The 115,343-nt window shown below is 58.4% G+C and carries 99 protein-coding genes, 3 tRNA genes and 1 pseudogene (1 of these 103 running past the window's edge); 47 read left to right on the forward strand and 56 right to left on the reverse strand.

Going from position 1 to position 115,343, the window contains the following annotated elements; all coding sequences use genetic code 11:
* Positions 1-502 (forward strand): IS3 family transposase (locus tag BLO50_RS18800; RefSeq protein ID WP_143003840.1); only part of this gene is annotated, 502 nt, incomplete at its 5' end.
* 1,104 nt (positions 503-1,606) lie between these two features.
* On the opposite strand, the gene BLO50_RS18805 is transcribed toward BLO50_RS18800, so the two are convergent.
* From BLO50_RS18805 to BLO50_RS18815, 3 genes are all read right to left on the reverse strand, one after another.
* Positions 1,607-4,027: a TonB-dependent receptor gene (locus BLO50_RS18805; protein WP_090255824.1), complete on the reverse strand. Its 2,421-nt coding sequence runs from the start codon at positions 4,025-4,027 to the stop codon at positions 1,607-1,609.
* Positions 4,028-4,095: 68 nt separating this feature from the next.
* Positions 4,096-5,058 (reverse strand): FecR domain-containing protein, encoded by a 963-nt coding sequence (locus BLO50_RS18810; RefSeq protein ID WP_167354480.1) that lies wholly within the window; start codon positions 5,056-5,058, stop codon positions 4,096-4,098.
* Positions 5,058-5,567: a sigma-70 family RNA polymerase sigma factor gene (locus tag BLO50_RS18815; protein WP_090255826.1), complete on the reverse strand. Its 510-nt coding sequence runs from the start codon at positions 5,565-5,567 to the stop codon at positions 5,058-5,060. The genes BLO50_RS18810 and BLO50_RS18815 overlap by 1 nt, the downstream gene beginning before the upstream one ends.
* Before the next feature lie 662 nt (positions 5,568-6,229).
* Between BLO50_RS18815 and BLO50_RS22100 the strand changes: the two genes are divergently transcribed.
* The 3 genes from BLO50_RS22100 to BLO50_RS18825 are packed head-to-tail and all read left to right on the forward strand — an operon-like array spanning position 6,230 to position 9,206.
* A complete protein-coding gene (locus BLO50_RS22100) occupies positions 6,230-6,565 on the forward strand; it encodes a hypothetical protein (protein WP_244152915.1) in 336 nt (111 codons plus the stop codon).
* Complete coding sequence (locus BLO50_RS18820; protein WP_244152916.1) at positions 6,466-7,599, forward strand: site-specific integrase; 1,134 nt, start codon at positions 6,466-6,468, stop codon at positions 7,597-7,599. The genes BLO50_RS22100 and BLO50_RS18820 overlap by 100 nt, the downstream gene beginning before the upstream one ends.
* Positions 7,600-7,619: 20 nt before the next feature.
* Entirely contained in the window at positions 7,620-9,206 is a 1,587-nt protein-coding gene (locus BLO50_RS18825; protein ID WP_090255828.1) for an ABC-F family ATPase, read from the forward strand.
* Positions 9,207-9,268: 62 nt separating this feature from the next.
* Here BLO50_RS18825 and BLO50_RS18830 read toward each other — a convergent pair whose 3' ends face one another.
* Positions 9,269-9,877, reverse strand: coding sequence for an FMN-dependent NADH-azoreductase (locus BLO50_RS18830; protein WP_090255829.1), 609 nt, complete (start codon positions 9,875-9,877; stop codon positions 9,269-9,271).
* A 123-nt stretch (positions 9,878-10,000) separates the two neighbouring features.
* Here BLO50_RS18830 and BLO50_RS18835 point away from each other — a divergent pair, with 123 nt between their 5' ends.
* Entirely contained in the window at positions 10,001-10,900 is a 900-nt protein-coding gene (locus BLO50_RS18835) for a LysR substrate-binding domain-containing protein (RefSeq protein WP_090255830.1), read from the forward strand.
* A 10-nt stretch (positions 10,901-10,910) separates the two neighbouring features.
* Here BLO50_RS18835 and BLO50_RS18840 read toward each other — a convergent pair whose 3' ends face one another.
* The 3 genes from BLO50_RS18840 to BLO50_RS18850 form a co-directional block, all read right to left on the reverse strand.
* Complete coding sequence (locus BLO50_RS18840; RefSeq protein ID WP_090255831.1) at positions 10,911-11,624, reverse strand: DUF1294 domain-containing protein; 714 nt, start codon at positions 11,622-11,624, stop codon at positions 10,911-10,913.
* A gap of 36 nt (positions 11,625-11,660) precedes the next feature.
* The gene (locus tag BLO50_RS18845; protein WP_090255832.1) at positions 11,661-12,623 is read right to left on the reverse strand and encodes an alpha/beta fold hydrolase; all 963 of its coding nucleotides are present in this window, start codon (positions 12,621-12,623) and stop codon (positions 11,661-11,663) included.
* 84 nt (positions 12,624-12,707) lie between these two features.
* A complete protein-coding gene (locus BLO50_RS18850; protein WP_090255833.1) occupies positions 12,708-13,538 on the reverse strand; it encodes an undecaprenyl-diphosphate phosphatase in 831 nt (276 codons plus the stop codon).
* A gap of 387 nt (positions 13,539-13,925) precedes the next feature.
* Between BLO50_RS18850 and BLO50_RS22395 the strand changes: the two are divergent.
* The 5 genes and pseudogenes from BLO50_RS22395 to BLO50_RS18870 form a co-directional block, all read left to right on the forward strand.
* Positions 13,926-14,639: pseudogene (locus tag BLO50_RS22395) on the forward strand (cache domain-containing protein); the annotation flags it as partial.
* A 120-nt stretch (positions 14,640-14,759) separates the two neighbouring features.
* Positions 14,760-15,494: a methyl-accepting chemotaxis protein gene (locus tag BLO50_RS22400; RefSeq protein ID WP_420875476.1), complete on the forward strand. Its 735-nt coding sequence runs from the start codon at positions 14,760-14,762 to the stop codon at positions 15,492-15,494.
* 7 nt (positions 15,495-15,501) lie between these two features.
* Positions 15,502-16,119, forward strand: a complete 618-nt coding sequence (locus BLO50_RS18860) for a hypothetical protein (RefSeq protein WP_090255835.1) — start codon at positions 15,502-15,504, stop codon at positions 16,117-16,119.
* 432 nt (positions 16,120-16,551) lie between these two features.
* Positions 16,552-18,210 (forward strand): nitrite/sulfite reductase, encoded by a 1,659-nt coding sequence (locus BLO50_RS18865; protein ID WP_090255836.1) that lies wholly within the window; start codon positions 16,552-16,554, stop codon positions 18,208-18,210.
* Positions 18,194-18,691 (forward strand): DUF934 domain-containing protein, encoded by a 498-nt coding sequence (locus BLO50_RS18870; protein ID WP_090255837.1) that lies wholly within the window; start codon positions 18,194-18,196, stop codon positions 18,689-18,691. Before BLO50_RS18865 ends, BLO50_RS18870 begins: the two co-directional genes overlap by 17 nt.
* A gap of 57 nt (positions 18,692-18,748) precedes the next feature.
* On the opposite strand, the gene BLO50_RS18875 is transcribed toward BLO50_RS18870, so the two are convergent.
* Together BLO50_RS18875 and sohB are read right to left on the reverse strand one after the other, a co-directional pair.
* The gene (locus tag BLO50_RS18875; RefSeq protein WP_090255838.1) at positions 18,749-19,738 is read right to left on the reverse strand and encodes a YhdH/YhfP family quinone oxidoreductase; all 990 of its coding nucleotides are present in this window, start codon (positions 19,736-19,738) and stop codon (positions 18,749-18,751) included.
* 25 nt (positions 19,739-19,763) lie between these two features.
* Entirely contained in the window at positions 19,764-20,783 is a 1,020-nt protein-coding gene (sohB, locus tag BLO50_RS18880) for a protease SohB (protein WP_090255932.1), read from the reverse strand.
* A gap of 210 nt (positions 20,784-20,993) precedes the next feature.
* Between sohB and BLO50_RS18885 the strand changes: the two genes are divergently transcribed.
* The 4 genes from BLO50_RS18885 (at position 20,994) to BLO50_RS18900 (ending at position 24,156) form a co-directional block, all read left to right on the forward strand.
* Complete coding sequence (locus BLO50_RS18885) at positions 20,994-21,704, forward strand: histidine phosphatase family protein (RefSeq protein ID WP_090255839.1); 711 nt, start codon at positions 20,994-20,996, stop codon at positions 21,702-21,704.
* Positions 21,705-21,763: 59 nt separating this feature from the next.
* Entirely contained in the window at positions 21,764-22,075 is a 312-nt protein-coding gene (locus BLO50_RS18890; protein ID WP_090255840.1) for an SCP2 sterol-binding domain-containing protein, read from the forward strand.
* Positions 22,076-22,283: 208 nt separating this feature from the next.
* A complete protein-coding gene (locus tag BLO50_RS18895; RefSeq protein ID WP_090255841.1) occupies positions 22,284-23,351 on the forward strand; it encodes a phosphotransferase family protein in 1,068 nt (355 codons plus the stop codon).
* A gap of 37 nt (positions 23,352-23,388) precedes the next feature.
* Positions 23,389-24,156 carry an SDR family oxidoreductase gene (locus tag BLO50_RS18900; protein ID WP_090255842.1) on the forward strand — a complete coding sequence of 256 codons (768 nt, stop codon included), beginning with the start codon at positions 23,389-23,391 and terminating at the stop codon, positions 24,154-24,156.
* A 55-nt stretch (positions 24,157-24,211) separates the two neighbouring features.
* Here BLO50_RS18900 and BLO50_RS18905 read toward each other — a convergent pair whose 3' ends face one another.
* The gene (locus tag BLO50_RS18905; protein WP_090255843.1) at positions 24,212-24,859 is read right to left on the reverse strand and encodes a hypothetical protein; all 648 of its coding nucleotides are present in this window, start codon (positions 24,857-24,859) and stop codon (positions 24,212-24,214) included.
* 102 nt (positions 24,860-24,961) lie between these two features.
* Here BLO50_RS18905 and BLO50_RS18910 point away from each other — a divergent pair, with 102 nt between their 5' ends.
* Entirely contained in the window at positions 24,962-25,747 is a 786-nt protein-coding gene (locus BLO50_RS18910; protein ID WP_090255844.1) for a TSUP family transporter, read from the forward strand.
* Here BLO50_RS18910 and nudC read toward each other — a convergent pair.
* The 7 genes from nudC to BLO50_RS18945 all read right to left on the reverse strand — a co-directional run bounded on the left by nudC (position 25,715) and on the right by BLO50_RS18945 (position 33,699).
* On the reverse strand, positions 25,715-26,542 hold the full coding sequence (nudC, locus tag BLO50_RS18915; protein WP_090255845.1) for an NAD(+) diphosphatase: 828 nt from the start codon (positions 26,540-26,542) through the stop codon (positions 25,715-25,717). The genes BLO50_RS18910 and nudC overlap by 33 nt on opposite strands.
* Before the next feature lie 2 nt (positions 26,543-26,544).
* Positions 26,545-28,224 carry a FimL-related protein gene (locus BLO50_RS18920; RefSeq protein WP_090255846.1) on the reverse strand — a complete coding sequence of 560 codons (1,680 nt, stop codon included), beginning with the start codon at positions 28,222-28,224 and terminating at the stop codon, positions 26,545-26,547.
* Positions 28,225-28,274: 50 nt separating this feature from the next.
* Positions 28,275-29,087, reverse strand: coding sequence for a crotonase/enoyl-CoA hydratase family protein (locus BLO50_RS18925; protein WP_090255933.1), 813 nt, complete (start codon positions 29,085-29,087; stop codon positions 28,275-28,277).
* 237 nt (positions 29,088-29,324) lie between these two features.
* Positions 29,325-31,583, reverse strand: coding sequence for an Orn/Lys/Arg family decarboxylase (locus BLO50_RS18930; protein ID WP_090255847.1), 2,259 nt, complete (start codon positions 31,581-31,583; stop codon positions 29,325-29,327).
* A 128-nt stretch (positions 31,584-31,711) separates the two neighbouring features.
* Complete coding sequence (gene dnaQ / locus BLO50_RS18935; RefSeq protein WP_090255848.1) at positions 31,712-32,455, reverse strand: DNA polymerase III subunit epsilon; 744 nt, start codon at positions 32,453-32,455, stop codon at positions 31,712-31,714.
* The gene (gene rnhA, locus BLO50_RS18940; protein ID WP_090255849.1) at positions 32,448-32,900 is read right to left on the reverse strand and encodes a ribonuclease HI; all 453 of its coding nucleotides are present in this window, start codon (positions 32,898-32,900) and stop codon (positions 32,448-32,450) included. The genes dnaQ and rnhA overlap by 8 nt, the downstream gene beginning before the upstream one ends.
* 37 nt (positions 32,901-32,937) lie before the next feature.
* Positions 32,938-33,699: a class I SAM-dependent methyltransferase gene (locus BLO50_RS18945; protein WP_090255850.1), complete on the reverse strand. Its 762-nt coding sequence runs from the start codon at positions 33,697-33,699 to the stop codon at positions 32,938-32,940.
* A 252-nt stretch (positions 33,700-33,951) separates the two neighbouring features.
* Here BLO50_RS18945 and gloB point away from each other — a divergent pair, with 252 nt between their 5' ends.
* The gene (gene gloB / locus BLO50_RS18950) at positions 33,952-34,725 is read left to right on the forward strand and encodes a hydroxyacylglutathione hydrolase (RefSeq protein ID WP_090255851.1); all 774 of its coding nucleotides are present in this window, start codon (positions 33,952-33,954) and stop codon (positions 34,723-34,725) included.
* A 98-nt stretch (positions 34,726-34,823) separates the two neighbouring features.
* Complete coding sequence (locus BLO50_RS18955; RefSeq protein WP_090255852.1) at positions 34,824-36,404, forward strand: lytic transglycosylase domain-containing protein; 1,581 nt, start codon at positions 34,824-34,826, stop codon at positions 36,402-36,404.
* Here BLO50_RS18955 and BLO50_RS18960 read toward each other — a convergent pair whose 3' ends face one another.
* Positions 36,405-37,829, reverse strand: coding sequence for an HDOD domain-containing protein (locus BLO50_RS18960; protein WP_090255853.1), 1,425 nt, complete (start codon positions 37,827-37,829; stop codon positions 36,405-36,407).
* 167 nt (positions 37,830-37,996) lie between these two features.
* Here BLO50_RS18960 and BLO50_RS18965 point away from each other — a divergent pair, with 167 nt between their 5' ends.
* From BLO50_RS18965 to fabI, 6 genes are read left to right on the forward strand one after another with little or no spacing between them, the layout of a single operon-like run.
* Positions 37,997-39,826: an extracellular solute-binding protein gene (locus BLO50_RS18965; protein WP_090255934.1), complete on the forward strand. Its 1,830-nt coding sequence runs from the start codon at positions 37,997-37,999 to the stop codon at positions 39,824-39,826.
* Positions 39,823-41,676 carry an extracellular solute-binding protein gene (locus tag BLO50_RS18970; RefSeq protein ID WP_090255854.1) on the forward strand — a complete coding sequence of 618 codons (1,854 nt, stop codon included), beginning with the start codon at positions 39,823-39,825 and terminating at the stop codon, positions 41,674-41,676. The genes BLO50_RS18965 and BLO50_RS18970 overlap by 4 nt, the downstream gene beginning before the upstream one ends.
* Before the next feature lies 1 nt (position 41,677).
* Entirely contained in the window at positions 41,678-42,751 is a 1,074-nt protein-coding gene (locus tag BLO50_RS18975) for a microcin C ABC transporter permease YejB (RefSeq protein ID WP_090255855.1), read from the forward strand.
* 1 nt (position 42,752) lies between these two features.
* Positions 42,753-43,772: an ABC transporter permease gene (locus BLO50_RS18980; protein WP_090255856.1), complete on the forward strand. Its 1,020-nt coding sequence runs from the start codon at positions 42,753-42,755 to the stop codon at positions 43,770-43,772.
* Between the two features lies 1 nt (position 43,773).
* Positions 43,774-45,381 (forward strand): ABC transporter ATP-binding protein, encoded by a 1,608-nt coding sequence (locus BLO50_RS18985; RefSeq protein WP_090255857.1) that lies wholly within the window; start codon positions 43,774-43,776, stop codon positions 45,379-45,381.
* 30 nt (positions 45,382-45,411) lie between these two features.
* Positions 45,412-46,206 carry an enoyl-ACP reductase FabI gene (gene fabI / locus BLO50_RS18990; RefSeq protein ID WP_090255858.1) on the forward strand — a complete coding sequence of 265 codons (795 nt, stop codon included), beginning with the start codon at positions 45,412-45,414 and terminating at the stop codon, positions 46,204-46,206.
* 69 nt (positions 46,207-46,275) lie between these two features.
* Here the strand turns inward: fabI and BLO50_RS18995 are convergent, their stop codons facing one another.
* The 9 genes from BLO50_RS18995 to BLO50_RS19035 all read right to left on the reverse strand — a co-directional run bounded on the left by BLO50_RS18995 (position 46,276) and on the right by BLO50_RS19035 (position 55,207).
* Positions 46,276-48,153 (reverse strand): SurA N-terminal domain-containing protein, encoded by a 1,878-nt coding sequence (locus BLO50_RS18995; protein ID WP_090255859.1) that lies wholly within the window; start codon positions 48,151-48,153, stop codon positions 46,276-46,278.
* Positions 48,154-48,373: 220 nt separating this feature from the next.
* On the reverse strand, positions 48,374-48,646 hold the full coding sequence (hupB, locus tag BLO50_RS19000; RefSeq protein ID WP_010490206.1) for a nucleoid-associated protein HU-beta: 273 nt from the start codon (positions 48,644-48,646) through the stop codon (positions 48,374-48,376).
* A 136-nt stretch (positions 48,647-48,782) separates the two neighbouring features.
* Entirely contained in the window at positions 48,783-51,176 is a 2,394-nt protein-coding gene (gene lon, locus BLO50_RS19005) for an endopeptidase La (RefSeq protein WP_090255860.1), read from the reverse strand.
* Positions 51,177-51,325: 149 nt separating this feature from the next.
* On the reverse strand, positions 51,326-52,606 hold the full coding sequence (clpX, locus tag BLO50_RS19010) for an ATP-dependent Clp protease ATP-binding subunit ClpX (protein WP_090255861.1): 1,281 nt from the start codon (positions 52,604-52,606) through the stop codon (positions 51,326-51,328).
* Positions 52,607-52,719: 113 nt separating this feature from the next.
* A complete protein-coding gene (clpP, locus tag BLO50_RS19015) occupies positions 52,720-53,355 on the reverse strand; it encodes an ATP-dependent Clp endopeptidase proteolytic subunit ClpP (RefSeq protein WP_090255862.1) in 636 nt (211 codons plus the stop codon).
* A gap of 90 nt (positions 53,356-53,445) precedes the next feature.
* Positions 53,446-54,756: a trigger factor gene (tig, locus tag BLO50_RS19020; protein ID WP_090255863.1), complete on the reverse strand. Its 1,311-nt coding sequence runs from the start codon at positions 54,754-54,756 to the stop codon at positions 53,446-53,448.
* 127 nt (positions 54,757-54,883) lie between these two features.
* Positions 54,884-54,968 (reverse strand) — tRNA-Leu (locus BLO50_RS19025).
* A gap of 52 nt (positions 54,969-55,020) precedes the next feature.
* Positions 55,021-55,096, reverse strand: a tRNA-His gene (locus tag BLO50_RS19030).
* 34 nt (positions 55,097-55,130) lie between these two features.
* A tRNA-Arg gene (locus BLO50_RS19035) sits at positions 55,131-55,207 on the reverse strand.
* Positions 55,208-55,478: 271 nt separating this feature from the next.
* Here BLO50_RS19035 and folD point away from each other — a divergent pair.
* A complete protein-coding gene (gene folD / locus BLO50_RS19040) occupies positions 55,479-56,333 on the forward strand; it encodes a bifunctional methylenetetrahydrofolate dehydrogenase/methenyltetrahydrofolate cyclohydrolase FolD (RefSeq protein WP_090255864.1) in 855 nt (284 codons plus the stop codon).
* A gap of 71 nt (positions 56,334-56,404) precedes the next feature.
* Here the strand turns inward: folD and BLO50_RS19045 are convergent, their stop codons facing one another.
* The 6 genes from BLO50_RS19045 to BLO50_RS19070 form a co-directional block, all read right to left on the reverse strand.
* On the reverse strand, positions 56,405-58,147 hold the full coding sequence (locus BLO50_RS19045; RefSeq protein ID WP_090255865.1) for an ABC transporter substrate-binding protein: 1,743 nt from the start codon (positions 58,145-58,147) through the stop codon (positions 56,405-56,407).
* Positions 58,148-58,230: 83 nt separating this feature from the next.
* Positions 58,231-58,503: a DUF2160 domain-containing protein gene (locus BLO50_RS19050; protein WP_090255866.1), complete on the reverse strand. Its 273-nt coding sequence runs from the start codon at positions 58,501-58,503 to the stop codon at positions 58,231-58,233.
* Between the two features lie 12 nt (positions 58,504-58,515).
* Positions 58,516-59,316, reverse strand: a complete 801-nt coding sequence (locus BLO50_RS19055; protein ID WP_090255867.1) for a carbohydrate ABC transporter permease — start codon at positions 59,314-59,316, stop codon at positions 58,516-58,518.
* An 8-nt stretch (positions 59,317-59,324) separates the two neighbouring features.
* Positions 59,325-60,188 (reverse strand): carbohydrate ABC transporter permease, encoded by an 864-nt coding sequence (locus BLO50_RS19060; protein WP_090255868.1) that lies wholly within the window; start codon positions 60,186-60,188, stop codon positions 59,325-59,327.
* Positions 60,185-61,297 (reverse strand): ABC transporter ATP-binding protein, encoded by a 1,113-nt coding sequence (locus BLO50_RS19065; RefSeq protein WP_090255869.1) that lies wholly within the window; start codon positions 61,295-61,297, stop codon positions 60,185-60,187. Before BLO50_RS19065 ends, BLO50_RS19060 begins: the two co-directional genes overlap by 4 nt.
* Positions 61,297-62,391 carry an ABC transporter ATP-binding protein gene (locus BLO50_RS19070; RefSeq protein ID WP_090255870.1) on the reverse strand — a complete coding sequence of 365 codons (1,095 nt, stop codon included), beginning with the start codon at positions 62,389-62,391 and terminating at the stop codon, positions 61,297-61,299. The genes BLO50_RS19065 and BLO50_RS19070 overlap by 1 nt, the downstream gene beginning before the upstream one ends.
* Positions 62,392-62,651: 260 nt before the next feature.
* Between BLO50_RS19070 and BLO50_RS19075 the strand changes: the two genes are divergently transcribed.
* On the forward strand, positions 62,652-64,523 hold the full coding sequence (locus BLO50_RS19075) for a sigma-54-dependent Fis family transcriptional regulator (RefSeq protein WP_090255871.1): 1,872 nt from the start codon (positions 62,652-62,654) through the stop codon (positions 64,521-64,523).
* Positions 64,524-64,777: 254 nt separating this feature from the next.
* Positions 64,778-65,608, forward strand: a complete 831-nt coding sequence (locus tag BLO50_RS19080; RefSeq protein WP_090255872.1) for a polysaccharide deacetylase family protein — start codon at positions 64,778-64,780, stop codon at positions 65,606-65,608.
* 58 nt (positions 65,609-65,666) lie between these two features.
* Here BLO50_RS19080 and cysS read toward each other — a convergent pair whose 3' ends face one another.
* Both cysS and BLO50_RS19090 read right to left on the reverse strand, forming a co-directional pair.
* A complete protein-coding gene (gene cysS / locus BLO50_RS19085; RefSeq protein WP_090255873.1) occupies positions 65,667-67,049 on the reverse strand; it encodes a cysteine--tRNA ligase in 1,383 nt (460 codons plus the stop codon).
* Between the two features lie 63 nt (positions 67,050-67,112).
* Positions 67,113-68,777 carry a glutamine--tRNA ligase/YqeY domain fusion protein gene (locus tag BLO50_RS19090; RefSeq protein ID WP_090255874.1) on the reverse strand — a complete coding sequence of 555 codons (1,665 nt, stop codon included), beginning with the start codon at positions 68,775-68,777 and terminating at the stop codon, positions 67,113-67,115.
* 206 nt (positions 68,778-68,983) lie between these two features.
* Here BLO50_RS19090 and BLO50_RS19095 point away from each other — a divergent pair, with 206 nt between their 5' ends.
* The 3 genes from BLO50_RS19095 to BLO50_RS19105 all read left to right on the forward strand — a co-directional run bounded on the left by BLO50_RS19095 (position 68,984) and on the right by BLO50_RS19105 (position 71,637).
* Positions 68,984-69,478, forward strand: coding sequence for a peptidylprolyl isomerase (locus BLO50_RS19095; RefSeq protein WP_090255875.1), 495 nt, complete (start codon positions 68,984-68,986; stop codon positions 69,476-69,478).
* On the forward strand, positions 69,475-70,203 hold the full coding sequence (lpxH, locus tag BLO50_RS19100) for a UDP-2,3-diacylglucosamine diphosphatase (protein ID WP_090255876.1): 729 nt from the start codon (positions 69,475-69,477) through the stop codon (positions 70,201-70,203). Before BLO50_RS19095 ends, lpxH begins: the two co-directional genes overlap by 4 nt.
* Positions 70,204-70,302: 99 nt before the next feature.
* Positions 70,303-71,637: an SPFH domain-containing protein gene (locus tag BLO50_RS19105; RefSeq protein WP_090255877.1), complete on the forward strand. Its 1,335-nt coding sequence runs from the start codon at positions 70,303-70,305 to the stop codon at positions 71,635-71,637.
* Positions 71,638-71,686: 49 nt separating this feature from the next.
* On the opposite strand, the gene BLO50_RS19110 is transcribed toward BLO50_RS19105, so the two are convergent.
* Positions 71,687-72,292 carry a MiaE family protein gene (locus tag BLO50_RS19110; RefSeq protein ID WP_090255878.1) on the reverse strand — a complete coding sequence of 202 codons (606 nt, stop codon included), beginning with the start codon at positions 72,290-72,292 and terminating at the stop codon, positions 71,687-71,689.
* Positions 72,293-72,541: 249 nt separating this feature from the next.
* Between BLO50_RS19110 and BLO50_RS19115 the strand changes: the two genes are divergently transcribed.
* Positions 72,542-73,405, forward strand: coding sequence for a universal stress protein (locus tag BLO50_RS19115; RefSeq protein ID WP_090255879.1), 864 nt, complete (start codon positions 72,542-72,544; stop codon positions 73,403-73,405).
* Positions 73,406-73,466: 61 nt separating this feature from the next.
* On the opposite strand, the gene BLO50_RS19120 is transcribed toward BLO50_RS19115, so the two are convergent.
* Complete coding sequence (locus BLO50_RS19120) at positions 73,467-73,943, reverse strand: DUF1289 domain-containing protein (RefSeq protein ID WP_090255880.1); 477 nt, start codon at positions 73,941-73,943, stop codon at positions 73,467-73,469.
* 406 nt (positions 73,944-74,349) lie between these two features.
* On the opposite strand from BLO50_RS19120, the gene acnB reads away from it, so the two are divergent.
* The 5 genes from acnB to alaC all read left to right on the forward strand — a co-directional run bounded on the left by acnB (position 74,350) and on the right by alaC (position 80,659).
* Positions 74,350-76,959: a bifunctional aconitate hydratase 2/2-methylisocitrate dehydratase gene (gene acnB, locus BLO50_RS19125; protein WP_090255881.1), complete on the forward strand. Its 2,610-nt coding sequence runs from the start codon at positions 74,350-74,352 to the stop codon at positions 76,957-76,959.
* A 133-nt stretch (positions 76,960-77,092) separates the two neighbouring features.
* Positions 77,093-77,302 carry a YgdI/YgdR family lipoprotein gene (locus tag BLO50_RS19130; RefSeq protein ID WP_090255882.1) on the forward strand — a complete coding sequence of 70 codons (210 nt, stop codon included), beginning with the start codon at positions 77,093-77,095 and terminating at the stop codon, positions 77,300-77,302.
* Between the two features lie 215 nt (positions 77,303-77,517).
* The gene (locus tag BLO50_RS19135) at positions 77,518-78,714 is read left to right on the forward strand and encodes a CmpA/NrtA family ABC transporter substrate-binding protein (RefSeq protein ID WP_090255883.1); all 1,197 of its coding nucleotides are present in this window, start codon (positions 77,518-77,520) and stop codon (positions 78,712-78,714) included.
* 1 nt (position 78,715) lies between these two features.
* Positions 78,716-79,294, forward strand: a complete 579-nt coding sequence (locus tag BLO50_RS19140; RefSeq protein WP_090255884.1) for an ANTAR domain-containing response regulator — start codon at positions 78,716-78,718, stop codon at positions 79,292-79,294.
* A 138-nt stretch (positions 79,295-79,432) separates the two neighbouring features.
* Positions 79,433-80,659, forward strand: a complete 1,227-nt coding sequence (gene alaC / locus BLO50_RS19145; protein ID WP_090255885.1) for an alanine transaminase — start codon at positions 79,433-79,435, stop codon at positions 80,657-80,659.
* Positions 80,660-80,826: 167 nt separating this feature from the next.
* Here the strand turns inward: alaC and BLO50_RS19150 are convergent, their stop codons facing one another.
* Positions 80,827-81,219: a hypothetical protein gene (locus BLO50_RS19150; RefSeq protein WP_090255886.1), complete on the reverse strand. Its 393-nt coding sequence runs from the start codon at positions 81,217-81,219 to the stop codon at positions 80,827-80,829.
* Positions 81,220-81,429: 210 nt separating this feature from the next.
* On the opposite strand from BLO50_RS19150, the gene BLO50_RS19155 reads away from it, so the two are divergent.
* The 4 genes from BLO50_RS19155 to BLO50_RS19170 all read left to right on the forward strand — a co-directional run bounded on the left by BLO50_RS19155 (position 81,430) and on the right by BLO50_RS19170 (position 85,154).
* The gene (locus BLO50_RS19155; RefSeq protein ID WP_090255887.1) at positions 81,430-81,747 is read left to right on the forward strand and encodes a transcriptional regulator; all 318 of its coding nucleotides are present in this window, start codon (positions 81,430-81,432) and stop codon (positions 81,745-81,747) included.
* A gap of 427 nt (positions 81,748-82,174) precedes the next feature.
* Positions 82,175-83,458: a CmpA/NrtA family ABC transporter substrate-binding protein gene (locus BLO50_RS19160; RefSeq protein ID WP_090255888.1), complete on the forward strand. Its 1,284-nt coding sequence runs from the start codon at positions 82,175-82,177 to the stop codon at positions 83,456-83,458.
* A 14-nt stretch (positions 83,459-83,472) separates the two neighbouring features.
* Positions 83,473-84,324, forward strand: coding sequence for a nitrate ABC transporter permease (ntrB, locus tag BLO50_RS19165; RefSeq protein WP_090255889.1), 852 nt, complete (start codon positions 83,473-83,475; stop codon positions 84,322-84,324).
* A 38-nt stretch (positions 84,325-84,362) separates the two neighbouring features.
* Positions 84,363-85,154: an ABC transporter ATP-binding protein gene (locus BLO50_RS19170; RefSeq protein WP_090255890.1), complete on the forward strand. Its 792-nt coding sequence runs from the start codon at positions 84,363-84,365 to the stop codon at positions 85,152-85,154.
* Here BLO50_RS19170 and BLO50_RS19175 read toward each other — a convergent pair.
* On the reverse strand, positions 85,151-86,023 hold the full coding sequence (locus BLO50_RS19175) for an alpha/beta hydrolase (protein ID WP_090255891.1): 873 nt from the start codon (positions 86,021-86,023) through the stop codon (positions 85,151-85,153). The genes BLO50_RS19170 and BLO50_RS19175 overlap by 4 nt on opposite strands.
* Before the next feature lie 153 nt (positions 86,024-86,176).
* On the opposite strand from BLO50_RS19175, the gene BLO50_RS19180 reads away from it, so the two are divergent.
* The 4 genes from BLO50_RS19180 to cobA all read left to right on the forward strand — a co-directional run bounded on the left by BLO50_RS19180 (position 86,177) and on the right by cobA (position 91,635).
* A complete protein-coding gene (locus tag BLO50_RS19180) occupies positions 86,177-86,623 on the forward strand; it encodes a thioesterase family protein (RefSeq protein WP_090255892.1) in 447 nt (148 codons plus the stop codon).
* A gap of 861 nt (positions 86,624-87,484) precedes the next feature.
* A complete protein-coding gene (locus BLO50_RS19185) occupies positions 87,485-88,696 on the forward strand; it encodes a nitrate/nitrite transporter (protein WP_090255893.1) in 1,212 nt (403 codons plus the stop codon).
* Between the two features lie 98 nt (positions 88,697-88,794).
* Positions 88,795-90,462 (forward strand): bifunctional protein-serine/threonine kinase/phosphatase, encoded by a 1,668-nt coding sequence (locus BLO50_RS19190; RefSeq protein WP_090255894.1) that lies wholly within the window; start codon positions 88,795-88,797, stop codon positions 90,460-90,462.
* A gap of 435 nt (positions 90,463-90,897) precedes the next feature.
* Positions 90,898-91,635 carry a uroporphyrinogen-III C-methyltransferase gene (cobA, locus tag BLO50_RS19195; RefSeq protein WP_090255895.1) on the forward strand — a complete coding sequence of 246 codons (738 nt, stop codon included), beginning with the start codon at positions 90,898-90,900 and terminating at the stop codon, positions 91,633-91,635.
* A gap of 132 nt (positions 91,636-91,767) precedes the next feature.
* Here cobA and BLO50_RS19200 read toward each other — a convergent pair whose 3' ends face one another.
* The 8 genes from BLO50_RS19200 to ppsA all read right to left on the reverse strand — a co-directional run bounded on the left by BLO50_RS19200 (position 91,768) and on the right by ppsA (position 99,826).
* On the reverse strand, positions 91,768-92,733 hold the full coding sequence (locus BLO50_RS19200) for an OmpA family protein (protein ID WP_090255896.1): 966 nt from the start codon (positions 92,731-92,733) through the stop codon (positions 91,768-91,770).
* 99 nt (positions 92,734-92,832) lie between these two features.
* Complete coding sequence (gene sigX / locus BLO50_RS19205; RefSeq protein WP_090255897.1) at positions 92,833-93,432, reverse strand: RNA polymerase sigma factor SigX; 600 nt, start codon at positions 93,430-93,432, stop codon at positions 92,833-92,835.
* Between the two features lie 88 nt (positions 93,433-93,520).
* Entirely contained in the window at positions 93,521-94,336 is an 816-nt protein-coding gene (locus BLO50_RS19210) for a mechanosensitive ion channel family protein (RefSeq protein WP_090255898.1), read from the reverse strand.
* Positions 94,337-94,338: 2 nt separating this feature from the next.
* The gene (locus tag BLO50_RS19215) at positions 94,339-94,584 is read right to left on the reverse strand and encodes a CrfX protein (protein ID WP_090255899.1); all 246 of its coding nucleotides are present in this window, start codon (positions 94,582-94,584) and stop codon (positions 94,339-94,341) included.
* Positions 94,585-94,638: 54 nt separating this feature from the next.
* Entirely contained in the window at positions 94,639-95,634 is a 996-nt protein-coding gene (locus BLO50_RS19220) for a zinc transporter ZntB (protein ID WP_090255900.1), read from the reverse strand.
* Between the two features lie 20 nt (positions 95,635-95,654).
* Positions 95,655-96,143, reverse strand: a complete 489-nt coding sequence (gene rraA / locus BLO50_RS19225) for a ribonuclease E activity regulator RraA (RefSeq protein WP_090255901.1) — start codon at positions 96,141-96,143, stop codon at positions 95,655-95,657.
* 157 nt (positions 96,144-96,300) lie between these two features.
* Positions 96,301-97,308, reverse strand: a complete 1,008-nt coding sequence (locus tag BLO50_RS19230; protein ID WP_090255902.1) for an alpha/beta fold hydrolase — start codon at positions 97,306-97,308, stop codon at positions 96,301-96,303.
* Between the two features lie 142 nt (positions 97,309-97,450).
* Complete coding sequence (gene ppsA / locus BLO50_RS19235; protein ID WP_090255903.1) at positions 97,451-99,826, reverse strand: phosphoenolpyruvate synthase; 2,376 nt, start codon at positions 99,824-99,826, stop codon at positions 97,451-97,453.
* 180 nt (positions 99,827-100,006) lie between these two features.
* Between ppsA and ppsR the strand changes: the two genes are divergently transcribed.
* Positions 100,007-100,825, forward strand: a complete 819-nt coding sequence (gene ppsR, locus BLO50_RS19245) for a posphoenolpyruvate synthetase regulatory kinase/phosphorylase PpsR (protein ID WP_090255935.1) — start codon at positions 100,007-100,009, stop codon at positions 100,823-100,825.
* A gap of 67 nt (positions 100,826-100,892) precedes the next feature.
* Here the strand turns inward: ppsR and prpF are convergent, their stop codons facing one another.
* From prpF to BLO50_RS19270, 5 genes are all read right to left on the reverse strand, one after another.
* On the reverse strand, positions 100,893-102,080 hold the full coding sequence (gene prpF, locus BLO50_RS19250) for a 2-methylaconitate cis-trans isomerase PrpF (protein WP_090255904.1): 1,188 nt from the start codon (positions 102,078-102,080) through the stop codon (positions 100,893-100,895).
* A 101-nt stretch (positions 102,081-102,181) separates the two neighbouring features.
* Entirely contained in the window at positions 102,182-104,791 is a 2,610-nt protein-coding gene (gene acnD, locus BLO50_RS19255) for a Fe/S-dependent 2-methylisocitrate dehydratase AcnD (RefSeq protein ID WP_090255937.1), read from the reverse strand.
* An 11-nt stretch (positions 104,792-104,802) separates the two neighbouring features.
* Complete coding sequence (gene prpC, locus BLO50_RS19260; RefSeq protein ID WP_090255905.1) at positions 104,803-105,963, reverse strand: bifunctional 2-methylcitrate synthase/citrate synthase; 1,161 nt, start codon at positions 105,961-105,963, stop codon at positions 104,803-104,805.
* 31 nt (positions 105,964-105,994) lie between these two features.
* Positions 105,995-106,879, reverse strand: coding sequence for a methylisocitrate lyase (gene prpB / locus BLO50_RS19265; RefSeq protein ID WP_090255906.1), 885 nt, complete (start codon positions 106,877-106,879; stop codon positions 105,995-105,997).
* Positions 106,876-107,613 carry a GntR family transcriptional regulator gene (locus BLO50_RS19270; RefSeq protein ID WP_090255938.1) on the reverse strand — a complete coding sequence of 246 codons (738 nt, stop codon included), beginning with the start codon at positions 107,611-107,613 and terminating at the stop codon, positions 106,876-106,878. The genes prpB and BLO50_RS19270 overlap by 4 nt, the downstream gene beginning before the upstream one ends.
* 303 nt (positions 107,614-107,916) lie before the next feature.
* Between BLO50_RS19270 and rloA the strand changes: the two genes are divergently transcribed.
* From rloA to BLO50_RS19285, 3 genes are read left to right on the forward strand one after another with little or no spacing between them, the layout of a single operon-like run.
* The gene (rloA, locus tag BLO50_RS19275; RefSeq protein WP_090255907.1) at positions 107,917-108,453 is read left to right on the forward strand and encodes a retropepsin-like aspartic peptidase RloA; all 537 of its coding nucleotides are present in this window, start codon (positions 107,917-107,919) and stop codon (positions 108,451-108,453) included.
* 5 nt (positions 108,454-108,458) lie between these two features.
* The gene (rloB, locus tag BLO50_RS19280; RefSeq protein WP_090255908.1) at positions 108,459-109,985 is read left to right on the forward strand and encodes an osmotic stress tolerance membrane protein RloB; all 1,527 of its coding nucleotides are present in this window, start codon (positions 108,459-108,461) and stop codon (positions 109,983-109,985) included.
* 4 nt (positions 109,986-109,989) lie between these two features.
* A complete protein-coding gene (locus tag BLO50_RS19285) occupies positions 109,990-110,976 on the forward strand; it encodes an alpha-L-glutamate ligase-like protein (RefSeq protein WP_090255909.1) in 987 nt (328 codons plus the stop codon).
* Positions 110,977-111,040: 64 nt separating this feature from the next.
* Here the strand turns inward: BLO50_RS19285 and BLO50_RS19290 are convergent, their stop codons facing one another.
* The 4 genes in view from BLO50_RS19290 to BLO50_RS19305 are tightly spaced (at most 38 nt apart) and all read right to left on the reverse strand, a layout consistent with a single transcriptional unit that may run on beyond the window.
* Complete coding sequence (locus BLO50_RS19290) at positions 111,041-112,189, reverse strand: MalM family protein (protein ID WP_090255910.1); 1,149 nt, start codon at positions 112,187-112,189, stop codon at positions 111,041-111,043.
* Between the two features lie 9 nt (positions 112,190-112,198).
* Positions 112,199-113,791, reverse strand: a complete 1,593-nt coding sequence (locus BLO50_RS19295) for an outer membrane protein transport protein (RefSeq protein ID WP_090255911.1) — start codon at positions 113,789-113,791, stop codon at positions 112,199-112,201.
* Between the two features lie 18 nt (positions 113,792-113,809).
* Positions 113,810-114,814 carry a transporter gene (locus tag BLO50_RS19300; protein ID WP_090255912.1) on the reverse strand — a complete coding sequence of 335 codons (1,005 nt, stop codon included), beginning with the start codon at positions 114,812-114,814 and terminating at the stop codon, positions 113,810-113,812.
* Between the two features lie 38 nt (positions 114,815-114,852).
* Positions 114,853-115,343, reverse strand: partial view of a C39 family peptidase gene (locus BLO50_RS19305; RefSeq protein WP_090255913.1) — the 3' portion only. The gene runs 271 nt beyond the window's last position; 491 of the gene's 762 nt are visible here — the last part of the coding sequence; its start codon lies off the right edge, out of view; it ends in the stop codon at positions 114,853-114,855.

Consider the following 115,343-nt stretch of genomic DNA (forward strand, 5'->3'; position numbering starts at 1 on the left):
ACCCAACAAAGTCTGGGTCACGGACATAACCTACATCCGCACCTATGAGGGTTGGTTATTTTTGGCGGTGGTGCTCGATCTGTTTTCACGGCAGGTAATTGGCTGGTCGATGAAGCCGCAGATGACCAGCGATCTGGCTATTGATGCATTGCTGATGGCCGTTTGGCGGCGTAAGCCCAAGCAGGAAGTGATGATTCACTCAGACCAGGGTAGTCAGTTCAGCAGTGGTGACTGGCAGAGTTTCCTAAAAGCCAACAACTTGCTTGGAAGCATGAGCCGACGCGGTAACTGCCACGACAACGCGGTGGCAGAAAGCTTCTTCCAGTTGCTAAAGCGGGAGCGGATCAGACGAAAGATCTACAGCACCAGGCAGGATGCCAGAGCCGATGTGTTCGATTACATCGAGATGTTCTACAACCCAAAACGCCGGCATAGTTTCAACAACCAGCTATCGCCGGTAGAGTTCGAAAAGCGCTATTTCCTGAGCCTGGAGAGTGTCTAGAAAACCCGGGGCGATTCACACCTACTGCCTCCCATAAGCGACAAACTTGTCTTGCCAGCTACACCAGGCCGCCTTCTTCCCAATCCCATGCTTCTGTCGGCCTAAAGGTACGCACTATCGAACATTGCCAGATGTGCCCGCCCGAACCGTTCAAATGTGCCCAACGTGATATCCCTTCTTAATGCACCTATGCAACAGCGGTGCTACTGCAAAATATCAGGCTCCGGTGCCCGCAAATACTAGGTTCGCGGGCATAGCACCGACCAACGCAGATCAGGTCAGATACAACCCTCACAGACCACGCGATTCAGCCATTAAATGGCTGAAAAGCCATCATTTTGTTGTAAAAGCCGAATCCTCTACTGAATTTCATGACCCAGCTGACCGATTACGAACCTATCGGCAGGGTCACTGCGTATGAAAAATGTAATGCAGTAACACCTGAAAAACATCAGACCATGCCGTAAGCCCCTATTCACTAGGGCTTGAGCAGAAATAACGTAAACATCGAAACCCTGATTACGATGTTTATTTATTGGGCCAAATATCACCGATTTGGCAGGGATGTTGATGTGTGGGAGATGAAACGCAATAACACCCAAAAAACATCAGGCAATGCTGGATCCCTTTACTCATAAGGGTTTGGGTTGAATTGACAAAAACATCAACTAATACACTTCGATGTTTTTCTGATGATTCACAATACTTGGCAGCCCGGCCCGAAAATCGGCCAGCAGGCAGCCCTAAAACGAGCTCAGATCGAGGGTTGGATATATGAAACTGGTGCGATTCTGAGTATCAAAAGTGCCCGTAGAGTTCACTTTTGTGAACTCTGAGTGTGAAGCTGCACCTCAATAAAGTTCACAAAAGTGAACTTTATTGCCACCTCGCCATAGCGATTTATTGATGACCGCAAATCAAAGCAGGCCAGTTTCACTAGCATTGAAAGTATTACCCAAAGGGGCTTAGACCTGGCTAGATAAAGCAAGGTTTACTGTTTTCATCCATGCTGATCCACGGCTTACTGAAGCCGATGTCCAATCACTAGAACTCGATTCCGCCCCTCCCATCGATGAGGAAGGGCGCACCGCCATACTGTACCCGTCAGAAATCCACGGTGGTCGAGAGCAACACGGTCCTGGGAGTCGACAGGGTCAGCCCCGCCGCACTGTCGGACGAGGTCGCGGCGGAAGCCCAGTAGGTCTTATCCAGCACGTTCTCCACCGTGGCCCGCACGGTCACGGGCTTGCCCCCGACCTTGAACGCATAACGGCCGCCCAGGTCGTAGCGCTCCCAGCTGTCGATTTCCTGTTCGTTGGCCGAGTCTAGGTACTGGGAGCCGGTATGGATGGCACGGGCGGTCAGGGTCAGGCCCTGGACGCTTTGGATATCCAACTCGGCGCCGAGATTGGCGTTGATCTCCGGCGCGCCGGTGCCATGGTTGCCGTCGAACTCGCCATTGGTGGTGTCGTTCTGCTCGCTGTCGAGGAACATCACTCCGCCCAGCAGACGGAAACCCTTGAGCGGCTCGCCGAACATACTGAGTTCAAGCCCCTGGTTGCGCAGCTCGCCGTTGGGTTTGAAGTTGTCCTGATTGTCGAACTGATAGGCCGGCTGCTCGATATGGAACAGGCTAGCGGACATGCCGATGTTGCCATGGTCGTACTTCGCCCCGATTTCCGTCTGCTTGCTGACGTACGGCGCGAACACGGTATTGGCGTTATTCGCCGTGGACGGCGCGGTCTCGCCCTGGGTCAGGCCTTCCACATAGTTGGCATACAGCGACAGGCGCTCGGTGGCCTTGAACATCACACCTACGAGCGGCGACGTATCGGTTTCGTCATTCGCCGGACCATCACGCTCGCCGTCACTCCAGGTGGTGACTTTCACGCTCTGCAAGCGGGTACCGAGGGTCACCAGCAGACGATCCTCGGCAAAGCTAAGGGTGTCGGCCAGGGCCGCGCTGGTGAAGCGGTCTTCAGTGTGGGCGCTGGTATCGAAGCGGTTCGGCGCGCCCGGGTAGGCCACTTCCACCGGGTCATAGAGATTGCCAATGCTGCGCAGGTAACGCTCACCGGCGTTGTCGAAATCCATGTCGAAGCGGTTCAGGCTCAGGTTCAGCGTGTGGTTGACCGAGCCGGTGCTGAACCACTGGCGGGCGCCAACGGTGGCAGTCTTCACGTCTTCATCGCGGCGGAAGCTGCGCGGCACCAGGGTGAAGTTGCCATTGTCCTGGGTGGCCTGGACGCCATGGCGCAGAAAGTCGTAGTTGCCTTTGCGCGCGCCATAGGCGGCGTAGACCATCAACGAGTCGCTGACATCGTACTCACCCCGCAAGGCACCAAAGGAGTCCTTGGTTTGCGAATAGGTCCAGGGTTGAGCAAAGTTGCGGTCGATATCTTCAGCCTTGGGCACCTTAACCCCTGCGGCCAGTTCGACCCGCTCCATCGGCGCATCGGCGTAGCGATCCTGATGGCCGATATCCAGAGACAGACGCAGTCGCTCTTCGCGCAGATCGAGGCCGAGCACCCCGGTTTCGCGCTCGACCGCCTGGTGATCCCATTCCGTATCGCCGGACTGGCGCACACCATTGAAACGCACGCCGAAACGCTGGTCCTCGCCGAAACGCCGGCCGATATCCACGGCGCCACCAAACTGCTCCTCCGAGGCATAGAGACTGGTGACCTGGGTGATCGGTGCGTCTGTGGCGCGCTTGGGCACGATGTTGATGCCACCGCCGATGCTGCCACGCGGAGCGATGCCGTTCAGCACCGCGCTAGGGCCCTTAAGGACGTCAACCCGCTCGGCGATTTCCATGTCGATGGAGTAAGTCGGCAGGATGCCGTACAGGCCGCCATAGGAGACGTCACTGTTGAACAGGCTGAAGCCACGTACAGTGAACTGCTCGAAACGCCCACCGGCCGGGTTGGAGGTGCGCACCGACGGGTCAGCAGCCACGGCATCGCCTAGGGTGCGAACATGCTGGTTTTGCAAGGCTTCCTTGGTGTAGGACGTGACGCTGAACGGGCTGTCCATGAAGTCCTGGTCCCCGAGCATGCCCTGAGAACCGCTCCGGGCCACCTGGCCACCTGCGTAAGGTTGCTCACTCCCCACTCCGCGGGCACCGAGGATCGAGGTACTGGGCAGTTGCATGCTGCCCTCTTCCGCGGTCGGGGTCAGGGTGTAAGCCTGCTCGCCCACTGGCTGCAGCTGCAGGCCGGAGCCCAGCAACAGCCGGGCAAAACCCTCCTCCACCCCGTATTCGCCGGACAGGCCGTCACTGCTGCGCCCGCTAACCAGCGCCGGATCCACCGACAGGTTGACCCCAGCCAGGCCGGCGAAGCGAGTCAAGGCAGCGTCCAAGCGGCCGGCCGGAACCTGATAACTGCGCCGGTCGGCGTCTGCAGCCCAACTGGCCGGGACAAACATCGGACTGGCGCTCAGGCTCAGCATGAGACTCCAGCGCAGCAACGGACTCAAGGCAGACGACATCGGGCGCAAACGGTAAGGCAATACTGCGGGCATTGGGAGAAGCTCTCGTTTTTTGATCGGTTACTTGGAATGACCAGCGACGCGAAACAAAGGGACAAGCTTCAGCCAATATTTTTCCGAGAGGCACTTTCTTGCGGGACCAGGGTGACCCAGTAACGGGTGCGTGAATGCACCTCCAGCGGCAGGCTGGCCGCCAGCAGTGAAAGCACACGATCAGTGTTGTCGAGACGGAAGCTGCCGGTGATCCGCAGGCTTTCCAGCGCAGGATCCCAGCGCAGCAGGCCCTGACGGTAACGGCTCAGATCGCGTAGAAAATCCCCCAACGGCAGGTTCTGCGCCATCAACACCCCCTCGCGCCAGCCGGGCAGCAAGGCGTCGAAAGCGTCCACAGGACCGGCACCGGACGCTTGCAGGCGGATCTGCTGCCCTTCGCGCAGTACCAACTGCGGGCCGCGCAACGGCTGCACCTGTACCGAACCGCTGACTACCGACACCCGGCAATCCCGCTCGGTGAGACGCACGCAGACTTCGCTTCGGCCGACGCTGAGGCGGCCATAAGGCGCCTGGATGGTCAGCGCCGCACTGCCGAGCACCTTGAGCGCCATCTCTCCGCGCACCAGTGTCAGTTGGCGAGCGCCCAGGTCGGCGTTGACCGCACTGTCGGTATTCAGCTGCAAGGTGCTGCCGTCGGCCAGAGACAATCGTTTGTGTTCGCCGATACCGGTCTGCAGATCGGCGCGCCAGACATCCAGCGGCAGCTGCCGGCCCAGCAACCAGGTTGCCGGTACCAGCGCGGCAAGCCCGAGGGCACGCGTCAGCACCGCGCGCCGTGCCGGGTCCGGGCGATCCAGCGTGGCCATCGCCAGAGCTGTTGGCAGGCCAGAGAAACGCTGGCGCAACAACTGCGCCTTTTGCCAGGCACTCTCATGACTGCAACTGCTGTTGCGCCAGTTTTGCAGGCGGGTGTGGTCGTCCTCGTTGGCTGCGCCAGACTCCAGCAGCGCCAGCCACTGGGCCGCCGCGCGGGCCACCTCACGAGCCTCGCTGGAAGGCACTGCGTGCATCACAGTTCCACCAGCAGGCAATGCTCGTAGGCCTGGGCCATGTAGCGCTTGACGGTGCGCTCGGACACCTTGAGGCGTTCGGCGATCTCGCGGTAACCAAGCCCTTCCAGCTGGCTCCAGAGAAACGCTCGACGTACCAGAGCCGGCAGGCCGTCGAGTAACTCGTCCAGGGCCTGCAGGGTTTCCAACAGCAGCCAACGCTGCTCCGGCGACGGCACACTGTCTTCGGGTAGCTGCGCCAGCGCATCCAAATAAGCCTGCTCCAAATTGCGCCTCGCATATAGGTTGCTTAGCAGGCGCTTGCCCACGGTAAGCAAATAGGCTCGCGGCTCACGCATCTCGGCGATCTGCTGGGAACTGGCCAGCACTCGCAGGAAGGTATCCTGGCTCAGGTCCGCTGCATCCCAAGCATTGCCCACGCGGCGCCGCAGCCAACTCTCCAACCAGCTTCGATGGTCGCGGTACAAGGCGCTTAGGCTGTGCTCCGGTGGCGAAGTTGCTTCAATCATGTCGAGAGGCTCTGCATGCACACTAAATGAGATTGATTCTATTTAATATTTGCACACTACACCAAGCCCTTTTACAAACTCCGCCCCCTGCGCGTTACTGAACGAGAAGGTGCGCCAGCAGCATTATGCTGGCCGGTGTTCAAAAAGACCTGGCAGCGCCCACCACAGAGTGGCTGGGCCACGCAATTCGCCTTGCCATACTCGGCTTGCAGCGGCGTAAGGATTACCACTCGCGCTGTCGCTGCGTTTCTTACCAGCACAAATCTCTCATGGCGCCAACCACAGGCCACGTCCAGTTGCAGATCGAAGATCTCATGGTCAGATCAAACGTAGGAACTTCCTTTACAACTGGAAAAAACCCAAAAACCCATGCGTACCGCGCTTCGAGCGGCCTGGGTTAAGAACACTCTAAAAGTTCAAAAGTAACTTTAAAGCGACTACTCCAGTCGCTCGTAATGACTCGCAGTGAATTTTTGACCCGGGAGTTCAGCCCCTGTTTAGGGCACAGATACGCCTCATTTTCAAAAAACTCCCCCCTACCATAAACACACCAAACGTTGATGGACGAAGGGGGGGTTCATGGGTCGGGAAAAAAATTCAAAACGTTCTGTGCCTGGAGAAGGCTCTTTTAGACAACACCTGAAATGGAGTCAGGTGCGGCTATGACAACCGACGCTCACTCAAGCGATCTCGACAAGATATCGGAAGAAAAAATGGCTGAGTTACTGGGTACAACCAAACGGGCGCTGCAGGCAAAACGCGCTCGCAAACAGATCCCAGAGGGCGTCTGGCTCAAAATTGGTCGAAACATTATTTATAGCCTGCGGAGATACGACGAATGGCTCGAAAGTCAATGGATATGCCCACCGGGGTGGAAGTTTTCCGAAACTCCATACGCATCCGGTTCACCTGGAATGGACGCCGGTGCAGCGAAACGCTCCCCTATCCCGTCACGCCAAAGGGGATTGCGGCGGCGTCCATCCTTAGAGATCAAGTAGTGCGCCTCTCCAAGATGGGCCTGATGGATGACGCCAAATACATAGAGCTTTTCCCAGGCTCGATGGTGCCCGCAGGCGGGCTTTCCTGTTTTGGTGAGTTTGCCCAGCTATGGTTGGACAGCCGTGACATCACTCAAGGAACCAGGCTGAACTACAAAAGCACGCTGAACCACTATTGGATGCCCCACTTGGCGTTAATTCGCATCGATCTGATCACCACCACACTGCTACGCCGCATCATTGCTGAGACGAAATGGACGTCCTCTGGAGTAAAAAGGAACGCACTCGTCAAGCTTTCGACGATCCTAAAAGCTGCTTTGGGTGATGGGCTAATCGAACGCAACCCAGCAGAAACATTGGAAGTGCCACGCAGATCACGCAAGGATCCAGATCCGCTGACCTTGGACGACGCCAATCGGATAATCGAAAAACTCTACTCAACCTCGCACTGGCCAAGCCTGATCTATGCAGCCTTGTTCGAATTTCTATTTTTCTCAGGCCTGCGCTTATCAGAGGCGCTAGCTCTGCGATGGGAATCGGTGGATTGGAATCGGAAACAGGTGCACGTCTGTCGCACAGTTGCATTAGGCGTGGTGGAAGAACGGACAAAGACCAAAAGTGCTCGGTACGTTCTGCTCAATGAACGTGCGCTGCGGGCATTGTGGTTCGCCCTAAACTATGCGGAACGCCGGCAGCAAGGTGTTGGTCGAGTCAAAACCACGCCTTACGTGTTTCCGCCGTCAAAAGGCCAGGAGTACATCAAGCAAACCTCCAACGTGCATCACCAGTGGCGCCCTACCCTTAAAGCCTTGGGTATCCGCTACCGGCCGCCATATAACTGCCGTCACACCTATGCGACAATATGCTTAATGTCCGGCATGAACCCCGCTTTCATCTCTCAGCAATTGGGCCATAGCGTCCAAATGTTGTTGTCGACGTATGCCCGCTGGATCAACTCAAGCTCCGATTGGAGCGAACTGGAAAAGCTGAATATTGGTATCAAATTGGTATCAACTTCATTCAGCCAGCCATAAGTCATTGATAGGTAAGACCTTTGATTTCCACCGCTAACATCACCATGCAATTCGGGGCTAAGCCCCTGTTCGAGAACGTTTCCGTCAAGTTTGGCGGCGGCAATCGTTACGGTCTGATCGGGGCCAACGGCTGCGGCAAGTCGACCTTTATGAAAATTCTCGGCGACGATTTAGAGCCGAGCGGTGGCCAGGTGATGCTGGAGCCGAACGTGCGCCTGGGTAAGTTGCGTCAGGACCAGTTCGCCTATGAAGAATTCACGGTGATCGACACTGTGATCATGGGTCACGAAGAACTGTGGAAAGTCAAAGCCGAACGCGACCGTATCTATTCCCTGGCGGAAATGAGCGAAGAAGACGGCATGAAGGTCGGTGAGCTCGAAGGCGAGTTCGCCGAGATGGACGGTTACACCGCCGAATCTCGCGCCGGTGAGTTGCTGCTGGGCCTGGGTATTCCGTTGGAGCAGCATTTTGGCCCGATGAGCGAAGTCGCGCCCGGCTGGAAACTGCGCGTGTTGCTGGCCCAGGCGCTGTTCTCCGATCCAGAAGTGCTGCTGCTGGACGAACCGACTAACCACCTGGACATCAACACCATCCGCTGGCTGGAAAACATCCTGACCCAGCGTAACAGCACCATGATCATCATCTCGCACGACCGTCACTTCCTGAACAGCGTGTGCACGCACATGGCGGACCTGGATTACGGCGAGCTGCGCCTGTTCCCAGGCAACTACGATGAATACATGACCGCCGCAACCCAGTCGCGCGAGCAGTTGCTGTCCGAAAACGCCAAGAAAAAGGCGCAGATCAACGAGCTGCAAAGCTTCGTCAGCCGCTTCTCGGCCAACGCCTCGAAATCCAAGCAGGCTTCCTCGCGTGCCAAGCAGATCGACAAGATCCAGTTGGCCGAGGTCAAACCGTCCAGCCGTGTCAGCCCGTTCATTCGCTTCGAACAGAACAAGAAGCTGCACCGCCAGGCCGTCATGATCGAGAAAATGGCCAAGGGTTTCGACGGCAAGGAGCTATTCAAGAACTTCAGCTTCCAGGTTGAAGCGGGCGAGCGCGTAGCCATCATCGGCCCGAACGGTATTGGTAAAACCACCCTGCTGCGCACCCTGGTTGGCGAACTGGCACCGGATGCCGGTGCGGTGAAATGGACCGACAGCGCGGAAATCGGCTACTACGCCCAGGACCACGCCCACGACTTCGAAGACGACGTCAGCCTGTTCGATTGGATGGGCCAGTGGACCACCGGCGAGCAGATGATCCGCGGCACACTGGGTCGTATGCTGTTCAGCAACGACGAGATTCTCAAGTCGGTAAAAGTCATCTCCGGTGGTGAGCAAGGCCGCATGCTGTTCGGCAAGCTGATTCTGCAAAAGCCTAACGTGCTGGTGATGGACGAACCGACCAACCACTTGGACATGGAATCCATCGAAGCGCTGAACCTGGCGCTGGAAAACTACCCGGGCACGCTGATCTTCGTTAGCCACGACCGCGAGTTCGTGGGCTCCCTGGCTACGCGCATCATCGAGTTGTCAGCCAACGGTATCACCGACTTCAGCGGCACCTACGATGACTACCTGCGCAGCCAGGGCGTGATCGTCTAACCGGCTCCTAGCCGGCATAAAAAAGCCCGCTCTCTGAGCGGGCTTTTTGTTGGGTGCAGTTATTACGCAGAGGCGAACAAACCACCGATCTGGGCGTGCGCTGCTGCAAAAGCATTCGCGCGCGGCTCATCACCGTAAGCCAGCCCTTCGGCGCGCACAATTTCAATATCGGTAATGCCGAGGAAGCGCAACACCAGCAGCAAATACTCTTCGTGCGCCTGACCGCTTGGTTGGCCCGCATGAATACCGCCTGCGGTGGACACGATCACCACCTTCTTGCCACCTGCAAGGCCCTTGGGGCCATTCTCGTCGTAAGCAAAGGTTTTACCGGCGACCGCCACGCGGTCGATCCAGGCTTTGAGTTGGGTCGGCACGGTGAAGTTGTACATCGGCGCACCTATCACGATGGCGTCGGCCGCGAGAAACTCATTGAGGGTGTCCTCCGCCAGCTCGACTTCATGCTTTTGCGCTGCATCGCGCAGTTCGGCTGGGGTACCGCCGGCGACTAGACTAGCGGCGGACAGATGGCTCAGCGCATCGCTGGCCAGATCGCGATAGCTCACCTGAGCTTCAGGTTCAGCGGCCAGCCAGGCGTCGACCACAGCGCGGCTGAGTTGGCGGGAGGCAGACGAGTCGCCGAGAATGCTGGAATCGAGGTGCAGTAGTTTCATGACAATCTCCAAAGTGAGATCGCCCCACGGCGATCAAGATGTTGGAGATACTATCGATGAAAGCAATGGCCGATTAGTCCGTGCAAATGCGATAGTTCGTCCCACCGATAGGACGATAAAACCATGCATGACCTCAATGACCTGTTTTACTTCGCCAAAGTGGTAGAAGCCGGCGGTTTTGCCGCCGCCGGGCGCACCCTGGGCATTCCCAAATCCCGCCTGTCACGACGAATTGCCGAGCTGGAAAATCGCCTCGGCGCGCGCCTGCTGCAACGCACCACGCGCAAACTGGCATTGACCGACATTGGTGAGCGTTACCTGCGCCATTGCCAGGCCATGCTGCAGGAAGCCGAACAGGCTGAGGAAACCGTGGCCAGCCTGACCAGCGAACCGCGCGGTCGTCTTCGGGTCAGCGCCCCAGGCGGCATCGCCCTGCTCTCGGAGCTGGTGGTGAGCTTTCTCGCGGCCTATCCCAAGGTGCAGTTGGAGCTGATTCAGACCAACCGGCGCATTGATCTGCTCAACGAGGGCGTAGACGTCGCCTTGCGCGTACGCAGCGCCGAGGATGAAGACCCTACGCTGATCACCCGGCGCTTGCGGCCCGCGCAGGCCTTTATGGTTGCCGCACCGGCCCTGCTGGAGCACGCGCGGGTCAGCACACCTGACGATCTGGCGAAACTGCCGGCCCTGGGCGCACTGGAAGCGGACCGCAAAATTCACCTGCGTTTGCAGCATGACAATGGGCGCGTGCAGGAAGTGGTGCTGGACGCGCGCCTGGCCATCGAGGACTTCAACGTCCGCAAACATGCAGCGATGAGCGGCCTCGGATTTACCATGTTGCCCGCGCCCCTGTGCTTGGATGAACTGGCCGATGGACGACTGATCCGCCTGCTACCGGACTGGGCACTGCCTGCTGCCCACCTGCAAGCGGTGTACACCCACAGGCGCGGCATGCTACCAGCCGTTCGGGCATGGATTGAGCATATCAGCGACGCCTTCAGCCGCTGGGACCAACCGATTTAGCGCCGCTGCATCAGCTGTAACGGCGCAAGAGTTCACCGAACAGCTGGCCATCCAACAACAGCCAGTCAATCCATACCAGCTGATGGGCTGCAACAATCAGCCAAACCACCAGCTGGAAGGAGAGCTTGCGCGTTTTGTGCCGAAAGCACTGCTGCGCGATCAACGCGCCGGGCCAGCCACCCAGCGACTCGACCAAATGCAATGCTTTTTCCGGCGTGCGCCAACGGCCTCGCTGGGCACTGGACTTGTCCTGCCAGTACTGCACAAAACTGATCAGGCTGGCGAGCGGGTAAGCAACCAGCATCCACACAAAACCAGACGTTAGGAACAGCTGCCAAGCGCCCATTAGAGGCAACACACACAGCGCCATCAGCAGCACTAACTTCGGTCCGAGGTGCTGAATCGGCTCATGGCTGCGCCCCGACGAAACCTGACGCACCCTGGCTTTCGCTGATGGTTCAACCGTGGGCTTAACAGCGCGAGGCTTACGGCGAATCGCCGGACGGTCCAACGCAAGTTCGCCAGCAACGCGGATATGCTCGGCGCGGGCACGCCCCTGAGGGTCCTTACCCGGCACGTACATCACCTGATCCCCGGCCACGGGGCGACTGTCGCCGCGCATGGCCGAGATATGCGCAAAAAGCTCAGCCCCGCCCTGCTCCGGCTGGATAAAACCAAAGCCTTTGTCGTCATTCCAGCTGCGCAACACACCGCATTGTTCCATTCCCATTACTCTCACCAGATATACGCCGCGCGCACTCTAGCAGCCTGGGAAATGGCTATCCAAAAACTCAAGCAGATACTGATTGACCTGCTCAGCCTGTTCGTTCTGGATCCAGTGCCCACAGTCCTTTAGGACGTGCTGCTGTAAGTCACCCACCCATTCCGGCATCTTCTTCAGGGTGTAGGCTTCCAGTTTGCCTACCGGGTCATGGTCACCGATCAAAAACAGCGTCGGCGGTTTGATCGTCTGCCCTTGTAATGGCTCGGTCACGTGCCAGTTGCGTTCGAAGTTGCGGTACCAATTCAACGCTCCCCGTAAACCGTGCTGAGCAAAGGTGTGGCGATACACCGCAAAGTCGTCCTCTGTGCACCAGTCGGGCAGCGCGCCCACCTGCATGTCGTCCTCGAACAAACGCCCATCGGCAGGCTTGTCCTGCAGTAACAGGTTTCGCTCCTCGAAATACATGAGCAGGCGCAAGGTGCGGTCGATGTCAGCGTCCAACTCGTGTTCGGCGCGGCCAGGTTCCTGAAAGTAGAGGATGTAATTGAATCGCCCGGCACTGGCCTCACGCATTATCTCGGTGGCTGGGCGACGAGGCCGCCCGGCAAAAGGCACCGACAGAGTGATGAGGGCTTTGATCCGCACGGGCTCAAGCAGTGCCAAATACCAGGCGACCATTGCGCCCCAATCATGGCCGACCATTGCCACCTGAGTGTGGCCAAAGTGATCCATGGCCGCACGTATGTCAGCGCACAGCGTCAGTACGTCATAGGCCGCCACGTCCGCCGGCGCCTCGCTGCGGCCATACCCACGCATCTCAGGCATGAACACCCGATAGCCGGCCGCGACCAACGGATCAACCTGCTGACGCCAGGAATACCAGCACTCCGGAAAACCGTGCAATAACCACGCAGGTTTGCCCTGTTCCGGCCCTGCGCAGTAAAGACTAAGGGATATACCGTTGAGATCGAGTTGGAAATGATCGGCCGTATTGTGCATGGCACCTCCTGTGTGAAGTCCCACTATGACAAAGGCGCACCCTGGGGTGCGCCTTTATTCATCCGACGAATACAAGGGCAGCAATCAGCCCTGCGCCGTGCTCCAGTCAATCCACTGTAACTGCCAGGTCGCCAGAATCAACAAGCCAAAACCGATGCGGTACCAGGCGAACGCTGCATAACTGTGCTTACCGATAAAACTGAGCAGTGCCCGCACCGCAATCATGGCGAAAATAAACGAGGTGACAAAACCAATGGCAAACACCGGCAGATCACTGGCCTGGAACAGGTCGCGGTACTTGTAGCCGGAGTAGACCGCAGCACCGACCATGGTCGGCATGGCAAGGAAGAAGGAAAACTCGGTGGCCGCCTTGCGCGACAAGCCGAACAACAAGCCGCCGATAATCGTCGCGCCGGAGCGTGAAGTACCCGGAATCATCGCCAGGCACTGGGCAAAACCAATCTTAAGCGCGTCCTTCCAGGTCATGTCGTCGACGCTCTCGGCGTGCACCAGGTGCGTGCGACGCTCGGCCCAGAGCATGATCACCCCACCCACCACCAGCGCCAGCGCCACGGTGATCGGGTTGAACAGGTAATGATGAATAAGATCGGCGAACAGCACACCCAGCGCCACGGCCGGCAGAAAGGCGATCAGCAAATTGGCGGTAAACCGTTGAGCCTGCTGCTCTTTGGGCAGACCGATGACAATGTCGAGGATCTTGCGCCGGTACTCCCAGACCACAGCGAGAATCGCCCCCAGCTGGATGATGATGTTGAAGGCCATCGCCCGCTCACCGCCAAAACCAATCAGGTCCGCGACGATAATCTGGTGTCCGGTACTGGAAATGGGCAAGAACTCCGTAATGCCTTCCACGATACCCAAAATCAGTGCCTGAACAGCCACCCAAAGATCCATCCTCACTCCTCAATACGTGCGCACCGGCACGAACAGCAACATTATGATGACGAACTCACGTGGGCTTCCTACCAACCGGTTATTAAAAGGTTCCGGCCGGCAGAATAAATAATCAAATCACACACTTAACCCGCACCGCGCGAATCCTAGCAGAGAACCTGAGTATTGAGGCTACAGCACGCTGTACTGGCCTCGACCTGATGAAAGCAATCGCCAACCGAGCCGTCACTTATCCACCAATTAGCCTAAGGTCTAGAGTAGCGAGCAAGACTCATCATCTATAAGAGGCGACCCCGCGCCTAAACAACCAGGGAGCCCACCATGAATAACCTGCGCAGCTTGCCTATTAACCGTCGTCTTTGGCTGATTCTGGTGGTTGCCATTGTCATGCTGATTATTCAGGGCGCCCTGTTACTCAAGCAGATCGAGGCCGACCTATATGCCGCCAAATCTGAAAAAACCCAGCATGTGGTGCAAAGCGCAGCGGGCATTCTGCAGCATTACCATGCACTGGAAGCGGCGGGCGGAATCACCCGTGAAGCGGCGCAGAAACAGGCTGCAGAGATCATTCGTAACCTGCGCTACGACGGCCAGGAGTATTTCTGGATTAATGACCAAACCCCAGTGATGGTCATGCACCCGACCAACCCCAAACTGGAAGGGCAAAACCTCTCAGGTTTTAAAGACCCGGATGGCAAGGCACTATTCAATGAAATGGTCGCCCTCAGCAAAAGCCAGGGCGCAGGCCAGGTCAATTACCGTTGGCCCAAGCCTGGTGCCAGTGACCCTGTGCCCAAGGTGTCGTATGTGCAACTGTTCCAGCCCTGGGGCTGGATCATCGGTTCAGGGGTTTATGTCGATGATGTGCAGGCCGAGTTTCACACCCAGGCCTTGAAAACCCTGCTGATTGGCCTGGTGATTGCTGCCTTGGTGGCCCTGCTCATTGTGCTGATCGTGCGCAGCATCACCCAGCCACTGCAGCACGCGGTCGATGCCATGGCCAATATTGCCAGCGGTGATGGCGACCTGACACGAACCCTCGACACCCAGGGCAACGACGAGTTGTCCGCTTTGTCCCGTCACTTCAATGCGTTTACCGAAAAGTTACGCCAGGTGATCAAACACTCCCTCGACTCTGCCGGCCAACTCGATGCTGCTGCCCGCAACCTCGGTGAGGTTGCGGGCCAATCGCAACAGCACAGCGAGCAGCAGTCGCAGCAAATGGAACTGGTTGCCACTGCGATCAATGAAGTGACTTATGACGTCCAGGATGTGGCGAAAAATGCCGAACACGCCGCTACAGAGGTGCACACGGCCGAAGAGCAAGCGCTGCAAGGTCAGCAGAACATTGAAGGCAGCCTGCGCCAGATCAATGCGCTATCTGCCACCATCGACCAAGCGGTAACGGTGATTCAGGCCCTGGCTCAGGAAAGCACGCAGATAGGCAGCGTATTAGAAGTTATCCGCTCGATTGCCGAGCAGACCAACCTGCTCGCGCTCAACGCGGCCATCGAAGCCGCCCGCGCCGGTGAGCAAGGCCGTGGGTTTGCCGTAGTGGCCGATGAGGTGCGCCTGCTGGCGCAACGTACGCAAAAATCCACAGCGGAAATCCAGGTCATGATCGAGCGCCTGCAAGGCAACTCCGAAGCAGCCGTCAAGGTGATCAACGACAGCAGCCAAGCCTCTCAGCTGACCATCGAGCAGGCCCGTCAGGCCGGAACCAGCCTGACGTTAATCGCCAGCGGGCTGCGCAACCTCAGCGGTTTGAACGCTTCCATCGCCAGCGCGACACTGCAACAATCGCACGTGGTCGAAGACATCAATCAGAACGTCACCCAGGCAGCCAGCCTGGCCCATAACAACGCCCTGGCGGCGCAGCAATCCAGCGATGCCGGGCAACACTTAGGTCAGTTGGCTGAGCAGCTCAATCGTCTGCTTGGACAGTTCAGGGTATGAGAACGCAATGAGCAACATGGAACACCAGGAAGTCGACCTGAGCAAACCGCAAAACCAGGACCTGATTTGGGACTTGGACAGCATCGCCCGGCGCGAACTGGCGGAACGCTTTATCAAGCTGTTCGAGAACCGCCTGTGTGTGTATTCGGAGTCAACGCGGCAGTTGTACACCAACTACGACCTGCACTTCCCCAGCGATATGGGCCGCAAGATGGTGGTGCTGCCCAATCCCTATGCCTTCCACGACACCCTGCATGGCATCGAGGCGCATGCTGTCCGTAAAACTGGGCTGTGCGTGCTGCCCGGTGTGGTCCTGCGCAAGCCTGGCTTGCTGCTGACTACGATGATCAAGGAAGGCGGCCCAGCACCGAAAACCATGCCGTTCAAACCAGCGTTGGCGCAGATCATCAGTAACCAGAAGAAGGCAGGCGATATCTTCCTGCCAATCATGATGAAGGGCGATCTGCGTGAGTTCGACCAGCAGATGCCCTATATCCACCTGCACCGCCTGCAGGTCAGTCGCCTGACGCGGCTATCGACCTTCGAGCGCGACGATATTCAGCAGTCCATTACGCGCAAACTGCTTATGCTCTATCGCCAGGCCGACAGTCTCACCTGCCACTGAGTCGCAGCCCTGCCGTGAGGGCAATAAAAAAGCGGGCATCCGTCAAGGAATGCCCACTTTGTGCTTTAGCTGCGCCAAATCTTATTGCTGGCTGACCCAGAACACCGCGGTGACGACGAAAATCACAATCAAGGCGAAAATAGCCTTGGCATCGACCACGCTGTCAGCATTATCCGGCTCACTGTGCTCACTCATGGACTACCCCTCTTGTTGTGTTTATGGGTGGATCGTCTTCTGCAGTTAAGACCAGCATGCTCGCTTACTCAAGCCGTAGGGCTATGTTCAACGGCTGTCTTATCCCTTTAAGTTCTTTCCATATACTCAAACATCACTTTTGCGCATAACCCTGAGCTGGTATCTTCCTCCGGCTCCGCAGGGAGTGCGCGGCCGTGCGCGCTGATAGCTGTAAAAAGCCTGATAACAGGACACTCCATGTACGTATACGACCAGTACGACCAAAAAATCGTCGAAGACCGCGTCAAGCAGTATCGCGATCAAACCCGCCGTTACCTTGCCGGTGAACTGAGCGGTGAAGAATTCCGCCCACTGCGCCTGCAGAATGGCCTGTACATCCAGCGCTTTGCGCCCATGCTGCGCGTTGCCGTGCCGTACGGTCTGATGTCGTCCGCCCAAGTGCGCATGATGGCCAAGATTGCCCGTGACTACGACAAGGGCTACGCGCACATCAGCACCCGTCAGAACGTCCAGTTCAACTGGCCAGACCTGGAAGATGTGCCCGATATTCTCGCCGAGCTGGCCACCGTACAGATGCACGCGATCCAGACCAGCGGCAACTGCATCCGTAACACCACCACCGACCAGTTCGCCGGTGTGGCCAAGGATGAAATCATCGACCCACGTCCGTGGTGCGAGATCATTCGTCAGTGGTCGACCTTCCACCCCGAGTTCACCCACCTGCCGCGCAAGTTCAAGATTGCCGTCAACGGCGCAGTGAGCGACCGTGCCGCGATTGAAGTGCACGACATCGGCCTGGAAGCGGTACAGAACGACGCCGGTGAGCTGGGCTTCCGTGTGTCCGTTGGTGGCGGCCTGGGCCGTACCCCGATCGTCGGTAGCTTTATCAACGAATTCCTGCCGTGGCAGCACCTGATCAGTTACCTCGACGCCATCCTGCGTGTGTACAACCGCTACGGCCGTCGTGATAACAAGTACAAGGCGCGCATTAAGATTCTGGTCAAGGCGTTGACCCCTGAAGTGTTCGCCGAGCGCGTGAATGCTGAGTGGGTCCATCTGAAAGATGGCCCGACCACCCTGACCGAAGCCGAAGTGGCCCGCGTTGCCGCGCACTTTATCGATCCAAGCTACAAAGCCCTCGACGATCAGGATGCCGCTCTGGCTGCCCTGGATGCCGAACACCCAGGCTTTGCCCGCTGGCGTCAGCGCAACACTTTCGCGCACAAGAAGCCAGGCTATGTCGCCGTGACTCTGTCGCTCAAGCCAACCGGCGTGGCGCCGGGCGATGTCACCGACAAGCAGTTTGATGCGATTGCTGACCTGGCCGACCGCTACAGCTTTGGCGAAGTACGCAACAGCCACAACCAGAACATCATCCTCGCGGATGTTGAGCAGGCGCAGCTGTTCACCCTGTGGGGCGAGCTGCGTGAAAACGGTTTCGCCACGCCGAACGTCGGCCTGCTGACTGACATCATCTGCTGCCCGGGCGGCGACTTCTGCTCGCTGGCCAACGCCAAGTCGATCCCGATTGCCGAAGCCATTCAGCGCCGTTTTGACGACCTGGATTACCTGTTCGACATCGGCAATATCGACCTGAATATCTCGGGTTGCATGAACGCCTGCGGTCACCACCACGTGGGCCATATCGGCATCCTCGGCGTGGACAAGAAAGGTCAGGAGTTCTATCAGGTGTCCCTCGGCGGCAGCGCTGGCCGTGACGCAAGCCTGGCGCAGATCCTCGGCCCATCCTTCGCCGAAGCGGACATGGCTGACGTGATCGATAAGATCGTCAAGGTCTATGTCGAGCGCCGCACCGAAGAAGAGAGTTTCCTCGACACCTTCCGCCGTATTGGTGTCGACCCGTTCAAGGAGCGCGTATATGCAGCGAATCATTAAGAACGGCCAGCTGATCGATGAAAGCTGGCACCTGCTGCCCAAGGACGCCACTCTGGACGGCATTCCCAACTGCGACGACCTGATCGTGCCGCTGGGCCTGTGGGTCGAGCACAGCACCGCGCTTAAGGCCCGCGATGGCGGCTTGGGCGTGTGGCTGGATGCCGGTGAGGAAATAGAGGAAATCGCCGATCAGCTGGATAACTTCCAGGTCATCGCGCTGAACTTCCCGGCCTTTACTGATGGACGCCACACCTCCACCGCCTACCTGCTGCGTAACCGCTACGGCTACAAAGGCGAAGTGCGTGCCATTGGCGATGTGCTGCGCGATCAGCTGTTCTCCTACCTGCGCGTAGGCTTCGATGCCTTCGCCCTGCGCGAGGACAAAGACCCGCTGGATGCCTTGAAAGCCTTCGAGGAGTTCAGCGAGGTCTATCAGGCCTCCACGGACCAGCCGCTACCGCTGTTCCGTCGCCGCGCCTGATTCTGCCGGCAATTCAAAAGGCCACCCCTTGGGGTGGCCTTTTTTGTTTATTGCGATTCAACCCAGATTGACCAGCACACGACCGACCTGATTGCCCGCGAGGATCTGCGCAATTGCATCCGGCAGTTGCTCAAGCGTCACTTCGGTGACCAGTGCATCGAGCTTGACCTTCCACTGCAGCGACAGCTTGTCCCACATCGACGCCTTAACCACCAACGGCAGCTCAACCGAATCAACCCCGAGCAGATTCACTCCACGGAGAATAAAGGGCAGCACACTGCCCTTGAAACCGACCCCAGCCGTCAGGCCACAGCAGGCAACGCTGGCACCGTAGCGCAGCGACTTAACCACGTTGAACAGAATATCCCCGCCCACACAATCCACTGCGCCAGCCCACTGCTCTTTGAGCATCGGTTTATCGGTGCCGTCCTGCAGTTCGGCACGCAACACAATTTGCTGAGCACCTAGCGCCTTGAGGTAATCCGCCTGCTCTGCCTTGCCAGTCGATGCCGCTACGCGGTAACCCAGGGTAGTTAACAAAGCCACCGCGACACTGCCAACACCACCTGTGGCACCCGTCACCAGTACGGTGCCGGCATCCGGCGTCAGCCCGCTTTGCTCCAGCTTGTCGACACACAGCGCAGCCGTCAGCCCAGCGGTGCCAAGCACCATGGCCTCGCGCAGCGATAACCCTTTAGGTCGTTTCAGCGCCCAGCTGGCGGGAATGCGAATGTACTGAGCCAACCCGCCAGAGGTGTTCATCCCCAGGTCATAGCCGGTGACGATCACCTCATCGCCGGCGCTGAATTCAGCCACACTGGAAGCCTCCACTACGCCCGCGGCGTCTATACCCGGTGTGTGTGGAAAGCTTTTGGTCACACCACGGTTGCCACTCGCGGACAACGCATCTTTGTAGTTAAGCGAGGAATACTTGACCCGAATCAGCAGCTCGCCGGCGGGCAAGTCATCGATATCACGCTGCACAATCACCTGTTCGAAACCGCCCGCTGCGCTTTCACGGGCTTGCAATGCACTGAACTTGCTCATGTTCTTCCTCTGTATGACGGACCGATTACCAGAAGCGTTGCTGATTCAAACGACTCAACCAGTTCAGAACGAAGCGATCCAGCGCAACGCTGCCCGCCAGTCCAACGCGCTCCTGCAGGGTTTTCTTCTCGGCATAGTGCAAATGAAACAGCTCGGCGCTCTTGGCGCGTTCTGCCAAGTATTCGTCACTGGTCTTCAGCTCATCGACCAGTTGCTTATCCAGCGCCGCCAGGCCCAGCCAGACTTCGCCGGTGGCAATCTGATCGATATCCAACTGCGGCCGGTAGCGGGCAACAAAGCCCTTGAACAACTCATGGGTGGTTTCCAGGTCTTCCTGGAACTTCTCCCGGCCCTTTTCGGTGTTCTCGCCGAACACGGTAAGGGTGCGCTTGTATTCACCGGCGGTAAGCACTTCAAAATCGATGTCATGCTTCTTCAGCAGGCGGTGCACGTTAGGCAGCTGGGCTACCACACCAATCGAACCAAGAATGGCGAACGGCGCGGAAATGATCTTCTCGCCAATGCAGGCCATCATGTAGCCACCGCTGGCAGCGACCTTGTCGATGCAGACAGTCAGCGGTACGCCCGCCTGACGAATGCGCGCCAACTGTGAAGAGGCCAGCCCATAGCTGTGCACCATGCCACCACCACTTTCCAAGCGCAGCACCACTTCATCCTGCGGCGTTGCCATAGTCAGTAAAGCAGTGATTTCGTGCCGCAGGCTGTCGGTGGCCGAGGCTTTGATGTCGCCATCAAAATCCAGCACGTAAACGCGCGGTTTGTGAACACCGGCCTTCTTTTCCTGCTTTGCAGCCTTGGCTTCAGCTTTACTCGCGGCTTTCAGTTGCTCTTTATCGAGCACCGCATGTTCCATGCGCTGATGCAGCTGCTTGAAGAAATCATTGAGCTTGTTCACCTGCAACTGACCCGTGCCCTGACGGCCTTTGCTACGCAGAGCGGCAATCGTCACCAGCACCACCACGATGGCAATAACCAGGGTCACTGTCTTGGCCAGAAAGCCGATGTACTCTGCAAAAAACTCCACGTATTCCCCCTTTTCCCCATGGCTGCGCGCACTCACTGACTGCGCACATTAGCCCCCAAGCATACCGAGGCCATGGGTTCACGGCCAGCAAGCAAGGTCTAGACATTCAGCGCATTCATGCAATTCAAACAAGCGTATGTTTTTACGTTGACAGCTCTTGAGCTTCCTCATACCCTCGCGAAACTTTCACCGCAGCGGAATCGAGCGGACGTGGGCAGCATCTACCTGATTCGACATGGCCAAGCCTCCTTCGGTGCAGACGATTACGATGTGCTATCGCCCATTGGAATTCGCCAGGCCGAAGTGCTGGGCGAGCACCTTGCTCAACTGGGTATACGCATTGACCGCAGTGTAAGCGGTGATCTGCGCCGCCAGCAGCACACGGCTAACAGTGCCTTACAGCAGCTGGAGCAAGCAGGCATTGCCACACCATCGCTGGAGATTGACTCTGCCTTCAACGAGTTTGATGCGGATGCCGTAATCCGCAGCCTGCTGCCGGACATGCTTGGCGAAGAACCCGAAGCCCTGCACATTCTGCGCAATGGCGCCCAAAACCGAGCTGAATTTCAGCGCCTGTTCGCCAAGCTGATTGGCCGCTGGATTTCCGGTGAGCACGACATGCCGGACCTGCAAAGCTGGCAAGGCTTCGTCGAGCAGGTTCAGGGCGGCCTTACCCGTCTACTTGAACAGGCTGACAGCAAACAAAACATTGCCGTATTCACCTCAGGCGGCACCATCACCGCCCTATTGCACCTCATTACCGGTATCGCGCCTGCACAGGCGTTTGAACTGAACTGGCAAATTGTTAACACCTCACTTAGCTGCCTTAAGTTTCGTGGCAGCCAAGTGAGCCTGGCTTCCTTCAACAGCCATGTGCATTTACAGCTGTTGAAGGCGCCGGAGCTCATCACGTATCGCTGAGCTTCGGCCCACTGCACCCATCACGGGCGCTAGAAAAACCTGAGAAAAAGGAAGAAACCATGAGCGTTGCAGACATCGTCAATACCATGCAGTCCAAATTCAACGCCGGTGCCGCTGCAGGCCTGGACCTGGTGTTTCAATTCAACATCGAAGACGGCGAGAACTACGCGCTGATCGTCAAGGACGGCACCTGCGCCGTTGAGAAAGGCGACAACGCCAACGCCAACGTGACCCTGATCATGGACACCGAGACCCTGAAAGGCATCACCAGCGGCGAAACCGACGGTATGCAAGCGTTCATGTCCGGCAAACTGCGCGCCGAAGGCGACATGATGCTGGCCATGAAGCTGGGCGAGCTGTTCCCGGTTTAAGCGGTAACGCTTCTGCGCTGCACCAAAAACCGGAGTCATTGACTCCGGTTTTTTTATGGCTAGAAACCAGACTTAAATGGCCAATCAGGCAGCTTGATTAAGCAGCAACACGCCCGCCTATAACGGCGGGTATTCCTTGTGAGCTACAGGCTGCAGCATTAGATTAGCTAATTATCTTAGGCACCCATCATAAGCAGAAGGGATAAACATGGCGCTTACTGACCAGTCCACCCGAATCCGCGAAGGCGAAGAACTCGACGCCGCGGTCATCGACCAGTACCTCAAGGCGCATATCCCTGGCTTGGCGGGCGAGCCGCGCATCAGCCAGTTTCCTGGCGGCGCCTCGAACTTGACCTATCTGCTCGAATACCCCAACCAGGAATTTGTACTGCGTCGTCCGCCCTTCGGCCACAAAGCCAAATCGGCTCACGACATGGGCCGCGAGTACCGCATCCTCAATCAGCTCAACGCCGGTTTTCCTTACTGCCCGAAAGCCTACGTGCACTGCACCGACGAGTCGGTGATCGGTGCCGAGTTCTATGTCATGGAACGGGTCAACGGCATCATCCTGCGTTCGGAGATGCCAGCGGAGCTGAACTTCAGCCCCGAGCAGACCCGCGAGCTGTGCAAGAGCTTTATCGACAAGATGGTCGAACTGCACAACGTCGACTATCAAGCCTGCGGCCTGGGTGACCTGGGTAAGCCTGAGGGCTATGTGCAGCGGCAGATCGGCGGCTGGAGTGATCGCTACGACAAGGCGCTGACCCCCGACGCACCGTTGTGGGAACCGGTCAAAGCCTGGCTCAAGGACAAGATGCCAGCCGACCACCACAAGCCCGGTATCGTGCATAACGACTACCGCTTCGATAACGTCATCCTCAGCCCGCAGAACCCAAGCCAAATTATCGGCGTACTGGACTGGGAGCTGACCACCATCGGCGATCCGCTGATGGATCTGGGCAATACCCTCGCCTACTGGATCGAAGCAGGCGACTCGGCGCCAATTCAGATGATGCGCCGCCAGCCGAGCAACGCCCCTGGCATGCTGACTCGCCAGCAGTTCGCCGACTACTACGCTGAGCGCTCAGGTATCGAGATCAAGAGCATCGACTTCTACTACACCTACGGCTTGTTCCGCCTGGCCGGCATCGTGCAGCAGATCTACTACCGCTACTTCCATGGCCAGACTCAGGACAAACGCTTCGCGCAGTTCATTCACATGAACAAGCTGCTGGAGCAGATGAGCCTGCAGGTCATCAATAAATCGCAGCTGTAAACGGCCGAACAGGCCTCTCATAAGAAAGGAAAAGCCCATGTCCAAGACCCATCTGTTCGACCTCGACGGCAAGATCGCTTTCGTTTCCGGCGCCAGCCGTGGTATCGGCGAGGCCATTGCCAAACTGCTGGCCCAACAAGGCGCTCACGTCATCGTTTCGAGCCGCAAGATCGACGACTGCCAAAAAGTCGCGGATGCCATCATCGCAGACGGCGGTAAGGCCACGGCAATTGCCTGCCACATTGGCGAGATGGAGCAAATCAGCAACGTCTTCGCGCAGATCAAAGAGCAATTCGGCCGTCTCGACGTACTGGTCAACAACGCCGCCACCAACCCGCAGTTCTGCAACGTGCTCGACACCGACTTGGGCGCGTTCCAGAAGACCGTTGATGTGAACATTCGTGGTTACTACTTCATGTCCATCGAGGGCGGCAAACTGATGAAGGCCAACGGTGGTGGCAGCATCATCAACGTGGCCTCGATCAACGGCGTCTCGCCGGGTGAATTCCAAGGTATTTACTCGGTCACCAAAGCTGCCGTCATCAGCATGACCAAGGTCTTCGCCAAGGAATGCGCGCAGTTCGGCATTCGTTGCAACGCCCTGCTGCCAGGCCTGACTGACACCAAGTTCGCCTCAGCGCTGACCAAGAACGATGCCATCCTCAAAGTCGCCTTGCAGCGCATCCCGCTCAAGCGTGTGGCTGATCCGAGTGAAATGGCTGGCACCGTGCTGTACCTAGCCAGCGATGCCTCCAGCTACACCACCGGCGTGGCATTGAATGTGGATGGCGGCTTCCTCTCCTGAGATAGCCAATCCAATAAAAAAGGGACCCTCGGGTCCCTTTTTTGCAGCCTGGAATTTACTGCCAGTCCTTTAGCGCCTGCTTGGCGGCCGGATTCATTGGCTCAGCGAGCAAGCCAGCAGGCGTCAGGTTGATGCTGTACACCGCCTCATCGGCAAGCGGCAGGTACGTTACCCGGCGCGCCTGTGGGTCGAAGATAAACAGATCATGCTGACCCAACCGCAGCCAGCGCCAAAGATCGATGCCATACGGACTGTGCGCCAGCTCGACACGGGTATGCTGCGCCAGGCTCTGCTGTTCGATGGAAAGAAAACGCCCCGAGAGCTTTTCCAGGCGATAACCTGGCTGCAAACCAATCAACTCGGCCAGCCCCTTCCACTGCAGAAATCGCGCATCAAGCTGCCAGAGGTCGCCCTCCATGGTCAGTGTGCGCTCACGACCGCCCTCCAGCACACTGACGCGATACAGCGGGCCGTCAGCCTTGAAGCTCAACGTCGCCAGCGGCTTACCTTCAGGAATTGCTGCGTAGCTGCGCAAATCGTTGGCCAACAGACCAATCAGCGCCGCCAAGGCGAGAAATGCCAGGCCGCAGGTGCCACGCAACCAACCGAGAAACCAGTGACGATTGAACAGGATGCGCGCCGCAACAAACGCCGCCAATAACCCTAGCAATGCCGTTGCCCATGCCAGTCCGCCGTATTGCATTGCCGTGCATTCCTTATGCGTGAGATTGCCGGCATTATGCGCAGCTACCTGGCTATAGAACAGCCAGAGAACACCACAATTAGACACAGGACGTGTTTTTAAATGGCTTTCCCGTTTGAACTCAGCGTTGATCTAAGCACACTGGCAATTCTCGCCATGGTCGCGTTTATTGCTGGCTTTATCGATGCAATTGCCGGCGGTGGCGGTCTGCTGACCATCCCAGCGCTGCTCACGGCCGGCCTACCGCCGCACCTTGCTCTGGGCACCAACAAACTCAGTTCGACCTTTGGCTCGGCTGCTGCAAGCTACACCTTCTACCGGCGCAAATTGTTTGACCCCGGCCAATGGCGCAACGCGTTGATTGGCACGGCCGTCGGCGCGCTTCTCGGAGCCGCGATGGCGCAATGGCTGCCGTCGGAGTGGTTGAACCAGCTGCTACCCGCCGTGGTATTTGGCTGCGGCCTGTACCTGCTGTTTGGCAAAACACCGGATGCGCCGCTGCTTGCCGAAGCGCCGATTGCCAAAGGTCGGCAGTGGCCACAAAGCCTCAGCCTGGGTTTCTATGATGGGGTTGCAGGCCCTGGTACGGGCGCTTTCTGGACGGTCAGTAGCCTGCTGCTCTATCCGCTCGACCTGGTCAAGGCCAGCGGCGTGGCGCGCAGCATGAACTTCGTCAGCAATATCTGCGCTCTGACCGTGTTTATCATCAGCGGACAAGTGGCCTGGCTGCTGGGTATCTGCATGGGGTTGGCGTTGATGGTCGGTGCGTTTCTAGGGGCACGCACCGCGATCAAGGGCGGATCGAAGTTTATACGCCCGGTATTTATCCTGGTGGTCTTGGCGTTGACCGTGCGCTTAGCCTGGCAGCACTGGTTCGGGCTGGCCTAGACGACGCGCTACATAGACGTCGATCAGATAACGGGCAATCGAACGCGAAGCCGGCAGTGGTGGCAGGTCATGCACACTGAACCACTGCGCATCCTCGATTTCATCGACCTGCATGACGATATCGCCACTGGCGTATTCAGCATGGAAGCCCAGCATCAGCGAATGCGGAAACGGCCAACCCTGGCTACCCAGGTACTGCAGGTTCTTGATCTCGACCCCGACCTCTTCGCGCACTTCACGGGCTACGCAATGCTCGACCGACTCCCCCGCCTCCACGAAGCCTGCCAGAGTGCTGTAAACCCCGGACACAAAGCGCGGCGAGCGCGCCAGCAGAACCTCATCGCCGCGAGTAACCAGCACAATCATGCTGGGTGAAAGCCGCGGGTAATGATGCAGCTCACAGCGTACGCAGTGCATCGCGCGTTCGCCCGGCATATGTTGCATCGATCCACCGCAGCTGCCACAGAAACGATGCTGACTGGCCCAAGTGCCAATCTGGGTGGCGTAGCTGAGCAACTTGAAGGTATCGGCATCGCCTTGCAGCATAAATTGGCGAAGGCTCTGCCAAGCGCAGCCCGGCACGTCGAATGGCTGACTCAACTCCAGCAGATAAACAGCATCGCCATCAAAGTGGCCTAAGCCATGCTCTGCGATGATCAGTAAATCTTGCTTTTTCAACCACTCACGGGGAAAAAGCACCCCGTTGCTGTCTGCTAGAAAATGCTGTTTGCAGTGCACAACTGCCCAACCACCAGGTTGCTGGCTGTCAAGCAGTGTAGGTTGCCAGCGGAGCATGCTCACACCTCCAGCGGCATGCCCAGGGCACGCACGCTTTCTGCCGCGAGATCAAGCACGCTGGGCTGGGTTTCCGGACGCATCACCGCCCCGGCTTCGAGGTAGTACTCAAGGCTGCTAAGGGCATCGGCGAGGGTTTCCAACATCTGCTCGGACGGCATGTGCGGCGCGTCAAACATATGCTGTTGAATGTAATCGGCGCACGCACCGACCAACTGGGCGGCGCGTTCCTGACCGAGGAACCACAGCCCACCACGAACGGCTTGCAAACTGAACGGAACATTCGACAGATGCATGCGCTCGCCGCCCGATTCGAGGTAGGCGGTAATTGCCCGCTTGGCCAGAGCCAGCCCGGCTTGGGCCTCGTCGACCACCACAATACGGGCCTCATTGAGCTGGTGCAGGGCAAAGGAGTCAGCTTCTTCACCAGGCTGAGCCTGCGTGGGTCTTACTTCACGGCGCTCGCCGCGATCCAGACTGGCAACCATGCCTTCGACGTACAGCACCGCATCGGCCAATTTATGCAGCTCCTGCGCTTGCGGCGCACTCTCCTCACTCCAACTGGCGACAGTCTGCAGTTGAGCGTTTAGAGAGTTGCCAGCCGAACTGAGGCCAACCATACCCAAGGTCTTACTCAGCTTACCCAGCAGGGCATGCAAGCTATTGAGACTGTCACTTTGCAGGGTGCCGCGCTCGATCAGGTCAAGCATATCCTTGACGCTGTTGAGCTCCTCACGGATCGCCGAACTCAGCGAGCGCATTACGGCCTGCCCGGGACCTGCCAGGCGCTGGTATTCCTCTTCCAGCAGGTGATCGGTAAAGGGTAACGGCGTCAAACCGAATACTTCACTGAGGGCGGTCGCTTGCGGCCCACGACTGTCGGCCAGGGCCACCAAGTAGAGCAATTCTTTGAGTAACCCTCGAGGCGCTTCGTATTGCCCATTGACGAAGAGTTGCTTGAGCTCACGGTCAATTCGCGAAAACAGCTGTTTACGCGACTTGCGCGCCAGCAGCTGACCGTCGACCTGCGCCTCAACAGCCGCAGCACCGACCCAGCACAGGCGACCGCGCGGCTCGTTGGCAAACAAGCTATCGAGACGACTCAGTGCACGCCCCATCAATTTGAGACTGGCTTGCGGGTTCTGCTCACGAATAAAGCCCAGCAGCCCCACTTGATACATGTGGCGTAAACGACGCGCTTCGCTCTCACGGGCAGCGCCATCAACTGAGGGCGGCGAAGTGCGCGGGCGGGCGTGGTCGAGGCGCACGCTAAAGAAAAAGCTTTCTGGCAAGGCGGACTGACCGCCGGCCTGACGGAGATCATTGATCGCTGGCAGCAACAGCTCCGGCATTTCTTGACGGTGGGCTTCAACGTTTTCCAGATAACGGCGCAGCACATGCAATGCGTTGCTCAGGGCGGAAAGCTGCGCATCGCGCTCTTCGCCGGCACCGGCGGGAATATCAGTGGCCTGATCCAGCACTTCCTGAGCCAGTAACTCGGCACCTGCCAGCTCAATCAGGTTCAGCGTACCGCGTACCTGATGCAGGTTTTCCACGGCCTGTTGCAACAGACTGCCGTTGTGACGGTCGGCAATAAAGTGTTCGAGGCTCGACTCGGCCTCTTCCATGGTGGCGAACAACTCATCGCGCACCAGATTAAGCGACGTGGCTCCAGAAACCATGAGCTATTGCGCCTCCCGCGTTAGGAAAAAAGACAGGTGGAAGGGCAACATCAGTCGGCAAACTCCGGTTTCTGTTTGCTCATATGAGCGGCCATGGCCACCCGCAGATCGGCCGATTGCAGCATCGCGGCGTTCCAGGTGGCGATATATTCCAGGCCATCATCGACGCGGTGATCGCGCATGTAGCGAATCATTTCCTTGGTACCACGGATGGCAACCGGCGACTTGCTGGCTATCTCACGGGCAATACCCATCACGCCATCAAGCAAAGCATCGACATCGGCATAGGTACGATTGACCAGGCCAATGCTGCGCGCCTCCTCACCCTCGATGGTGCGGCCGGTAAAGGCCAGCTCGCGCATCATGCCATCACCAATGATGCGCGGCAGACGCTGCAAGGTACCCACGTCGGCGGCCATGCCAATGTCGATTTCCTTGATCGAGAACTGCGCATCGACCGTTGAGTAACGCATGTCACAGGCCGAAATCAGATCAATCGCACCGCCCAGGCAGTAGCCTTGAATGGCTGCAAGTACCGGCTTACGACAATTGTCTACAGCGTTGAACGAGGCTTGCAGTTCAAGAATCTTGCGCCGCAGCTTTTCGGCATTGCGACCGACATCCGAGCCCAGCTGGCTGCCAATCGACGCGAGCATCATCAGGTCAATGCCGGAGGAGAAATGTTTGCCCGCGCCGGAGATCACCACCGCACGCACCTCATCGGTGTCATCAATCCAGCGGAAGATCTCGATAATCTCGCGCCAGAAGTCCGCATTCATCGCGTTGACTTTTTCTGGGCGGTTAATCACCACGTGGGCGACCTTATCTGCCAACTCGACATTAAAGGCTTTGTAGTCGGACACGGCAGTCATCCTCAGCAAGGGCGCGGAGCGCGTAGAATCTTATTAGGGTAAAAATCGAGCAACTATAACAACCAACCGACAAATGTCGATGCTGGCCACTGTGACGCAGGCCACGTCATCAAAGTTAAGCTCAATTTTTACTTATCGGCGATAAGCGCTTGATCTACTGAGAAAGACTGGCGGCAAACCAGCGCATATCGCTGGTGCCGCCGGGCAAAGGTACAGGCCAGAGCAGGATCAGGCCTTGATGCAGTCCACGGTGTAGACGCCATTCTCACGCTGCAGGCCGTGCACATCGGCATCGAAACCAGGGAAGCTGCGGTCAAAGGTACGGGCAAAGGCCAAGTAATCAATGATCGAACGCGTCTGCGCAGTAAAACGCTCGCCTGGCATGATCAGCGGAATACCTGGCGGATAGGGCACCAGCATCACCGCAGCAATCCGCCCCTCCAGCAGCTCAATTGGCACCGCCTCGACTTCGCCGCGTACCAGCTGGTTGTAGGCATCGGCCGGTTTGATCGCCACTTCCGGCAGCACCGTGTACATACGTTTGAGTGCCTTGGCCGTGGCGTTTTCGCGGTAGCAGGCATGCAGCGCATCACACAGGTCACGCAGCCCCATGTCCTGATAAAACGCCTTGCCAGCCTGGGCGATAGACGGCAATACATCGCTTAACGGCAAGTTGGCGTCATAGCTGCGCTTGAACTCCAGCAACTCGGTCAGCAGCGTGCTCCACTTGCCTTTGGTAATGCCCATCGAGAACAGCACCAGGAAGGAATACAGACCGGTCTTCTCCACCACCAAGCCACGTTCCCAGAGGAACTTACTGACCACGGCAGCCGGAATGCCCCGCTCGTCCAGTTTGCCGTCGGCGGTCAGTCCAGGCGTGACCAACGTGACTTTGATCGGGTCAAGCAGCACATAGTCTTCAGCCACCTCACCAAAACCGTGCCAGTCGGCTTGCGGTTGCAGCAGCCAATCCTGAGTCACCACATCATCGGTGCCTTCGGCCTTGGCTGGCTGCCAGATGCTAAACCACCAATCATCAACGCTTAGGTTCTGCCTCAGGTTGGCCAGGGCGCGGCGGAAACTCAGGGCTTCATCGAAGGTTTCCTGAATCAGCGAGCGCCCTGCCGGGCCTTCCATCATCGCCGAAGCCACATCCAGCGAGGCGATGATGCCGTACTGCGGCGAGGTGGAGATGTGCATCATAAAGGCTTCGTTGAAGCGATCCCGATCCAATTGGCGCACACCGCCATCCTGCACATGAATCATCGAGGCCTGGCTGAAAGCCGCCAGCAGCTTATGCGTAGAGTGGGTGGTAAACACCAGCGGCGCATTCTCGGTGCGCGCGGTGCCCATGCCGTAACGCCCGGCATAGAACTCATGAAATGCCGCATAGGCATACCAGGCCTCGTCGAAATGCAGCACTTCAACGCTGTTGCCCAGGGTCTGCTTGATCAATTCTGCGTTGTAGCAAAGGCCGTCGTAGGTCGAGTTGGTCACCACCACCAGCTTGACCATCGCCCCGCTGCTGCTCGGCACACGACCGCGTGCCAGTGGGCTGGCATCGATCTTCGCCTGGATCGATTCACGGCTGAATTCGCTCAGCGGAATCGGCCCGATGATGCCCAGCTCGTTGCGTTCTGGGCACAGGTACAACGGGATCGCACCGGTCATGATGATCGAATGCAGGATCGACTTATGGCAGTTGCGATCCACCAGCACCAGGTCATCCCGACCGACCATGCTGTGCCAGACGATCTTGTTTGCCGTCGAGGTGCCGTTGATCACGAAATAGGTGTGATCGGCGCCAAAGTTACGCGCCGCGCGGGCTTCAGCTTCGGCGAGCGGGCCGGTGTGATCGAGCAACGAACCCAACTCAGGCACCGACACCGAGAGGTCGGAACGCAGGGTGTTTTCGCCGAAGAACTGGTGAAACGCCTGCCCCACCGGGCTTTTGCGATAGGCCACACCACCGCCATGGCCAGGTGTGTGCCAGGAATAGTTGGACTGCGCCGTGTGCTGCACCAGCGCCTTGAAGAATGGCGGCAACAGGCAATCCAGATAATTGCGCGCCGCGCGGGCCACCTGGCGGGCCAGGAACGGCACGGTGTCTTCAAACAGATAGAGGATGCCGCGCAACTGATTGAGATCGACCATGGCCTCAGCCGGCGCATTCTCGATGGTCACTTGCTCACCGAGGGCAAAAATCGGCAACTGTGGCGCACGACGGCGGGCGATGCGGATCAGCTCAACCATGTCCTGCAGCAGGTTCTTGTTTTCACCCGCACCTTCGGCCGCGACCAGGATGCAGGCCAGGCCGTGGTGCGTGGAAGCGACGATGCGCCCCTCGGCGGAGCTGGCGGTAGACAGAATGCTGAAGCCGTCCTGCTCCAGTTCTTGGGCGATGGCGCGCACCCGGTCACCGGCCACAGTATCGGCCTTGATGTCACGGTGCACGATCAGGACGGGGAACTTGAGGTCTTTATACATTGTGGCGTCCCTGAGTGTGACAGGCTGAGCCTGCCTATCGCCTCAGGGTAGAGGCTGGCTCCGCCAGGCGGAACCCCCTCTGCGTGACGCTGTACGAAAAGGTCGCGAGTGGATAACTCGCGACGTTCTTATACCTCAGCCTTGGGCTGCTCCATTTGCACCCAGAGCGGCGGCGCACCTACAGATTTTTCGATGATCGCCAGACGCGCCGCGTGCTCGGCGAGCTCTGCAGCGCTGGCCTGGATCACCCGCGTACGTGCACGCTCAGCAGGCAGACGGCGGATCGCACTGGGCTGCTGACGGCCATTGCTGTCGCCTTCCGAGCCATCGCCAGCCAGGGACAGATTGGTCTGTCCACCAGTCATGGTCAGGTAGACGTCAGCCAGAATCTCGGCGTCGAGCAAAGCGCCGTGCAGATCACGACCAGAGTTGTCGACGCCATAGCGTTTGCACAGCGCATCGAGGTTGTTGCGCTGCCCTGGATGGCGCTCGCGGGCCATCATCAGGGTGTCCAGGATCGAGCAGTGCTCGCTGATATCGGCGCGGTCGTCCTGCTTGATCAGGGCGAATTCGTTGTTGATAAAGCCAACGTCGAACGCCGCGTTGTGAATGATCAGCTGCGCGCCCTTGATGAATTCGAAGAACTCATCGGCGACTTCCTTGAAGCGCGGCTTGTCTTTGACAAAGTCGTTGGTGATGCCGTGCACCGCAATCGCGCCTTCGTCGATTTCGCGATCAGGCTGCAGATAAACATGGAAATGCCGACCGGTCAGACGCCGGCCGATCAGTTCAACACAGCCGATTTCGATGATCCGGTGACCATCGGCCACCGGCATACCGGTGGTTTCGGTATCGAGTACGACGCTACGCATGCTTCTTTGCCCTCACTTCATCCACACCGCGGTTGGCCAGTTGATCGGCCTTCTCGTTACCCGGATGGCCGGTATGACCGCGCACCCACTGCCAGGTAACGTTATGCCGATTGACCTGTTCGTCCAGCGCCTGCCAAAGGTCGGCGTTTTTCACTGGTTCCTTGGCGGCGGTCTTCCAGCCACGCTTCTTCCAGTTCGGCATCCACTCCTGGATGCCTTTCATCACATACTGCGAGTCAGTCACCAGGCGCACCGAGCAGGGCCGCGTCAGCGCGATCAAGGCGCAGATCGCCGCCATCAATTCCATGCGGTTATTGGTGGTATTGGGCTCACCGCCCCACAGCTCCTTCTCTACACCCTTGCAAATCAATAACGCTCCCCAGCCACCCACGCCAGGATTACCTTTGCAGGCGCCGTCGGTGTAGATCTCGACCTGTTCACTCATGTATCTGCAATCTCTCGCTCAATTAGTCCGGCCGGTGCTATTTCTGTGGTGTTTCGCGGCGGCTGACTTTGGCCACGGGCATCGGCAGCAATTTACCTACCGGCTGCCGGTTAGGTTGGCGCAATGGCCGCAGCCCCACGACCAGCTTACGGGCCACCAGCACGTAAAAACCGCCACCGGGTGGCTGCCATGCTGCGCCTAAACGCTCCAGCCCCGCCAACCGCGCCTGCCAGGCCGGCGAAGAAAGCGGCGGACGATAGCACCCGAAGCGGCGTTTCTCCAGCGCGAAACCCAACAGGTGCAACCAGTCACTGACCCGACTGGGCGCGATACAGCGCGCATGGCGCAAGGCATCGCGTGTTATGAAATGACGCATACCCCAGGTGCTCATCGGGTTGATACCCACGATCAGCAGATGACCGCCTGGGCGTACGCTGCGCGCCGCCTCACGGAGCAAACCGTGGGGTGACAGGCTGAAATCCAGGCCGTGCTGTACCACCACCACATCGGCAGCATGCTCGGTGAGCGGCCAGGATTGCTCCTCACAAACAATTTCCACGCCCTTGAACGGCGCGCCCAGGCGCACACTGCGCTGAATCTGCTGAGCATCCGGCGGCGTTTCGGCGGCTGGGCCGTAATGCACCAGGTAACCGCCAAAGAAGCGCGCCAGCTCTTCCTCCAGCAATTGCCGCTCCTGCTCCAGCAGCAACTGCCCGAGTGGGCCACTCAGCCAAGTGCGCGCTGAGGCAATTAGGTCAAGCCATTCACTGTCTGCATGGGCAAAAGGGTGATCGGACATAAGGGGCTACTCCCGTATTATTCACGACCGAGCTGGAGCTTAGAGTCTATTCACGACCTCGCGAGCTAGAGTCCTGCAAGGCAAGAACAGGCGAGGAAACGGAGTGTACTTTTTTACATGAGCATTCCGACTGGGCTCGCATCCGAGCCTGTTTTAACGCAGCAGGGCCGACGCGCAGCAGATCGTACTGCATAGCCAGCACCGCTATTGCCGCCTAAGATGCACTTTTGTACCCTGCTTAGCGACCGACTGATGATAAAAATCGACGCCCTGCCCGCATTCTCCGACAACTATATATGGCTGCTGCAAGACCTGAAGCAGCGTCGCTGCGCGGTTGTTGACCCGGGTGACGCCGCGCCGGTCGAGGCCTGGCTGGCGGCCAACCCAGGCTGGCAGTTGAGCGATATTCTGATCACCCACCATCATTTCGATCACGTCGGCGGCATTGAACGACTAAAGGCGGCCACCGGTGCTCGAGTAATGGGGCCGGCCAACGAAAAAATTCCAGGTCGCGACCTGGCGCTGCGCGACGGCGACCAGGCTGAAGTGCTGGGCCAGCGATTCAACATATATGAAGTGCCGGGACACACACTTGGGCATATCGCCTATATCCAGCCTGAGCAGCACTGGCTGTTTTGTGGTGACACGCTGTTTGCTGGCGGCTGTGGTCGCTTGTTTGAAGGCAGCCCCGAGCAAATGCACAACTCGCTCAGCCGCCTGGCCGCCCTCCCCGAACAGACTCAGGTGTTCTGTACCCATGAATACACCCTGAGCAACCTGCGCTTTGCTGTGGCTGTTGAACCCGATAATCCAGACATCAATCAACGCCTGGCCCAGGTCAGCCAATGGCGCGAAGCTGGGCACATGAGCCTTCCCTCATCGATTGGCCTGGAGCGCGCTACCAACCCTTTTCTGCGTAGCGCACAACCGTCGGTCGGCGCCCGCATCACTGAACGTGACGGGCCTGAAAATCGCACCCCCGCTCAGGTATTCGCGGCATTGCGCGCCTGGAAGGACCATTTCTAAACCTCGACAACCACACAAAAGACTGGTTAAAACTTGACCAAGGGCAGGCTGGTTCCTAGAATCGCTCGACCTTTTCGCCGGGAAGCACACCGCCGCCAATGCCCTTATCACCACGCAAGACCTTGAATTTAAAGGCATTGGCACAAAGCGCTCAGACGCTTGTGGTGATCATGTGCGTAACCCTGGCCGGCTGCCAGACCAGTAACCAATACCGCCCTGACAGTGGTCGCGACACTGACCGTGCGGTTGGCCTTGAGCAAGAGCCGGAATGGCTCAACAGCGGCGTCGCCTCTACGCCCGACGAACCAAAAGACATCTGGGAACGGGTGCGCAACGGCTATCAACTGCAGGACACCATCACCCTCAACCCGCGTATCGAGCAACAGCGCCTGTGGTTCGTCAGCAACCCTACGTTTATCGAGAAAGCCGGCGAGCGCAGCAGCCCCTATATCCACTTCATCGTTGAGCGCCTGGAGCAGCGCAATATGCCGATGGAGCTGGCACTGCTGCCGATGATCGAAAGCTCCTACAACCCGCTGGCCTACTCCCATGCTCATGCGGTTGGGCTGTGGCAGTTCATCCCGTCCACCGGGCGCAACTTCAACCTGCGCCAAACCAACTGGTACGACGGCCGCCGCGATGTAATGGCCTCGACCGATGCGGCAATCAGCTATCTGACGCGCCTAAAAGAAATGTTCAACGGCGACTGGCTGTTAGCCCTGGCAGCCTATAACGCTGGCGAAGGCCGTGTAAGCCGGGCGATTGAGCGCAACCAGAAACTCGGCCTGCCGACCGATTACTGGAACCTCTCGCTGCCAGTGGAAACCCAGAATTACGTGCCCAAGCTACTGGCCCTCTCGCAAGTGGTGATGACGCCGCAAGCCTATGGCGTCAGCCTCGCGCCGATTGCCAATGAACCCTACTTCGAGAAAGTTGTCTTCACTCAGCGCATGGACCTTGCACGTGTCGCCGCCATGGCAGATCTGGATGAAGACGAGCTGTACCTGCTCAACCCCGCGTTCAAAAAAGGCATTACCCTCGACGGCCCTAAGCACCTGCTGATACCCACTGATAAAGCCGAGTTGCTGACCGCCAACCTGTCCTTGATGAAGCCTCAGGAGCAGGTGGACTGGCAGCAATACCGCGTACGCTCCGGTGACAGCCTGCACACCATCGCCAACCGGCACCAGCTCACGGTGAACACCCTCAAAGACATCAACAAGCTTTCAAGCAATAACCTGCGCATTGGCCAGGTGCTGAGTATCCCCGCGCAACCGGGTGTACCCGCGCGCGAACCGGTATTCCAACGCAGCGTGGCCCACAGTGCCCCCAGCCGTACCTATCGGGTGAAAAACGGTGACAACCTCTGGCAGATCGCCAAAAACCACCAGGTCGCCGTCAAGGATGTGCAGCGCTGGAATAAGCTTTCCGGCAACAGCCTGCGTGTCGGTCAAGTGCTCACCCTACAAGCCGGCAGCCAACTCAGTGGTGCAAGCGGCAGCAGTGGCAGCGCCCCACGGCGGCAGAACGCAACCTACTACAAGGTGCGCCAGGGTGACTCGCTGTACCTGATCGCCAAGCGCTTCAAGGTGCCGATGAAGAGCCTGCAGAGCTGGAATCCCAAAGCTGGCAAAGCGCTCAAGCCAGGGCAGACCTTGACCCTGTACAGCCTAAACTGATCACGCCTTCTTGCTCATCGCCTCCAGGCAACGCCCGGTCAACTGGGTAAAGCGCTGAAAGGCGACAAACTGCTCATGCTTCAATGCCCGCCCCGATACCCGGCTGTCGGCATACAGCAGACCTATTTCGCGAGTGCCGGCCAACAGCGGCGCGATAAAGAACATGCCCTGCCCCAGGCGCTGGCGAATCGGCTGGGTGACCAGCTCGTTGAGGTTGTAACTGGCCGGCACGCCCATCCAGAGCGCTTCTTTATTGCGCAGCGCATAACTGAAGATATGCGGCTGCTCTTGCTGCGCCACGGGAAGTACGAAGTCATTACTCCAGCCCTCGGTGCCTTCGCCAATCACCCGTTTGGCGCGGAAACAACTCTGCCCGTCCGCGAGTACCACCAGCATGATGCGCTCCAACCCTGCGCCCTGATGCAGCCCCTTGAACAGCGTATCGAGCACCAGACCGAGATCACCACGCTTTGAAACCAACAGGCCTAGATCCTGCAAGGCCTGCTGCAAAATCAGCATATTAGGCTGCAACAGACGCGCCTTACGCTGTTCCTGCTGCAAGCGAATCTGTTCCGGATCGGTATTGGGGATCAGTTTGCACAGCTGGCTAGCGCCGAAGGTCGCCGCCATCTTCACGGTTTCCTCGGCACTGGCCAGCACCTGCTGCATGGCTTCCTGCGGGGTCACTCCGATAAAACTGGCCAACTGACCGACCAGCGCTTCCATGGCGGGAGTATCCCAGCCATCCAGCGCAGCCTGACTGATCTTCGCCCCCAGGGTCACGGCTTTGACCGCCGGATCATTCTGACTGGTCGACTGGTGCGCCAGGCTGACGGTATCGCCGAGGTTCCAACTTTTCACCAGCGACAAACTTAACTGGCGAAAGCTGGTACCAAGCAGTTGCATCACCACCTCATCTTCATCGATACCCGGCTGAGCCAAGGCACTGGCCAGATCATCCGCCGCATCTCCGGCACAGCCCCAGAACGCCAGCTCACCGACGTTATGCAACAGGGCGGCGATAAACACTTCCTCGTCATTTTTAGTCAGCACATAGCCAGCAATATTGCGTGCCTGCACGGCCGCATGAAACGAGCGCGCCAGCAATTCAGCAAGCTGATCGCGGGAGCTGCGTGCCAGCAAACCATCGATCAGGCTGACCGACAGACCGATCTGGCGCACGTTATCAAAGCCGATCAGCACGATGGCCCGAGAAATGGTGCGAATAGGTTCCTGGGATGGGTTGTAATACACACTATTGCCGATACGCAGCACCTTAGTGGTCAAGGCCGCATCGCGTAGCAGTACATCTGCCAATTGCTGCACAGAAGATTTGTCGCCCTGAGTAAGACGGTGCAGATCCTGCACCACCGCGGCCAGGGCGGGTAATTCGGCTTGGTTGAAGCGATCAATCCATGACTGCAAACCATGGCAGGCTGTTACCAAAATGATGCCCTCGGAATTAGTTAATTCAGTGTAGTCAAAGTGCCGCTATTGCTTAGCCGCGAGCCTACCCTTTTTCCAGTCGATACAAGCTGTTAATGTGCCTGACCAGCAGCCCATAAGACGCCACGGATCGGATATTTCACTTGATACGTCCCCTCCTCTCGTTATTTCTCTGCATGGCCATCAGTTCATCTGCCTGGGCCACTCTGTATAAAAGCCATGGTTACGCCCAGTTTGGCGAGCTGAAGTATCCCGCCAGCTTCACCCATTTCGCCTGGGTCAACCCGGAAGCCCCCAAGGGCGGCACACTGCGGATGATGGCCAACGGCACATTCGACACGCTCAACCCCTACACATTCAAGGGCAGCAGCCCGATCAGCACCGCCAACTTCCTGCAGTACGGGGTCAACGAGCTGAATGCGCCGCTGATGGTCGGCACCGGCGCCTATGATCCTTCCGGTGACGAGCCGGCCTCCAGCTACGGCCTGATCGCCGAGTCGGTTGAGTACAGCGATGATCGCAGTTGGGTGGTGTTTAACCTGCGTCCCGAGGCGCGCTTTCACGACGGTAAGCCGATTACCGCCTATGATGTGGCCTTTTCCTACCGCCTGCTGCTCAAGGACGGTCACCCGCAGTACCGCACCAACCTGCAGGAAGTAAAACGGGTCGATATCCTCAATCGCCACAGCATCCGTTTTGTTCTAAAGCGGGCCGGCAACTCCCTGCTGATCCTGCGCCTCGGCGAACTGCCGGTGCTGCCGCAGCACTACTGGAAAGGCCGCGACTTCAAGGCCACCACCTATGAGCCGCCGCTGGGCAGCGGGCCCTACCGCATTACCCAGGTCAGCCCCGGGCGCAGCCTGCGCTTCGAGCGGATCAAGGATTGGTGGGGCGCCAAGCTGCCAGTCAACCGCGGCAAATACAATTTCGACCGGGTCGACGTAGAGTTCTACCGCGACAGCCATGTGGCTTTCGAAGCGTTCAAGGCCGGCGAATTCGACATCTATATCGAACAGCAGGCGAAGAACTGGGCCAACGGCTATCGCTTCCCGGCATTGAGCCGTGGCGAAGTGATCCGCGCCGAGATCCCCCACCAGATCCCGACCCAGACCCAGGCGCTGTTTATGAACACCCGCCGCGAGGTGTTTGCTGACCGCCAGGTACGCGAAGCCCTGGGCCTGATGTTCGACTTCGAGTGGGCCAACCGCGCCCTGTTCAATAGCTCCTACACCCGCGCCAAAAGCTACTACCCCAACAGCGAGTTCTCGGCCAGCGGCAAACCGGAAGGTGCGGAATGGCTGTTGCTCTCGCCCTACCGCAAGCAGTTGCAGGCGCGCCTGTTTAAAGAACCGTTCAGCATGCCGCAGACCGATGGCCGGGGCATCCCGCGGGAAACCTTGCGCCGCGCCCTCGGTCTATTGGCCGAAGCCGGCTGGAAGCCTTCCGGCCAACGCCTGCTCAACAGTGAGGGGCAGCCGCTGCGCTTTGAAATATTGCTGGTCAACCCAAACCTTGAACGCATTCTCCAGCCCTTTACCGAAAATCTCGCCAGCATTGGCATCCAGGCCAACCTGCGCACCGTCGACCGCGCCCAGTACAAACAGCGCCTCGATCAGTACGACTTCGACATGATTCTGCTCACCCTGCCGCAAACCCTCAGCCCCGGCCTGGAACAGTCGCTGTATTTCCATTCCTCCCAGGCCAAGATCAAAGGCGGCAGGAATTACGCTGGGGTCACCCACCCAGTGGTCGACGCGCTAATCGAAAAACTGCTGTCGGCGCAGAGCCGTGACGAGCAGATCGCCGCCACCCGCGCCCTTGACCGGGTACTGTTGTGGCAGCACTACAGCATCCCGAACTGGTATATCGATTATCACCGCCTGGCTTACCGCAACCGATTTGCCTTCGTCACCACGCCGCCCTACACCCTAGGCCTGCGTACCTGGTGGCTGAAATCCATGGAGAACGCTGAATGACCCATGCATTGCGCGCCCTGTTTATCCACGTCAGCGGCATTGCCCTGCTTGGCGTTGCCAGCCTGGCCCTGGCCGCCCCCAAGCACGCACAAACCCTGTATGACGAACCACCCAAGTATCCGGCCAACTTCAAGCACTTCGACTACGTCAATCCCGATGCGCCCAAAGGTGGCACCCTGCGCCAGTCTGGCTTTGGCGGCTTCGACAGCCTCAATCCCTTTATCAACAAGGGTGTGGCAGCCGACGATATCGGCATGATCTACGACACCCTGACCCGCCACGGTCTGGATGAGCCTTTTACCGAGTACGGCCTGATCGCCGAAAAGATCGAGAAAGCTCCGGACAACGCCTGGGTACGCTTCTACCTGCGCCCCGAAGCGCGCTTTCACGATGGCCAACCGGTGACCGCCGAAGACGTCAAATTCAGCTTCGACACCCTGATGAGCAAAGGCGCGCCGATGTACCGCGGTTACTACGCCGACGTCGACAAGGTTGAGGTCGAAAGCCCCCACCGCGTGCGTTTCGTCTTCAAGCATGCCGGTAACCGTGAGTTGCCGTTGATCGTCGGCCAGCTACCGGTGCTGCCAAAACACTGGTGGGCCGAGCGTGACTTCAGCAAAGGCAACCTCGACGTGCCCCTGGGCAGCGGCCCCTACAAAGTGGCGGACGTGCAGGCCGGCCGCTCGATCCGCTATGAGCGAGTCAAGGACTGGTGGGGCAAGGATCTGCCGGTTAACCGCGGCTTCTACAACTTCGACACCCTGGAAATCGACTACTACCGCGACCACACCGTCGCTCTGGAAGCGCTCAAGGCAGGGCAATTCGACTACTGGCTGGAAATCAGTGCAAAGAACTGGGCCACCGCCTACAACAACCCCGCTGTGGCCAACGGCCAACTGATCAAGGAAGAGATCGCCAACCACAACCCCACCGGCATGCAGGGTTTTATCTTCAACACCCGCCGCCCGCTGTTTACCGACCGCCGCGTGCGTGAAGCCCTGGGTCTGCTGTTTGATTTCGAATGGGCCAATCGGCAGCTGTTCAACGGCGCCTACACGCGCACACGCAGCTACTTCGACAACTCCGAACTGGCCTCCGTCGGCCTGCCCTCCGCTGACGAGCTAAAGCTGCTGGAGCCATTGCGCGCACAGATTCCGCCGCAGGTATTTACCGACGAATACCAGCCTTCGGCCACCGATGGCAGCGGCATCATCCGTGAACAACAGCGCCGCGCTTACCAACTGCTGCAGGAAGCCGGCTGGCGTGTGGATGGCGACAAGATGCTCGACAGCACGGGCAAACCGGTGAGCTTCGAGTTCCTGCTGGCGCAAACCGAGTTCGAACGCATCCTGCTGCCGTTCAAACGTAACCTGGCCGACCTGGGCATCGATCTGGTGATCCGCCGCGTTGACGTATCCCAGTACATCAACCGCCTGCGTTCGCGCGACTTTGACCTGATCGTCGGCGGCTTTGGTCAGTCCAACTCCCCCGGCAACGAGCAGCGCGAATACTGGCACTCCAGCAGCGCCGACAACCCTGGCAGCCGCAACTTTATCGGCCTGAAAGACCCGGCAGTGGACAAGCTGGTCGAGGGTCTGATCAACGCCGACTCGCGCCAGAGCCTGATCACCCACACCCGCGCCCTCGACCGCGTACTGCTGTGGGGCCATTACGTGGTGCCCAACTGGCATATCAAAACCTGGCGCGTGGCCTACTGGAACCGCTTCGAACACCCCAAGGTCACCCCGCAATACGACATAGGCCTGCATACCTGGTGGGCCCGCGCGAAATCACCTGAAGCGGCGGCCGACGAAGCTGCCGCGCAGAACACCGCAGACGTGGAGCAATAACATGCTGGCGTATATCTTTCGTCGGCTGCTGCTGATCATCCCCACGCTGTTCGGCATTCTGCTGATCAACTTCATCATCATCCAGGCCGCCCCCGGTGGCCCCGTCGAGCAGATGATCGCCAAACTGGAAGGCTTTGACGGCGCCACCAGCCGGATTGCCGGCGGCGGTGCCGAAGTCTCGGTGGCCGGTTCCAACTACCGCGGTGCCCAGGGGCTGGACCCCGAGCTGGTGGCGGAAATCGAGCGCATGTACGGCTTCGATAAATCCGCCCCGGAACGCTTCTGGCTGATGCTCAAAAGCTATGCGCAACTGGATTTCGGCTCGAGCTTCTTTCGCGATGCCGAGGTCATCGACCTGATTATCGAGAAGATGCCGGTCTCAATCTCCCTGGGATTGTGGAGCACGCTGATCATGTACCTGGTGTCGATCCCGCTGGGCATCGCCAAGGCCACTCGCCACGGCAGCGCCTTCGACGTCTGGACCAGCTCAATGATCATCGTCGGCTACGCCATCCCGGCCTTCCTCTTCGCCATCCTGCTGATCGTGCTGTTTGCCGGCGGCAGTTACTGGGACTGGTTCCCGCTGCGCGGGCTGACCTCGAACAACTTCGACGAGCTGAGCTTTACCGGCAAGCTGCTCGACTATTTCTGGCACCTGGCGCTGCCCGTCACCGCGCTGGTAATCGGCAACTTCGCCACCCTGACGCTGCTGACCAAAAACAGCTTTCTCGATGAGATCAACAAACAGTACGTGGTCACCGCTCGCGCCAAGGGTCTGAGCAACAACCGCGTGCTTTACGGCCATGTGTTCCGCAACGCCATGCTGATCATCATCGCCGGCTTCCCGGCCGCCTTTATCGGCATCTTCTTTACCGGCTCCTTGCTGATCGAGGTGATCTTCTCCCTCGACGGCCTGGGCCTGATGAGCTTCGAGGCCGCGATCAACCGAGATTACCCGGTGGTGTTCGGCACCCTGTTTATCTTCACGTTGCTGGGCCTGGTGGTGAAATTGATCGGCGACATTACCTACACCTTGGTCGATCCGCGTATCGACTTCGAAAGCCGGGAGGGTTGAGATGAAACTTTCCCCAATCAATCAACGCCGCTTTCAGCTGTTCAAAGCGCACAAACGCGGCTGGTGGTCGCTGTGGGTGTTTCTCGCGCTGTTTTTCGTCACCCTCGGCGCCGAGCTGATCGCCAACGACAAACCGCTGGTGGTGGGCTACGACAACGAGTTGTATTTCCCAGTATTCAAGCGCTACCCGGAAACCACCTTCGGCGGTGAATTCCCGCTGCAGGCCAACTACAAAAGCCCTTACATCCAAGAGCTGATCAAGGAAAAGGACGGCTGGATGATCTGGCCGCCGATCCGCTACAGCTACTCCAGCATCAATTACGACCTGCAAGTGCCAGCCCCAGCGCCACCCTCAGCGGAAAACCTGCTGGGCACTGATGACCAAGGCCGCGATGTTCTGGCACGGGTGATTTATGGCTTCCGCATCTCCGTGCTGTTTGCCCTGATCCTGACCCTGGCGAGCTCAGTGATCGGCGTGTTTGCCGGCGCCCTGCAGGGCTTCTATGGCGGCTGGGTCGACCTGGCCGGACAGCGCTTTCTGGAAATCTGGTCCGGCCTGCCGGTGCTCTATCTGCTGATCATCCTCGCCAGCTTCGTGCAACCGAACTTCTGGTGGCTGCTGGGCATCATGCTGCTGTTCTCCTGGATGAGCCTGGTGGATGTGGTGCGCGCCGAGTTCCTCCGTGGGCGCAACCTGGAATACGTGCGCGCCGCCCGCGCCCTGGGCATGCAGAACGGTTCGATCATGTTCCGTCACATCCTGCCCAACGCGATGATTTCCACCATGACCTTTATGCCGTTCATCCTCACCGGCGCGATCGGCACCCTCACCGCGCTGGATTTCCTCGGCTTCGGCCTGCCGCCTGGCGCACCGTCACTCGGCGAGCTGGTGGCCCAGGGCAAATCCAATCTGCAAGCGCCATGGCTCGGTATCAGCGCCTTTGCCGTGCTCGCCCTGATGCTCAGCCTGCTGGTGTTTATCGGCGAAGCGGCACGCGATGCCTTCGATCCGAGGAAATGACATGACCGACTCCAACACCCTCATCGAAGTCCGCGACCTGGCTGTCGAATTCGTCACCGGCAGCCTGAAACAGCGTGTGCTGGAAGGCGTCAGCTTCGACATCAAACGCGGTGAAACCCTGGCCCTGGTGGGCGAAAGCGGCTCGGGCAAATCGGTCACCGCGCACTCAATCCTGCGTCTACTGCCCTACCCCCTGGCTCAACACCCCAGCGGCAGCATTCAGTACGCCGGGCAAGACCTGCTCAAACTGAACGAGAGCAAACTGCGCGGCATCCGTGGCAACCGCATCGCCATGGTCTTCCAAGAGCCCATGACCTCGCTCAACCCGCTGCACAGCATCGAAAAGCAGATCAACGAGGTACTGGCCCTGCATAAAGGCCTGCGCGGCAAGGCCGCCACGGCTCGCACTCTGGAACTGCTCGAACTGGTCGGCATTCCCGAGCCGCACAAGCGCTTGAAGGCTTACCCACACGAACTCTCAGGCGGTCAGCGCCAGCGCGTGGTGATCGCCATGGCCCTGGCCAACGAGCCGGAATTGCTGATCGCCGACGAGCCCACCACCGCGCTGGACGTCACCGTGCAGCTGAAAATCCTCGAGCTGCTCAAGGACCTGCAGGCGCGCCTGGGCATGGCGACTCTGCTGATCAGCCACGACCTCAACCTAGTGCGACGGATTGCCCATCGTGTTTGCGTGATGCAGCGCGGGCATATCGTCGAACAGGCGGCCTGCGAAACGCTGTTTAAAGACCCCCAACACCCCTACACCCGCGAGCTGCTGGGCGCCGAACCCACTGGTGGCCCTGTCGATCAGCCACCTGGCAAAACCATGCTGGAAATCGACAACCTGCGCGTCTGGTTCCCGATCAAGAAGGGCCTACTGCGCCGCACGGTCGACCATGTCAAAGCCGTGGACGGCATCAACTTCAGCCTGCCGCAAGGTCATACCCTGGGCATCGTCGGCGAAAGCGGCTCGGGTAAATCTACCCTGGGTTTGGCAATTCTGCGCTTGCTCGGCAGCCAAGGCGGCATCCGCTTCCAGGGCCAGGCGATCGATAGCCTGTCGCAAGAGGATGTGCGCCCGCTGCGCCGGCAGATGCAGGTGGTGTTTCAGGACCCCTTCGGCAGCCTCAGTCCGCGTATGTCAGTTGGCCAGATTATTGGCGAAGGCCTGCAGATCCATCGCATGGGCAGCGAAGCCGAACAGGAACAGGCCATTATCGACGCACTGGTGGAAGTGGGGCTGGACCCAGAAACTCGTCACCGCTATCCCCACGAGTTCTCCGGTGGCCAGCGTCAACGCATCGCCATCGCCCGCGCCCTGGTACTCAAACCTGCGTTGATCCTGCTGGATGAGCCGACCTCAGCCCTCGACCGCACCGTGCAGCGCCAGGTGGTCGAATTACTGCGTTCGCTTCAGGCCAAATACAACCTGACCTACTTGTTCATCAGCCATGACCTGGCCGTGGTCAGGGCCCTTAGCCACCAGGTGATGGTGGTGAAACAAGGCAAAGTGGTCGAACAAGGCCCGGCTGAACGTGTCTTTGCCGCGCCACAGGACATCTATACACAACAGTTGCTGGAAGCGGCCTTTATGGTCCCAGCTGGCTAATTCTTGTAGACAGGAAGAGGAATAACACCCATGGGTTTTCTAAGCGGCAAGCGCGTACTGATCGTTGGCGTCGCCAGCAAACTGTCCATTGCCTCCGGTATCGCAGCAGCCATGCACCGTGAAGGCGCCGAACTGGCCTTCACCTATCAAAACGAAAAGCTCAAAGGCCGCGTTGAAGGCTTTGCCGCTGATTGGGGCTCGAACGCTGACCTGTGCTTCCCATGCGATGTGGCAAACGATGAGGAAATCGCCTCGGTCTTCGAAGCCCTGAGCAAGAAGTGGGACGGCCTGGATTGCATCGTGCACTCCGTTGGCTTCGCCCCAGGCGACCAACTGGACGGCGACTTCACCGACGTCACCACCCGCGAAGGCTTCCGCATCGCTCACGACATCAGTGCCTACAGCTTCGTCGCTCTGGCCAAAGCCGGCCGCGAAATGATGAAAGGCCGCAATGGTAGCCTGCTGACCCTGTCCTACCTGGGCGCCGAGCGCACCATGCCTAACTACAACGTGATGGGCATGGCCAAGGCCAGCCTGGAAGCCGGTGTACGCTACCTGGCTGGCAGCCTTGGTCCAGAAGGCACTCGCGTCAACGCCATCTCCGCTGGCCCGATCCGAACCCTGGCGGCCTCCGGTATCAAGAGCTTCCGCAAGATGCTCGCCGCTAACGAGAAGCAGACCCCACTGCGTCGCAACGTGACCATCGAAGAAGTCGGCAACGCCGGCGCCTTCCTCTGCTCGGACCTGGCCTCGGGCGTCAGCGGCGAGATCATGTACGTTGACGGCGGTTTCAACACCACCGCCATGGGCGCTATGGAAGAGTAAGCAGTTAAATCGCAGCAATAAAAAAGGCCGCTTAATTAAGCGGCCTTTTTTATTCTTCAGTGATATCGATCAGAAACGTTCGATATCCGCTGTCTCTTCCAGCTGCTTGCGGAACGCTTCGAAGTCCTGCTGACCGACGCGTGAGGCGAGGAAGCGGCTGTACATGGCCTTGTCCTCATCTGACAACGCTTGCTCCGGCTGGCTCACGCCATTGAGACGGATGATCATAAAATCACCGTTGCTCAAACTGAGGCCGGTGAAGGTCGGCTTGTCAGCTGCTTCAGGCTTAGGCATACGGAACAGCGCTTGCAGCACTACCGGCTCAACGCCTTCCTGGCTACGAGTGGCCGCTTCGACCACATTCCAGCCCTGCTTGGCATCGGCCTGGGTAACCGGCGTCTGACCATCGCGCAAAGCAGCCAGCTGCTCTTCACCCTTGGCTTTCACGGCTTCGCTTGCGCGAACCTTGGTCAACTGGGCGCGGAGGCTATCGGCAACCTGCTCAAGCGGCAGCTGCTCAGGTTTGTTGTGCTCTTTAACGCGCACCACCACCACAGTGTTCGGATCAAGCTCGATCACACTGCTGTTGCTACCGTCTTCCAGCACTTCATCACTGAATGCCGCCTGAATCACCTGACGATTGGCCGTCAGACCTTCAGCGCCGCCCTGGCGACCGAACGCTTCGGTCGTCTTAACCTCCAGGCCGAGTTCTTGAGCGGGTTGAGCCAAGTCAGATGACTCAAACGCGGCATCTTCGAGGTCTTTTGACACTTCGACAAAGCGCTGCTCAACCTGACGCGCCTTGAGGTCGCGCTGCAGTTTTTCTTCCAGACTGGCGAAGCTCGGCACTTCCGGCGCCTGAACACCGAGGAGTTTGATCAAGTGCCAACCAAACTCGCTGCGCACGGGAGCAGACACGGCATTTTCTTCCAGCGCATACAGTGCTTCTTCAAAGGCCGGGTCATACACGCCTGGGCCGGCAAAGCCCAGATCACCGCCCTCACCTGCCGAACCCGAGTCATCGGAGACTTCTTTGGCCAGCGCGGCGAAGTCTTCGCCCTGCTCAAGACGCTTCTGAACCGCGACCAGTTTGGCCTGGGCTTGTTCGTCATTCAGCTTATCGTTGACCTCAACCAGAATGTGCGCAGCACGGCGCTGTTCGGCGAGGTTGGCGATTTCACTTTGATAAGCGCTTTGCAGGGCCTCATCGGTGACTTCAACCTGATCGAAGAAAGCGTCTTTTTTCAGCTCAACGTATTCCAGCACAACCTGCTCAGGAGTCATGAACTCACTGGCCTGAGCGTCATAGTAGGCCTTGATGTCGTCATCGCTGAGCGTGACCGTGTTCAGATCAGCCTTGAGAGTCAGGGTCGCGAAATCACGTGTCTGCTTTTCCAGTGCGGCAAACGCCTGCACCTGAGCATCAGTGACAAAACCGCTGTTAGCCAAACCGGCGCGCAACTGACCGATGAGCATTTCCTGCTCAAGCATCTGACGGAACTGCAAACGGCTGTAGCCCAACTGACGGATAACCTGATCAAAGCGCTCTGCATTGAACTGGCCATCAACCAGGAACTCAGGGGTTTTCAGGATCAGTTGGTCCAACGCTTGTTGCGAGAAGGCAAACTTCGCGTCTTTGGCGCTATCGAGCAACAAAGTACGCTCAACCAAGCCATTCAGCGCGGCTTCGCGCAGCAGTTTCTCATCCAGCAAGGACGCATCGAAATCACGCCCCAACTGCTGAAGCAATTGACGACGCTGCATCTCAACCGCCTGGCTGAGTTCAGTAGTAGTGATCTTCTCGCCGTTCACTTCAGCCGCATTCTGGCTGTTGCTGGTGCTGGTAAAAATGGCATCAACACCTGTCAGCGCGAGCAGCGCGACGATAATGCCAATGATGGTTTTGGCAATCCAACCCTGTGAATTGTCCCTGATGTTTTGCAGCATGCGTCCCCCAGAACGACTGTAAAAATAAAGCAGTCGCGCAGTGTGGGTAAAATCCGGATAGAAGAAAGGCGCATCAGTGGATGCGCCTTCTCGTAACTGGCGAAGCGGATCGAACTCAAGCAGCTGATTCGTCGTGCTCAGCGAGCCATGCTCGACTGACCATCCCGCCCCGCATCAGATCAGCCATTCAACTGATCTGCTGGGCAAAACCGAAAGAGGCTTAGTTGACAGCGTCTTTCAGGGCTTTACCGGCTTTAAAGCCTGGAATCTTGGCAGCAGCGATGCTGATTGGGTTACCAGTCTGTGGGTTGCGGCCAGTGCGAGCAGCACGCTCTTTCACAGCGAAAGTACCGAAGCCGACCAGTACTACGGAATCACCGGCCTTCAGAGCGCCAGTAACGGATTCAATTACTGCGTCCAGCGCACGGCCGGCAACAGCTTTTGGGATATCAGCAGATGCAGCGATGGCATCGATCAGTTCCGACTTGTTCACTCTTAAGTCCCCTTAATTTCTGTTGAGTTTATTTCTTGCTTTTAAATGTAAGCGAAGCTGGTGCGGAGAGCCTGCCGACACGATAAGAGCCGCTTTATAACAAGGGCTCTAAAAATGTGTCAAGAAACCCCTCCGGCTAATGCGTGCTAATTCGCTCCTTGGAATCAGTCTCGCGTTTTTCATCCTTTGCAACCATGGGAGCCGCATCAGGCAAGGGCTCCGGGGCGTATTGCAGCGCAATTTGCAGGACCTCGTCAATCCATTTAACCGGTTTAATCTGCAGGTCTTGCTTAATATTCTCCGGAATCTCTTTCAAATCGCGCACATTCTCTTCCGGAATGATGACGGTCTTGATTCCACCACGGTGAGCAGCCAGCAGTTTTTCTTTCAAACCACCGATGGCTAGTACTTGCCCACGCAGGGTAATTTCCCCAGTCATGGCCACATCTGCACGCACAGGAATCTGTGTCAGGGCTGAAACCAGCGCCGTACACATACCAACGCCTGCGCTGGGGCCATCTTTGGGCGTTGCTCCCTCCGGCATGTGGATGTGGATGTCCTGCTTCTCATAGAAGTCCACAGGCACGCCCAGGCTCTTGGCCCGACTGCGAACAACGGTCTGCGCAGCGGTGATGGATTCCAGCATTACATCGCCAAGCGAACCAGTCTTAATCAGCTGACCTTTACCAGGGACCACGACTGCCTCGATGGTCAGCAGCTCACCGCCAACCTGAGTCCAAGCAAGACCGGTGACCTGGCCAATTTGATCCTGCTGCTCGGCCAAACCGTAGCGATGCTTGCGCACGCCGAGGAAATGCTCCAGCGACTCGGCCGTAACGGTGACCTGGAAGCGCTTCTCGGTGGAGTGCTCCTTAACCACTTTGCGGCACACCTTGGCAATCTGGCGTTCCAGGCCGCGCACACCTGCTTCGCGGGTGTAGTAGCGAATGATGTCGCGAATTGCCGCATCTTCAAATACCAACTCGGTTTTTTTCAAGCCATTGGCTTGAACCTGTTTAGGCGCCAGGTATTTGATCGCGATGTTGATCTTCTCGGCTTCGGTGTAACCCGGCAAGCGAATCACTTCCATGCGGTCCAGCAGCGGACCCGGAATATTCATCGAGTTAGCCGTGCAAAGGAACATCACATCGGACAGGTCGTAGTCGACCTCCAGATAGTGATCGTTGAAGTTGTGATTCTGCTCTGGGTCCAGCACCTCAAGCAGCGCCGACGCAGGGTCACCGCGCATGTCCTGGCCCATTTTGTCGATTTCATCGAGCAAGAACAGCGGGTTACGCACGCCGACTTTGGTCATCTTTTGAATCAATCGACCCGGCATGGAGCCAATATAGGTGCGGCGATGACCACGGATTTCAGCTTCATCACGCACACCACCGAGCGCCATACGCACGAACTTACGGTTTGTGGCACTGGCAATCGACTCGGCCAGTGAGGTTTTACCCACACCAGGTGGTCCGACCAGACACAATACCGGGCCTTTGAGTTTCTTAACGCGCTTCTGCACGGCGAGATACTCAAGGATGCGCTCCTTGACCTCTTCCAGACCATAGTGATCCGCATCCAGAATGCTTTCAGCGCGTGCCAGATCGAGACGTACCTTGCTCTGCGCTTTCCATGGCACATTGACCAACCAGTCAATGTAGGAGCGCACCACAGTAGCCTCAGCGGACATCGGCGACATCTGCTTGAGCTTGTTGAGCTCTGCATTGGCTTTGTTCAGCGCTTCAGCTGTGAGGCCGGTGTTATCGATGCGCTTTCTCAGCTCATCAAGTTCATTGTGACCTTCTTCGCTATCACCAAGCTCTTTCTGAATGGCCTTCATCTGCTCATTCAGGTAGTACTCGCGCTGGCTACGCTCCATTTGCTTCTTGACCCGACCGCGAATGCGCTTCTCAACCTGCAGCAGGTCGATTTCCGCATCCAGCAGCGCCAAAACATGCTCAACCCGCGCAGCCAGATCGGTAATTTCCAGAATTTCTTGCTTCTGCTCGATCTTCAGCACCATGTGTGCCGCCATGGTGTCGACTAGACGGCTCGGCTCATCAATCCCGTTCAGCGATGCCAACACCTCGGCAGGTACTTTCTTACCGAGTTGAACATACTGCTCAAACTGGCTCAGTAAGCTACGGGTGAAAACCTCAGACTCACGCTCCGCGGCATCAACTTCGTCGATCAGCTGCACTTCAGCACGGCAGTGACCATCGACCTCGATAAAACGCTCAATCTCACCACGCTGCTCGCCTTCGACCAGTACCTTGACGGTGCCGTCTGGAAGCTTGAGCAACTGCAAAACAGTGGCCACTGTACCAACCCGATAGAGGCCAGCCTCATCTGGATCATCGTCGGCAGGATTTCTCTGCGCGAGAAGCAGAATCTGCTTCTCGCCCGTCATTGCAGCTTCAAGCGCTTCAATGGATTTCTCACGCCCGACGAATAACGGAATGACCATGTGCGGATAGACCACAACATCGCGCAACGGCAAGAGAGGCAATTCGATGGTTGTCTTCATGATTTCGGCTCTACGGCGGCCATATGGCCGTGAACGGATGGGATAACCCTTAACTCTAAGATGGGGGCTGCCCCAACAAAAAACAAGCGTCGACACAGTAAAAGCAAAGGGGCCCGCAGGCCCCTTGCTTTCAACATGTTACAACGCTGTTACGCGTCAGGCGCAGCCTTAGCTGGCAGCTCGTTGTTCTCATAAATGAGCAACGGCTTGGAGGTGCCATCGATAACGCTTTCATCGATAACCACTTTACTGACGTCCGACTGCGAAGGAATCTCATACATGGTGTCGAGCAGCACACCTTCGAGAATCGAACGCAAACCGCGAGCACCGGTTTTACGCTCAAGCGCCTTGTGGGCAACCGACTTAAGCGCATCAGGACGGAACTCAAGATCCACCCCTTCCATTTCAAACAGCTTGGCATATTGCTTGGTCAAGGCATTCTTCGGCTCGGTCAGAATCTGTACCAGGGCCGCCTCATCAAGCTCATCCAAGGTTGCAATGACCGGCAAGCGACCAACGAACTCAGGAATCAAGCCGAACTTGACCAAGTCATCGGGCTCAACAGCGCGAAGTGACTCGCCAACTTTCTTGCCTTCTTCCTTACTGCGAACCTCGGCATTGAAACCGATTCCGCCTTTGGTAGAACGGCCTTGAATGACCTTTTCCAGGCCAGAAAAAGCACCACCACAAATAAACAGGATATTGCGAGTATCAACCTGCAAAAACTCTTGCTGTGGGTGCTTACGCCCTCCCTGCGGAGGAACAGAGGCAACAGTGCCTTCAATCAGTTTCAGCAGCGCCTGCTGCACACCTTCACCCGATACATCACGGGTAATCGAAGGGTTATCAGACTTACGCGAGATTTTGTCGATCTCGTCGATGTAGACAATACCCATCTGGGCCTTTTCTACGTCGTAGTCGCATTTCTGCAACAGCTTTTGAATGATGTTTTCGACATCCTCACCCACATAACCAGCCTCGGTCAGTGTGGTGGCGTCTGCAATAGTGAACGGTACATTGAGAAGCCGCGCTAGGGTTTCAGCCAACAAGGTCTTACCTGAACCTGTCGGGCCGATAAGCAAGATGTTGCTCTTGCCCAGCTCAATGTCATCTTTCTTATCGCGCTGATTGAGGCGCTTGTAATGGTTATAAACCGCTACAGCCAAAATTTTCTTAGCGCGCTCCTGACCAATCACATACTGATCAAGGATGCCGCTGATTTCCTTGGGGGCAGGCAATTTATGCGCACTGCTCTCGGCCTGGGCTTCCTGCACCTCCTCGCGGATGATGTCATTACACAGGTCTACGCACTCGTCGCAGATGAAGACCGAGGGGCCGGCAATTAATTTGCGCACTTCATGCTGGCTTTTGCCGCAGAAGGAGCAATAAAGCAGCTTGCCGTTGTCCTCGCCGTTGCGGGTGTCAGTCATTCGTTCGATCCAAATCCGATAGGCTTGCAACACAAGATGAAGGCTTATGCGGGCTTTTTCAAGCCCGCCGGAGACCAGACAAGCCGGCCCGCCCTATTTTGAGCTGCTTATATTTAAGCAGGTCGCTTTTCAATCACAGCGTCGATCAACCCGTACTCACGAGCGGCTTCGGCGCTCATGAAGTTATCACGATTGGTATCGCGCTCGATTTCCTCAAGGGTCCGCCCACTGTGCTTCGCCATCAGCGTATTCAGGCGCGCACGGATAAAGAGGATTTCTTTGGCGTGAATTTCAATGTCCGACGCCTGGCCTTGGAAGCCGCCCAGTGGCTGGTGAATCATCACTCGCGAGTTCGGCAGGCAGTAACGCTTGCCCTCGGCGCCAGCGGTCAGCAGGAATGCGCCCATGCTGCACGCCTGACCAATACAGGTGGTGGACACGTTGGGCTTGATGAACTGCATGGTGTCGTAGATCGACATACCCGCCGTCACCGAACCGCCCGGAGAGTTGATATACAGATGGATGTCCTTGTCCGGGTTTTCCGCTTCAAGGAACAGCAATTGCGCGCAGATCAGATTGGCCATGTAGTCTTCTACCGGACCGACAAGAAAGATCACGCGTTCTTTGAGCAGACGCGAATAGATGTCGTACGCACGCTCACCGCGAGCAGACTGCTCAACAACCATTGGCACCAAGCCGCCAGCAGCTTGGATATCAGACATTTGATGCATAAAAGGATTGCGGGACATGCTGCACTCGCTCCCTAAATAGTCATGTCACAAATACGCATAAGCCAGCGCGGAGGCTGGCTTATGGCGTGTTCGAACGAGGTAAAGAAATCAGGCGGCTTGAGGTGCTTCTACCGGCTTGACAGCTTCTTCGTACGAGACCGCTTTATCGGTCACGTTGGCCTTCTGCAAAACAGTATCTACAACTTGCTCTTCCAGTACAACTGAACGTACTTCGTTCATTTGCTGGTCGTTTTTGTAGTACCAGGCAACAACCTGCTCAGGCTCTTGGTAAGCCGAAGCCATTTCCTGAATCATTTCGCGAACGCGGGCGTCGTCCGGCTTCAGCTCACACTGCTTGACCACTTCAGCCACGACCAGACCCAGCACAACACGACGCTTGGCTTGCTCTTCGAACAGTTCAGCTGGCAGCTGCTCAGGCTTGAGGTTGCCACCGAACTGCTGAACGGCCTGCACGCGCAGACGGTTCACTTCATTGCTGATCAGTGCTTTCGGCACTTCGATCGGGTTGGCAGCCAGCAGACCGTCCATCACCTGGTTTTTAACCTTGGATTTGATCGCCTGGCGCAGCTCACGCTCCATGTTCTTGCGCACTTCAGCGCGGAAGCCTTCCAGGCCGCCTTCTTTCACGCCGAACAGGGCGAAGAAGTCATCATTCAGCTCAGGCAACTGAGGTGCAGCGATGCTGTTAACGGTAACGGTGAACTCAGCAGTTTTACCTGCCAGATCGAGGTTCTGATAATCAGCTGGGAAAGTCGGGTTGATTACGCGCTCTTCACCAGCCTTGGCGCCGACCAGTGCATCTTCAAAGCCAGGGATCATGCGACCGGAGCCGAGAACCAGCTGAGTGCCCTTGGCCGAGCCGCCAGCGAAGGCTTCGCCGTCAATCTTGCCAACGAAATCAATGTTCAGCTGGTCACCATTTTCGGCAGCGCGCTCGGCAACTTCAAAACGGGTGTTCTGCTTGCGCAGGATTTCCAGCATGTTGTCTACGTCAGCGTCAGCTACGTCAGCCTGCAGGCGCTCGATGGCAATGGATTCAAAGCCGCCAACGGTGAATTCCGGGAACACTTCGAAGGTTGCAACGTATTCCAGATCCTTGCCTTTCTCGAATGACTTCGGCTCAACGGCCGGAGCGCCAGCTGGATTGAGCTTCTGCTCAACAACGGCTTCGTAGAAAGTGGATTGGATCAGGTCGCCCAGAGCTTCCTGACGCGCAGCATCTTCATAACGCTGACGAATCACGCTCATTGGCACTTTGCCAGGACGGAAACCAGGGACCTTGGCACGACGGGCAGTCTGCTGCAGACGCTTGTTGACTTCAGTCTCGATGCGCTCAACAGAGACGCCAACGGTCATACGGCGCTCGAGAGCAGAGGTACTTTCAACAGAAACTTGCATGGATAATCCTCGTTGCACAGACATAAGCCGGCCGCTTGCCGGCCCCTAATCAAGGGCATGCATTCTAGAGGGTCGATTTGCAGAAGTCACCCTAGATGCAGGCGGCAAACGGGAGGGAGCTAAAAGATGGTGCGGACGGAGAGACTCGAACTCTCACGCCTTGCGGCGCTGGAACCTAAATCCAGTGTGTCTACCAATTCCACCACGTCCGCGTGGTAAAGCTTTATACAAAAACGCCAGGAATTAACCTGGCGCTTTGGAATATGGGGTGGACGATGGGGATCGAACCCACGACAACAGGAGTCACAATCCTGCGCTCTACCAACTGAGCTACGCCCACCATATTGCATTTTGCTTGAGCCAAGACCGCCAAATGGCGCACCCGGCAGGACTCGAACCTGCGACCATCCGCTTAGAAGGCGGATGCTCTATCCAGCTGAGCTACGGGCGCCTATCCATCTGCAAATGCAGACTTAAAGCTTTCGGCTTCGGAAAAAACTTTGCAGCTTCGACCTTTGCCGTCTTACCCAGCGACTGGCTGTGCTCGACAAGCGGGGCGAATGTTATAGAGGCCGTTTCAGGCCGTCAACAGGAAAAGTTAAAAAAATTCAGCCATTTAAAGGAGTTACGCGAAAACCGTGGCGTGCGCCTTTGCCCCACAGCACGGTCATGCGAGAATGCGCGTCCTTTTTCCATCCTTTCTTTATGGTTAACCAAGCGCAATGACCGCACAACTGATCGATGGCAAAGCAATTGCCGCCAGCCTGCGCCAGCAGATCGCCCATCGTGTCGCCGAACGCCGCCAGCAAGGCCTGCGCGCACCCGGGCTGGCAGTGATTCTCGTCGGTAGCGACCCTGCGTCCCAGGTCTACGTTTCGCACAAACGCAAAGACTGCGAAGAAGTTGGCTTCGTCTCGCAGGCCTATGACCTGCCAGCTACTACCGGCCAGGACGAGCTGATGGCATTGATCGACCGCCTGAATGACGAACCGAGCATCGACGGCATTCTGGTGCAGCTACCACTGCCAGAACACCTCGACGCCTCTTTGTTACTGGAGCGCATTCGCCCGGATAAAGACGTTGACGGCTTCCACCCCTACAACATCGGCCGCCTGGCCCAGCGCATGCCACTGCTGCGCCCTTGCACCCCGAAAGGCATCATGACCCTGCTGCAAAGCACCGGCGTCGACCTGTACGGCATGCACGCGGTGGTGGTTGGCGCCTCGAATATCGTCGGCCGGCCGATGGCGATGGAACTATTGCTGGCTGGCTGCACCGTCACCGTGACCCACCGCTTCACCAAAGACCTGCCGATGCATGTCGGCCAGGCCGATATCGTCGTGGTTGCTGCCGGCAAGCCTGGCCTGGTTCACGGCGAGTGGATCAAGCCTGGCGCCATCGTCATCGACGTCGGCATCAATCGTCAGACCGACGGCAAGCTGATTGGCGATGTGGTCTATGAAACCGCCCTCCCCCGCGCCGGCTGGATTACTCCGGTGCCGGGCGGCGTTGGTCCAATGACCCGCGCCTGCCTGCTGGAGAACACCCTGCATGCCGCCGAGCATTTGCACGACTGAGTGCAGCGCTGGCAGAAATAAAAAAACGGCACCTAAGGTGCCGTTTTTTATGCCTAGCTGAACCCACAGCATCAGTCGCGGGCTTGCTCCCAGGATTTCAGCAGTTCGTTGTAGTTGATGGTTTCACCCTTGGGCTTCTCGTTGGCCAGTTTCGGCTTCGGTGCACCCGGTTGATCCAGCCAGTACTGCGGATCTTTCGGCTCGTTCAGCTTCGGCCCGCACTCACCCAGCACGCCGGAACGCTCAAGGCGACCCAACATGGTGTCCTGCGCCGCTGCCAAACCATCCAGCGCCTCTTGTGGCGACTTGTCGCCGCTGGCTGCTTCGGCAATGAATTGCCACCACAGCTGAGCCAGACGTGGGTAGTCCGGTACGTTGGTGCCGGTAGGGGTCCACTGCACCCGCGCCGGGCTGCGATAGAACTCCACCAGGCCGCCCAGTTTCGGCGCAACGTCGGTCATGGCTTGCGAGTTGATGTCCGACTCACGAATAGGCGTCAGGCCGACCAGGGTCTTCTTCAACGATACGGTTTTCGAGGTGACGAACTGCGCATACAGCCAGGCGGCCAGGCGCTGTTTCTCCGGAGTGGACTTGAGGAAGGTCCAGGAGCCGGTGTCCTGATAACCCAGTTTCATGCCCTCTTCCCAATACGGACCTTTTGGTGAAGGCGCCATGCGCCACTTCGGTGTGCCGTCTTCATTAACCACCGGCAAACCTGGCTTGGTCATGTCTGCGGTAAAAGCGGTGTACCAGAAGATCTGCTGGGCGATGCTGCCCTGCGCTGGCACCGGACCAGACTCGGAGAAGGTCATGCCCTGGGCTTCTGGCGGCGCGTACTTGCGCATCCAGTCGACATATTTGGTGGTTGCATACACCGCCGCCGGGCCATTGGTATCGCCGCCACGAGCAACACTGGAGCCCACCGGACGGCAACCGTCGACGCGAATACCCCACTCGTCCACTGGCAAGCCGTTAGGCAGGCCCTTGTCGCCGCCACCCGCCATGGAGAACCAGGCATCGGTAAAGCGCCAGCCGAGGGATGGGTCCTTCTTGCCGTAATCCATATGGCCGTAGATGCGCTGGCCATCGATTTCCTTGACCTTCTCGGAGAAGAACTCGGCGATGTCTTCATAGGCCGACCAGTTGACCGGCACACCCAGCTCGTAGCCGTAGATTTCCTTGAACTTGGCCTTCAGCTCCGGACGCTCGAACCAGTCAGCGCGGAACCAGTAAAGGTTGGCGAACTGCTGATCAGGTAGTTGATAGAGCTTGCCGTCAGGCCCGGTGGTGAAGGAAATGCCGATAAAGTCCTGCAGATCCAGGGTCGGCGAGGTCACAGCCTTGCCTTCGCCTTCCATCATGTCGCTGATGGCCACGGCCTTGCCGTAACGGAAGTGCGTGCCGATCAGGTCCGAGTCGTTGATATAGCCGTCGTAGATGTTCTTGTCCGACTGCATCTGGGTTTGCAGCTTCTCGACGACATCACCTTCCTGCATCAGGTCGTGCTTGAGCTGGATCCCGGTGATTTCGCTGAAAGCCTTGGCCAGCACCTTGGACTCATACTCGTGGGTGGCGATGGTTTCCGAGGCCACGCTGATGCTCATGCCGCGAAACGGCTCTGCAGCTTTGATAAACCACTTCAACTCTTCGAGTTGCTGCTCAGGCGTCAGGGTCGAGGGATTGAACTCCTCGCCGATCCACTTCTTTGCCGCTTCTTCGTAGGCATCAGACCAGGCTGCGCCGCTCAAGCCGGACAACGTCAGCAGGGCAGCCAGCGCCATGCTATGTCGAGTTTTGTTGTTATTGTCGAACATAGAGACCTCCATCTCAGGGTTTGGAATGAGGCAAGCGGGTCATGGCCGCGCCCAACCAACAGGCGCGGCCAAGGCAGCCCGGTTCAGCCCCAACGCATCACTGCAAACAACCAGAACAGGGACAGCACCGAGGCTATCCAGACACTCCAATCGGTCGCGCCCACCACCAGCAGGTGCAGGTAGGCACTACCAAGCAGACCGATAAACAGCCGATCACCACGGGTGGTAGCAATCGGCAACAAACCTTTGCGCTCAATGCAGGGCGAACGCAGCTCCCAGATCGTCATGCCGACCAGCAGCATGCCGATAAAGCCGAAAAACAACGCCGTCGGCAGCGTCCAGGCCATCCAATCCATCGTCGCGACTCCTTATACCCGGCCCAGGGCAAAGCCCTTGGCCACATGGTTACGGACAAACCAGATCACCAGCATGCCCGGCAGAATGGTCAATACCCCCGCCGCCGCCAGCACGCCCCAATCAATCCCCGATGCCGACACGGTGCGGGTCATCACCGCGGCAATTGGCTTGGCATCCACCGAGGTCAAGGTGCGCGCCAGCAGCAGCTCGACCCAGGAAAACATGAAGCAGAAGAACGCGGTAACGCCGATGCCCGAGCCAATCAGCGGGATAAAGATCTTCACGAAGAATTTCGGGAAGCTGTAGCCGTCGATATAGGCGGTTTCGTCAATTTCCTTCGGCACCCCGGACATAAAGCCTTCAAGAATCCACACCGCCAGCGGCACGTTGAACAGGCAGTGCGCCAGCGCCACGGCGATATGCGTATCGAACAGGCCGATCGACGAATACAACTGGAAAAACGGCAGCAAAAACACCGCCGGAGGCGCCATACGGTTAGTCAGCAGCCAGAAGAACAGGTGCTTGTCGCCGAGAAAACGGTAGCGCGAAAACGCATAGGCTGCCGGCAGCGCCACCGTCAGCGAAATCACCGTATTCAGGCACACGTAGTACAGCGAGTTAAGATAGCCCTCGTACCAGCTCGGATCGGTGAAAATCACCTTGTAGTTATCCAGGGTGAAGCCGTGCGGCCAGAGCGTCAGGCCTCCAAGGATCTCGGTGTTGCTCTTGAACGACATGTTCAGCAGCCAGTAGATCGGCACCAGCAGGAACAGGACATACAGCCCCAGTACCACCTTCTTGCGTAGGGTCATGGTCGGCCTCAGCGAGTCTTATCGTTGTGGGTCATGGCGGTGTAGAACAGCCAGGACACCAACAGGATGATCAGGAAGTACACCAGCGAAAACGCCGCCGCCGGGCCCAGGTCGAACTGGCCGATGGCCATTTGCGTCAGGGTCTGGCTGAGGAAGGTGGTGGCATTGCCCGGCCCGCCGCCGGTGAGCACGAAGGGCTCGGTGTAGATCATGAAACTGTCCATAAAGCGCAGCATCACCGCGATCAGCAGCACGCTCTTCAGCTTGGGCAGCTGGATATGGCGGAACACCGCCCAGTCGGATGCACGATCGATACGCGCGGCCTGGTAATACACATCGGGAATCGCGCGCAGCCCCGAATAACAAAGCAGCGCCACCAGCGAGGTCCAGTGCCAGACGTCCATGATCAACACCGTGACCCAGGCGTCGCTGGTATTCGAGGCATAGTTGTAGCTGATGCCCAGGCTGTTCAGGCTCCAGCCCAGCAAGCCGATGTCGGCGCGACCGAAGATCTGCCAGATGGTGCCAACCACGTTCCACGGAATCAGCAGCGGAATCGCCAGCACGATCAGCACCAGCGAAGCCATACGCCCCTTGGTCGGCATGCACAGAGCGATGACGATGCCCAAGGGAATTTCGATCAGCAGCACGCAAGCGGAGAAGATGAACTGGCGCAGCAGCGAGTCATGCAGACGGGTGTCCTGCAGCACCTGCTTGTACCAGTCGACGCCAACGAAATAGCGCGTGGAATGGTCGAAGATGTCCTGCACCGAGTAGTTGACCACCGTCATCATCGGCACGATGGCGCTGAACGCCACCAACAGAAACACCGGCAGTACCAGCCACCAGGCCTTGTTGTTCTGCACCTTCATGGCTGCACCTCCAGCGCTTGCGCCTCAACCAGAACGTCATCGGCATAGAGCATCAGCCACTGCGCTGGAAAGCTCAGGTACACCTGCTGTTGCGGCACGAGCTGGTCTTCCTGTAGGCGCACCTTGAGCGACTGACCATCGAGTTTTAGGGTGAGAATCTTGTAGGTGCCGAGGTCTTCGACATGCACCACCTCGCCGCACAGCGCATCCTCGTTAGGGCCATCCCAGACATGGACGAACTCCGGACGGATGCCGATTTTCAGTTTGGCCCCAGGCAACTCGGCCAGGCGCCGATTGAGCGCCGGTGACAACGGCAGCACGGTGTTGTTGAAGCGCACACCGCCGGCATAAGGCAGCACATCAATCAGGTTCATTCCCGGGCTGCCGATGAAGTAGCCAACAAACGTATGGCTGGGGCGCTCGAACAACTCACGCGGCGTGCCGAACTGGACGATCTGCCCGCCGTACATCACCGCAATCTTGTCGGCGAAGGTCGAGGCTTCGAGTTGGTCATGGGTGACGTAGACCATGGTGATATTGAACTGCTCGTGGATCTGCTTGAGCTTGCGCCGCAGTTTCCATTTCAGGTGCGGGTCGATCACCGTCAGCGGCTCATCGAAGAGAATCGCCGAAACGTCATCCCGCACCAGACCGCGACCCATGGAGACCTTCTGCTTCTCATCAGCAGTCAGATTACGGGCGCGCTTGTGCAGTAACGGGTGCAGCTCCAGCACCTCGGCAATTTCATTGACCTTGGTTAGGATCTTTGCCTCGTTCATACCCTGATTGCGCAAGGGGAAGGCCAGGTTGTCGAACACCGTCATGGTGTCGTAGACCACCGGAAACTGGAAAACCTGAGCGATATTGCGCAGCTCCGGCGGCAGCGCATTGACCACCTTGCCATCGAACTGCACCTCGCCATGGGACGGGCTAAGCAGGCCAGAAATGATATTCAGCAGGGTCGACTTGCCGCAGCCGGAAGGTCCCAGCAGCGCATAGGCGCCGCCCTGCTCCCACACATGGTTCATTTCGCGGATGGCGTAATCGGCCGCGCCAGTCGGCGCAAGGCTGTAACTGTGGGCCAGGTTATGCAAACGAATCTCGGCCATCAGGCAACCCTCCCCAGACGGCGGCTGGGCGCCTGAATCAACTGCCCATCAGCGGCGAAGACAAACAGCTTGTGAGTGGGGATATAAATGAGGATCGGCGTATCCACGTCGTATTCATGCACCCCAGGCAGATGCAGCACCAGCACGAACTGCTCGTTGCGCACATGCAGAAAGGTTTCCGAACCGCTGATTTCGGCCAGTTCAACCGTTACCGCCAGCTCCAGATCGTCATCATTAGACGGCACCAGGCCGATATGGCTGGGGCGCACGCCGAAGCGGTATTCGCCCTCGGCAATACCTTGCAAGTCCGGGTTGAGCGGGAAATGTACGGTATCGGCAAAACTTACTTCGGTGCCGCTGACGCGCCCCGGCATCAGGTTGATCGCCGGCTCGGAAAACAGCTCTGCGGCCAGCACCTGCTGCGGACGGTGATAAACCTCGGCGGTCTTGCCGCTCTGCACCACCCGCCCTTCATGCAGGATGGTGGTGGTGCCACCCAGGGCCAGGGCTTCGTTGGGCTCAGTGGTGGCATAAATGGCTATGGTGTGACGAGCCTGGAACAGCTCACGCATTTCCTGGCGCAGCTCTTCGCGCAGCTTGTAGTCGAGGTTGACCAGCGGCTCATCGAACAGAATCAGCGAGGCATCCTTGACCAGCGCCCGCGCCATCGCCGTGCGTTGCTGTTGACCACCGGACAGCTCCAGTGGGTAGCGCTTGAGCAAGGCCTCGATACGCAGCATCTTCGCCGTGGCGTGGACCTTTTCCAGAATCTCGGCCTTGGTCACCCCAGCCTGACGCAGCGGCGAAGCGATGTTCTCGAACACCGTCAGGGTCGGGTAATTGATGAACTGCTGATAAACCATGGAAACGTTGCGCTGGCGCACCGAGACATTGGTCATGTCCGCGCCATTCATCAGGATGCGTCCGCTGGTGGGCTTGTCCAGGCCGGCCATCAGGCGCATCAGGCTGGTCTTTCCAGACAGCGTGCGCCCCAGCAGCACATTGAAGGAGCCGGGTTCGAAGCTCAGGCAGGCATCGTCGATATACAGCTGGTGATCAACGATCCGCGTGACATGCTCCAGGGTAAGTGACATGGGCAGTCCTTTTTCTTGTTATCTGCCCAGTAACAAGGCGAGTTCCGTGCCAACCCGTTTCAGCGCCTGCAAACCATTGATTTAAAACAACTGCAGGTGAATTTAGGCAACCAGCCCCAACACCACTGAACACTTTTGAACAGTGCACAGTGAACAACTGAACAGTCACAGCGTTGACATTGAACAGCCTTCGGCGACACTGCAGGAGCCCGGCGCAGACCGTGGCCCATAACAACAAGAACCCGCGCGAGAGACCTGTCATGGCTGACACTGTCACTGCCCTGCCTCACGAGACCATCATCCAGGACTCCTGGACACGCTGCCGTGACTACGGTCTGACCCACCAGAGCACCCCGATTTTCAGCCAGCCCGAGCGCGGTGAAGTCAGCGCGCTTCTGGAAAGCCAGCATGCTCTGGTGCACACCACCCACAAGGAAGTGCTGCCCTACTACGGCACCATCCTGGCCAACTCCAATTGCCTGATCATGCTGGCCGACCACCAAGGTCAGGTGCTGCAGTCCTGGGGCGACCAACGCTTTATCGAACCGAGCCGCGCCGCCGGCTTTGTCGCCGGAGCCACCTGGCTGGAGCGTTACACCGGCACCAATGCCATCGGCACCGCCCTGAGCTGCGGCCAGGCGGTTCATATTCAGCACGATGAGCATTTCCTCAAAGCCAACCGCTTTATGACCGGCTCGGCCTCGCCGATTTTTGACGAGCAGCGTCAGATGATTGCGGTGCTGGATGTGTCGAGCGACAGCTACCTGCCGCCCTCGCACACCCTGGGCATGGTCAAGATGATGAGCCAGTCGGTGGAGAACCGCCTGATTCTCAACCTGTTCCAGCAGCGCTACTTTCAGCTGAGTTTCAACACCAGCCTGGATAACCTCAGCAGCCCCTGGGCCGGACTGTTGATTTTCGATGAGCAAGGCCAGGTGGTATCCGCCAATCGGCGTGCCGACAGCCTTTTGGGTGTAGGCCTGGCCCAGGTGAATATCGAAAACCTGTTCGACGTACCGCTGCAGCAACTGCTCAACCAGCCTGAGGCGCTGCCATTCAACCTGCGCGCCAGCGGGCGCTTTCGCTTTCACGCGCAAATCAAACGCCCGCAGCAGCCTTCGCCAATTCAGGCCCGCGACTTTCGCCCCACCCAACAGCCACCCGCCAGTGCCACAAGCAACCACTTCACCCTGGCATCGCTCAACCTTGGGGACCCGCGCGTCGATAAAGCGGTGCGCCAAGCCGAGCGCCTACTGGAAAAAGACATTCCGATCCTGGTGCATGGCGAAACCGGGGTCGGCAAGGAGGTTTTCGTCAAAGCTCTGCATCACGCCAGCTCGCGCGCCAACCAGGCCTTTATCGCAGTCAACTGCGCGGCAATCCCAGCCGAGCTGGTGGAGTCCGAGCTGTTTGGCTATGAAAAAGGCGCGTTTACCGGGGCCAACCAGAAAGGCAGCATCGGTCTGATTCGCAAGGCCCATAAAGGCACGCTATTTCTCGACGAAGTCGGCGATATGCCGCTGCGCGTGCAGGCCCGTCTGCTGCGGGTATTGCAGGAACGCTGCGTACAACCGCTGGGTAGCAGTGAGCTGTACCCGGTAGATATCCGTCTGATCTCGGCCACCAACCGCCCACTGCGCCAGGATGTGGAAAGCGGGCTATTTCGCCAGGACCTCTACTACCGCATCAGCGGCCTCAATCTGGAGCTGCCGCCGCTGCGTGAACGCACCGACAAGGCCGCCATGGTCCAGCGCATCTGGGATTACCACCGCGAACCGCAGCAATGGGCGGGACTGAGTCATGAGGTGCTGAGCCTGTTCGAGCGTCACCCGTGGCCCGGCAACCTGCGCCAACTGAGCAGCGTCTTGCAGATTGCCCTGGCCATGGCCGATGACCAGCAGATCCGCGCCGAACATCTGCCGGATGATTTCTTTGCCGATTTGCAGCCAGCAGCTGCGCAAATAGCCGCCACGCAAACGCCACCGCCACCTTTGGCCAGCACCAGCGCGGATGATCTGGCCAGCCAGTACCAGGCCTGCGGCGGCAATATCTCGCACCTGGCGCGCAGCCTAGGGGTCAGCCGCAACACACTGTACAAACGCTTACGGGAAACAGGGCTGACGGCGCGCTAGATTAGGTCGTAGCTCTTGTAACACCGGCCCTGAACCAGCCTTCTCAACCTGACATGGACTTATACAGCCCAGATAGGGTCGAACCCATTAGGTAGCCTTTACGGGTCCGCACTGCGCTCACCCGTGCCCTCTCTCTTCCAGCACCGCCACCAGGCTCATCCTTCCCCTTCGCGAGCCAAAACCTAATGCGTTATCCCGCAACTCCAACAGACGCTTTTGCGCGAAGCGCGCCATTGGCCTGCGCCTTAATCAGCATGCTGCTGTTGAGCGCCTGCGGCAGCATTGCACCGCCACAAGCAAACCCCGAGATTGAACCGATACGTTTTCTCCTGAGTTTCGATGACGGCCCAAGCGGCAATACCCGCGACAATCCAACCGAACAGATTCTCGACACCCTGGCAGACAACCCAATCCAGCCAGGGATCAAGGCGCTGTTCTTTGTCCAAACCCGCGCCGTAGCAGCTGGCGGCAGCGTTCACGGCCAGACGCTACTTCAGCGCCAGCAACGAGAGGGCCACCTGCTGGGTTTTCACACGGCAACTCCAGGCCATGCCAACCACCGCTTCCTCAGCCCGGAAGCGTTGCAACAATCGCTGGCAAACGGTGTAGCCGACCTGACCGTCATCAGTGGCACGGCGCCGCGCCTGGTGCGACCACCCTTCTGGAACTACGACGAGCGCACATTCGCCGCCTACCAGACGCACGGTCTGCGCATACTGCTAACCGATTTGAGCGCCAACGATGGCAAGACCTGGGGCATCAATGGCAGCCTGCGCCGGCGCAGTAACCTGCGTGACCAGCTGGCGCGGGCCGCGCAGCAGATCAGCGTCGGTGCCTTGCCGGCAGTCGATGGGGTGATACCCGTAGTCGTGACCTTCCACGACCTCAACCCCTACACCGCACGGCATATGCAGGAATACCTGCAAATTCTTCTGGATGTGGCCGCAGATGTGGGTCTGGCCACCGATAAACAGCCGTTCTATGGCCAACGTGATGCCCTGCAACGTGCTGCATTAAGACGCGCCCTCGGCGACCCACAGCAGTACGCTCGGCTGCCGGGCCTGTGGAACTGGCTGTGGAACTAGCAAACCGTACGCAATAAAAAAGGCCGCTCGAAAGCGGCCTTTTTATACAGCAATCAATCTAGTCCGCCAGGCGCCAGGTAGTAGCGCCCTTACCGTCTTCCAGTACCACGCCCATGGCGGTGATCTGGTCGCGGATACGGTCTGACTCGCCCCAATTCTTCTCGGCACGGGCCTGCAGGCGTGCAGCAATCAATGCCTCCACCTCGGCAGCATCGACCTTACCGGCAGCACCGGCCTGCAGGAATGCTTCAGGCTCCAGCTGCAACACACCCAGCACCCCAGCCAATTCCTTCAAGCGCGCGGCTAAGCCAGCAGCGGCCTGCAGATCGGTTTCACGCAGACGATTGATCTCACGGGCCATTTCGAACAGCACGGCGCAGGCTTCTGGCGAGTTGAAGTCATCGTCCATGGCCGCCGCAAAGCGCTCGAAAAAGGCATCACCGCCAGCCGGTGCAGCATCAGGCAGGCCCTTGAGCGCGTTATAGAAGCGCTCAAGAGCGCCCTTGGCTTCGCGCAGGCTGTCTTCGGAGTAGTTGATTGCACTGCGGTAGTGGCTGGACACCAGCAGGTAGCGCACCACTTCCGGGTGATATTTTTCCAGCACCTCACGAATGGTGAAGAAGTTGCCCAGGGACTTGGACATCTTCTCGCCGTCCACGCGCACCGCGCCGGCGTGCATCCAGGCGTTGGCGTAGAGCTTGCCGGTGGCCGCCTCACTCTGTGCAATCTCGTTTTCGTGGTGCGGGAACACCAGATCAGGGCCGCCGCCATGAATGTCGAAGGTCTCGCCCAAGCAGCAAGTCGACATTACCGAGCACTCGATATGCCAGCCCGGACGACCGGCGCCCCATGGCGACTCCCAGCTCGGTTCGCCCGGCTTGACGCCCTTCCACAGCACGAAATCCAGCGGGTCCTGCTTGGCTTCATCAACTTCGATGCGCGCGCCGATCTTCAGGTCTTCGATCTTCTTGCGCGACAGCTTGCCGTAACCGACGAACTTGCCGACCCGGTAATACACGTCACCATTGCCGGGCGCGTAGGCAAAACCCTTGTCGATCAAGGTCTGGATCATCTGGTGCATGCCGGCGATATGGCTGGTGGCACGCGGTTCCTGATCCGGACGCAGCACATTCAGGCGTGCTTCGTCCTCATGCATGGCCGCGATCATGCGCTCGACCAGCGCTTCAAACGGCTCACCGTTGTCATTGGCACGTTTGATGATCTTGTCGTCGATGTCGGTGATATTACGCACGTAGGTCACGTCATAGCCGCGATGGCGCAGCCAGCGAGTCACCACATCAAACGCCACCATCACCCGCGCGTGACCGATATGACAGAAGTCGTAAACCGTCATGCCGCACACATACATGCGCACCTGGTTACCCACCAGCGGTTTGAAGACGTCTTTGCTTTTGGTCAGCGTGTTGTAGATCGAGAGCATCGGAGTTCCTTGGAAAACCAAGGGCCAGCGCACTGGCCCGGTTCTAATCAGAGCGACGGGGCCTTAGGCCCAGGAATCGCGCAGCGTTACGGTACGGTTGAATACCGGCGCACCCGGTTTGCTGTCCTTGATATCGGCGCAGAAATAGCCTTCGCGCTCGAACTGGAAGCGCTCTTCCGGCGCAGCCTCAGCCAACGATGGCTCGGCGCGACAGCCCTTGAGCACCAACAACGAATCCGGGTTGATATTGTCGAGGAAGCTGCCGCCCTCTTCGTCCTTCTCCGGGTTGGCGGAGCGGAACAGGCGGTCGTACAGGCGCACTTCGCACTCAACGCTTTCAGCCGCCGGCACCCAGTGAATCACGCCCTTGACCTTACGGCCTTCAGGGTTCTTGCCCAGGGTGTTTTCGTCGTAGCTGCAGCGCAGTTCGACGATAGTGCCGTCGGCATCCTTGATCGCTTCGTCAGCACGAATCACATAGCTGCCACGCAGACGCGCTTCGCCACCGGGAACCAGACGCTTGAAGCCGTCTGGCGGGGTTTCTTCAAAGTCACCGGCGTCGATATAGATCTCGCGGCTGAACGGCAATACACGAACGCCCATATCCTGCTTGGGATGGCGCGGCAGTTCCAGATTCTCGACCTTGCCTTCCGGATAATTGGTGATCACCACTTTCAGCGGCTTGAGCACGCACATGGCGCGGCCTGCGTTGGCATCCAGGTCATCACGGATGGCGAACTCGAGCATGCCCACATCGACCACGCCGCCGGCGCGGTTGACGCCGATCATGTCGCAGAAAGTGCGAATCGAAGCCGGGGTATAACCACGGCGGCGGAAGCCGGACAGGGTCGACATGCGCGGGTCGTCCCAACCATTGACGTGGTTTTCGTCGACCAACTGCTTGAGCTTGCGCTTGCTGGTGATGGTGTAGTTGAGGTTCAGCCGGGCGAACTCGTACTGACGCGGCTGCGCCGGCACCGGCAGTTGCGCGAGAAACCACTCGTACAGCGGGCGGTGGTCTTCAAACTCCAGGGTGCAGATCGAGTGGGTGATGCCTTCAATGGCGTCCGACTGACCGTGGGTGAAGTCATAGCTCGGGTAGATGCACCACTTGTCGCCCGTCTGGTGGTGATGAGCGTGGCGAATGCGGTACAGAATCGGGTCGCGCAGGTTGATGTTCGGCGAGGCCATATCGATTTTCGCGCGCAGCGAACGGGCGCCATCGGCGAATTCACCAGCTTTCATGCGGGCGAACAGATCGAGGTTTTCCTCGACGCTGCGCTCACGAAACGGGCTGTTCTTGCCCGGCTCAGTGAGGTTGCCGCGGTAGGCGCGCATTTCTTCGACATTCAAGTCGCAGACAAAGGCCTTACCCGCCTTGATCAGTTCAATGGCCCAGGCATGCAGCTGGTCGAAATAATTGGAGGCATAACGCTCCTCGCCCGCCCACTGAAAGCCCAGCCACTGCACGTCGCTCTTGATCGCGTCGATGTATTCCTGGTCTTCCTTGGCCGGGTTGGTGTCATCAAAGCGCAGGTTGCACTCGCCACCAAACTCCTTGGCCAGGCCGAAGTTCAGGCAAATCGACTTGGCGTGACCGATGTGCAGGTAGCCATTGGGCTCCGGCGGAAAGCGGGTAATAATCTTCGCGTGTTTGCCAGCATCCAGGTCAGCCTGGACGATAGGACGAAGAAAGTTGGCGGCGGCGACAGTTTCTGGCTTGCTCATGGGGTCCTTAGCGAGTGCGAGGCGCGGCTCAGAACCGGTTCGCGTGCACCAGGCAACGCGTCAACAGGCTCTCAGGGTAGGCCGACTTATACAAAGCGCTTATCATAGCCGAAGCTGTCAACCCCCTGACAGGCCCAAGAACCGCTGCAACGCCCTTTGCTGGAAATTCAGCGGCTCACGGATTTATCGACAGAGCGATTACCTACATGATCAAGCTGCACACCAACCACGGCGTTATCACCCTCAACTTGTTCGAAGACAAAGCCCCGGAAACCGTGGCCAACTTCAAGCAGTACGTCAAAGAAGGTCATTACGACAACACCGTTTTCCACCGCGTGATCAGCAACTTCATGATCCAGGGCGGCGGTTTTGAGCCGGGCATGAAGCAGAAAACCACCCGCGCCCCGATCAAGAACGAAGCCAACAACGGCGTCGCCAACAAGATCGGCACCGTGGCCATGGCCCGTACCATGGAGCCGCATTCGGCCTCCGCGCAGTTCTTTATCAACGTGGGTGACAACAGCTTCCTTAACCACAGCGCACCAACCGTACAAGGCTGGGGCTATGCGGTGTTCGGTGAAGTGGTCGAAGGCATGGACGTGGTCAACGCCATCAAGGCCGTTGCCACCACCAGCAAATCCGGCCACCAGGATGTACCGGTTGAGGACGTGATCATCGAGCGTGCCGAGATCGTTGAGTGATCTTACTGATCTCCGACCTGCATCTTGAACAGGAGCGCCCGGACATCAGCCGGACGTTCCTGCATTTCCTCCAGACGCGCGCGACCCAGGCTGAGGCGCTGTATATCCTCGGCGACTTCTTTGAAGTGTGGATCGGCGACGATGCCATCACCCCCTTTCAACGTTCGATTGCCCAAGCCCTGCGCCAACTCAGCGAGCGCGGTACACGCATCTATCTGATGCATGGCAATCGCGATTTTCTGCTCGGCAAGGCCTTCTGCCGTGAAGCCGGCTGCACCCTGCTGCCCGATCCCAGCGTGATCGAACTGAATGGCGAACCCGTGTTGCTGATGCACGGCGACAGTCTGTGCACTCAGGACATCGGCTATATGAAGCTGCGCCGCTGGCTGCGCAACCCGATTTCGCTGTTTATCCTGCGCAACCTGCCGCTCAGCACCCGACAAAAACTGGCGCGCAAGCTGCGCAATGAAAGCCGCACGCAAACGCGGATGAAAGCCAGCGAGATTGTCGACGTCACCCCGGAAGAAGCGCCGCGCATCATGGCCGAGCACGGCGTACGCACGCTGATTCATGGCCACACCCATCGCCCCGCCACTCATCAACTGCAGGTTAACGGCCACGCGGCGCAACGAATTGTGCTGGGCGACTGGGATAAGCAGGGCTGGGCACTGCAGATCGACAGCCAAGGCTTGCAGCAAAGTGCCTTCGATCTTGATCCTGCATGAAACTTTGACGGCGCGCACAAAGCGCTGATCGCCCCCACTTGACGGACGATTCGCCGATCATCAGCATCAGCGACCTCAAAACGCCATCAGGGACCGATCATGCTGCTCAGCAAGGAACATATCTTTAAATACGCCATCGCCCCCGCCGCACTGGTGGCGGTGAGTTTCGTCACCTTCAACAGTGTGTTCTTCTATAACGAAGCCGGTTTTGCCACCCACGTGCGCACCATCTTCGGTGAAGAGAAAGTGGTCGACGACGTTGGCTACGCCACCAAATGGTTCGGCCGCGCCACCGCCTGGAAAAAGGCCCTGAGCGTGCAATCGGTGCTCACCGAAGCCCTGGCCATCGACGACAGCAGCGACAACGATTCGCTCGGCGCAACCATCGAAGCCTTCCCCATCGTGTTTCTCGGCAACGTCGATGCCAAGGTCGAGTCCTCCGCGCGTTTCCGCCTACCTGCAGGCGAGCAGTTCCTGAAAATCGCTCAGGAATACCGCAACCCGGAGAACTTCATCAAAACTGCGCTGGTTCCTGCCATCAAGGAAACCCTGCAAGCCACCGCCTCACTGATGAGTGCCGACGATTTCTATGCCGGTGCGCGCAGCGAGTTTGCCGCCGAGTTCGAAAACCAGCTGAATGACGGCCTGTACCTGATCAAGCGCAAGGAAATTCGCGGCCCACGCGGCCACCAGCCCACGCAAACCGCAATCCTGCAGGCCGGCACTGAACAAGGTGTGTTCGGCGACAACAACGTCAGCCAGTTCGTCACCGAAAAGGTCATGGACAATAAGGGCATTCCGGTACGCAAGCAGCAGCAGTTCCGCAAATACGGCGTGGAAGTGGTCGAGGCGCGCATCACCAACGTCGACCCCAACCCGCAGTACAAGCAGCGCATGGTCAAGGTTCAGCAGGCACTGGCCGAGCTGGCTGTGGCGCGGCAGAACCGCTTGAAGGAAGAGGAAGAGAAGCTGCTGGTGACCGCCCGAGGTGAGAAGGAAGTGGAAGCACGTCGCCAGGAAACCCTGCGCGACCAGATCGAGCGCACTACCCAGGCGGAAACCGAGAAACAACTGGCGCGTATCAACGCCGAACGCGAGAAAGGCCGCGCCGAGATCGAGAAGCAGACTGCCGAGCTGCTGCGCGACAAGGCTGCGATCACCGCCGACGCGACGAAGATCACCGCCGATGCCGAGGCTTATGCCCGTGAAGCGGTGATCAAGGCGGACGGTGCGTTACAACCCAAACTTGATGCGCTGATCGCGATCAACAAGGTCTGGGCCGAAGCAGCGGCTCAAGCACCAGTGCCGAGCGTGATGATGGGTGGCGGTAGCGAAGGCGCCAGCAGCCGTCAGGATGAAATCAGCCAGCTGATGGGTGTTCTGGCCACCAAGGCCGCACGCGACTTGTCGCTGGACCTGAAAGTGCAGCAGTAAGCACTACATACCCACCTACAAAAAAGCGCCCTACTGGGCGCTTTTTGCTTTAGAGCGGCGGCACACCGCTGTGGAAGCGAAACTCAGTGTCCGGCGACTCTATCAGCTCGCGCTCGGCCACCCTCACCCGCTCAATGGCCTGGCCCACATCACGTGCATCGCCGTACTGATACGCCAGCTTCAGGTAATTCTGGAAATGCCGCGCTTCACTTTTCAACAAACCGAAGTAGAACTTGCCTAACTCTTCATCCAGATGCGGCACCAGGGCCTCGAAACGCTCACAGCTACGCGCTTCGATAAAGGCGCCGACCACCAGAGTATCCACCAGCTTGTGCGGTTCATGGGTGCGCACCACCTTACGCAAGCCTGAGGCGTAGCGCGCCGCCGATACTGGGCGCAGGCCGATCTTGCGGCGTTTCATGATGCGCAGCACCTGCTCATGGTGCACCAGCTCCTCACGGGCCAGACGCGACATGGCGTTGAGCAGGTCAACATAGGTGCTGTACTTGGCCATCAGGCTCAAGGCCGTGCTGGCGGCCTTGAATTCGCAGTTCTTGTGGTCAATCAGCAGGGTCTGCTGGTCAGCCAGGGCGGCAGTGATCCAGGCATCCGGCGTACGACAGCCGAGAAACTCGTGAATTTCTGGCAGGTTCATCGGCGCGTCTCCGCAACCAGGCGGCGATATGCCAACAGACAAGGAGCAAAACAACGCAGCAGATCATCGGTTGCGGCTAACAGATACATAAATTCACAAAACCAGGCAGGCGGGAGTGATAAGGCTAGAACGCGGCCATTATACGAATGAGCACGCGAACAGCCACTCGATTGACACCCGTCAAGCATCAAGCCAGTGGCAGCGATCTATAGTGATAAACAGTACAACTGACTGCACATGGAGATCATCATGCAAGCTATTCGCAGCATTCTGGTGGTGATGGAGCCCAATCACACGGAAGACCTGGCCCTGAAACGCGCCAAACTGATTGCCGGCGTCACTCAATCTCACCTGCATCTGCTGGTGTGCGACAAGAAAAGTGATCACACCGGCTACCTGCGCGATCTTACTGGCTTGCTCAACAGCGAAGGGTTCAGCACCTCCAGCCAGCAGGCCTGGGATGAAAATAAGCACCAGACCATCATCAACGTGCAACAGGCCGAAGGCTGCGGCCTGGTGGTCAAGCAGCACTTCCCCGACAACCCACTGAAAAAAGCCCTGCTCACCCCCGATGACTGGAAACTGCTGCGCTACTGCCCGGCGCCAGTATTGATGGTGAAAACCGAAAAATCCTGGGCTGGTAGCGTCATCCTGGCTGCGGTCGATGTCGGCAATGCCGATGGCGAACACCGCACCCTGCACACCAGCATCGTCAGCCATGGCTTTGATATTGCCGCCCTGGCCAAGGCTGAGCTGCACGTGATCAGCGCTCATCCGGCACCGATGCTCTCGGCGGCCGACCCGACTTTCCAGCTCAAGGAAACCATCGAAGCGCGCTACCGCGAGCAATGTAAGGCGTTTCAAGCCGAGTACGAAATCAGCGATGAGCGCTTGCATATCGCCGAAGGCCCAGCCGATGTCTTGATCCCGCAGACCGCGCATCGACTCAACGCAGGTGTGACGGTGATTGGCACTGTGGCGCGTACCGGTATTTCCGGCGCATTGATCGGCAACACCGCCGAGGTGATTCTGGACTCACTGGAAAGCGACATCCTGGTGCTCAAGCCGGATGACATCATCGCCCACCTGGAAGAGCTGGTCGCCCAGCGTTAAACCAACTGCGCGCAACAAAAAAGCCGCCTGAACAGGCGGCTTTTTCATTTGAAAGAGGGTTTCAGACTCGTATCTCAAGCCCTTCAAGCAGAAAACGCGGCGCGATGTAGCGCTCGTAGTGCGCCTCGGACAGCAGAAAGAACTCGCGATCAATCGCATCGCGCAATTCCGGCAGACCCCAACTGCGAAACTCTGGCAGCAGCACCATGCCATAGGCCTCCAACTGACTGATGACACGCGCACCACGGGCGATCAGTTGATAGGCCCAGCAATACGGTGATTGCTGCGGCACAAAGCGGATCTTGCGCTGTTCCAGCTGCATACGCAGGCGATCGGCATCGAAAACTTCCAGCTTGGCCGCCATCACCTGCACCAATAAGACTTCCAAACGCAGCCAAACGGCGTGTTTTTCCTCGTCGTTGTAGCCGTTCCAGTTGATCACCTCATGGTGAAAGCGCTTGCAGCCACGGCAGACCAAATCACCGTAAACAGTGGAGCACAGGCCGACACAAGGGGTTTTGATGCGTTGGTTGGACATAGCAAAAGGCATGGACACTGGCGGACAGGCTGGCATCTTAGCCCTTTGTCTAAGGCAGATCACCCCTATATAAGCGGGGCCTTTGGCTTAACTTATTCAAAGCTTTCCAGTAGAATCAGCCGGCCTTTTAGAGGCAGCAACGTCCGTTGGAAGCTGTTTTCAAAGCGTCACGAGCACAGTCAATCCTGCAGGTTCGATGTTGGTGCCGACCCTTGAGCCACCCTTCAAGTGTCTGCACCAGCCCTCATCCAGCCCGTCCTGCCGGCGTAAAACTTTGAAAACAGCTTCTGCAAGAAAGCAGCGTAACCTCGGCTGAGCGGCCCATAACGCCACGAAGCGCCTGGTTTGTTGTTTTCTGGATCGCGTCCCGGACAACCCTTTGGGACCACTGATGAGGGTAATAACTGTGCTTGAAGCCTATCGCAAACATGTAGCAGAGCGTGCCGCTCAGGGTATCGTGCCCCAGCCGCTGAACGCCGAACAAACCGCAGGCCTGATCGAGCTGCTGAAAAACCCGCCAGCCGGCGAAGAAGCTGTTCTTCTCGACCTGATCACAAACCGCGTGCCGCCAGGCGTCGACGAAGCCGCCTACGTCAAGGCCGGTTTCCTCTCTGCCCTTGCCAAAGGCGAAGTCACTTCCCCTCTGATCAGCAAGCAACACGCTGTTGAACTGCTCGGTACCATGCAGGGCGGTTACAACATCGCCACTCTGGTAGAGCTGCTCGACGACAGCGAACTGGCTGCCGTGACTGCCGAGCAACTGAAGCACACCCTGCTGATGTTCGACGCCTTCCACGACGTTGCAGAGAAAGCTAAGAACGGTAACGTTCACGCCAAAGCCGTACTGCAATCTTGGGCTGACGGCGAGTGGTTCAAGAACCGCCCAACTCTGGCCGACAAGATCAGCCTGCGCGTATTCAAGGTCACCGGCGAAACCAACACCGACGACCTGTCCCCGGCGCCAGACGCCTGGTCGCGTCCGGATATCCCGCTGCACGCCCTGGCCATGCTGAAAATGGCCCGCGACGGCATCGTGCCGGACGAGCAAGGCGTAACCGGCCCGATGAAGCAGATCGAAGCAATGCGCGGCCAAGGTTTCCCGATTGCCTACGTCGGTGACGTAGTCGGTACCGGCTCCTCGCGTAAATCCGCCACCAACTCGGTGCTGTGGTTCTTCGGCGACGACATCCCTAACGTGCCGAACAAGCGCGCTGGTGGTTTCTGCTTCGGTAGCAAGATTGCTCCGATCTTCTACAACACCATGGAAGATGCCGGCGCTCTGCCAATCGAATTCGACGTTTCCAACATGCACATGGGCGACGTGATCGACCTGTACCCGCATGCTGGCAAAGTCTGCAAGCACGGCACCGATGAAGTACTGACCACCTTCGAAATGAAGACCCCAGTACTGCTCGACGAAGTCCGCGCTGGCGGCCGTATCCCGCTGATCATCGGTCGCGGTCTGACCGAGAAAGCGCGTGCCGAACTGGGCCTGGGCCCAACCGACCTGTTCAAGCTGCCTGAGCCACCTGCTGCCAGCACCAAGGGTTTCACCCTGGCGCAGAAGATGGTCGGCAAGGCGTGCGGCCTGCCAGAAGGCAAAGGCGTGCGTCCTGGCACCTACTGCGAACCGAAGATGACCACCGTCGGCTCCCAGGACACCACTGGTCCGATGACCCGCGACGAGCTGAAAGACCTAGCTTGCCTGGGCTTCTCCGCTGACCTGGTGATGCAGTCGTTCTGCCACACCGCTGCTTATCCGAAGCCAATCGACGTCACCACCCACCACACCCTGCCGGATTTCATCCGCACCCGTGGCGGCGTGTCCCTGCGTCCTGGCGACGGCATCATCCACAGCTGGCTGAACCGCATGCTGCTGCCGGATACCGTCGGTACCGGTGGTGACTCGCACACCCGCTTCCCGATCGGCATCTCCTTCCCGGCCGGTTCCGGTCTGGTTGCCTTCGCCGCTGCCACTGGCGTAATGCCGCTGGACATGCCGGAGTCGGTACTGGTGCGCTTCAAGGGCAAACTGCAACCGGGCATCACCCTGCGTGACCTAGTACACGCCATCCCTTACGTGGCCATCCAGAAAGGTCTGCTGACCGTCGAGAAGAAAGGCAAGAAGAACATCTTCTCCGGCCGCATCCTTGAGATCGAAGGTCTGGACGAGCTGACCGTTGAACAGGCTTTCGAGCTGTCCGACGCCTCTGCCGAGCGCTCCGCTGCCGGTTGCACCATCAAGCTGCCGGAAAAGGCGATTGCCGAGTACCTGCGTTCGAACATCACCCTGCTGCGCTGGATGATCAGCGAAGGCTACGGCGATGCCCGTACCATGGAGCGTCGTGCTCAAGCGATGGAAGCTTGGCTGGCCGATCCGAAGCTGATGGAAGCGGACAAGGACGCCGAGTACGCCGAAATCATCGAAATCGACTTGGCCGAGATCAACGAGCCGGTTCTCTGCGCGCCGAACGACCCAGACGACGCTCGTCTGCTGTCCTCCGTTCAGGGTGAGAAAATCGACGAAGTGTTTATCGGTTCGTGCATGACCAACATCGGTCACTTCCGCGCGGCTGGTAAGTTGCTGGAAAAAGTCGAAGGCACCCTGCCGACTCGCCTGTGGCTGTCGCCGCCAACCAAGATGGACCAGCATCAGCTGACCGAAGAAGGCTACTACGGCATCTACGGCAAAGCTGGCGCGCGCATGGAAATGCCGGGCTGCTCGCTGTGCATGGGTAACCAGGCACGCGTTGAGGCGAACTCCACCGTGGTTTCGACCTCTACCCGTAACTTCCCCAACCGTCTGGGCGATGGTGCCAACGTCTACCTGGCCTCGGCCGAGTTGGCGGCAGTTGCAGCCATCACCGGCAAGCTGCCGACTGTTGAGGAATACATGGTCTACGCGAAGAAAATCGACACCATGGCAGCGGACGTTTACCGCTACCTGAGTTTCGACCAGATCGCCGAGTTCCGTGAAGCTGCTGCAAACGCACAGATCCCTGCTGTTCAGGTCTAAGCGTTACCCGCAATAAAAAAGCCTCGCCTAGTGCGGGGCTTTTTTATTGCGGCCTGGCTTGCCAGGCAATGCTCAGCAGCTACCTTCTGAAATGGGGGTGCAACAACGCACCACGGACCATCAGGAGAGCCTCATGAAGCATTGGATTATTGCCGCACTCTGCGTATTCAGCCTGGCCGGCTGCAGCAGTGAATACATTATCAGTACCACCGACGGGCAGATGCTGACCAGCGACGGCAAACCGCAGCTGGACGAGGATACCGGCATGATCGAGTTCACCGACAGTGAAGGCCGCAAACAGCAAATCCCACAGAGTTCAGTCAAGCAAATGCTGGAACGCTAAACCAGCTCTGCCAGCCCCAAACCGAACCCCGCTACGGCGGGGTTTGTTCTGTCTGCGTCCCCGCCCCCTGCACTGGCATACGCCTTGCTTTGGCTTAAGCCGCTAAGCCTTTCCAACGGCGGAAACGGCTCAAATAGACAATGGTGTCGTTCTGATCGCTGACTGAAGTCAGTGCTTGGTACGGCACCTTTTTGTGTGGGCACAGGTAACGCACCATGAATGAGCACGAGATCAGCCGCAGCCACCCACCGGAAAAACCGGTGCTGAACATCGGCTTTATGGCCCTCACAGACGCCGCATCGGTCATCGTCGCCGCCACCCAGGGCTTCGCCGAGAAGCATGGGCTGACCCTCAACCTCCAGCGCCAGGCTTCCTGGGCCACGCTGCGCGACAAATTGCTGAGCGGCGAACTCGATGCAGCGCATAGCCTCTACGGCCTGATCTATGGCGTGCAGCTGGGTCTTGGCGGTGCACCAGCCACCGATATGGCCGTGCTGATGGGGCTGAACCAGAACGGCCAAAGCATCAACCTGTCGCCCGCCTTGCAAGCCGCCGGTGTGAGCACTGGCAGCGCATTGGCGCAACGCGCGCACCAGCCTGGCGCAAAACTGACCTTCGCCCAGACCTTCCCCACCGGCACCCACGCCATGTGGCTGAATTACTGGCTGGCCAGCCAAGGCATTCACCCATTGAACGACGTGGACAGCGTCGTCGTACCGCCACCGCAGATGCTCGCCCACCTTAAAGCCATGCGCATCGATGGTTTCTGCGTCGGCGAACCCTGGTGCGCTCAGGCCGTGAATGAGCAGATGGGTTGCACTCTTATCACCAGCCAGGCCATCTGGCCGGACCACCCGGAGAAAGTTCTGGGCTGCACCCGTGAGTTTGCTGAGCAGTACCCCAACAGCGCGCGAGCGTTGATCATGGCTGTGCTGGAAGCCAGTCGGTTTATCGATGAGAGCGAAGAAAACCAACGCAGCACCGCGCAGCTGCTCAGTGGTAGCGAGTATGTCGATGCGCCTCTGTCGGCGATTCAGCCGCGTTTCCTCGGCCAGTACCAGGACGGCCTCGGCCATGCCTGGCAGGATGCCCACCCGCTGCGCTTCCACGCAGGCGGCGCAGTCAACCAGCCGTACCTGTCCGACGGCATGTGGTTTATGACCCAGTTCCGCCGCTGGGGCCTGCTGCGTGACGACCCGGACTACCTGGCGATTGCTCGCCAGGTGCAGCAACTCGACCTCTACCGCCAGGCTGCCGAAGCGCTCGGCATCGACATACCAAGCGACATGCGCCGCAGCCAGTTGCTCGATGGCCAGGTCTGGGACGGCAGCGACCCAGCAGCTTACGCACGCAGCTTTGCCCTACACGCCCTGGCCGATGCGCCCCTCAGTGCTCAACAGGAGAGCCGCTAATATGCTGCGCATCCTGCTAATCAATGACACCGCAAAGAAGGTTGGCCGCCTGAAAAACGCCCTGACCGAGGCCGGTTTCGAGGTCATCGACGAATCCGGATTGACCATCGACTTGCCGGAACGGGTCGAGGCAGTTCGGCCTGACGTGATTCTGATCGACACCGAATCACCGAGCCGCGACGTGATGGAACAGGTGGTGCTGGTCAGCCGTGATCAACCGCGGCCGATTGTCATGTTCACCGACGAGCACGATCCCGGCGTGATGCGCCAGGCGATTCAGAGCGGCGTCAGCGCCTATATCGTCGAAGGCATCCACGCCCAGCGTCTGCAGCCGATTCTCGACGTAGCCATGGCTCGCTTCGAGAGCGACCAGGCGCTGCGTGCGCAGCTGCAGGCACGTGATGCCCAGCTGGCCGAACGCAAGCGCATCGAGCTGGCCAAGGGCCTGCTGATGAAGATGAAAAGCTGTGACGAAGAACAGGCCTATACCCTGATGCGCCGTCAGGCGATGAGCCGCCAGCAGAAGCTGGCCCAGGTGGCCGAACAGATTATCGCCATGCACGACATGCTCGGCAGCTGAGCCGGCGCACTGTTATGCCGCAGCGCCGCTTGACTGTACTGGACAGCCGGGGGACTCGGCGCTTATCTTCGCCGCCTGGCCAGCGCACTGGCCAACGTCGCTCGGACGGTTCCGGGCGCTTACGTATCCGAGGAAAGCATGGCTGACCAAGCTTCGCGCCGCTTTGCGCGCATTGATCGACTCCCCCCCTACGTTTTCAACATCACTGCCGAACTGAAGATGGCCGCGCGTCGCCGTGGCGAAGACATCATCGACTTCAGCATGGGCAACCCGGATGGCGCCACGCCGCCGCACATAGTCGAAAAGCTGGTGCAGGTCGCCCAGCGTGAAGACACCCACGGCTACTCCACCTCACGCGGTATTCCTCGCCTGCGTCGCGCCATTTCGCGCTGGTACAAGGATCGCTATGAAGTCGAGATAGACCCTGAAAGCGAAGCCATCGTCACTATCGGTTCCAAGGAAGGCCTGGCGCACCTGATGCTGGCCACCCTGGATCATGGCGATACCGTACTGGTGCCCAACCCCAGCTACCCGATTCATATTTACGGCGCGGTAATCGCTGGCGCCCAGGTGCGTTCGGTGCCGCTGATTCCCGGCGTGGATTTCTTCGCCGAACTGGAGCGGGCGATTCGCGAGTCGATTCCCAAGCCAAAAATGATGATCCTCGGCTTCCCCTCCAACCCCACCGCGCAGTGCGTGGAGCTGGACTTCTTCGAGCGTGTGGTGGCCCTGGCCAAGCAATACGACGTGCTGGTGATTCACGACCTGGCCTACGCCGATATCGTCTACGACGGCTGGAAAGCCCCGTCGATCATGCAGGTGCCGGGCGCCAAGGACATAGCCGTGGAGTTCTTCACCCTGTCGAAGAGCTACAACATGGCCGGCTGGCGCATCGGCTTTATGGTCGGCAACAAGGAGCTGGTCAGCGCACTGGCGCGAATCAAGAGCTACCACGACTACGGCACCTTCACCCCGCTGCAGGTGGCGGCGATTGCCGCACTGGAAGGTGATCAGCAATGCGTGCGCGATATCGCCGAGCAATACCGCCAGCGCCGCAACCTGCTAGTCAAAGGCCTGCACGAGCTGGGCTGGATGGTCGAAAACCCGAAAGCCTCGATGTATGTCTGGGCGAAAATTCCCGAGCATTACTCCCAGCTCGGTTCGCTGGAGTTCGCCAAGAAGCTGCTGCTGGAGGCCAAGGTCTGCGTCTCCCCTGGCATTGGCTTTGGCGATTATGGCGATGACCATGTGCGCTTTGCCCTGATAGAAAACCAGGACCGCATCCGTCAGGCGATTCGCGGGATCAAAACGATGTTCCGCGCCGATGGCCTGTTACCCGGCAAGAAGGCCAAGGCCGACGAGTAAGTAACAGATAAAGGCACTGAAAAGTGCCCTTGGAATTTCTTCAAAGTCTCGCGAGCTAGAGTCCTGCAAGGCAAAAACAGGCGAGGAAGCGGAGTGTACTTTTGTACATGAGCATTCCGAGCCTGTTTTTAACACCGCAGGGCCGACGCGCAGCAGACTTTGAGTTTTCAGCCGGAGTAATCCAGCACCGTCCAAACCTTGCTCAGACCACTGGTAATTACGCAGCCGCTTTGCCCGAGTTGGTTGTTGCTGTGCAGCGACATCAAGTTGGTCATGCCATCCGCCGCATCAGAGCGTTCGCTCAGCCACTGCACACGGCCGCAATTGGCCGTTTCGATCACATAACTGGCCGCCACGGCAGAGTTCTCGCTCGGTAGCCTGATCACATCCACCACCGTGCCCTGCTCTTCCACACGCTTGCCGTCGGATACCAGCACGGCCCAGGCCAGGCCGTTCTCGATCACCAGGTAGGTGCCATTGGCCCTCGGTTGATCAAGCTGCGGTTGCGCACAACCGGCCAAAAGACCCAGCAGCACAATTGTCATCAGCATCTGTTGCATTGTTAGTGACTCCTCTGCAGTGCCTGTGGCCATTGGCTTTGCGGGCAGATGGCGCGAGTGATCGAGTAGGTGCCGGTTAAGGCCTTGGGCTTACTATTATCGAATACTGTTTATTTGTACAGTATTTTTCGATTACCCTTGATCATGCCATCCAGCCAACCGTTCAGCCCGGCTAAAGGGCCTATACAAGTCGTTAACAGGAGTACCCAGATGCTCGACGTACTGCAGCTGAAACACAGCGTAAACCGCATGCCCTTGGAAAAAGTCCGGGGCACCGTCAATGAATTGCAGCTTGAAGGCATCGTCACCGAGGGCAAAACGCCGTTTTCCCGGGTGCACTTCAACACCTGTTTTGCCGAGATCGAAGCCTTGCTGCAGCGCGCCGGCTATCACCGTCAGCTGGATGTAGTCGGTTATCAGGGCCTGGCCTATGCCATGTTCGACCCCTCGCGCTGGGAGGCGGTGGAGGTGCTGCGCTGGCTCAAGGAGTTTGTCGAGGAAGCTCAGGGCAAATCGCTATCCCGCTAAGGCAGGGCTCACCCGGCACCAAGGCGAAGCAAAAGCGCTTGGCAGCGGCTTGACCATGCACAGCATTGGCTCAATAAGCCGGCTGGGAGCGCTGCTGATCTGCGGCATGGGGTGCCACGACGCTAAGAAAACTCTGCTCTAGCCAACATTCAATATTGCGCTTAAGTATATGATTTATAGCGTTTAAGCCTGCCAACCTAAGGCTCGTTCGAGCCATTCTCAGCGCGCACTGGCGTTTGTTAGCCGCCGCTCCCCAGTAAAACTGGCAAGCCCCTTGCAATTGTCCTCACAAGATTCCTGCGCAGCCCACCAACGGCGGTGAGCCGCGGATCACGGACAACGGCGTCCGTCAGGTCCCCTCCTTGAGGTGGCCTGGCGTACGCCGTTTTTTGTTTCAGCCGGTTTATCGGCCAGAAAGGACAGACCTATGACTGATCGTGATTCGAAGCACCCAAGCCTGCACAGCCGCCGTAATTTCCTGAAAACCTCGATTGCCGTCGCCGGCACTGTCGGCGGTGTCGCCGCCCTTGGCCTTAGCGCGCCCGCCTCGCTGCGCAGCGTAGCCTGGGCCGCCGGTTCCGATGCACCGGAAAAGGCGGCGCTGAAAGTCGGCTTTATTCCGTTGACCGACTGCGCATCGGTAGTAGTCGCCGCTACTCAAGGCTTTGGCGAGAAATACGGCCTGACCATCACCCCAAGCAAGGAAGCCTCCTGGGCCGGTGTGCGCGACAAGCTGAATACCGGCGAGCTGGATGCCGCCCACGTGCTGTACGGCATGATGTACGGCGCACAACTGGGTATCGCCGGGCCGCAGAAGGATATGGCCGTGCTGATGGGCCTGAACCAGAACGGCCAGGCCATCACCCTCTCCAAACAGCTCAAAGAGGCCGGCGTCACCAACGGCGCACAACTGGCCGAGCATGTGAAAAAAGGCGGCAACCCGCTGACCTTCGCCCAGACCTTCCCCACCGGCACCCACGCCATGTGGCTGTATTACTGGCTGGCAAGCCTGGGCATCAACCCGATGAGCGATGTGAAAACCATCGTCGTGCCGCCACCGCAGATGGTCGCCAATATGCGCGTCGGCAATATGGACGGCTTCTGCGTCGGCGAGCCTTGGGGCGCGCGGGCGATTGCCGACAAGATTGGCTTCACCGCCGTCACGACTCAGCAGATCTGGCCGGATCACCCGGAGAAGGTCCTCGGCACCACCCGCGCCTTTATCGAGCAATACCCCAACGCGGCCCGCGCACTGATCATGGCGGTGCTGGACGCCAGCCAGTTTATCGAGGCCAGCGAGGAAAACCGCAAGAGCACGGCCAAGCTGATTTCCGGCAAAGCCTACGTCAATGCGCCGGTCAAGGTGATCGAGCCGCGCTTCCTCAGCCAGTATGAGGACGGCCTGGGCAACAGCTGGAAAGACGACCACGCCATGGCCTTCTGCAAAAACGGCACGGTGAACTTCCCGTACCACTCCGACGGTATGTGGTTTATGACCCAGTTCAAGCGCTGGGGCTTGATCAAGGAGGACCCGAACTACGCCGCCGTCGCCGCCGGGGTCAACCAGGTTGCGCTGTACAAGGAAGCCGCCAGTGCGCTGAACATCCCCGTGCCGGCCAGCTCGTTGCGCAGCAGCACGCTGATCGACGGCAACGTGTGGAATGGCTCCGACCCGGCCGCCTACGCCAACTCCTTTGCGATTAAAGCCTGATTGGGAGGTTCGTGATGAACGCACCACTGAAAACCCCATTGCCGTTAGCTGCGCCGACCCGCAAAGCGCCACGCCTGGTGCTGCCAGGCGTAGCGGCGCTGACCAGCCTGCTCAAGGCGGTTGTGCCGCCATTGCTCGGCATCCTGCTGTTTATCGGCGTGTGGGCGCTGATTGCGACCAAGAGCGAGGGCCTGCCTGGCCCGGTCAGTACCTGGGCGGCGGCGCTGGAGCTGTTTGCCAACCCCTTCTATGACAACGGCCCGAATGACATGGGCATTGGCTGGAACATCCTGCATTCGCTGGGCCGCGTCGGTATCGGCTTTGGTCTGGCAGCGCTGGTGGGCATCCCGCTGGGCTTTGCCATCGGCCGCTTTGCCTTTCTCGCCGGCATGCTCTCGCCGATCATCAGCCTGCTGCGCCCGGTTTCGCCGCTGGCCTGGCTGCCCATCGGCCTGCTGGTGTTCGAAGCGGCTGGCCCGGCGTCGATCTGGGTAATTTTCATTAGCTCAATCTGGCCGATCATCCTCAACACCGCCGCTGGCGTGGCCAGCGTGCCGCAGGATTACCTGAACGTGGCGCGGGTGCTCAAGCTGTCCGAGTTCAAGGTGCTCACACGCATCCTGTTCCCCGCCGTGCTGCCGCACCTGATGACCGGCATCCGCCTGGCCATTGGCGTGGCATGGCTGGTGATAGTCGCCGCCGAGATGCTCACCGGCGGCACGGGCCTGGGTTTCTGGGTGTGGGATGAGTGGAACAACCTCAACGTCGAACACATCCTCATCGCCATCATCATCGTCGGCCTGGTCGGCCTGGCTTTGGAGCAACTGCTGTTGCTGCTAGCGAAACGCTTCGACTACGCCAGTTAAAGCAGGTAGCTGATTACGCCAGTTTAAGGAGCCGCAACATGGATAAATTCGTGGAGCTGACCCAGGTCGGCAAGCATTTCGATACCAAGAAAGGTCGTTTCCAGGCCCTGACCGACGTAAACCTGAGCATTGCCAAGGGTGAGTTCGTCACCCTGATCGGCCACTCGGGTTGCGGTAAATCCACCGTGCTCAATCTGATCGCCGGCCTGCTCGAGGCCAGCGAAGGCGGCCTGATCTGCAACGGCCGCGAGATCGACGGCCCCGGTCCGGAGCGCGGCGTGGTGTTCCAGAACCACAGCCTGCTGCCCTGGATGACCTGCTACGGCAACGTCTACCTGGCGGTGGAAAAGGTCTTCGCCGGCAAGGAAAGCAAAGCCCAGCTCAAAGAACGCACTGAAGCGGCGCTGGACATGGTTGGCCTCAGCCACGCCACCTACAAGCATCCCAATGAAATCTCTGGCGGCATGAAGCAGCGCGTCGGTATCGCCCGCGCTCTGGCCATGCAGCCCAAGGTGCTGCTGATGGACGAACCCTTCGGCGCGCTGGATGCCCTGACCCGCGCACACCTGCAGGACGAACTGCTGCGCATCGTCGGCGAAACCCACAGCACCGTGGTGATGGTGACCCACGATGTCGATGAGGCCGTGCTGCTATCTGATCGCATCGTGATGATGACCAACGGCCCGGCGGCGACCGTGGGCGATATCGTCAAGGTCGAGCTGGCGCGCCCGCGGGATCGCCTGACCCTGGCCAATGACCCTCACTACCACGCCTACCGCACCGCCGTGCTGGAGTTTCTCTACCAGCGCCAGCAACGCCCGGCGGCCTAGGGCGCAGGCGTGGCACCGATGCGCTGGAAGAAGGTTTCCACTGCATCGGTGTAGGCACCCGGCACGCCTAATTGCGCATTGATCTCGCCGTGCGACAACGCCTGTGGCAATACCGTCACCTGCATATCCAATGCGCGGCCTCGCTCCGCAAATCCCTGCGCCTGGAGGCATGCCTCTTTGCGTTTACTGGAGCAGACGGCCAGCATTGGCGCGCCTGCTTGCTGCAAACGCCACACGGGCGATGCGGCACGCCAATAGGCCGGGTCCTGGCCAAACGCCTTGTCATACAGGCGGTAGTGCCTGTCGCGCATAATGCGTTCAACATCAAACGCCGCACTGTCGAGTGCCACGGTGCCCAACCAGGGTTGTACAGCATAAGCCTGGCCAATCTCAGGAGCGGCACTGAGCAGGCTGACCAAATGCGCACCTGCCGAATGCCCCAGCAGTACCACGCGCTGCGGGTCCCCACCCCAGCCTGTTGCATGTTGCTGGACGTAGCTCAGCGCCTGGGCAATATCCTCGGCCTGCTGCAGGGGGGTGGCATCCGGTAATAAGCGATAGTTGGTCGACACAAACAGGTATCCCTGGGGCAACCAACGCGCCATCTTGTTCTCTACGACCCGGTCCATACGCTTATCGCCTTTATCCCAGGCACCGCCATGCACCATCAGCAATATGGGCGCCGAGCGCGCATTGAGTGGACGATAAACGTCCAGGCGCTGGCGCTCATGCTGACCGTATGGCAGATCTGCCAACAGTTCAGCACCCAGCTGCGCGGCACTTTTGGCACTGCGTCGATCACTCATGGCATCGCGCAGCCCCTGCGCCTGCACATCCCCCAGTAACAGCAGCGCCAGCAGTCCACCCATGCTCAATTGCCTGAAGTTCATACGCGCTTAACTCCGCACCTGAAGATGATGGGCCGATCATCACCGTTTTACCTGCAACGCGCATCAGCGGCTGCCAGACAGATGCGAACGGGGTTAACATTCGCCACCTTTTACTGACGACCGGATGCTGGCATGGCCCGCCTGACCCTTGAGTTCCCCGAAGACCAGTTCTGCTACAGCACCCACCTGACCGTGCGGGTGACCGATATCAATGCGGCCAACCACTTGGGCAACGATTCGATGATCTCGATGATTTCCGAGGCGCGGGCACGTTTTCTGTTCGAGTTCGGCATCGAAGAAACCCAGGAAGACGGCACCGGCATCATCGTCACGGACCTCGCTACCACCTACCGCGCTGAGGCTCATGCCCGTGATCAGTTGCTGTTTGAAGTCGGCGTGATGGATTTCAACACTTATGGTGGCGACATTACTTTCCGCATCACCCGCCCCGCCGACAACACGCTGGTGGCCATGGCCAAGTCCGGGTTTGTGTTCTTCAACTACAAACTGGGCAAAGTGGTGCAGATGCCGGCGACCTTCAGCGGCAAATTCAGCAAGGTCAACTGGCTGAGCAAGTAACCTGGGCTTATCGGCATAAATCGGGTGATTACCGTCCTGATCACGCTTGATCGCAGCAAAGCTGCCGAATTCAGCATTAATTGCTCAACTATCTAGCGGCCGCCGTGACAGCTGGTACATCCTCTGCTACGCCTTAGGCATAACAACAAAAGCAGGGGAATTGCTATGCCGACCACGCGCAGCCATGTCCGCCACGCCGGGCTTTTGAGCAACCTACTCGCTCTAGCCCTTCTGACCCTTACCTTACCGACCCAGGCTGCACATGCAGCCGCCGACGCCACACCCGGTGAGTCACGCTGCAGCGTGCTAACGCCTACCAGCTGACGCACTCGCCACAAGGCCGATTGAGGCCTGCCTTAGAAAGCCTGGTCTGTCGGAACCGGGAAAACATTCTGCGCCCTATTCAAGGGCAAGCCCTCCGCCAGCGCCTCCTTTTGCAGCACAGTCGCAGCTATCCAACAGCTGAAAGCCCCGTAAATCCATGGATTGCCCGGTTGGCGCAGCTCTTGCTAAAGACCTGTTACCGGTAGCCAATGGCGGCTGCTCAACAAACGACAAAGACGTCGCATAAACCTCGCCCTAGAGCGCTCGGTTTATGCGGCGTTTTGCGTTTACGCCCCAGCGTTTGGGGCTGGCACCTGCCCTGCGATCCAGGACTTGCGCTAGTAACTCTCTCAACCCAGCTGTGGCGGAGGGTCTATTGATGTTTCGCCGCGAGCCGCGTCGAAGCGTCAACAGACCCTGTTCCTCAGGGCGGCGTACCACAAGTACACCACCTCCCCGATGGGGTGCGGCCGCCATGTCCACGACCATGGTCTACCGCACCCCACCGGGACCCTTTTTTGCTGAATGAGGTTTTCGATGAATACAAGTTTCTGGAAATCCGGCCACACCCCAACCTTGTTCGCCGCGTTTCTGTATTTCGATCTGAGCTTTATGGTCTGGTACGTGCTCGGCCCACTGGCTGTGCAGATCGCCACCGCTCTCGACCTGACCGCGCAACAGCGCGGCCTTATGGTCGCCACGCCGATTCTCGCCGGCGCCATACTGCGTTTGCTGATGGGTTTTCTGGCCGACCGCCTATCACCCAAAACCGCCGGCCTGATTGGCCAGGTAATTGTCATCGTGGCGTTGTTCTGCGCCTGGCAGATCGGCATCAGCAGCTATGAACATGCCTTGTTACTGGGTCTGTTCCTCGGTTTTGCCGGGGCCGCGTTCGCCGTCGCTCTACCGCTGGCCTCGCAGTGGTATCCGCCGCAGCACCAGGGCAAGGCCATGGGCATTGCCGGCGCAGGTAACTCCGGTACCGTACTGGCTGCGCTGTTTGCCCCGGGTTTGGCGGCGCTATTCGGCTGGCAGAACGTATTCGGCTGGGCACTGATCCCGCTACTGGCAACCCTGCTGATCTTCGCTCTGGTGGCCAAGAACGCACCTGAGCGGCCCAAGCCAAAAGCCCTGGCCGATTACCTGAAAGCCCTGGGTGACCGCGACAGCTGGTGGTTTATGTTTTTCTACAGCGTGACCTTCGGCGGCTTTATTGGCCTGGCCAGCGCCCTGCCCGGTTATTTCAACGACCAATACGGCCTGAACCCGGTGACCGCCGGCTACTACACCGCCGCCTGCGTCTGTGCCGGCAGCCTGTTGCGTCCCCTCGGCGGCGCACTGGCCGACCGTATTGGTGGCATCCGCACCTTGCTGATGATGTACACCCTGGCGTCCTTGAGCATTGCCGCTGTGGGTTTCAATCTGCAAAGTTCGACCGCCGCGCTGGCCCTATTCGTCACTGCCATGCTCGGCCTTGGCGCAGGTAACGGCGCAGTGTTCCAACTGGTACCGCAGCGCTTTCGCAAGGAAATCGGCGTAATGACTGGGCTGATCGGCATGGCCGGCGGCATCGGCGGCTTCCTACTCGCCGCAGGTCTAGGCACCATCAAGCAGCAGACCGGTGATTACCAGCTCGGCCTGTGGCTGTTCGCCAGCCTCGGTGTACTCGCCTGGTTCGGCCTCTATGGAGTCAAGCTGCGCTGGCGCACCACCTGGGGCAGCGCCGCAGTGACCGCCGCTCGGGTGTAATAACAAAAATGCAGGGTGGATGACGCTCGGTTCATCCACCCTGTAGCCATTCATTATTACCTCAGCGCTTCTTCAGTCGCCTCTCCAGGAACCTCTGCATGGCCTTGCAACTGACCTTCGGCGAAGCCAGCGCCACCGGCCCGCGTAGCGAAAATCAGGACGCCATTCGCGTGGTCACCCCGGCTCCGGCCCTGGCGGCCAGCAAGGGCTACCTGTTCGCCCTCGCCGATGGCGTTAGCCAATGCGCCGACGGCGGCCTGGCGGCGCGCGCCACTCTGCAGGCCCTGGCCCTGGATTACTACTCCACCCCGGAAACTTGGGCGGTCACCCAATCGCTGGACCGTGTGCTGGTCGCGCACAACCGCTGGCTGCAAGCCAATGGCGGCGGTCAGCCGCTGCTGACCACCTTGAGTGCACTGATCCTGCGCGGCCGGCGTTTTACCCTGGCGCACGTCGGCGATTGCCGTGCCTACCGCTGGCTGAACGGCACGCTTGAGCGCCTCAGCGAAGACCATGTGTGGGAACAACCCGGCATGCAGCATGTACTCAAGCGCGCTATGGGCCTGGATCAGCATCTGGTAATGGATTACCTGGATGGCGAGCTGCGTCAGGGCGAATGTTTCGTGTTGGTGAGCGACGGTATCTGGGCCACCCTCGGCGACGCGGGCATTCAGCGCATCCTCCATGATGAGCAAGATCTGCCCGCCGCCAGCCGTGCGCTGGTCAATGCCGCGCACCTGGCCGGCAGCCAGGACAACGCGAGCGCCCTGCTGCTGCGCGTTGAGGCATTACCGCAAAGCGATCTGGCCGACACCTTAGCGCAACTGCAGCACTGGCCACTACCAGCCAAACTGCGTGAAGGGCAGAATTTCGAAGGCTGGCAGATTGAGCGACTGCTGGCCGAATCGCGCCAATCGATGGTGTATCGAGTGCGTGATGCTCAGGCGCGGCGCTGGCTGCTGAAAACCCTGCCGCCCAACCGCAGCGATGAGCCGCAAGCCGGTCATGCACTATTGCTTGAAGAATGGTTTCTGCGCCGCGTGGCCGGGCGTTTCTTCGTCGAAGTGCACCCGCTGCCGCAGCGTCAGTGTCTGTATTACGTGCAGCGCGAATACGCCGGGCAAACCCTGGCCGAACACCTGCGCCTGAGCGGCCCATTGGGGCTACCGGAATGGCTGGACATCGCCCCACGGCTGATTAAAGCCCTGGGCATGCTGCATCGGCGCAACATCCTGCACCGCGATATAAAGCCGGAAAACCTGCTGTGGGGCGATGACGGCGAGCTGCGCGTGCTGGATTTCGGGCTGGCCTACTGCCCCGGCCTGACCCGCGATGAATCTTGCGAGCTACCCGGCACGCCCAGTTATATAGCTCCGGAAGCCTTTACCGGCGTCGCCCCCAGCCCGCAGCAGGATCTCTACAGCGCAGGCGTAGCGCTGTATTTTCTGCTTACCGGGCATTACCCCTATGGCGAAATTGAAGCCTTCCAACATCCACGCTTCGGCCAGCCGACTCCAGCCAGCCGCTATCGCCCGGATTTACCCAACTGGGTCGACGACAGCCTCAACCGCGCCCTTAGCGCCGAACCGAAACAGCGCTATGAAACCGCCGAGGAATGGCTGCTCAACCTGGAGCAGGCGGAACGAAAATCCCTCAGCAGCCGACCACGGCCACTGCTGGAACGTGAACCGCTGCTGGTCTGGCGCGGCGTGGCCTTGTTTTCCCTGCTGCTGAATCTGCTCCTGCTGATCGGGCTGCTGCATTAAAGCCGCCACTTTCGCACCAACACTGCGCGGGATGCCTTTAAACGGTGCGTAAAAACCTCACAAAACAGCTGTAACTTGCTGATAAGCCTTTAAAATACGCACCATACAAGTTGGCACAAGCTCTGCATTGCTGATTGCACAATTTAATAAAGCGCGGCCTCAACGAAGAAGGTTGCACTTCCCGATAGAACGGGACTTGGACAAAGGCGTCCTCGCTAGGTGACTAGCGGGACGCCTTTTTTGTGGCCAGCCATCCATGGCTGCCACCCTACGGGCCGTCACGGGGCGACGTCAAAAATTGCTCCCGGCAATTTTTTGTTTTGCGTGAGTTTTATTAAGCAGATTGATGGCCACCTAAATGACTGTTGCAACACGGCTGCTGAGTAGCCAAGTCAAACCATTGCTGGTGATACACACGGGCTTGAGGAGATCAATATGAGCGCAAAAGTCTGGCTGGTAGGCGCAGGCCCCGGTGACCCGGAGCTGCTGACCCTCAAGGCGGTTAAAGCCCTGAACCAGGCCGAGATCGTTATGATTGATGACCTAGTCAATCCCGCCGTACTGGAGCACTGCATCAACGCGCGGATCGTGCCGGTAGGCAAGCGCGGCGGTTGCCGCTCCACGCCACAGGCGTTTATCCATCGCCTGATGCTGCGTTATGCCCGCCAGGGTAAATGCGTCGTGCGCCTGAAAGGCGGCGACCCCTGCATCTTCGGCCGTGGCAGCGAAGAAGCCGACTGGCTGAGCGAGCACGGTATCGAGGTGGAAATGGTCAATGGCATTACAGCAGGCCTGGCCGGAGCGACCAACTGCGGCATCCCTCTGACACTGCGCGGCGTAGCACGCGGTGTCACCTTGGTTACCGCGCACACCCAGGATGACAGCAGTCTCAACTGGCCTGCTCTGGCTCAGAGCGGCACAACGCTGGTGGTGTATATGGGCGTGGCCAAACTGGCAGAAATCCGCGAGAGCCTGCTGGCAGGCGGCATGCGCGCCGACATGCCGGTGGCCTTGATCGAGAACGCCTCCCTGCCACACCAGCGCGAATGCCGCAGCAGCATCGCGGCCATGCAACAAGCCGCCCACGACTTCAAATTGAAAAGCCCGGCCATTCTGGTGATTGGCGAGGTGGCCGCTCAACCGGACATACAGCTCACAGCTATCAGCGCCTAACCGCTTCGCGAAGTTCCCCTTGCCTGCCACCAGCGGGCTTTTTTACATGGGTTTTTCTTTATGGGCCGCCATGGATTAAGGGCCATAAAGAAAAACCCGGCCGAAGCCGGGTTTTCTATACAGCCAGATCGATTACTGCTTGATCTGAGCTTCTACTTCAGCTTCTACGCGGCGGTTAACAGCGCGGCCAGCGTCGGTAGCGTTGTCAGCAACCGGACGAGCTTCACCGTAGCCAGCAGCGTTAACGCGAGCAGCGTCTACACCGTACTGGTTAACCAGCACGTCACGAACAGCGCTTGCACGACGCTCGGACAGGTTCTGGTTGTAGGCATCGCTGCCTTTGGAGTCAGTGTGACCTTCAACCACGGTGGTGGTCTGTGGGTACTGCTTCATGAAGTCAGCCAGGTTCTTGATGTCGCCGTAGCTTTCTTCTTTAACGCTGGCTTTGTCGAAGTCGAACTTAACGTCCAGCTCAACGCGAACCAGTTCCATCGGCTCTTCAACAGCAACCGGCTCTGGAGTCGGCTCAACAGCAGCAACGGCAACTGGAGCTGGCTTGCTGCCACCACCGAAGTTCATGCCGATACCGACGCTTGGTGCCCACTCGGTGTCGCCTTGGTCGATGTTGTACTGAGCTTCAACGCCAGCACGGGCGTAGAAGTTGTCAGTGAAGTAGTACTTGGCGCCGCCGCCGATGTTGGCGAAGGTGGAGCCGTTACGACCATTGCGACCGGACTGACCGATGCTCTGATCCGAGAAACCTGCAGAAACGTAAGGACGCAGTGCGTCGCCAGCGTTGTTGAAGTGGTACAGAGCATCCAGAGCGGTGTTCGAGCCCTTGATGTTGCGGCCATCTTCGCCACGAGCGTTGTGCACTTCGTCGTAGGCCAGACGCAGTTCAACGTCGTCAGTCAGGTAGTAGCCGATGCTGCCGCCGAACAGGTTGCCGTTGTTTTTGAAGTCACGGGCGCTGTCGAAGATTTCCTTCTTGGCAAAACCCTCCACTTCGACAGCGCCTTGACCCTGAGCCAGAACGCTGAGGGAGGAAGTGGCCAACAACGAGCCAATGACAACGCCTAAAGTGTTTTTCAATTTCATTACTAATGTTCCCTATCTTGGTGGTCAGTAAGTTGTCTGACGAACACAAGACAACTCAGCCGGCAATTCTACCAGAATTAACCGTTAGCTAGGACGGCTTTATTCAAGATAAGTTTCAGCGCTGTCCGAAAATTTATCGCGCAGCCGGTCAAGTGCACGTTTATAACGCATTTTCGTGGCGCTCAGGCCCATGTGCATAATGTCGGCAATCTCCTGAAACTCCAGTTCTGCGACAAAACGTAGCACCAGGATTTCCCGATCAATGGGATTGACATGCACCAGCCAACGATCAAGGCCGCCTTTATCCTCAGGCTTTGGCGCTTTTTCTTCGGATGCTTCTTCAAGCGGGTCCAAACTTAAGGCGTCAATAAGGCGACGTTTACGTCGCTCCTTGCGATATTGAGTAATACATTCGTTGTAAGTAATGCTGTACAACCAGGTTTTGAACTTCGATTTGCCCTCAAAGTTCTTCAGGCCATATAAGACCTTGAGCATGACCTCCTGACAAACATCGTCAGCATCACGGTCATTGCCTAAATAACGCGCGCAGACATTGAATAACGTGCGCTGGTAACGACGCATCAGTTCTTCGTATGCACGGGTTATGTGAAACAACTCGTCGTGGGCACGCGCCACCAACTCTTCGTCCGAGAGTTCGCGGGGGTCGTAACGCAGAGACGCAGAGTGGGCTTTATTCAAAACGAGTCGGGCCGACAGTCAGGACATAAGCCAGCGCAGCCTGTAAATCAGGCTGCGGATTGGCCGCATACAATAACAGGGATTAGCCTTAGCGGCTGCTTACCTGCTGCTCGAGCAAGGTGCGGTTAGCCACAGAAACCAGTTCACCGGCTTCCGTCAGCAACGTGGTTTTGACCGTACCGATTTCCTCGATCTGCCCTTCGACCTCACCTACCTGCACTTGTTGCCCAACCTCATACAACTCACGCACATAAATACCGGCCAGAATCTGGCTGGCAATGTCGCGACTGCCCAGGCCCAGCGCCAGCGCAACCGCCAGGCCGACCGAGATCAGCACGATGGCGATCACGTTGTTGAGCAGATCGGTTTTCACTTCCAGCTGACCAATCGCCACCGAAATGCTGATGATGATCACCAGCCCCTGAGCCACGCGGCCCAGGCCACTTGCATAGTCCAACCCGACGCCTTCTGCGGCACCGCGCACCAAACCGCTGACCAGTTGCGCCAGCAATACCCCCGCGAGCAACACCAGGGCTGCACCAAAGACTTTTGGCAGGTACAAAGCCAGTACATCAAGGGTCGCAGAAACTCGCTCCAAGCCCAGCGACTCGGCGGCGGTCACCAGGAAGATCAACAACACGAACCAGTAGACGATCTTGCCGATCAGGGTCGACACCGGCACCTGAATACCGGCACGGCTCAACAACTTGGTCAGGCCAGTGCCCGCCATCAGGCGATCCAGGCCGATCTTGCCGAGCAATTTCGACAGCAGCGTGTCGAGGAACTTAGCGACCACAAAACCCAGCAGCACCACCACCATGGCGCCAAAGAGACGCGGGATAAAGGCGGCAATCGGGGACCAAACGCTGGCCATCGCATCAACCAGAACTTGAGTAAATTCCATGCTCAGTCAGCCTTATTAACAGTTGAATCGGTGGTTTTACGACGCGAGACCGGCGCCACATGCGCCGAGCCGTTGTTCAAAGCCAGCATCAATGCGCCAGCCCAATGCCCCATCAGGGCAAACAGATCACCCGCACCGACTTGGCGGTTGGCGGTTTTCAGCACGCGATGCAGACAGGCGTCATCGTCGTGACTCGAGGTGGGCGACTTGAGCAAATCGCGCAGTGATTCTTCAAAGGGATCGTGCATGGCGCACCTCACAGGATGTGTCGGCTAGACGAGACGAGTACAGAGCAAGTCACATCAGATCCAACGCAAGCGACGAAAAAGCAGCCACTGCACCAGCGCCACGGCGGCCATCAGCGAACACGCCAGCAGAAAGCCATGGGGGCTTTCGGAACCCGGAATACCGCCGACATTGATACCGAGAAGGCCGGTAAGAAAACTCATTGGCAGGAAAATCCCGGTGATGATGCCGAAGCGGTACATGGTGTGGTTCATCCGCTCATCCATGCGCCGATTTTCCGCCTCAAGCAGCAGGTTGACCCGCTCACGGCTCAACTCCAGCTCTTCAAGGTAGCGCGTCAGGCGGTTATTCAGCTCGTTCCAGTAGCTGCTATCGGCTCTGACCAGCCAGGCCTGAGCACTGGCTGTGAGTTGCCCGTAGATATCCCGCTGTGGCGACAGAAAACGTCGCAAGCTGGCGGCGCGCCGGCGGATTTGCAGTAGCGCGGCATGATCAGGGGCCTGACTCTCCAGCGCATCGGCACGCTCTTCCTGATCATCGACCTGCTCGGACAACTCGCCGACCAGCAGCTCGATCTTGTCAGTCAGGTAATGCGCCAGGCGCAGAATCAGCTCCGCCGAGGTTTTCGGCCCCCTGCCCGCCAGCAAATCCTCGATCAAGGCTTCGGTTGCGTGTAAAGGCCGCAAGCGCAGGGAGATCGCGCGCTGCGCATCGGCAAAAATACGCACCGAGACCATGTCTTCAGGCTCGGCGCCTGGATTGAGGTTCAGGCCACGCAGGAACAGCAACAGTTGCTGCTCAGGCAACGCCAGCAGACGCGGGCGAGTGTTCTCTTCCAGCAGCAGGTCGCAGGCAAAAGCGCTCAGACCACTTTCTGCACGCAACCAAGTCTGCGTCTGCGGATGACTGCGATCCCAATGCAGCCAGAGGCTTTCCTGCTCGCCTAGGACGAGGCCATGCAGCTCCTGCCGGGCAATGCTGCGGGCACCGCCGTGACCATTAAGGACAAAGGCGTGCACCAGGCCCCATTGCGCGTTGTCACCTTCGTGCATGACGGTTTCCTGCAAGCGCCCTACTCCGGCATCTGCAGTGCAGAGGGCGAGATGATCACGCCATTATTGTCGGCGTAGATAAACTCACCCGGGCGGAAGGTCACGCCGCCAAAGGTCACTGCGACATTGAGGTCACCGATGCCACGCTTGTCGGTTTTCATCGGGTGACTGGCCAGGGCCTGAATGCCCAGATCGGTCTGCGCCAACACATCAACATCACGCACGCAGCCGTACACCACAATCCCTTCCCAACCGTTCTTCGCGGCTTTCTCGGCAAGCATATCGCCCAGCAGCGCGCGGCGCATGGAGGCACCGCCATCCACCACCAACACTTTGCCTTTGCCCGGCAGGTCGACCTGCTCCTTGACCAGCGAGTTGTCCTCGAAGCACTTGACGGTGACGATCTCACCACCGAAGGAATCACGGCCACCGAAGTTGCTGAACATCGGCTCAACCACCTGGACCAGCTCCGGGTAGGCGTCACAAAGATCGGGAGTGATGTAATGCATGGCAAAGCTCCTTAGTTGTTGTAGTAAGCTGACAGAGCAATCACGCCCTGCTGTGCAGCATTGAGCCACAGACGGGTGCACAACGGGCAAACGCCACACGCCCCATCTGTATCGATTCACGCTTTCAGTAAAAGGCCGGACACCGGCCAGCGCCTGCCTATTCAGGCGAAACCTCGTTGTTACGCGCTAACTCGGCTTGCGCCAGCTCAGCAGCGACCTGCGGACTCTTGCGCAGCCACTGTTCGACCAACGGCCAGACCTCAAGTTGCGCTTCTTTGCTAACCAGCATCTCAACATGGCCGAAATCACCGCTGAAACCATGCTTCTTACCTAGACAGAGAAACTCACTCAAGGGCGATCCAAATTGCTTGAGCAGTTTTTCACACGCCCACACCGGGTCTTGATGGTCACCCAACGCGGCCACGGCCATTATCGGAACACGCACCTCGGCCAGCCCCGCCCACCAATCGCGGTCAGCATCACCAAAGCGGCCGAACAGGCCGTGCCAGCGCAAACTTTCGACTGCAAGACCTATCGGCTCATCCTCCGGACCACGCTTGAGCCGCGACCCGGAAATCACCGAGAACCGTTTGAGTAGTAAGCGGCTCCCCCACTCCAGCGGCGGCAGTTTCAACGGCCAGTAAACCCGGCTGATCTGGCTGCCAAACAGGACGCTGGAAGCGATTTTATCTTCACTCAGATACTGCCCACCGAGTGCGCCGGCCAGAATAATCCCTCCAAGGGAATGGCCTAACCAGTGAGCCTTCTGCGGATTCTGCTCATGCACAAAATCAGCAATTGCCGGCAGATCGTAGCGCACGTAGTCACTGACCGTGTTGCGCGAATAGTCACGATTGCGCGGCGACAGGCCATGACCACGCATTTCGGCAATCCATACATCAAAACCGGCGCGCGCCAGGTAAGGCCCCAAGCCAATGCATTTGGGGGAATACCAGAAGCGCCGGTTGGAAAAACTGCCGGGAATCAGAATCACCGGCACGCCACGTACCTGTTCATGACCAGCACGACCAAGACGAGTCAGTGCCAGCTCGACACTGCTGTCCGGACTGTTACCGGGTTTGAGACGATAGACATCCTCGCTCAAATCGCCCCGAAACTCTGCACTGATCAAGGTGACGGGGAAAAGCTCACTGCTGCTTTGCATCTATCTTCGCTCTGGTACAACCAATTGCCGGGAGCAATTCTTTCACGTCGCAAGCGACGGCCCGGAGGGGGTAAGCACAGGATGTGCTGGCACAAAAAAGGGCAGGATCAACCCGCCCTTGAACAAAGATTTAAACGCGCTATCAGGCTGGCGCTTGACCTTCAGCCAGGAAGAACCAGGTATCAAGCACCGAATCCGGGTTCAGCGAGACGCTTTCGATGCCCTGTTCCATCAGCCAGCGCGCCAGATCCGGGTGATCCGAAGGACCCTGACCGCAGATGCCGATGTACTTGCCAGCCTTGTTACAGGCCTGGATGGCATTGCTCAGCAGCTTCTTCACGGCCGGATTACGCTCATCGAACAGGTGCGCGACGATGCCCGAGTCACGGTCCAGGCCCAGGGTCAGCTGAGTCAGGTCGTTGGAGCCGATGGAGAAACCGTCGAAGAACTCGAGGAACTCTTCAGCCAGAATCGCGTTGGATGGCAACTCGCACATCATGATGACCTTCAGGCCATCCTGACCACGGGCCAGACCGTTGGCGGCCAGCAGATCGACCACCTGACTGGCTTCACCCAGGGTACGCACGAACGGCACCATGATCTCGACGTTGGTCAGGCCCATCTCGTTGCGCACTTTCTTCAGCGCACGGCACTCCAGCTCAAAGCAGTCACGGAACGATTCGCTGATGTAACGCGAAGCGCCACGGAAACCGAGCATCGGGTTCTCTTCTTCCGGCTCGTAAAGTTTGCCGCCGATCAGGTTGGCGTATTCGTTGGACTTGAAGTCCGACAGACGCACGATGACCTTCTTCGGCCAGAACGCAGCAGCCAGGGTACTGATGCCCTCAACCAGCTTCTCAACATAGAAATTAACCGGATCATCGTAACCGGCGATGCGTTTCTCGACGCTGTCTTTGATCTCTGGCGGCAAGCCAGCGAAGTTCAGCAGCGCTTTCGGGTGTACGCCAATCATGCGATTAATGATGAATTCCAGACGCGCCAAGCCAACGCCTTCATTCGGCAGCTGAGCGAAGTCAAATGCGCGGTCGGGGTTACCGACGTTCATCATGATTTTGAATGGCAGCTCGGGCATGGCGTCGACAGAATTCTTGCGAATGTCGAAGCCCAGCTCGCCCTCGAAGATAAAGCCGGTGTCGCCTTCGGCGCAGGAAACCGTCACACCCATGCCATCTTTCAGCACCTGGGTGGCGTTGCCGCAACCGACCACGGCTGGAATACCCAGCTCACGGGCGATGATCGCAGCATGGCAGGTACGGCCGCCACGGTTGGTGACGATAGCGCTAGCACGCTTCATCACAGGTTCCCAATCCGGGTCGGTCATGTCGGAGACCAGCACGTCGCCGGGCTGGACTTTGTCCATCTCGGACACATCATGGATAACCCGCACGCGACCCGCACCGATCTTCTGACCGATAGCACGACCTTCCACCAGCACGGTGCCAGTTTCCTTGAGCAGGTAGCGTTCCATAACATTGACGTTGGTGCGGCTTTTCACCGTTTCAGGGCGCGCCTGGACGATATACAGCTTGCCGTCATCACCGTCTTTAGCCCACTCGATGTCCATCGGACGACCGTAGTGCTTCTCGATGATCATCGCCTGCTTGGCCAGCTCGCTGACCTCAGCATCCGTCAGGCAGAAGCGCGCACGTTCGGCACGGTCCACATCGACCACCTTGACCGATTTACCGGCCTTGGCTTCGTCGCCGTAGATCATCTTGATGGCTTTGCTGCCCAGATTGCGGCGCAGGATCGCCGGGCGGCCGGCTTCCAGCGTTTGCTTGTGCACGTAGAATTCGTCAGGGTTGACCGCACCCTGCACCACAGTTTCGCCGAGGCCGTAGGCGCCGGTGATAAACACCACGTCGCGGAAACCGGATTCGGTATCGAGGGTGAACATCACGCCGGCAGTGCCGGTTTCCGAACGCACCATGCGCTGCACGCCAGCAGACAGAGCGACCAGTTTGTGGTCGAAGCCCTGGTGCACGCGGTAGGCAATAGCGCGGTCGTTGAACAGCGAGGCGAATACCTCTTTGGCAGCGCGGATCACGTTGTCCACACCACGAATGTTCAGGAAGGTTTCCTGCTGACCAGCAAACGAGGCATCTGGCAGGTCTTCGGCGGTGGCCGAGGAGCGCACGGCAACGGCCATATTGTCGTTACCACCGGCCATTTCGGCGAAGGCGGTGCGGATCTGGGCGTTCAACTCTTCGGGGAAAGCAGCGTCCATCACCCACTGACGGATCTGCGCACCGGTTTTGGCCAGCGCGTTGACGTCATCAACATCAAGGGCATCGAGGGCAGCATGAATCTGATCGTTCAGACCGCTCAGTTCAAGAAAGTCCCGGTAGGCCTGGGCTGTAGTGGCGAAACCACCAGGCACCGAAACCCCGGCACCGGCAAGGTTGCTGATCATCTCGCCCAGGGAGGCGTTCTTGCCCCCTACGTGCTCAACATCGTGATTGCCGAGCTTGTCGAGGGAAACTACGTACTCTACCAAGGTGATCTCTCCACTAAGGTGTTGGAAAAGCTCAAGGGGCTGGGGAAGCTCGGCGGCATAAATGCCGGCACGATTGTGGCCTGGCCCTGGAAAATAAGTAACAATGCAGGCCGGATCGGCCCTGCAAAGGCGGGCCTATGATAGCCAAGATTCGTCCTCAGCTTAAGGCCCATGGTGCAAATGAAACGAACCGCTTTTTTCATCTCCGATGGCACCGGTATCACCGCCGAAACCCTGGGCCAAAGTCTGCTGGCACAGTTTGAAACCATCGACTTTACCAAGCTCACGCGCCCCTACATCGACAGCGTGGAAAAAGCGCGCGCAATGGTACAACAAATCAATAGCGCCGCCGAGAAAGACGGCTCTCGCCCGATCATCTTCGACACCATCGTCAACCAGGACATTCGTGACATCCTGGCAGAGTCCGAAGGGTTCATGATCGATATTTTCGCAAGCTTCCTTGCGCCGCTCGAACAAGAACTGACTTCCCACTCCTCGTACTCGGTCGGCAAATCGCACTCCATTGGCCATAACTCGAATTACATGGAGCGCATTGAGGCAGTCAACTTCGCCCTCGACAACGACGACGGTGCGCGCACCCACTACTACGACAAGGCCGACCTGATTCTGGTCGGCGTTTCGCGCTGTGGTAAAACGCCTACCTGCCTGTATATGGCCATGCAATATGGCATTCGTGCCGCCAATTACCCACTGACCGAAGACGACATGGAGAGCCTGCAGCTGCCAGCCGTGCTGAAAAAGCACAAGGACAAGCTGTTCGGCCTGACCATCGACCCGGACCGCCTCACCGCCATTCGCCACGAACGCAAGCCCAATAGCCGTTACGCCAGCTTCGCCCAGTGCGAGTTCGAAGTACGCGAGGTGGAAAACCTGTTCCGCCGCGAGAACATCAACTTTATCAACTCCACCTATTTCTCCGTGGAAGAGATCTCCGCGAAGATCTTGGTGGAAAAAGGTGTTGAGCGCCGCCTCAAGTAACTCGCACAACTCATTGAAGCTAAAAGAAAAGGCTCGAACTCTTCGAGCCTTTTCTCATTTATGAATACTACAAAGCATCGCCCGGCACACGCACCCAACCTTCCATCAATATTCGTGCGCTGCGACTCATGATCGCCTTGGTTACCGTCCACTGACTGTCGACCAGCGCCGCCTGCGCACCCACGCGCAAGGTGCCGGATGGATGGCCAAAACGCACGGCTTCGCGCGCACTGCCGCCCGCTGCCAGATTGACCAAGGTGCCGGGAATTGCCGCTGCGGTGCCGATGGCCACCGCGCAGGTGCCCATCATGGCGTGGTGCAGCTTGCCCATGGACAGCGCACGCACCAGCAGATCGATCTCGCCCGCAGGCACCGTTTTGCCACTGGAAGACAGGTAATCCTTGGGTTTGGCGACAAAGGCGATTTTCGGCGTGTGCTGGCGGGTCAGTGCCTCATCCGCCGTTTTGATCAGCCCCATGCGCAACGCCCCCGCAACGCGGATCTTCTCGAAACGCGCCAGCTGTTCAGGGTCACCGTTGATTTGCTCGCGCAACTCAGTGCCCTGATAGCCAATATCTTCGGCGTTTACGAACACAGTCGGAATGCCCGCAGTGATCATGGTTGCCTTGAAGGTGCCAACACCCGGCACGTCCAGGTCGTCCACCAGGTTACCGGTGGGGAACATCGAGCCACCCTCCTCGCCGTCGTCAGACGGATCGAGGAACTCCAGCACGATCTCGGCCGCTGGAAAGGTCACACCATCCAGTTCGAAGTCGCCGGTTTCCTGCACCTGACCATTGCTGACCGGCACATGGGCGATGATGGTTTTCTGGATATTCGCCTGCCAGATCCGCACCACGCACACGCCGTTTTCCGGGATGCGTGCAGGGTCAAGCAGACCGGCATGAATGGCAAATGCCCCGGCACCGGTAGACAGGTTGCCGCAGTTGCCGCTCCAGTCTACGAAGGCCTTATCGATCGAAACCTGGCCATAGAGGTAGTCAACGTCGTGATCCGGCTGACTGCTTTTCGACAGGATCACGCACTTGGAGGTCGAGGACGTTGCGCCGCCCATGCCGTCGATCTGCGCCGCATAAGGATCGGGGCTGCCGATCACACGCATAAACAGCTTGTCGCGCGCGGCGCCCGGCACCTGGCAGTTTTGCGGCAGGTCCTGCAGGCGGAAGAACACGCCCTTACTGGTGCCGCCACGCATATAGGTGGCGGGAATTCTAATCTGGGAGAGATGAGCCATGGTTTGGTCCTGGCTGAAAAGTGAAATTGCCGTAGGGTGGATCACGCTTCACCGTCGGTGCGTGAAATGGTGGATGGAAAAGTGCCATCCACCCTACGGAATCAGGCGACGGCGCCTTCGAGGAAGTCCTGGGCGAAACGCTGCAGAACACCACCGGCCTTGTACACATGCACTTCGGCTGCAGTGTCCAACCGACAGGTCACTGGCACCTTGACCACTTCACCATTGCGGCGATTGACCACCAGGGTCAGGTCGCAGCGTGGCGACACATCACCCTGGATGCCGTAAGTCTCGGTGCCGTCCAAGCCGAGGGTCAGGCGGGTGGTGCCCGGCTTGAACTCGACCGGCAGCACGCCCATGCCCACCAGGTTGGTGCGGTGAATACGCTCGAACCCTTCGGCCGCGATCACTTCCACGCCCGCCAAGCGCACGCCCTTGGCCGCCCAGTCACGCGAGCTACCCTGGCCGTAGTCGGCGCCGGCAACGATGATCAGGTTCTGCTTGCGGTTCATGTAGGTTTCGATCGCTTCCCACATGCGCATCACCTTGCCTTCCGGTTCAACGCGGGCCAGCGAACCCTTCTTCACGACACCGTCAACCACGGCCATTTCGTTGACCAACTGCGGGTTGGCAAAGGTGGCGCGCTGCGCGGTCAGGTGGTCACCGCGATGGGTGGCATAGGAGTTGAAGTCCTCCTCTGGCAAGCCCATTTTGTGCAGGTACTCACCGGCGGCCGAATCCAGCAGGATGGCGTTGGATGGCGACAGGTGATCAGTGGTGATGTTGTCCGGCAGGATCGCCAGCGGCAGCATGCCTTTGAGGGTGCGCTCACCGGCCAGTGCGCCTTCCCAGTAAGGCGGGCGACGGATATAGGTGCTCATCGGGCGCCAGTCGTACAGCGGGCTTTCGGCTTCGGTGACAGTGCCCAGGTCGAACATCGGGATATAGATCTGCCGGAACTGCTCAGGCTTCACCGAGGAGGCGACGATGGCGTCGATCTCTTCGTCGCTCGGCCACAGGTCTTTGAGGGTGATCGGGTTGCCGTTCTGGTCATGACCGAGCACATCTTGCTCAATGTCAAAACGCACGGTGCCGGCAATGGCGTAGGCCACTACCAGCGGTGGCGAGGCCAGGAACGCCTGCTTGGCATACGGGTGAATGCGCCCATCAAAGTTGCGATTACCGGAGAGCACTGCGGTGGCGTAGAGGTCGCGGTCGATGATTTCCTGCTGAATCACCGGGTCCAGCGCACCGGACATGCCATTACAAGTGGTGCAGGCGTAGGCCACAATGCCAAAACCCAGCTGTTCCAGCTCGCTCAGCAGCCCAGCCTCTTCCAGGTACAACTTGGCGACTTTCGAACCTGGCGCGAAGGACGTCTTGACCCACGGCTTGCGCAGCAATCCCAGCTGGTTGGCTTTTTTCGCCAGCAGGCCAGCCGCCACCACATTGCGCGGGTTGGAGGTGTTAGTACAGCTGGTGATGGCGGCGATGATCACGGCGCCATCCGGCATCAGGCCCTCACCCTCCTCCAGCTTGCCAGCGGCCAACTTGGCCTCGTCGGCAATCCCGCGCTCATGCAGCGCCGAGGTCGGCAGGCGCTTGTGCGGGTTGCTCGGGCCGGCCATGTTGCGCACCACGGTCGACAGGTCGAAGCTCAGCACGCGCTCATATTCAGCACTGACCAGCGCATCGGCCCACAGGCCGGTGGTTTTGGCGTAGTGCTCGACCAGCGTCACCTGCTCCGGCTCACGCCCGGTGAGCTTGAGGTAGTCGATGGTCTGCTGATCGATGTAGAACATCGCCGCCGTTGCGCCGTACTCCGGGCACATGTTGGAGATGGTTGCACGGTCACCGATGGACAGGCTGTCTGCGCCCTCGCCGAAGAACTCGACCCAGGCCCCAACCACGCGCTCCTTGCGCAGAAACTCGGTCAGCGCCAGGACGATATCGGTGGCGGTAATCCCAGGCTGACGCTTGCCAGTCAGTTTGACGCCGACGATATCGGGCAAGCGCATCATCGACGGCAGGCCGAGCATCACGGTCTCGGCTTCCAGGCCGCCGACACCGATGGCGATCACGCCCAACGCATCGACGTGCGGAGTGTGCGAGTCGGTGCCCACGCAGGTATCCGGAAACGCAATACCGCCACGCGCCTGAATCACCGGGCTCATTTTCTCCAGGTTGATCTGGTGCATGATGCCGTTGCCGGCCGGGATCACGTCGACGTTCTTGAACGCCGTTTTGGTCCACTCGATAAAGTGGAAGCGGTCCTCGTTGCGGCGCTCCTCGACGGCACGGTTCTTCTCGAACGCATCCGGGTCAAAGCCGGCGAATTCCACAGCCAGGGAGTGGTCGACGATCAGTTGGGTCGGCACCACCGGATTAACCTTGGCCGGATCACCCCCTTGTTCGGCGATGGCATCACGCAGGCCAGCCAGGTCGACCAAAGCGGTCTGGCCGAGAATGTCGTGGCACACCACCCGCGCCGGGTACCAGGGAAAATCCAGGTCCTGCTTGCGCTCGATTAGCTGCTTGAGCGCATCAGTCAGCGCTGCGGGTTCGCAGCGGCGTACCAGTTGCTCGGCCAGCACGCGGCTGGTGTAGGGCAGTTTGGCGTAGGCACCCGGGGTGATGGCATCGACCGCCTCACGGGTGTCGAAGTAATCCAGCACCGTGCCGGCCAGCGGTTTGCGGTATTGAGTGTTCACTGGGCTGCTCATTATTTGCGGTCCTTGAGCGGTACAAACTTCAGGTCTTCAGGGCCTGTGTAGTTGGCGCTCGGACGAATGATCTTGCCGTCGATGCGCTGCTCGATCACATGGCTGGACCAGCCGGAGGTGCGCGCGATCACGAACAACGGGGTGAACATGGCGGTGGGCACGCCCATCATGTGGTAACTGACGGCGCTGAACCAATCGAGGTTGGGGAACATCTTCTTGATGTCCCACATGATGGTTTCCAGACGCTCGGCGATGTCATACATCTTCATATTGCCCTGCTCAGCCGACAGCTCGCGGGCCACTTCCTTGATCACCTTGTTGCGCGGGTCCGCCACGGTGTAAACCGGGTGGCCAAAGCCGATCACCACTTCCTTCTTTTCGACCCGCGCACGGATATCGGCCTCGGCCTCGTCCGGGGTGTCGTAGCGTTTCTGCACCTCGAAGGCCACTTCGTTGGCACCGCCATGTTTCGGGCCACGCAGCGCGCCGATACCGCCGGCGATGCAGCTGTACATATCCGAGCCAGTACCGGCGATCACCCGCGAGGTGAAAGTCGACGCATTGAACTCGTGCTCGGCATACAGGTTGAGCGAGGTGTGCATGGCGCGCACCCAGGATTCACGCGGCTTCTCGCCATGCAGCAGGTGAAGGAAATGCCCGCCGATGGAGTCGTCGTCAGTTTCCACCTCGATGCGCTTGCCGTTGTGGCTGAAGTGGTACCAGTACAGCAGCGCGGAACCCAGCGAAGCCATCAGCTTGTCGGCAATGTCACGAGCGCCAGGGTGATTGTGGTCGTCCTTTTCTGGCGACACGCAACCCATCACCGAAACAGCCGTGCGCATCACATCCATCGGATGAGCGGACGGCGGCAATTGTTCAAGCGCAACCTTCAATGCCGCCGGCAACCCGCGCAGGGCCTTGAGCTTGGCCTTGTAGCCGGCCAGTTCGGCAGCATTGGGCAGCTTGCCGTGCACCAGCAGGTGGGCGATTTCCTCGAACTCGCAGCGGTTGGCAAAGTCCAGCACGTCATAGCCACGGTAGTGCAGGTCATTACCGGTGCGACCCACTGTGCACAGGGCAGTGTTGCCGGCAGCAGTGCCAGAGAGGGCCACGGATTTCTTCGGCTTGAAGCCTGGGGTGGTTTCCGGGGTTGCGCTCATGCTTATCTCCTCAAATCCGGTTGATGCGTTGTTATTTTTTTGCGGCAAACAGGGCGTCGAGTTTCTGCTCGAAGGCGTGGTAGCCGATGCGGTCATAGAGTTCGGCACGGGTCTGCATCAGCTCGATCACGTCTTTCTGATGGCCGTGCTGGCGAATCGAGGTGTAGACACTTTCTGCTGCCTTGTTGGCGGCGCGGAAGGCCGACAGTGGGTAAAGCTGAATAGCCACGCCCACCGAGGCCAGTTCGTCGCGGGTGAACAACGGCGTGGCGCCGAACTCGGTGATGTTGGCCAGTACCGGGACATTCAGCGCATCGACGAAGCGCTTGTAGGTCGGCAGGTCATAGGCCGCTTCGGCGAAGATGCCGTCGGCACCGGCTTCCACGTAGCGCTGGCAGCGCTCGATCGCGGCATCCACACCTTCGGCTTGAATCGCGTCAGTGCGGGCAATCAGGAAGAAATCAGGATCGGTCTTGGCATCGGCGGCAGCGCGGACGCGGTCGACCATTTCCTCGCAGGAGACGATCTCCTTGCCCGGACGGTGACCACAACGCTTGGCACCCACCTGATCTTCGATATGCGCGGCGGCTGCGCCGGCCTTGATCAGGTTCTTTATGGTGCGCTCGATATTAAAAGCCGAAGGGCCAAAGCCGGTATCGATGTCGACCAAGAGCGGCAGGTCGCAGACGTCGGTGATACGGCGTACATCGGTGAGCACGTCATCCAGGGTGTTGATGCCCAGATCAGGCAAACCGAGGGAGCCGGCTGCCACACCGCCACCGGACAGGTAAATAGCCTTGAAACCCGCGCGCTTGGCCAACAAGGCGTGGTTGGCATTGATCGCACCGATCACCTGCAGGGGCGACTCAATCGCAAGCGCCTGACGGAAACGCTGGCCGGGGGAAAGCTGACTCATGACTCACCTCGTGGTTTGGCTGTCTTTGTATGTGCGCTCACTCCTGTGCTGCTGGAGAAATGGCGCTCGATATTGCGTTTGGACGCCCCGATATGACGGCGCATCAACAACTCGGCCAATTCGCCGTCTCGGTCGGCGATGGCATCGAGAATACGGTGGTGTTCGGCAAAGGCCTGACGCGGACGATTGGGCGTCGCGGAGAACTGCAGGCGGTACATACGCACCAGTTGATACAGCTCGCCGCAGAGCATCTGGGTCAGGGTCTTGTTACCGCTGCCCTGGATAATGCGGTAATGGAAGTCAAAATCGCCTTCCTGCTGGTAGTAGCCGACGCCGGCCTTGAAGGCGGCGTCTTGCTCATGCAGATCGAGCACCGCGCGCAGCTCATCAATTTCTGCCTGACTCATGCGCTCGGCAGCCAGGCGACAAGCCATACCTTCCAGGGACTCACGAATTTCATAAAGTTCGATCAGCTCGGCGTGACTGAGCGATACCACCCGCGCGCCAATGTGCGGTACGCGCACCAGTAGACGCTGGCCTTCCAGGCGATGAATCGCTTCACGCAGCGGGCCACGGCTAATGCCATAGGTGCGCGCCAATTCAGGCTCGGAAATTTTGCTACCGGGGGCAATCTCGCCCTTGACGATAGCCGCCTGAATACGCCGGAAAACCTGCTCAGAAAGCGTTTCAGCATCTTCCTGACTGGACTCGAGCGGCTCAATTACATCAAGCATATTGTCGACACTGCGCAAATTAAGTGCCTGAAAACTACGCCCAGAAGACATAAGTGTCAAACAAACCGAGATTATTGTTGACAGTATGCAGCACTACTTTAGTCGCCTGCAGCCGCGACCTTACTTGCATAAACGCCTATAAGCGCCTGTCACGACTGAAAAACCCCATGTTAGAATGCCACCCGTTTAACATGAGCAGAGGAATTTCTGACTGCCTGCTAGACTCCAAGCCCAGGCGCATCAAGAGCCGCTTGCGCAACCTGCATATGCTTGCCCCTTCATCAACACCATACTTCAGGACTTATGACACTAAAGCCCACCATTCTTCTGCTATGCCTGTTACTTACTCCCGGCCTGAGTTTCGCTGCGGAGAAGACAGTCTATGGGCTTAATGAATACGTCCGCTTATTCGACCTCGACCTGAAGCTTGCCGCCAAGCTCGACACTGGCGCCAAGACCGCATCACTGAGTGCTCGCGACATCAAACGCTTCAAGCGTGATGGCGAAACCTGGGTACGCTTTTACCTGGCCATCGACGAAGCACATAGCAGCCCGATCGAACGCCCCCTGGCGCGCATCAGCAAGATCAAACGCCGCGCAGGCGACTATGATCCACAGGAAGAAAAAACCTACACGGCACGCCCCGTGATCGAAATGGATGTGTGCATGGGCAGCAGCCTACGCACAATTGAAGTGAACTTGACCGACCGCAGTGCTTTCCAATACCCGTTGTTGATAGGCTCCGAAGCACTCAAACGCTTTTCGGCGCTGGTCGATCCGAGTCTTAAATACGCAGCAGGTAAACCTGCTTGTGCCCCTGACGCAAACCTTGGCGAGTAATTCCCATGCGCTCTCTTACCCTCCATCTGAAAGTCCTGGTCATACTCCTCGTGAGCCTGGGCGTTCTGATCACGGCTTATCAGATTTTCATCCTCGGCATCCCCATGACCGAAGACGAAACTGATGACCTGTGGAACATCGACGCCAAAGTCGAGTTCCAGGCCAATCCACGCGAGCCAGTAAAGCTGCAGATGTTCGTGCCGCCGTTGGCCCAGGATTACGTCAGCCTGAATGAGAGCTTTATCTCGAATAACTACGGCGTGAGCATCAACCGCGCCGACGGCAACCGCAAAGTCACCTGGTCCGCACGTCGCGCCAGTGGCAAGCAAACTCTCTACTACCGCCTGGTGCTGACCAAGCGCTACAGCGGCGAGCAAGCCAAAGCCAAGGGGCCGATCTTCCGCGACAGCATCCCGGTTGAAGGAGCCGAGAAGATTGCTGCCGAAGCGTTGCTCGCACCTATTCGCCAGCACTCGGCGGACGTTGAAACTTTTATCAGCGAGACCATCAAGCGGGTTAACAACAGCAATGATGACAACGTCAAACTGCTGCTGGGCGGCGATGCCTCCACCCCGAACAAAGCCAAAGTAATCGAACTGCTGCTGTCCATCGCCCATGTGCCAATGGAGCGCGTACACACAATTCGCCTGGCTGCGGATATCCAGCAAAACCCAGAACTGTGGCTACGCAGCTTCAACGGCGAGAATTGGCTGTATTTTAACCCAGAAAGCGGCGAGCAAGGCTTGCCTGTTGATCGCCTGGTCTGGTGGATTGGCGATGACAACCTGGTCAACCTGGAAGGCGGCAAGCAGGCGCAAGTCAGCTTCAGCCTGAACAACAGCGAAATGAACGCCATTCGCCTGGCCAAGCTGACCGACGAAAATACCGACGCTGACTTCCTCGAATACAGCTTGTACGGTCTGCCGCTGCAAACTCAGCAAACCTTCATGATCATGGTGATGATCCCGATTGGCGTGCTGGTGATTCTGATCCTGCGTAACCTCGGTGGCCTGCAAACTCTGGGTACCTTCACCCCAGTTCTGATTGCCCTGGCTTTCCGTGAAACCCAGTTAGGCTTCGGCATTATCTTGTTTACCGTGATAACCGCTCTGGGTCTGTCGCTACGCTCCTACCTCGAGCACTTGAAGCTGCAGATGCTGCCAAGGCTATCGGTGGTGCTGACCTTTGTAGTGGTGCTGATTGCGGTGATCAGCTTGTTCAGCCATAAGCTGGGCCTGGAACGCGGCCTGTCCGTAGCCCTGTTCCCAATGGTAATTCTGACCATGACCATCGAGCGCCTGTCGATCACCTGGGAAGAGCGCGGCGGCGGCCATGCCTTCAAGGTCGCCATCGGCACCCTGTTCGCTGCCACCCTGGCGCACCTGCTGATGAGCGTGCCGGAGCTGAACTACTTTGTGTTCACCTTCCCGGCCGTACTGATGATTCTGGTCGGCTTCATGCTGGCGATGGGTCGCTACCGTGGCTACCGCCTGACCGAACTGTTCCGCTTCAAAGCCTTCCTCAAGGACTAATGCCATGTTCGGTCTGATCAAGACGTGGAAAGCCCTGGAAGCCAAAGGCATCATGGGCATCAATCGGCGTAACGCGGACTACGTGCTGAAGTACAACAAACGGCACCTGTACCCGATCGTCGATGACAAGATCATCACCAAAATGCGTGCTATCGAAGCGGGTATCGATGTGCCGGAAATGTACGGCATCATCGATACCGAAAAAGGTATCGATAACCTGCGTGCAATCATCGGTGATCGCCCGGACTTCGTGGTCAAGCCAGCGCAAGGCGCTGGCGGTGACGGCATCCTAGTGATCGCCGATCGCTTTGAAGAGAAGTACAAAACTGTCTCAGGCAAGATCATCAGCCACGAGGAGATCGAGCATCAGATCTCCAGCATCCTGACCGGGCTCTACTCCTTGGGCGGTCACCGTGATCGCGCGCTGATCGAATACCGGGTCACACCCGACCAGATCTTCAAGAGCATCAGCTACGAAGGCGTACCAGACATTCGCATCATCGTGCTGATGGGCTATCCAGTGATGGCCATGCTGCGCTTGCCGACGCGCCAATCCGGCGGCAAGGCCAACCTGCACCAGGGCGCTATTGGTGTCGGTGTAGACCTGGCCACCGGCGTGACCCTGCGCGGCACCTGGCTGAACAACAAGATCAGTAAGCACCCGGACACCACCAATGCGGTAGACGGTGTGCAACTGCCTAACTGGGACGGCTTTATGAAGCTCGCCGCCGGCTGCTACGAGCTCTGCGGTTTGGGCTATATCGGCGTGGACATGGTGCTGGATCAGGACAAGGGCCCGTTGATTCTCGAACTCAACGCCCGCCCAGGCCTGAACATCCAGATCGCCAACGACTGCGGCCTCACCCACCGCGCCCACGCAGTCGAGGCGCGTATCGCCGAACTGCAGAAAAAAGGCATCGTCGAAACCGCCGAAGAGCGCGTGCGCTTCTCGCAAGAGCTGTTTGGCCATGTCTCGATTGCGCAAATCTGATTGATCGCACAAACAAAAAAGCCCGGACAAGTCCGGGCTTTTTTATGGCTGTTTGATTGGGTCGCTAACGCACAATCGCCAACTCGAATGCGCCTTCATCGCTGTGTGCATGGGTCTGCATACCAGCCTCATCGACTGCCAGCGCCTGCAGGGGCCGCTTGAAGGGTTTGTTATCCAGGGTTTGCAGGCTGCGATCTTCATCCGTAGTCAATAGCAGCACATAGTGCTCACCGGCGGCGGCTCTTACCGGCACAGTGCCTTCGATAAAGGCATAGCGATACCAAGTTTCCGCATGCAGCTGATACACCGCATCACTCACCAGGCGCGTCGGCTGCTTGGCCTGATCAAGGAACAGCAAGGAGGGATAAGCGACCTGCTTGTTGGCGAAGCTGCGAATACGCAAACCGAAGTCGTACTGCGAGCGTGGCAGTTTCAGGGCCGCGTAGTAGCTCTTGCCCATGGGAAAATCCAGGCTGGGGGAAAAGCGATTGAGCTCTTCATAACGTGGTTCATCGGCGCTGATAGGGGTGAAATCTTCCTCACTCAATTGCCCACAGCAACGCTCGACTAGCTCCTGATAGCGCCCCTCAACCTTCTCTTCAGTACCCGCCAGCAAGGCCTGCATCGCGGCAGTGGGCTGCCCATCCAGCCCCGGCAAAGTGTGTGGTTTAGCGTCAAAGGTCACTTCCCTACCCTGGGTCAGCGGCACATTGTGCAAGGTGGGTGTCGGCGCTTTGGCTCCCTTGGGCGGGACCTTGGAGTTACGCATGCGCCCCTGCTCATCCACCCAGGTGAAGTAGCGTCCATCCTGCTCGTCACGGGCAAAATCGCGCCCCTCCAATACATCAGAGCTGATGTAGGCACTGGAGCGCTCACCCGTACCCAGAAGAACCTCATTACCACCGGCTTGCACCTGCTGCCCGGCATAGAAGCTGTTCTGCAGATTGCCGCTTGTGTCCACCCAGGTGAAATAGCGTCGCTTGCTTTCACCAGTGCTCTTGCTACCAGGCCAGACTGCTGCCTCACCGTCATTCAAGCGCGCCTGATCGCTGCGCAGGATATTGCCGGTAGCCGTCTGTTGATGCGCCACGTAGCGATTGTCGACAAAACTGTTGTGCACCCGCCCCTGATCATCCACCCAGGTTAAATAGCGGCCGCTGGCGCTGGCCTGCGTAGCTGCCATAAAACCCACCAGCATCAGCACGATACGCATGACTGAACCCTAGAAAGTGGTGCGATAGGTCAATGCCAATACATAGGCTTTGACACTGGTTTTAACATCCAGATCGGCATAGGGGTTGTACACCATACTGTCGATGGATGAGCAGTTGATATTGCAACTGGAACGCGCCGGGATGTCCTGTTTACTGACCAGGTAGTTGAAGCCCAGATCGATCACAGTGTCCTTATCCCACTGATAACCCACCCCGAGACCATAGAGTTTGGCATCCCCAAGAGGTGCCAGTACGTCAGCCTTGTTGCCGGGAATGGCTGAAGGTCTTGGCTCATACCCCATACGCAAACTCAGACGATCATTGACCTGATATTCAACACCAACGGCCCAACTCCAGACGGACTCATAACCACGATCAAGAATGATGCTGGTGGACGTGGCGTTCTCAGGTGAGAACAGACTGGCGATGGTCAAAATATCCAGCTGACGGTCGAACTCCAGTTCGAACTTGTCCCAGGCGGCATAGTCGGTCCACTTCACATCCAGGTTGATCTGCCAACGCTCATGCGGCTTGAACTTGATACCGCTGGCAAAGTGAGCCGGATAGGTCATATTCAAGGAAACGTTGCCCTGCTCCTTATCGAACAAGCCATCCGGTGTCAGGGTATTGAACACCGCACCGATAAATGAGCCGTCCAAGCCCTGCCAGAACCCCTGCCAATTCTCCGAGTAATCCACCACATAGCGCCCTTTCAAGCGCATCCTGGCCTCACTTTGATACACCGCACCCAACGCAAACCAGTCGCTTGGCTCCCACAGAAATCCGACGTTCCAAGTAGGTGAAAGGGTTTGCTGCATATCGATATCGATATTGGCGATGTCAGTGAACGGACCCAACTCACCGCCACAAATATTCAGGAAAATCTCGAACGGATTACTGTCAACCAAGCACAACGCATCCTGAGCAACACCGACAAACCCGGTGAGGATGCCAGGCGCACGAAAATCCTGATTTAGCGCCATCGCCTGATGGGAAAAACCGATAGACAACCCCAGTGATAACTCGTCATTAACCTGATATGCCAGCGAGGGTGAAAAGTAGGTCAGGCGCTGGATAACCAATTCCTTGCCTTGATAACGCCCTGGGTCGTCATCGTCACGGGCAAAACCCAGTGCTTGTGGCGTGTACATATTGGTAGCAAAGGTCAATTTGGAGCCTGGAGGCGTGATCGACAACCCTGCCAACGGAGCAAACAGCATGGGCAACTCCGTTGCCCCTCCCACCCCAGGCAGATACATCATGGCCGCACCGGCTCGGCTGGATGAGTTGGCAACCGGGTCGTTGTCGAGACCAAGAAAGTTACTTCCGTAACCTTCAGGCGCATCAAAATCGGCACGAATATCCATCATCCCAGTGATGAATTTGACCGTCGTTTGTCGACCTTTCAACTTGCTTAAGGCGGCCGGGTTGTAATGCACAGAGTCGATTCCGACAAAGTCAGCCGTAACTGCGTTGCCAAGTGCCATAGCCTTAGGGCTACCAATCGTTAGATTCTGTGCCAACTGTGCCTGGGCGAGCCCACAACAGAGCGAGGCTACCCAAAAAATCGCCTGCGTCAGCAGCGAAATTCGCGTGTTCATAAGAAGGTTCGCTCGCGTCTATTGGGCCTTCAGGCCTTTGATATCCAAAGGCATGGAGATGCCCAACAGCACATCTGGCGAATCTTCAGTCATCCCAAAACCGGCGCTGACGTTGACGATGCGTTCAGGTGAGGTTCGTAAACCCAGCGAGAAGTTCATTACCGCGCTGGTCTGTCCACTGCCCTCAGCTTCACCATCCGCGAAAGTGAAGGTCGGCTTCAAGGAGTGCGACATCTGGTAAGAGGTCGCCAGCGACACGTCATAGGAGAGTGCATAGGCAAAACCCATGCTCAGCGAGAATGAGGATCCGGGATCAACCTCTTCAAGTAGTCGCCCCCCACGCACTTGACCGATACCGGTGATGGGCATGTTGTAGGTGTATCCGAGAGATCCGAATAACACGACCGGATCGATCACATAGGACATATTCGCCCCGACGCCCAGGCTGTAAGTACCGCTGCCCGTCGCCAGATCACTTTGGCTATTTATGTCATAGGGGCTGTTACCTGTTGGCAAGCCCAGGGTTGCATACAACGTGGTCACCGGTTTGCCGCGCAAGGATGTCCACGGTTGCCAACGCAGGCTGGCGGAGATATCGCCCAGACTGTAGGCATTCAAATCACGCTCAGTGTCATATTTGGCAATCATGGGCAAACGAACGCTAAAGGTCAGGTTGTCCCATACGCCGTAGTCGAAGGTGAACGAGTTGGTGAAGGTATGCTGCGCTTCGCCCTGAGAGACCACGCTGAACACGTTGTTGCCGGTGCGCACAGTCTCCACTACCGTGTCGCGCAGCAGCGAATAATCGAAACCATAGGTCAACGTCCGCTCACCCTTCTTCAGCAGGGTGTAGCTTTTCTCCGCAGCCTGGAACACCTCTTCCAGCGCCTTGGCGCTGTCAGCGTCGTCATCCTGCTTGCTCAGCGCCTCACGTGCCTGATCGACCGAAGCCGGATCGGCAAGCACCCCTGAACTGGCAGTCCCAGCCAGCATGGCCAGCCATACATAATGCAAAACTCTCATGGCGCAGCCCCCAAATATTTATTCTTATGCCGGGCGTTTTACTTGCGTCGGATATAGCGAATATCGCCCTCGGAACCCAGCTCTGTGGCTTGGTTCTCGGTGAACTTGGTCATCTGTGGAAACTCGCGAAATGCCAGCAAGCTGATGGTGCGGTCATCGATGATGCGCAAATCCTGCTCGCTCAAGGCAAGGGCATTTGGCGGCTCATTGCCATTGGGGAAAATCACAAACAGCACGTTCTGATCCCATATTTCCTCAAAGCGCGTACGGGTAAAACTGATATTGCCAAGTGCCGGATCCGCCACAAACACATGGTCGTTGTACACATCGCGCACCACCACAAAGTGTTTGAAGCCGGCATATTCGATCGGCACGATGGCTGGATGCTCAAGCGCGTCGAGATCAGCAAAGCCCGCCCGAAAACCACCGCTTTTGTAACCCAACGCGGTGACAAAGCGCTTCATATCGAGCAGGGAAAACCCACGCCGCTCAACGATTTTGTCAGCCTCACCAAACTGCAACAGGCCTT

This window comes from Pseudomonas peli (assembly GCF_900099645.1).
Classification (GTDB): domain Bacteria; phylum Pseudomonadota; class Gammaproteobacteria; order Pseudomonadales; family Pseudomonadaceae; genus Aquipseudomonas; species Aquipseudomonas peli.

What these genes read in the sequence shown, in the direction of transcription:
- BLO50_RS18805 (WP_090255824.1), bottom strand. Translation starts at nt 4,027, where the DNA reads ATGCCCGCAGTATTGCCTTACCGTTTGCGCCCGATGTCGTCTGCCTTG.
- BLO50_RS18810 (WP_167354480.1), bottom strand. Translation starts at nt 5,058, where the DNA reads ATGCACGCAGTGCCTTCCAGCGAGGCTCGTGAGGTGGCCCGCGCGGCG.
- BLO50_RS18815 (WP_090255826.1), bottom strand. Translation starts at nt 5,567, where the DNA reads ATGATTGAAGCAACTTCGCCACCGGAGCACAGCCTAAGCGCCTTGTAC.
- BLO50_RS22100 (WP_244152915.1), top strand. Translation starts at nt 6,230, where the DNA reads ATGACAACCGACGCTCACTCAAGCGATCTCGACAAGATATCGGAAGAA.
- BLO50_RS18830 (WP_090255829.1), bottom strand. Translation starts at nt 9,877, where the DNA reads ATGAAACTACTGCACCTCGATTCCAGCATTCTCGGCGACTCGTCTGCC.
- BLO50_RS18835 (WP_090255830.1), top strand. Translation starts at nt 10,001, where the DNA reads ATGCATGACCTCAATGACCTGTTTTACTTCGCCAAAGTGGTAGAAGCC.
- BLO50_RS18840 (WP_090255831.1), bottom strand. Translation starts at nt 11,624, where the DNA reads ATGGAACAATGCGGTGTGTTGCGCAGCTGGAATGACGACAAAGGCTTT.
- BLO50_RS18845 (WP_090255832.1), bottom strand. Translation starts at nt 12,623, where the DNA reads ATGCACAATACGGCCGATCATTTCCAACTCGATCTCAACGGTATATCC.
- BLO50_RS18850 (WP_090255833.1), bottom strand. Translation starts at nt 13,538, where the DNA reads ATGGATCTTTGGGTGGCTGTTCAGGCACTGATTTTGGGTATCGTGGAA.
- BLO50_RS22400 (WP_420875476.1), top strand. Translation starts at nt 14,760, where the DNA reads ATGGAACTGGTTGCCACTGCGATCAATGAAGTGACTTATGACGTCCAG.
- BLO50_RS18860 (WP_090255835.1), top strand. Translation starts at nt 15,502, where the DNA reads ATGAGCAACATGGAACACCAGGAAGTCGACCTGAGCAAACCGCAAAAC.
- BLO50_RS18865 (WP_090255836.1), top strand. Translation starts at nt 16,552, where the DNA reads ATGTACGTATACGACCAGTACGACCAAAAAATCGTCGAAGACCGCGTC.
- BLO50_RS18870 (WP_090255837.1), top strand. Translation starts at nt 18,194, where the DNA reads ATGCAGCGAATCATTAAGAACGGCCAGCTGATCGATGAAAGCTGGCAC.
- BLO50_RS18875 (WP_090255838.1), bottom strand. Translation starts at nt 19,738, where the DNA reads ATGAGCAAGTTCAGTGCATTGCAAGCCCGTGAAAGCGCAGCGGGCGGT.
- BLO50_RS18890 (WP_090255840.1), top strand. Translation starts at nt 21,764, where the DNA reads ATGAGCGTTGCAGACATCGTCAATACCATGCAGTCCAAATTCAACGCC.
- BLO50_RS18895 (WP_090255841.1), top strand. Translation starts at nt 22,284, where the DNA reads ATGGCGCTTACTGACCAGTCCACCCGAATCCGCGAAGGCGAAGAACTC.
- BLO50_RS18900 (WP_090255842.1), top strand. Translation starts at nt 23,389, where the DNA reads ATGTCCAAGACCCATCTGTTCGACCTCGACGGCAAGATCGCTTTCGTT.
- BLO50_RS18905 (WP_090255843.1), bottom strand. Translation starts at nt 24,859, where the DNA reads ATGCAATACGGCGGACTGGCATGGGCAACGGCATTGCTAGGGTTATTG.
- BLO50_RS18910 (WP_090255844.1), top strand. Translation starts at nt 24,962, where the DNA reads ATGGCTTTCCCGTTTGAACTCAGCGTTGATCTAAGCACACTGGCAATT.
- nudC (WP_090255845.1), bottom strand. Translation starts at nt 26,542, where the DNA reads ATGCTCCGCTGGCAACCTACACTGCTTGACAGCCAGCAACCTGGTGGT.
- BLO50_RS18920 (WP_090255846.1), bottom strand. Translation starts at nt 28,224, where the DNA reads ATGGTTTCTGGAGCCACGTCGCTTAATCTGGTGCGCGATGAGTTGTTC.
- BLO50_RS18930 (WP_090255847.1), bottom strand. Translation starts at nt 31,583, where the DNA reads ATGTATAAAGACCTCAAGTTCCCCGTCCTGATCGTGCACCGTGACATC.
- dnaQ (WP_090255848.1), bottom strand. Translation starts at nt 32,455, where the DNA reads ATGCGTAGCGTCGTACTCGATACCGAAACCACCGGTATGCCGGTGGCC.
- rnhA (WP_090255849.1), bottom strand. Translation starts at nt 32,900, where the DNA reads ATGAGTGAACAGGTCGAGATCTACACCGACGGCGCCTGCAAAGGTAAT.
- BLO50_RS18945 (WP_090255850.1), bottom strand. Translation starts at nt 33,699, where the DNA reads ATGTCCGATCACCCTTTTGCCCATGCAGACAGTGAATGGCTTGACCTA.
- gloB (WP_090255851.1), top strand. Translation starts at nt 33,952, where the DNA reads ATGATAAAAATCGACGCCCTGCCCGCATTCTCCGACAACTATATATGG.
- BLO50_RS18955 (WP_090255852.1), top strand. Translation starts at nt 34,824, where the DNA reads ATGCCCTTATCACCACGCAAGACCTTGAATTTAAAGGCATTGGCACAA.
- BLO50_RS18970 (WP_090255854.1), top strand. Translation starts at nt 39,823, where the DNA reads ATGACCCATGCATTGCGCGCCCTGTTTATCCACGTCAGCGGCATTGCC.
- BLO50_RS18975 (WP_090255855.1), top strand. Translation starts at nt 41,678, where the DNA reads ATGCTGGCGTATATCTTTCGTCGGCTGCTGCTGATCATCCCCACGCTG.
- BLO50_RS18980 (WP_090255856.1), top strand. Translation starts at nt 42,753, where the DNA reads ATGAAACTTTCCCCAATCAATCAACGCCGCTTTCAGCTGTTCAAAGCG.
- BLO50_RS18985 (WP_090255857.1), top strand. Translation starts at nt 43,774, where the DNA reads ATGACCGACTCCAACACCCTCATCGAAGTCCGCGACCTGGCTGTCGAA.
- fabI (WP_090255858.1), top strand. Translation starts at nt 45,412, where the DNA reads ATGGGTTTTCTAAGCGGCAAGCGCGTACTGATCGTTGGCGTCGCCAGC.
- BLO50_RS18995 (WP_090255859.1), bottom strand. Translation starts at nt 48,153, where the DNA reads ATGCTGCAAAACATCAGGGACAATTCACAGGGTTGGATTGCCAAAACC.
- lon (WP_090255860.1), bottom strand. Translation starts at nt 51,176, where the DNA reads ATGAAGACAACCATCGAATTGCCTCTCTTGCCGTTGCGCGATGTTGTG.
- clpX (WP_090255861.1), bottom strand. Translation starts at nt 52,606, where the DNA reads ATGACTGACACCCGCAACGGCGAGGACAACGGCAAGCTGCTTTATTGC.
- clpP (WP_090255862.1), bottom strand. Translation starts at nt 53,355, where the DNA reads ATGTCCCGCAATCCTTTTATGCATCAAATGTCTGATATCCAAGCTGCT.
- tig (WP_090255863.1), bottom strand. Translation starts at nt 54,756, where the DNA reads ATGCAAGTTTCTGTTGAAAGTACCTCTGCTCTCGAGCGCCGTATGACC.
- folD (WP_090255864.1), top strand. Translation starts at nt 55,479, where the DNA reads ATGACCGCACAACTGATCGATGGCAAAGCAATTGCCGCCAGCCTGCGC.
- BLO50_RS19045 (WP_090255865.1), bottom strand. Translation starts at nt 58,147, where the DNA reads ATGTTCGACAATAACAACAAAACTCGACATAGCATGGCGCTGGCTGCC.
- BLO50_RS19050 (WP_090255866.1), bottom strand. Translation starts at nt 58,503, where the DNA reads ATGGATTGGATGGCCTGGACGCTGCCGACGGCGTTGTTTTTCGGCTTT.
- BLO50_RS19055 (WP_090255867.1), bottom strand. Translation starts at nt 59,316, where the DNA reads ATGACCCTACGCAAGAAGGTGGTACTGGGGCTGTATGTCCTGTTCCTG.
- BLO50_RS19060 (WP_090255868.1), bottom strand. Translation starts at nt 60,188, where the DNA reads ATGAAGGTGCAGAACAACAAGGCCTGGTGGCTGGTACTGCCGGTGTTT.
- BLO50_RS19065 (WP_090255869.1), bottom strand. Translation starts at nt 61,297, where the DNA reads ATGGCCGAGATTCGTTTGCATAACCTGGCCCACAGTTACAGCCTTGCG.
- BLO50_RS19070 (WP_090255870.1), bottom strand. Translation starts at nt 62,391, where the DNA reads ATGTCACTTACCCTGGAGCATGTCACGCGGATCGTTGATCACCAGCTG.
- BLO50_RS19075 (WP_090255871.1), top strand. Translation starts at nt 62,652, where the DNA reads ATGGCTGACACTGTCACTGCCCTGCCTCACGAGACCATCATCCAGGAC.
- BLO50_RS19080 (WP_090255872.1), top strand. Translation starts at nt 64,778, where the DNA reads ATGCTGCTGTTGAGCGCCTGCGGCAGCATTGCACCGCCACAAGCAAAC.
- cysS (WP_090255873.1), bottom strand. Translation starts at nt 67,049, where the DNA reads ATGCTCTCGATCTACAACACGCTGACCAAAAGCAAAGACGTCTTCAAA.
- BLO50_RS19090 (WP_090255874.1), bottom strand. Translation starts at nt 68,777, where the DNA reads ATGAGCAAGCCAGAAACTGTCGCCGCCGCCAACTTTCTTCGTCCTATC.
- BLO50_RS19095 (WP_090255875.1), top strand. Translation starts at nt 68,984, where the DNA reads ATGATCAAGCTGCACACCAACCACGGCGTTATCACCCTCAACTTGTTC.
- BLO50_RS19105 (WP_090255877.1), top strand. Translation starts at nt 70,303, where the DNA reads ATGCTGCTCAGCAAGGAACATATCTTTAAATACGCCATCGCCCCCGCC.
- BLO50_RS19110 (WP_090255878.1), bottom strand. Translation starts at nt 72,292, where the DNA reads ATGAACCTGCCAGAAATTCACGAGTTTCTCGGCTGTCGTACGCCGGAT.
- BLO50_RS19115 (WP_090255879.1), top strand. Translation starts at nt 72,542, where the DNA reads ATGCAAGCTATTCGCAGCATTCTGGTGGTGATGGAGCCCAATCACACG.
- BLO50_RS19120 (WP_090255880.1), bottom strand. Translation starts at nt 73,943, where the DNA reads ATGTCCAACCAACGCATCAAAACCCCTTGTGTCGGCCTGTGCTCCACT.
- BLO50_RS19130 (WP_090255882.1), top strand. Translation starts at nt 77,093, where the DNA reads ATGAAGCATTGGATTATTGCCGCACTCTGCGTATTCAGCCTGGCCGGC.
- BLO50_RS19135 (WP_090255883.1), top strand. Translation starts at nt 77,518, where the DNA reads ATGAATGAGCACGAGATCAGCCGCAGCCACCCACCGGAAAAACCGGTG.
- BLO50_RS19140 (WP_090255884.1), top strand. Translation starts at nt 78,716, where the DNA reads ATGCTGCGCATCCTGCTAATCAATGACACCGCAAAGAAGGTTGGCCGC.
- alaC (WP_090255885.1), top strand. Translation starts at nt 79,433, where the DNA reads ATGGCTGACCAAGCTTCGCGCCGCTTTGCGCGCATTGATCGACTCCCC.
- BLO50_RS19150 (WP_090255886.1), bottom strand. Translation starts at nt 81,219, where the DNA reads ATGCAACAGATGCTGATGACAATTGTGCTGCTGGGTCTTTTGGCCGGT.
- BLO50_RS19155 (WP_090255887.1), top strand. Translation starts at nt 81,430, where the DNA reads ATGCTCGACGTACTGCAGCTGAAACACAGCGTAAACCGCATGCCCTTG.
- BLO50_RS19160 (WP_090255888.1), top strand. Translation starts at nt 82,175, where the DNA reads ATGACTGATCGTGATTCGAAGCACCCAAGCCTGCACAGCCGCCGTAAT.
- ntrB (WP_090255889.1), top strand. Translation starts at nt 83,473, where the DNA reads ATGAACGCACCACTGAAAACCCCATTGCCGTTAGCTGCGCCGACCCGC.
- BLO50_RS19170 (WP_090255890.1), top strand. Translation starts at nt 84,363, where the DNA reads ATGGATAAATTCGTGGAGCTGACCCAGGTCGGCAAGCATTTCGATACC.
- BLO50_RS19175 (WP_090255891.1), bottom strand. Translation starts at nt 86,023, where the DNA reads ATGGGTGGACTGCTGGCGCTGCTGTTACTGGGGGATGTGCAGGCGCAG.
- BLO50_RS19180 (WP_090255892.1), top strand. Translation starts at nt 86,177, where the DNA reads ATGGCCCGCCTGACCCTTGAGTTCCCCGAAGACCAGTTCTGCTACAGC.
- BLO50_RS19185 (WP_090255893.1), top strand. Translation starts at nt 87,485, where the DNA reads ATGAATACAAGTTTCTGGAAATCCGGCCACACCCCAACCTTGTTCGCC.
- BLO50_RS19190 (WP_090255894.1), top strand. Translation starts at nt 88,795, where the DNA reads ATGGCCTTGCAACTGACCTTCGGCGAAGCCAGCGCCACCGGCCCGCGT.
- cobA (WP_090255895.1), top strand. Translation starts at nt 90,898, where the DNA reads ATGAGCGCAAAAGTCTGGCTGGTAGGCGCAGGCCCCGGTGACCCGGAG.
- BLO50_RS19200 (WP_090255896.1), bottom strand. Translation starts at nt 92,733, where the DNA reads ATGAAATTGAAAAACACTTTAGGCGTTGTCATTGGCTCGTTGTTGGCC.
- BLO50_RS19210 (WP_090255898.1), bottom strand. Translation starts at nt 94,336, where the DNA reads ATGGAATTTACTCAAGTTCTGGTTGATGCGATGGCCAGCGTTTGGTCC.
- BLO50_RS19215 (WP_090255899.1), bottom strand. Translation starts at nt 94,584, where the DNA reads ATGCACGATCCCTTTGAAGAATCACTGCGCGATTTGCTCAAGTCGCCC.
- BLO50_RS19220 (WP_090255900.1), bottom strand. Translation starts at nt 95,634, where the DNA reads ATGCACGAAGGTGACAACGCGCAATGGGGCCTGGTGCACGCCTTTGTC.
- rraA (WP_090255901.1), bottom strand. Translation starts at nt 96,143, where the DNA reads ATGCATTACATCACTCCCGATCTTTGTGACGCCTACCCGGAGCTGGTC.
- BLO50_RS19230 (WP_090255902.1), bottom strand. Translation starts at nt 97,308, where the DNA reads ATGCAAAGCAGCAGTGAGCTTTTCCCCGTCACCTTGATCAGTGCAGAG.
- ppsR (WP_090255935.1), top strand. Translation starts at nt 100,007, where the DNA reads ATGAAACGAACCGCTTTTTTCATCTCCGATGGCACCGGTATCACCGCC.
- prpF (WP_090255904.1), bottom strand. Translation starts at nt 102,080, where the DNA reads ATGGCTCATCTCTCCCAGATTAGAATTCCCGCCACCTATATGCGTGGC.
- prpC (WP_090255905.1), bottom strand. Translation starts at nt 105,963, where the DNA reads ATGAGCGCAACCCCGGAAACCACCCCAGGCTTCAAGCCGAAGAAATCC.
- prpB (WP_090255906.1), bottom strand. Translation starts at nt 106,879, where the DNA reads ATGAGTCAGCTTTCCCCCGGCCAGCGTTTCCGTCAGGCGCTTGCGATT.
- BLO50_RS19270 (WP_090255938.1), bottom strand. Translation starts at nt 107,613, where the DNA reads ATGCTTGATGTAATTGAGCCGCTCGAGTCCAGTCAGGAAGATGCTGAA.
- rloA (WP_090255907.1), top strand. Translation starts at nt 107,917, where the DNA reads ATGACACTAAAGCCCACCATTCTTCTGCTATGCCTGTTACTTACTCCC.
- rloB (WP_090255908.1), top strand. Translation starts at nt 108,459, where the DNA reads ATGCGCTCTCTTACCCTCCATCTGAAAGTCCTGGTCATACTCCTCGTG.
- BLO50_RS19285 (WP_090255909.1), top strand. Translation starts at nt 109,990, where the DNA reads ATGTTCGGTCTGATCAAGACGTGGAAAGCCCTGGAAGCCAAAGGCATC.
- BLO50_RS19290 (WP_090255910.1), bottom strand. Translation starts at nt 112,189, where the DNA reads ATGCGTATCGTGCTGATGCTGGTGGGTTTTATGGCAGCTACGCAGGCC.
- BLO50_RS19295 (WP_090255911.1), bottom strand. Translation starts at nt 113,791, where the DNA reads ATGAACACGCGAATTTCGCTGCTGACGCAGGCGATTTTTTGGGTAGCC.
- BLO50_RS19300 (WP_090255912.1), bottom strand. Translation starts at nt 114,814, where the DNA reads ATGAGAGTTTTGCATTATGTATGGCTGGCCATGCTGGCTGGGACTGCC.